General features: G+C 41.4%; 94 protein-coding genes, 3 tRNA genes and 1 pseudogene (1 of these 98 running past the window's edge). 59 read left to right on the top strand and 39 right to left on the bottom strand.

The window, feature by feature from the left end; translation table 11 throughout:
• Nucleotides 1-673: the 5' end (the start) of an ATP-dependent DNA helicase DinG gene (dinG, locus tag Q4546_RS03350; protein WP_102436084.1), read on the bottom strand. It extends 1403 nt beyond the left edge of the window; the window shows 673 of its 2076 coding nt (coding positions 1-673); its start codon is at nucleotides 671-673; the stop codon falls past the left edge of the window.
• 108 nt (nucleotides 674-781) lie between these two features.
• Between dinG and Q4546_RS03345 the strand changes: the two genes are divergently transcribed.
• The 15 genes from Q4546_RS03345 to glnS all read left to right on the top strand — a co-directional run bounded on the left by Q4546_RS03345 (nucleotide 782) and on the right by glnS (nucleotide 20937).
• On the top strand, nucleotides 782-3172 hold the full coding sequence (locus Q4546_RS03345; protein WP_303445675.1) for a DNA polymerase II: 2391 nt from the start codon (nucleotides 782-784) through the stop codon (nucleotides 3170-3172).
• 225 nt (nucleotides 3173-3397) lie between these two features.
• Nucleotides 3398-4582 carry a porin gene (locus Q4546_RS03340; RefSeq protein WP_102436080.1) on the top strand — a complete coding sequence of 395 codons (1185 nt, stop codon included), beginning with the start codon at nucleotides 3398-3400 and terminating at the stop codon, nucleotides 4580-4582.
• Between the two features lie 449 nt (nucleotides 4583-5031).
• A complete protein-coding gene (locus Q4546_RS03335; RefSeq protein WP_303445674.1) occupies nucleotides 5032-7890 on the top strand; it encodes a TonB-dependent receptor in 2859 nt (952 codons plus the stop codon).
• 499 nt (nucleotides 7891-8389) lie between these two features.
• A complete protein-coding gene (locus Q4546_RS03330) occupies nucleotides 8390-9172 on the top strand; it encodes a DUF3450 domain-containing protein (RefSeq protein WP_102436074.1) in 783 nt (260 codons plus the stop codon).
• Entirely contained in the window at nucleotides 9172-10527 is a 1356-nt protein-coding gene (locus Q4546_RS03325; RefSeq protein ID WP_102476363.1) for a MotA/TolQ/ExbB proton channel family protein, read from the top strand. Before Q4546_RS03330 ends, Q4546_RS03325 begins: the two co-directional genes overlap by 1 nt.
• Nucleotides 10527-11054 carry a MotA/TolQ/ExbB proton channel family protein gene (locus Q4546_RS03320; RefSeq protein WP_076537019.1) on the top strand — a complete coding sequence of 176 codons (528 nt, stop codon included), beginning with the start codon at nucleotides 10527-10529 and terminating at the stop codon, nucleotides 11052-11054. The genes Q4546_RS03325 and Q4546_RS03320 overlap by 1 nt, the downstream gene beginning before the upstream one ends.
• 14 nt (nucleotides 11055-11068) lie before the next feature.
• Nucleotides 11069-11473 (top strand): biopolymer transporter ExbD, encoded by a 405-nt coding sequence (locus Q4546_RS03315; protein WP_076537018.1) that lies wholly within the window; start codon nucleotides 11069-11071, stop codon nucleotides 11471-11473.
• Nucleotide 11474: 1 nt separating this feature from the next.
• The gene (locus tag Q4546_RS03310) at nucleotides 11475-12095 is read left to right on the top strand and encodes an energy transducer TonB (protein WP_303445673.1); all 621 of its coding nucleotides are present in this window, start codon (nucleotides 11475-11477) and stop codon (nucleotides 12093-12095) included.
• Entirely contained in the window at nucleotides 12095-13345 is a 1251-nt protein-coding gene (locus Q4546_RS03305) for a tetratricopeptide repeat protein (RefSeq protein ID WP_102519798.1), read from the top strand. The genes Q4546_RS03310 and Q4546_RS03305 overlap by 1 nt, the downstream gene beginning before the upstream one ends.
• A gap of 202 nt (nucleotides 13346-13547) precedes the next feature.
• Entirely contained in the window at nucleotides 13548-15374 is a 1827-nt protein-coding gene (locus Q4546_RS03300; RefSeq protein ID WP_303445708.1) for a DUF885 family protein, read from the top strand.
• Between the two features lie 117 nt (nucleotides 15375-15491).
• Nucleotides 15492-15770, top strand: a complete 279-nt coding sequence (locus Q4546_RS03295; RefSeq protein ID WP_076537011.1) for a peptidylprolyl isomerase — start codon at nucleotides 15492-15494, stop codon at nucleotides 15768-15770.
• Nucleotides 15771-15828: 58 nt separating this feature from the next.
• Nucleotides 15829-16362 (top strand): GNAT family N-acetyltransferase, encoded by a 534-nt coding sequence (locus Q4546_RS03290; RefSeq protein ID WP_303445672.1) that lies wholly within the window; start codon nucleotides 15829-15831, stop codon nucleotides 16360-16362.
• Between the two features lie 223 nt (nucleotides 16363-16585).
• Complete coding sequence (locus tag Q4546_RS03285) at nucleotides 16586-16825, top strand: FeoA family protein (protein WP_076537007.1); 240 nt, start codon at nucleotides 16586-16588, stop codon at nucleotides 16823-16825.
• Nucleotides 16818-19112, top strand: coding sequence for a Fe(2+) transporter permease subunit FeoB (gene feoB / locus Q4546_RS03280; RefSeq protein WP_303445671.1), 2295 nt, complete (start codon nucleotides 16818-16820; stop codon nucleotides 19110-19112). The genes Q4546_RS03285 and feoB overlap by 8 nt, the downstream gene beginning before the upstream one ends.
• Nucleotides 19113-19266: 154 nt before the next feature.
• Nucleotides 19267-20937 (top strand): glutamine--tRNA ligase, encoded by a 1671-nt coding sequence (glnS, locus tag Q4546_RS03275; protein WP_102440510.1) that lies wholly within the window; start codon nucleotides 19267-19269, stop codon nucleotides 20935-20937.
• 88 nt (nucleotides 20938-21025) lie between these two features.
• Here glnS and Q4546_RS03270 read toward each other — a convergent pair whose 3' ends face one another.
• Together Q4546_RS03270 and Q4546_RS03265 are read right to left on the bottom strand one after the other, a co-directional pair.
• The gene (locus tag Q4546_RS03270) at nucleotides 21026-22084 is read right to left on the bottom strand and encodes a glucosaminidase domain-containing protein (RefSeq protein WP_303445670.1); all 1059 of its coding nucleotides are present in this window, start codon (nucleotides 22082-22084) and stop codon (nucleotides 21026-21028) included.
• An 86-nt stretch (nucleotides 22085-22170) separates the two neighbouring features.
• A complete protein-coding gene (locus tag Q4546_RS03265) occupies nucleotides 22171-22767 on the bottom strand; it encodes a Yip1 family protein (RefSeq protein WP_102440512.1) in 597 nt (198 codons plus the stop codon).
• A gap of 490 nt (nucleotides 22768-23257) precedes the next feature.
• On the opposite strand from Q4546_RS03265, the gene Q4546_RS03260 reads away from it, so the two are divergent.
• A complete protein-coding gene (locus tag Q4546_RS03260; RefSeq protein ID WP_198590877.1) occupies nucleotides 23258-24019 on the top strand; it encodes a tRNA-(ms[2]io[6]A)-hydroxylase in 762 nt (253 codons plus the stop codon).
• A gap of 28 nt (nucleotides 24020-24047) precedes the next feature.
• On the opposite strand, the gene Q4546_RS03255 is transcribed toward Q4546_RS03260, so the two are convergent.
• Together Q4546_RS03255 and Q4546_RS03250 are read right to left on the bottom strand one after the other, a co-directional pair.
• The gene (locus tag Q4546_RS03255) at nucleotides 24048-24764 is read right to left on the bottom strand and encodes a UDP-2,3-diacylglucosamine diphosphatase (RefSeq protein WP_102476356.1); all 717 of its coding nucleotides are present in this window, start codon (nucleotides 24762-24764) and stop codon (nucleotides 24048-24050) included.
• A 6-nt stretch (nucleotides 24765-24770) separates the two neighbouring features.
• Entirely contained in the window at nucleotides 24771-25265 is a 495-nt protein-coding gene (locus Q4546_RS03250; protein ID WP_303445669.1) for a peptidylprolyl isomerase, read from the bottom strand.
• A gap of 143 nt (nucleotides 25266-25408) precedes the next feature.
• Here Q4546_RS03250 and cysS point away from each other — a divergent pair, with 143 nt between their 5' ends.
• A complete protein-coding gene (cysS, locus tag Q4546_RS03245; RefSeq protein WP_303445668.1) occupies nucleotides 25409-26791 on the top strand; it encodes a cysteine--tRNA ligase in 1383 nt (460 codons plus the stop codon).
• An 85-nt stretch (nucleotides 26792-26876) separates the two neighbouring features.
• Here the strand turns inward: cysS and folD are convergent, their stop codons facing one another.
• Nucleotides 26877-27731, bottom strand: a complete 855-nt coding sequence (gene folD / locus Q4546_RS03240; RefSeq protein ID WP_102440516.1) for a bifunctional methylenetetrahydrofolate dehydrogenase/methenyltetrahydrofolate cyclohydrolase FolD — start codon at nucleotides 27729-27731, stop codon at nucleotides 26877-26879.
• A gap of 251 nt (nucleotides 27732-27982) precedes the next feature.
• Here folD and Q4546_RS03235 point away from each other — a divergent pair.
• The 11 genes from Q4546_RS03235 to Q4546_RS03185 all read left to right on the top strand — a co-directional run bounded on the left by Q4546_RS03235 (nucleotide 27983) and on the right by Q4546_RS03185 (nucleotide 39806).
• Nucleotides 27983-28059, top strand: a tRNA-Pro gene (locus Q4546_RS03235).
• Nucleotides 28060-28170: 111 nt separating this feature from the next.
• A tRNA-Arg gene (locus tag Q4546_RS03230) sits at nucleotides 28171-28247 on the top strand.
• Nucleotides 28248-28254: 7 nt separating this feature from the next.
• Nucleotides 28255-28330, top strand: a tRNA-His gene (locus Q4546_RS03225).
• Between the two features lie 285 nt (nucleotides 28331-28615).
• A complete protein-coding gene (gene tig / locus Q4546_RS03220) occupies nucleotides 28616-29920 on the top strand; it encodes a trigger factor (protein ID WP_102440517.1) in 1305 nt (434 codons plus the stop codon).
• 90 nt (nucleotides 29921-30010) lie between these two features.
• The gene (gene clpP / locus Q4546_RS03215) at nucleotides 30011-30622 is read left to right on the top strand and encodes an ATP-dependent Clp endopeptidase proteolytic subunit ClpP (RefSeq protein WP_076536986.1); all 612 of its coding nucleotides are present in this window, start codon (nucleotides 30011-30013) and stop codon (nucleotides 30620-30622) included.
• A 126-nt stretch (nucleotides 30623-30748) separates the two neighbouring features.
• Nucleotides 30749-32029, top strand: coding sequence for an ATP-dependent protease ATP-binding subunit ClpX (gene clpX / locus Q4546_RS03210; RefSeq protein ID WP_076536985.1), 1281 nt, complete (start codon nucleotides 30749-30751; stop codon nucleotides 32027-32029).
• A 130-nt stretch (nucleotides 32030-32159) separates the two neighbouring features.
• Complete coding sequence (gene lon, locus Q4546_RS03205; protein ID WP_102440518.1) at nucleotides 32160-34511, top strand: endopeptidase La; 2352 nt, start codon at nucleotides 32160-32162, stop codon at nucleotides 34509-34511.
• A gap of 264 nt (nucleotides 34512-34775) precedes the next feature.
• Nucleotides 34776-35048, top strand: coding sequence for an HU family DNA-binding protein (locus Q4546_RS03200; RefSeq protein WP_076536981.1), 273 nt, complete (start codon nucleotides 34776-34778; stop codon nucleotides 35046-35048).
• Nucleotides 35049-35268: 220 nt separating this feature from the next.
• Nucleotides 35269-37140 carry a SurA N-terminal domain-containing protein gene (locus Q4546_RS03195; RefSeq protein WP_102476389.1) on the top strand — a complete coding sequence of 624 codons (1872 nt, stop codon included), beginning with the start codon at nucleotides 35269-35271 and terminating at the stop codon, nucleotides 37138-37140.
• Nucleotides 37141-37218: 78 nt separating this feature from the next.
• Complete coding sequence (locus Q4546_RS03190) at nucleotides 37219-37686, top strand: HAD-IB family phosphatase (RefSeq protein WP_303445667.1); 468 nt, start codon at nucleotides 37219-37221, stop codon at nucleotides 37684-37686.
• 227 nt (nucleotides 37687-37913) lie between these two features.
• On the top strand, nucleotides 37914-39806 hold the full coding sequence (locus Q4546_RS03185) for a sulfatase-like hydrolase/transferase (protein ID WP_303445666.1): 1893 nt from the start codon (nucleotides 37914-37916) through the stop codon (nucleotides 39804-39806).
• On the opposite strand, the gene Q4546_RS03180 is transcribed toward Q4546_RS03185, so the two are convergent.
• Nucleotides 39796-41202: a class I SAM-dependent methyltransferase gene (locus Q4546_RS03180; protein ID WP_303445665.1), complete on the bottom strand. Its 1407-nt coding sequence runs from the start codon at nucleotides 41200-41202 to the stop codon at nucleotides 39796-39798. The two genes, Q4546_RS03185 and Q4546_RS03180, sit on opposite strands and share 11 nt — an antisense overlap.
• Before the next feature lie 133 nt (nucleotides 41203-41335).
• Here Q4546_RS03180 and Q4546_RS03175 point away from each other — a divergent pair, with 133 nt between their 5' ends.
• From Q4546_RS03175 to Q4546_RS03165, 3 genes are all read left to right on the top strand, one after another.
• Nucleotides 41336-41596: a hypothetical protein gene (locus Q4546_RS03175; protein WP_303445664.1), complete on the top strand. Its 261-nt coding sequence runs from the start codon at nucleotides 41336-41338 to the stop codon at nucleotides 41594-41596.
• Between the two features lie 545 nt (nucleotides 41597-42141).
• Nucleotides 42142-42318 carry a hypothetical protein gene (locus tag Q4546_RS03170; RefSeq protein WP_303445663.1) on the top strand — a complete coding sequence of 59 codons (177 nt, stop codon included), beginning with the start codon at nucleotides 42142-42144 and terminating at the stop codon, nucleotides 42316-42318.
• A 166-nt stretch (nucleotides 42319-42484) separates the two neighbouring features.
• Complete coding sequence (locus Q4546_RS03165; protein WP_102519807.1) at nucleotides 42485-43435, top strand: GyrI-like domain-containing protein; 951 nt, start codon at nucleotides 42485-42487, stop codon at nucleotides 43433-43435.
• Between the two features lie 43 nt (nucleotides 43436-43478).
• On the opposite strand, the gene Q4546_RS03160 is transcribed toward Q4546_RS03165, so the two are convergent.
• The 3 genes from Q4546_RS03160 to Q4546_RS03150 all read right to left on the bottom strand — a co-directional run bounded on the left by Q4546_RS03160 (nucleotide 43479) and on the right by Q4546_RS03150 (nucleotide 46884).
• A complete protein-coding gene (locus Q4546_RS03160) occupies nucleotides 43479-44711 on the bottom strand; it encodes a DUF819 domain-containing protein (RefSeq protein WP_303445662.1) in 1233 nt (410 codons plus the stop codon).
• A gap of 36 nt (nucleotides 44712-44747) precedes the next feature.
• Nucleotides 44748-45623 carry a LysR family transcriptional regulator gene (locus tag Q4546_RS03155; protein ID WP_303445661.1) on the bottom strand — a complete coding sequence of 292 codons (876 nt, stop codon included), beginning with the start codon at nucleotides 45621-45623 and terminating at the stop codon, nucleotides 44748-44750.
• Nucleotides 45624-45843: 220 nt separating this feature from the next.
• Nucleotides 45844-46884: a porin gene (locus tag Q4546_RS03150; RefSeq protein WP_368506614.1), complete on the bottom strand. Its 1041-nt coding sequence runs from the start codon at nucleotides 46882-46884 to the stop codon at nucleotides 45844-45846.
• Nucleotides 46885-47211: 327 nt separating this feature from the next.
• Between Q4546_RS03150 and Q4546_RS03145 the strand changes: the two genes are divergently transcribed.
• The gene (locus Q4546_RS03145) at nucleotides 47212-48987 is read left to right on the top strand and encodes a flavocytochrome c (RefSeq protein ID WP_303445660.1); all 1776 of its coding nucleotides are present in this window, start codon (nucleotides 47212-47214) and stop codon (nucleotides 48985-48987) included.
• Between the two features lie 164 nt (nucleotides 48988-49151).
• Here Q4546_RS03145 and fabV read toward each other — a convergent pair whose 3' ends face one another.
• From fabV to pspF, 7 genes are all read right to left on the bottom strand, one after another.
• Nucleotides 49152-50354, bottom strand: coding sequence for an enoyl-ACP reductase FabV (gene fabV / locus Q4546_RS03140; RefSeq protein WP_102440525.1), 1203 nt, complete (start codon nucleotides 50352-50354; stop codon nucleotides 49152-49154).
• 105 nt (nucleotides 50355-50459) lie between these two features.
• The gene (locus Q4546_RS03135; RefSeq protein ID WP_076536964.1) at nucleotides 50460-51245 is read right to left on the bottom strand and encodes an ATP-binding cassette domain-containing protein; all 786 of its coding nucleotides are present in this window, start codon (nucleotides 51243-51245) and stop codon (nucleotides 50460-50462) included.
• Entirely contained in the window at nucleotides 51226-52233 is a 1008-nt protein-coding gene (locus Q4546_RS03130; RefSeq protein WP_102440527.1) for an oligopeptide/dipeptide ABC transporter ATP-binding protein, read from the bottom strand. The genes Q4546_RS03135 and Q4546_RS03130 overlap by 20 nt, the downstream gene beginning before the upstream one ends.
• Before the next feature lie 3 nt (nucleotides 52234-52236).
• The gene (locus Q4546_RS03125) at nucleotides 52237-53127 is read right to left on the bottom strand and encodes an ABC transporter permease subunit (protein ID WP_102440528.1); all 891 of its coding nucleotides are present in this window, start codon (nucleotides 53125-53127) and stop codon (nucleotides 52237-52239) included.
• Entirely contained in the window at nucleotides 53114-54145 is a 1032-nt protein-coding gene (locus Q4546_RS03120) for an ABC transporter permease subunit (RefSeq protein ID WP_102476349.1), read from the bottom strand. Before Q4546_RS03120 ends, Q4546_RS03125 begins: the two co-directional genes overlap by 14 nt.
• Nucleotides 54145-55773, bottom strand: a complete 1629-nt coding sequence (locus Q4546_RS03115) for an ABC transporter substrate-binding protein (protein ID WP_102440530.1) — start codon at nucleotides 55771-55773, stop codon at nucleotides 54145-54147. Before Q4546_RS03115 ends, Q4546_RS03120 begins: the two co-directional genes overlap by 1 nt.
• A gap of 71 nt (nucleotides 55774-55844) precedes the next feature.
• Nucleotides 55845-56942 carry a phage shock protein operon transcriptional activator gene (gene pspF / locus Q4546_RS03110; protein WP_102440531.1) on the bottom strand — a complete coding sequence of 366 codons (1098 nt, stop codon included), beginning with the start codon at nucleotides 56940-56942 and terminating at the stop codon, nucleotides 55845-55847.
• Between the two features lie 178 nt (nucleotides 56943-57120).
• Between pspF and pspA the strand changes: the two genes are divergently transcribed.
• The 6 genes from pspA (at nucleotide 57121) to Q4546_RS03080 (ending at nucleotide 61671) form a co-directional block, all read left to right on the top strand.
• The gene (gene pspA, locus Q4546_RS03105) at nucleotides 57121-57816 is read left to right on the top strand and encodes a phage shock protein PspA (RefSeq protein WP_076536951.1); all 696 of its coding nucleotides are present in this window, start codon (nucleotides 57121-57123) and stop codon (nucleotides 57814-57816) included.
• Between the two features lie 19 nt (nucleotides 57817-57835).
• Entirely contained in the window at nucleotides 57836-58075 is a 240-nt protein-coding gene (gene pspB, locus Q4546_RS03100) for an envelope stress response membrane protein PspB (protein ID WP_102440532.1), read from the top strand.
• Complete coding sequence (gene pspC, locus Q4546_RS03095) at nucleotides 58062-58457, top strand: envelope stress response membrane protein PspC (protein WP_076536947.1); 396 nt, start codon at nucleotides 58062-58064, stop codon at nucleotides 58455-58457. The genes pspB and pspC overlap by 14 nt, the downstream gene beginning before the upstream one ends.
• A 138-nt stretch (nucleotides 58458-58595) precedes the next feature.
• Complete coding sequence (locus tag Q4546_RS03090) at nucleotides 58596-60050, top strand: YcjX family protein (RefSeq protein WP_102440533.1); 1455 nt, start codon at nucleotides 58596-58598, stop codon at nucleotides 60048-60050.
• A gap of 1 nt (nucleotide 60051) precedes the next feature.
• On the top strand, nucleotides 60052-61152 hold the full coding sequence (locus Q4546_RS03085; RefSeq protein WP_303445659.1) for a TIGR01620 family protein: 1101 nt from the start codon (nucleotides 60052-60054) through the stop codon (nucleotides 61150-61152).
• Nucleotides 61153-61323: 171 nt separating this feature from the next.
• Nucleotides 61324-61671, top strand: coding sequence for a helix-hairpin-helix domain-containing protein (locus Q4546_RS03080; RefSeq protein ID WP_303445658.1), 348 nt, complete (start codon nucleotides 61324-61326; stop codon nucleotides 61669-61671).
• Between the two features lie 74 nt (nucleotides 61672-61745).
• Here the strand turns inward: Q4546_RS03080 and Q4546_RS03075 are convergent, their stop codons facing one another.
• Nucleotides 61746-62483, bottom strand: a complete 738-nt coding sequence (locus Q4546_RS03075; RefSeq protein ID WP_303445657.1) for a YciK family oxidoreductase — start codon at nucleotides 62481-62483, stop codon at nucleotides 61746-61748.
• Between the two features lie 259 nt (nucleotides 62484-62742).
• On the opposite strand from Q4546_RS03075, the gene Q4546_RS03070 reads away from it, so the two are divergent.
• The 3 genes from Q4546_RS03070 (at nucleotide 62743) to Q4546_RS03060 (ending at nucleotide 67413) form a co-directional block, all read left to right on the top strand.
• Complete coding sequence (locus Q4546_RS03070; RefSeq protein ID WP_303445656.1) at nucleotides 62743-65235, top strand: VolA/Pla-1 family phospholipase; 2493 nt, start codon at nucleotides 62743-62745, stop codon at nucleotides 65233-65235.
• 120 nt (nucleotides 65236-65355) lie between these two features.
• The gene (gene sohB, locus Q4546_RS03065) at nucleotides 65356-66369 is read left to right on the top strand and encodes a protease SohB (protein ID WP_198590876.1); all 1014 of its coding nucleotides are present in this window, start codon (nucleotides 65356-65358) and stop codon (nucleotides 66367-66369) included.
• 21 nt (nucleotides 66370-66390) lie between these two features.
• Complete coding sequence (locus Q4546_RS03060; RefSeq protein WP_102476343.1) at nucleotides 66391-67413, top strand: helix-turn-helix transcriptional regulator; 1023 nt, start codon at nucleotides 66391-66393, stop codon at nucleotides 67411-67413.
• A 69-nt stretch (nucleotides 67414-67482) separates the two neighbouring features.
• On the opposite strand, the gene Q4546_RS03055 is transcribed toward Q4546_RS03060, so the two are convergent.
• From Q4546_RS03055 to Q4546_RS03040, 4 genes are all read right to left on the bottom strand, one after another.
• Entirely contained in the window at nucleotides 67483-68691 is a 1209-nt protein-coding gene (locus tag Q4546_RS03055) for an SO2930 family diheme c-type cytochrome (RefSeq protein WP_303445655.1), read from the bottom strand.
• Between the two features lie 105 nt (nucleotides 68692-68796).
• Nucleotides 68797-71445: a parallel beta-helix domain-containing protein gene (locus Q4546_RS03050; RefSeq protein ID WP_303445654.1), complete on the bottom strand. Its 2649-nt coding sequence runs from the start codon at nucleotides 71443-71445 to the stop codon at nucleotides 68797-68799.
• A 237-nt stretch (nucleotides 71446-71682) separates the two neighbouring features.
• Nucleotides 71683-72750 (bottom strand): DUF3083 family protein, encoded by a 1068-nt coding sequence (locus tag Q4546_RS03045; RefSeq protein ID WP_102440541.1) that lies wholly within the window; start codon nucleotides 72748-72750, stop codon nucleotides 71683-71685.
• A 182-nt stretch (nucleotides 72751-72932) separates the two neighbouring features.
• On the bottom strand, nucleotides 72933-73511 hold the full coding sequence (locus Q4546_RS03040) for an arylesterase (RefSeq protein WP_303445706.1): 579 nt from the start codon (nucleotides 73509-73511) through the stop codon (nucleotides 72933-72935).
• 85 nt (nucleotides 73512-73596) lie between these two features.
• On the opposite strand from Q4546_RS03040, the gene Q4546_RS03035 reads away from it, so the two are divergent.
• The 4 genes from Q4546_RS03035 (at nucleotide 73597) to Q4546_RS03020 (ending at nucleotide 78276) form a co-directional block, all read left to right on the top strand.
• The gene (locus Q4546_RS03035) at nucleotides 73597-74346 is read left to right on the top strand and encodes an ABC transporter ATP-binding protein (RefSeq protein WP_102440543.1); all 750 of its coding nucleotides are present in this window, start codon (nucleotides 73597-73599) and stop codon (nucleotides 74344-74346) included.
• A complete protein-coding gene (locus Q4546_RS03030; protein WP_102476340.1) occupies nucleotides 74346-76829 on the top strand; it encodes an ABC transporter permease in 2484 nt (827 codons plus the stop codon). The genes Q4546_RS03035 and Q4546_RS03030 overlap by 1 nt, the downstream gene beginning before the upstream one ends.
• Before the next feature lie 98 nt (nucleotides 76830-76927).
• Complete coding sequence (locus Q4546_RS03025; protein WP_303445653.1) at nucleotides 76928-77224, top strand: antibiotic biosynthesis monooxygenase; 297 nt, start codon at nucleotides 76928-76930, stop codon at nucleotides 77222-77224.
• 170 nt (nucleotides 77225-77394) lie between these two features.
• Complete coding sequence (locus tag Q4546_RS03020) at nucleotides 77395-78276, top strand: LysR family transcriptional regulator (RefSeq protein WP_303445652.1); 882 nt, start codon at nucleotides 77395-77397, stop codon at nucleotides 78274-78276.
• Between the two features lie 45 nt (nucleotides 78277-78321).
• Here the strand turns inward: Q4546_RS03020 and Q4546_RS03015 are convergent, their stop codons facing one another.
• On the bottom strand, nucleotides 78322-79215 hold the full coding sequence (locus Q4546_RS03015; protein ID WP_303445651.1) for a TIGR01777 family oxidoreductase: 894 nt from the start codon (nucleotides 79213-79215) through the stop codon (nucleotides 78322-78324).
• Between the two features lie 268 nt (nucleotides 79216-79483).
• Here Q4546_RS03015 and Q4546_RS03010 point away from each other — a divergent pair, with 268 nt between their 5' ends.
• The 7 genes from Q4546_RS03010 to Q4546_RS02980 all read left to right on the top strand — a co-directional run bounded on the left by Q4546_RS03010 (nucleotide 79484) and on the right by Q4546_RS02980 (nucleotide 86110).
• Nucleotides 79484-80614: an AI-2E family transporter gene (locus Q4546_RS03010; protein ID WP_303445650.1), complete on the top strand. Its 1131-nt coding sequence runs from the start codon at nucleotides 79484-79486 to the stop codon at nucleotides 80612-80614.
• A gap of 22 nt (nucleotides 80615-80636) precedes the next feature.
• The gene (locus Q4546_RS03005) at nucleotides 80637-81560 is read left to right on the top strand and encodes a class I SAM-dependent methyltransferase (protein WP_102440549.1); all 924 of its coding nucleotides are present in this window, start codon (nucleotides 80637-80639) and stop codon (nucleotides 81558-81560) included.
• Nucleotides 81561-82067: 507 nt separating this feature from the next.
• Nucleotides 82068-82226 carry a periplasmic nitrate reductase, NapE protein gene (locus Q4546_RS03000; RefSeq protein WP_102440550.1) on the top strand — a complete coding sequence of 53 codons (159 nt, stop codon included), beginning with the start codon at nucleotides 82068-82070 and terminating at the stop codon, nucleotides 82224-82226.
• Nucleotides 82227-82267: 41 nt separating this feature from the next.
• On the top strand, nucleotides 82268-82528 hold the full coding sequence (locus Q4546_RS02995) for a chaperone NapD (protein WP_102440551.1): 261 nt from the start codon (nucleotides 82268-82270) through the stop codon (nucleotides 82526-82528).
• A gap of 2 nt (nucleotides 82529-82530) precedes the next feature.
• Nucleotides 82531-85020, top strand: coding sequence for a nitrate reductase catalytic subunit NapA (gene napA / locus Q4546_RS02990; protein WP_102440576.1), 2490 nt, complete (start codon nucleotides 82531-82533; stop codon nucleotides 85018-85020).
• Between the two features lie 11 nt (nucleotides 85021-85031).
• Nucleotides 85032-85502 (top strand): nitrate reductase cytochrome c-type subunit, encoded by a 471-nt coding sequence (locus Q4546_RS02985; RefSeq protein WP_102440552.1) that lies wholly within the window; start codon nucleotides 85032-85034, stop codon nucleotides 85500-85502.
• A 20-nt stretch (nucleotides 85503-85522) separates the two neighbouring features.
• Complete coding sequence (locus Q4546_RS02980; RefSeq protein WP_102440577.1) at nucleotides 85523-86110, top strand: cytochrome c3 family protein; 588 nt, start codon at nucleotides 85523-85525, stop codon at nucleotides 86108-86110.
• Nucleotides 86111-86352: 242 nt separating this feature from the next.
• Here Q4546_RS02980 and Q4546_RS02975 read toward each other — a convergent pair whose 3' ends face one another.
• Nucleotides 86353-86778 carry a hypothetical protein gene (locus Q4546_RS02975; protein WP_102476337.1) on the bottom strand — a complete coding sequence of 142 codons (426 nt, stop codon included), beginning with the start codon at nucleotides 86776-86778 and terminating at the stop codon, nucleotides 86353-86355.
• 374 nt (nucleotides 86779-87152) lie between these two features.
• Between Q4546_RS02975 and Q4546_RS02970 the strand changes: the two genes are divergently transcribed.
• Nucleotides 87153-87452 carry a hypothetical protein gene (locus Q4546_RS02970; protein ID WP_102440554.1) on the top strand — a complete coding sequence of 100 codons (300 nt, stop codon included), beginning with the start codon at nucleotides 87153-87155 and terminating at the stop codon, nucleotides 87450-87452.
• A 47-nt stretch (nucleotides 87453-87499) separates the two neighbouring features.
• On the opposite strand, the gene Q4546_RS02965 is transcribed toward Q4546_RS02970, so the two are convergent.
• Entirely contained in the window at nucleotides 87500-88501 is a 1002-nt protein-coding gene (locus Q4546_RS02965; protein ID WP_102476336.1) for a D-alanine--D-alanine ligase, read from the bottom strand.
• A gap of 640 nt (nucleotides 88502-89141) precedes the next feature.
• Between Q4546_RS02965 and Q4546_RS02960 the strand changes: the two genes are divergently transcribed.
• The 5 genes from Q4546_RS02960 to prpF all read left to right on the top strand — a co-directional run bounded on the left by Q4546_RS02960 (nucleotide 89142) and on the right by prpF (nucleotide 96098).
• Nucleotides 89142-89801 (top strand): GntR family transcriptional regulator, encoded by a 660-nt coding sequence (locus Q4546_RS02960; protein ID WP_102440556.1) that lies wholly within the window; start codon nucleotides 89142-89144, stop codon nucleotides 89799-89801.
• 65 nt (nucleotides 89802-89866) lie between these two features.
• A complete protein-coding gene (gene prpB / locus Q4546_RS02955; RefSeq protein WP_076536891.1) occupies nucleotides 89867-90745 on the top strand; it encodes a methylisocitrate lyase in 879 nt (292 codons plus the stop codon).
• 211 nt (nucleotides 90746-90956) lie between these two features.
• Nucleotides 90957-92081: a 2-methylcitrate synthase gene (gene prpC, locus Q4546_RS02950; protein WP_102440557.1), complete on the top strand. Its 1125-nt coding sequence runs from the start codon at nucleotides 90957-90959 to the stop codon at nucleotides 92079-92081.
• A 103-nt stretch (nucleotides 92082-92184) separates the two neighbouring features.
• On the top strand, nucleotides 92185-94800 hold the full coding sequence (gene acnD, locus Q4546_RS02945; RefSeq protein ID WP_303445649.1) for a Fe/S-dependent 2-methylisocitrate dehydratase AcnD: 2616 nt from the start codon (nucleotides 92185-92187) through the stop codon (nucleotides 94798-94800).
• A gap of 104 nt (nucleotides 94801-94904) precedes the next feature.
• Entirely contained in the window at nucleotides 94905-96098 is a 1194-nt protein-coding gene (gene prpF / locus Q4546_RS02940) for a 2-methylaconitate cis-trans isomerase PrpF (RefSeq protein WP_102440559.1), read from the top strand.
• A 279-nt stretch (nucleotides 96099-96377) separates the two neighbouring features.
• Here prpF and Q4546_RS02935 read toward each other — a convergent pair whose 3' ends face one another.
• From Q4546_RS02935 to Q4546_RS02870, 14 genes are all read right to left on the bottom strand, one after another.
• A complete protein-coding gene (locus Q4546_RS02935) occupies nucleotides 96378-96557 on the bottom strand; it encodes a hypothetical protein (protein ID WP_303411004.1) in 180 nt (59 codons plus the stop codon).
• Nucleotides 96558-96700: 143 nt separating this feature from the next.
• A complete protein-coding gene (recD, locus tag Q4546_RS02930; protein WP_303445648.1) occupies nucleotides 96701-98698 on the bottom strand; it encodes an exodeoxyribonuclease V subunit alpha in 1998 nt (665 codons plus the stop codon).
• Nucleotides 98698-102486 (bottom strand): UvrD-helicase domain-containing protein, encoded by a 3789-nt coding sequence (locus Q4546_RS02925; protein WP_303445705.1) that lies wholly within the window; start codon nucleotides 102484-102486, stop codon nucleotides 98698-98700. Before Q4546_RS02925 ends, recD begins: the two co-directional genes overlap by 1 nt.
• A gap of 50 nt (nucleotides 102487-102536) precedes the next feature.
• On the bottom strand, nucleotides 102537-106241 hold the full coding sequence (gene recC / locus Q4546_RS02920) for an exodeoxyribonuclease V subunit gamma (RefSeq protein WP_303445647.1): 3705 nt from the start codon (nucleotides 106239-106241) through the stop codon (nucleotides 102537-102539).
• Between the two features lie 286 nt (nucleotides 106242-106527).
• Complete coding sequence (locus tag Q4546_RS02915; RefSeq protein ID WP_102476329.1) at nucleotides 106528-108228, bottom strand: Na(+)/H(+) antiporter subunit D; 1701 nt, start codon at nucleotides 108226-108228, stop codon at nucleotides 106528-106530.
• Complete coding sequence (locus tag Q4546_RS02910; protein WP_102440564.1) at nucleotides 108215-108559, bottom strand: hypothetical protein; 345 nt, start codon at nucleotides 108557-108559, stop codon at nucleotides 108215-108217. The genes Q4546_RS02915 and Q4546_RS02910 overlap by 14 nt, the downstream gene beginning before the upstream one ends.
• The gene (locus Q4546_RS02905; RefSeq protein WP_102476328.1) at nucleotides 108549-110039 is read right to left on the bottom strand and encodes a monovalent cation/H+ antiporter subunit D family protein; all 1491 of its coding nucleotides are present in this window, start codon (nucleotides 110037-110039) and stop codon (nucleotides 108549-108551) included. Before Q4546_RS02905 ends, Q4546_RS02910 begins: the two co-directional genes overlap by 11 nt.
• Entirely contained in the window at nucleotides 110036-111514 is a 1479-nt protein-coding gene (locus tag Q4546_RS02900; protein WP_102440566.1) for a monovalent cation/H+ antiporter subunit D family protein, read from the bottom strand. Before Q4546_RS02900 ends, Q4546_RS02905 begins: the two co-directional genes overlap by 4 nt.
• Nucleotides 111514-111876, bottom strand: coding sequence for a cation:proton antiporter subunit C (locus tag Q4546_RS02895; RefSeq protein WP_102440567.1), 363 nt, complete (start codon nucleotides 111874-111876; stop codon nucleotides 111514-111516). The genes Q4546_RS02900 and Q4546_RS02895 overlap by 1 nt, the downstream gene beginning before the upstream one ends.
• The gene (locus tag Q4546_RS02890; protein WP_277869117.1) at nucleotides 111857-112870 is read right to left on the bottom strand and encodes a Na(+)/H(+) antiporter subunit B; all 1014 of its coding nucleotides are present in this window, start codon (nucleotides 112868-112870) and stop codon (nucleotides 111857-111859) included. Before Q4546_RS02890 ends, Q4546_RS02895 begins: the two co-directional genes overlap by 20 nt.
• A 26-nt stretch (nucleotides 112871-112896) precedes the next feature.
• Nucleotides 112897-113238 carry a monovalent cation/H(+) antiporter subunit G gene (gene mnhG, locus Q4546_RS02885; protein WP_102440569.1) on the bottom strand — a complete coding sequence of 114 codons (342 nt, stop codon included), beginning with the start codon at nucleotides 113236-113238 and terminating at the stop codon, nucleotides 112897-112899.
• Entirely contained in the window at nucleotides 113235-113531 is a 297-nt protein-coding gene (locus Q4546_RS02880; RefSeq protein WP_102440570.1) for a monovalent cation/H+ antiporter complex subunit F, read from the bottom strand. Before Q4546_RS02880 ends, mnhG begins: the two co-directional genes overlap by 4 nt.
• Nucleotides 113531-114031, bottom strand: a complete 501-nt coding sequence (locus tag Q4546_RS02875; RefSeq protein ID WP_102440571.1) for a Na+/H+ antiporter subunit E — start codon at nucleotides 114029-114031, stop codon at nucleotides 113531-113533. The genes Q4546_RS02880 and Q4546_RS02875 overlap by 1 nt, the downstream gene beginning before the upstream one ends.
• A gap of 80 nt (nucleotides 114032-114111) precedes the next feature.
• Nucleotides 114112-114564 carry a Rap1a/Tai family immunity protein gene (locus tag Q4546_RS02870; protein ID WP_102476327.1) on the bottom strand — a complete coding sequence of 151 codons (453 nt, stop codon included), beginning with the start codon at nucleotides 114562-114564 and terminating at the stop codon, nucleotides 114112-114114.
• 542 nt (nucleotides 114565-115106) lie between these two features.
• On the opposite strand from Q4546_RS02870, the pseudogene Q4546_RS02865 reads away from it, so the two are divergent.
• Nucleotides 115107-115343 (top strand): annotated as a pseudogene (locus Q4546_RS02865) (transposase); the annotation flags it as partial.

The raw sequence follows: 115343 nt of genomic DNA, 5'->3' as shown, positions 1-115343 counted from the left end.
ATAACAAACTGTGGTTAACAATGAGTACGTCCCAGGTTTCGACATCTTCACGGGCTTTATGAAAAGGGCAGTTATGATGATTGGATAACTGACGATGGCAGCTGTGTTTATCACAGCATATTTGCTGCCATAAAAAGTCAGGAACAGGTTGCTCTAAAGTGTCGATTTCACCGTTCCACTTTTTATCTTGGTAATCTTTATGGATTTTTTTGAGTTGGTCAATCTGGCTTTGATCAGGCTTTGTCTGCCACATCGCCATTTGTGAGGTGTCTTCGGGGCCAATCATGGCTTCAAGCTTTGCTAAGCAAACATAGCGCTGACGGCCTTTGACTAAACCAAATTTAAAGTCTACCCCAGACTGTTGCAAAAAGAAGGGTAAATCTTTATGCAGTAATTGCTCTTGTAATGCTACGGTTGCCGTTGCTATACAGACTTTTTTCTTGCTGGCAATGGCTAACGGAATCGTGCCAAGAATATAGGATAAGGATTTACCAATACCGGTGCCGGCTTCACAAACCATAATGCGACGGTGTTTGTCATATTCACCGGCCAGTGTTTTAGATATTTCAGCCACCATATAGTTTTGCTCACGCCGGGAGCGAAAATTTGGCATTGCCGCCGCGATATCTTTATAGATAGTGCGGATCTGACTTTTGACTTTATCCGTTAACATGAGTGACCTATTCGCATTCTTTGCTTACTGTTTATGTGTTCGCTGTTATATGCTGTACATAATAACAGTGAATTGAACTGCACGAAATATTTAATCGAGCCAAAAACTATGACAGTAAGCGTAAATAAGGTGACTTCTATCAAAGGGCGAGTGTTGACGCGGCATTCAGCTTTTCGTGATGGTCGACTTATATTGCAATATTATTTAAAAACGAGATCTGGCCCTGTGCTGATAGAAGTGGACGGGGCTGAAGTAGTGTGTTTTTGCCGTCAAATAGATATACCAAAACTCGCAGGACATATTCATCAAGGTTGCAGAATCGAAACTATTGCGCTTAAAAACTTTAATCACCAAGCTATCGCCTGTATTTATTTAAAGTCAGCCAGTGTACAAAGGCAGTTATTGCGGATTGCCAATGATATGGGGATTGAGATTTATGAGGCAGATATTAGGGCAGAGCAGCGATATTTGATAGAACGCTTTATTGCCTTTGATGTTGAGTTTATCGGGCAATCTAGTTTAGAGGCTGATTTATGTAACAGTCAGAATACCAGCTTAAGTCAATTGCCGGTGTACCAAGCTGTAAAAGCAAGAAAAAGCGATAATGACATCTCGCTTTCTATGATTTCGTTGGATTTCGAATGTAGCCCTAGCGGCGAGTTATATTCAGTTGGCTTATATGGGCAAGATTATCAATTAGTCATTATGGTGGGACAGCCTCAAGAGTCAGAGCACTATATTCAGTGGGTGGTTACCGAAGTTGAGCTTATTAAGCGATTAATTGTTTGGTTTGCCGAATATGATCCTGATGTCATTATTGGCTGGGCGGTCGTCACTTTTGATTTGTCACTATTGTATAAACGTTGTCAGTTACATTCGATACCGTTAACCATTGGTCGTGGGGCGACGGTATTAAGCTGGAAGGTTGAAGATAAGCATCGCCCTGAAACCTTATCTTTACCGGGGCGAGTGGTGCTAGATGGCATCGATTGGATTAAAGCGGCATTCTATCATTTTGAACGCTATTCATTAGAGCACGTATCGCAACAATTACTAAATGAAGGCAAGGCTATTGACCATGTTGATAATCGCAGCCAAGAAATCTGTCATTTGTTTGCCCATGATAAAGTCGCATTGGCGTTTTATAATATTACCGATTGCCGCCTAGTATGGGATATTTTTGATAAAACCCAGTTGCTGGCTTTTGCCATTGAACGGGCCAAACTAACCGGCTTAGAATTTGGCCGCGTTGGCGCATCTGTTGCTGCTTTTAATAATTTATACCTACCGCACTTACATCGAAGCGGTTTTGTTGCCCCTGCTCACCCAGCTAGTGATGGACTTGAATCTCCTGGTGGCTATGTGATGGATTCTATCCCGGGTTTTTACAAAGATGTTTTAGTGTTGGACTTTAAAAGCCTTTATCCATCAATTATTAGAACGTTTTTGATTGATCCCAAAGGCTTGGTGGTGGGCGAACAGCAGCCTGACGAAGTGACTGTGCCGGGTTTTCTCAATGCAAGATTTAGCAGAGACAACCCCATATTGCCAGAGCTAATAGCAACACTCGCGCAGCAGCGTGAGCAAGCCAAACAACTTAACAACCAACCTCTGTCCCAAGCCATTAAAATAATCATGAACTCTTTATATGGCGTATTGGGCTCTAGAGGCTGTGTGTTCCATGATGCCAAGCTTGCAAGCTCGATTACCATGCGTGGCCATCAAATCATGAAGCAAACCAAAGCTTGGATTGAAGAGTTGGGTTATAAGGTGATTTATGGTGATACCGACTCTACCTTTGTGTGGTTAGGAGAAAAGCATCAAATAGACGATATTAGTCAGTTAGGTCATATGCTGGCACAGGAAATTACCCAAAAATGGGCCGATTTTTGTGCTACCAAGTTTCAGTTAAAAAGTTATTTGGAACTTGAATTTGAAAGTCACTTTAATCAATTTGTCATGCCGACATTAAGAGGCTCAGATGCTGGCAGTAAAAAACGCTATGTAGGGGCAACCACTGACAAGGAGGGACAATTAGCACTGACCTTTAAAGGCATGGAGCAAGTCAGAAGTGATTGGAGCCCTTTAGCCAGAAGAATGCAATATCATTTATACTTGTTATTATTTACCCAAGGGGACGTTAGAGGCTATTTGTTAAAGCAAATTAAGGAGCTTCAAAATGGCTCATTTGATGATGAACTAATTTTTAGAAAACGCCTAAAGCGTAACATTGAAGATTATACGGCTAAATCTTCACCACATGTGAAAGCCGCAACGCGTCTATGTCAAATAACAGGTAATTCGGAGCTTGGTAAAAGAGGCACAATGATCGCTTACAGGATGACTCTGAATGGTGCGCAACCTATAGAAGCAACCAATGAATCAATTGATTACCAATATTACCTTGATAAACAAATCGAGCCCATTGCAGAACCAGTATTAGGGCTCAAAGGTGACAGTTTTGATAGTCTTGTGAGCAATCAGATGTTGTTACTTTAATGTTGCTGGCTGTGTAATTTATGGTGATACGTTATCATTTTTATGTCTTTTGGTAGTGGTTTGTGCTTTGCAATGTGCTTATTTAGTTTATTATGATATTTAATCGATTTATCTCTTTGTTTCATGCTAATTCATCATGCTAGCCTTCAGTTAATGGAAAAATTCTATGCAAATAGATTATTTAAAATAATTAATGATGAAAATGAAATGGGAAGGTTTAGCTCGATGAAAAAGACTTTAATCGCATCAACACTTGCAGCAGTTATGTTTGTACCAACAGCTTCTGCTATCGAAATCTATAAAGATGAGAAAAACTCTGTTGCTATTGGTGGTTTCATCGATGCACGTATTTATAGTGGCCAAGGTGAAACTGAAATCGTCAATGGCGCATCACGTATTAACTTCGCCTTTGATCGTCAAATGAATGATGGTTGGGCAACCTTTGCTAAATTCGAGTGGGGTGTTAACCCATTCGGTAACAGTGAAATCGTTTATAGTGCTGGTAGTCAATTTGAATCACAAAGCGATGACTTTCTAAATAACCGTTTAGGTTACGTTGGCGTATCAAATGATACTTACGGCTCAATCAGCCTAGGTAAGCAATGGGGTGTTTGGTACGACGTTGTTGCCGGAACAAACTACCCTATCGTATGGGATGGTAATGCTGCAGGTGTATACACATACAATAAAGCTGATGGCGCTATTAACGGTGTAGGCCGTGGTGATAAAACCATTCAATACCGTAACTCGTTTGATAAATTCAGTTTTGGTGCGCAAGTACAGTTAAAGCAAAATGAATTCGTTATTTACGAAGATGAGAACGTAGATGGTTTTTCTGATGCACCAAGTATTAATGATGAAGAGTCACTAGGTACTGTAGAATACGGTAATACCTTCGGTTTATCGGCTATGTATCAATTCACTGATGAATTATCTGTTGGTATTGGTTACAACACGGGTAAATTTGAAGGTGAATTAGAGAACGGCACCCGCATTGAAGAGCGTGATGAAATTTACGGCTTAAGCGTAACTTATGGTAACTGGGATGCAGAAGGTATTTATTTCTCTGCGAACTACAATGAAAATAAATTTCATGACACAGATAACATTGGCCGTATGATTGAAAGTGCGAAAGGTGTAGAGTCATTAGTATCATATCGTTTTGACAACAACATCCGTGTTTTCTTAGCATATAACATGTTAGATGCTGATAGCGTATTAGGCGCTGATGAAGGTGAAGTATTTAAGCGTCAGTTCACTACAGCAGGTATTCATTATATCTGGGATACAAACACTATCCTTTATTTTGAAGGTCGTATCGACAGCAGTGATTTCCGCGGAACAAACGAAGACAAAATGAAGATCAGTGAAGATGATGGCATTGGCTTCGGTATTCGTTACATTTTATAAAATTAAAATTTAACAACTACCCATTAAAACACTCCGAAAGGGGTGTTTTTTTTGCTTTAAAATTCATAGCGACCGTCTGCTTGTTAATTAATTGTAAGTCTCGAAGGTCATTTGACCACATATCTATTTATTGTTGTGGGTATAAAATAGCCGATTGGAACAATTCTGCAACATTTTAAATTGTTATTTGTTATTTTTAAATGCTATTAAATACAGAGGCTTAAGGTGGTTGTGTAGTTTAATACTCTATTTTTGTATGTTTTTGTGGACGAAATAACCATTCTAAACATGTTAACTTACCCGATATTAATGAAACATATGTTGAATTAATGTTTTATTTGTGATTTTATTGCATACGAAATGTGGTTGAGCGATGTTCAACTTCGTTAACCAACCTAAATTAATAAGGTTGGAACAATAAGAAAGACACAAGTCCAGGGAGATTGACAATGCATAAGAATTTATTAGCTAAATCAGTGCGTCTAGCAATGATTAGCGGTGCCGCTGCGGCAGCACTTAGTTCACCAGTAGCATTCGCTGCTGAAGATGATGGTGCTTCAGTTGAACGCATCGAAGTAACTGGTTCGCGTATTAAACGTACTGATATAGAGGGTTCTAGCCCAGTAACTGTGATGGATGCAACTGAAATCAAAGCATCTGGTTATGACCGTATAGAAGATGTCTTAAACCAGTTGCCACAAGTTGAAGCAGCTGAAACGGCATTTTTGGCTAACGGCGCAACAGGTACTGCAACAGTCGATTTACGTGGTCTTGGTTCAAACAGAACGCTTGTTTTGATTAATGGTCGTCGTATGCAAGCTGGTAGTATTACTTCGCAAGTTGCTGATATTAACCAAATTCCAGCTTCTTTAATTAAGCGAGTTGAAGTTCTAACTGGTGGTGCTGGTGCGGTTTATGGTGCAGATGCCGTTGCTGGTGTTGTTAATTTTGTCATGAATGATGACTTTGAAGGTTTTGCTATTAATGCTGGTGCTTCAGGTTATCAGCACGATAACAACAATAAGTACATTCAAGGTTTAATGGATGATAAGAATTTCGATTATGAAACTGGAAATACTGGTGTAGATGGAAAGACATACACCATAGATGTTACTTTAGGTAGTGATTTCGACGATGGTAAGGGACATGCTGTAGCTTACGCTGTTTGGCGCCGTAATGATGAGTTATTGCAAGGTTCTCGCGATTATGCATCTTGTGCTTTAAATGGTGCAGGGGATACTTGTGGTGGTTCTGCTACTACACCTAACCCTCATTTTGATATGTTCCCAGTTGTTAATGGTGAAGTTGATTATACTCAGGAATATTGGGGTTACTTAAACCCTAATGGTGAAGGTTTCATGGAAGATGACGGATACCGTTATAACTATGCTCCTGTAAACCATTTTATGCGCCCAAATGAACGTTTTACAACCGGTGCATTTATTAATTATGAAATTAACGAACATTTCCGCCCTTACATGGAATTGTCATTTATGCACAACAGAACAGCAGGTCAAATTGCTGAATCTGGTACTTTCTTTAACCAAGAAATATTATTCGATTACGATAATCCACTTTTAAGTGAACTACAAAAGCAACAGTTGCAAGACTATTTTGGGCAAACTCCAGATGATCAATTCGTTGCATATATCGGCAAGCGTAATGTTGAAGGTGGTGCTCGTTCTAATAACCTAGAACATTCTTCTTACCGTATTTTAACTGGTATGGAAGGTGATTTAAATGATTCGTGGGCTTATGATGTAAGCTTTGCTTATTCTGCTACGTCATCTAACTCAGTATACCAAAATGACTTACTTGCTCCTAAAATCCCTTCACGAGTAGGTGCTGTAGATACAGAGTGTAATGCCGAGGACGGTTGCCTGTTGTATAACGTGTTTACTCTGGATGGTGTAACTGCTGAACAAGCAGCACAACTTGCAGGTGTGGGTACACAAACAGGTTTAGTTACTCAAATGATTTATAACGGTTATGTTACTGGTGAATTTGATCTGGCTTTACCAACAGCATCATCAAATATTGGAGCTGTATTTGGTTTAGAACGTCGTGAACAATCTTACGAACGAATTTCTGATACCATTTATGAAGAAGGTCAATTACTTGGTCAAGGTGGCCCTAATCCAAGTTTATACGGTGAAATTACTGTAAATGAAGCTTTTGCTGAACTTGCGGTACCAGTGTTCGATGAGTGGAATGTCAACTTAGCTGCTCGTGCTTCAGATTACTCAACCTCTGGAACTGATTATACTTACTCGTTAGGTACTGATTACACATTGGCTGACGCATATAAATTCCGTTTCAGCTATGCAAAAGCAATGCGAGCACCTAACATCGGTGAATTGTTTGATTCACAAAGTATTGGTTTATGGAGCGGTGATGACCCATGCGCAGGTACTGTAGCGGAAATTACAGCAGCAGGGTTTACACAAGAAATGTGTGCAAATACTGGTGTTTCAGCTGCTCAGTTTGGCAATATTACGAAATCTCCAGCTGGTCAATATAACCAGTTTTCTGGCGGTAATCCTGAGTTGAAGCCGGAAGAGGCTGATACATATACTATAGGCTTAGTTGCTAACCCGTTAGAAAATTTAAACTTCTCTGTTGATTATTTCAATATTGAAATGGAACAAGTAATCGGTACTATCGGTGCCGAACGTATCCTTACAAACTGTGCTACAACAGGGGATGCATTATTTTGTGATAGCATTGACCGAAGCTCTTCTGGAAGCCTATGGTTAGGTCAGGAAGGTTATGTTTCAAATCTTGGTTCTAACATCGGTGGCCGTAAATGGGAAGGGGTTGATGCAACAGCTAGCTACAGTCTCGACTTAGGCAATGGAACATTAGATTTCAACCTTAATGGTTATTACAGCATCAAGAAAGAAGTTGAACCAATTTTAGGTGATGACTCGCTTTCATATGATTGTTCTGGAGTAGTTAGTACGTCATGTTTTGCTTCTCCTAAATGGCGTCATAATTTAACGACTACATACGGCGCTGACGATTATAGTGTTTCATTGAAGTGGCGTTACTTTGATAGTGTAGACTATGAAGGCACAGCAGATACGTCATTGATTGATAATGGCGGCATCGATGCTGTTAGTTATTTCGACTTGTCAGGCCTTTATGCAGTAACTGATTACTTAACGTTCTCAGCTGGTGTTAATAATATCTTTGATGAAGAGCCTCCAATGGTAGGTAATACTATATCAAGCAATGCAAACACAGTTTCTGGTTTCTATGACACATTAGGGCGTTTCGTATACCTTAATGCAGGCTTGAAATTTTAATATCTGAAATTAAAAAGTATTAAAGTAGTAGCTTTGTTATTTGAAAAGTTACCAACTTAATAAATATTTTTAAAGTTTGTAAAAGCACTGAACTTAAAATGTTCGGTGCTTTTTTATATTTAATAGTAAGTTAAAAACAAATTGAACAATAAGCAAGGCGTGACATTAAAAGTATCGTTGTTTGTTTTTTACTTGGCTGGTGTCATAGATAAATCGAATGTTTTACTAAGAATGTTTACTATTTAACCTTTTAAAACATTTGTAATGACGAACCCTTCATTTTCTCTAGTTTTTGATGTCCTCAATTGTTGACACAGGTCAACATTTTGTGAAATGATGCGAGCGGGTCTATGCCTTAGCGGGTATAGAATAGGGAAGAAAAAACTAACAATCACAAGAGAAAGATACACTTAGTGAGTGCAACATCGGTTAACAATAAAATCGCAGTTGTTACTTTCGAGTTAAAGCTTTCTAATTCACTATAAATTGGTTGGGAACTATGTCCAAGGTAAGCAATAGAACAAAAATCGCTACTGCACTTGTTGGCGCGCTTGCATTAGCTAGCAGCAACTTCGTGATTGCAGATCCTCTAAGTGACGTACAAAAAGCAGACGGCAAAATTCATGCTGATGCTGCTGCGTCGCAAAACAAAGTTGATAAGTATTTTGATCAAGCACAAGACATGCTTTTTGAGTATGGCTCAGTTGCTGACGAACGCGAATCTTTAAAATCATACAATGACTATGTTGCCGGATTGGTTGCAGACCAACAGGCGACAATGAAACTTATCCAAGACGATATCGACGGTGTTGATGCTCTTAGACAAGGTGTTGTTCCTTTAATGTTTAAAATGGTAGACGCTTTAGAGCAATTTATCGCTTTAGACTTACCATTTAACAAAGACGCTCGTGAAGCTCGTGTTCAACGCTTAAAAGATACATTAAATAGCGCTGAAGTAACACTTGCTGAAAAGTACCGCTTGATCTTAGATGCGTATAACATTGAACGTGAATATGGTTCTAAGTTAATTGCAGAAACTGGTCAATTACAAATTGATGGTAAAGAAATTCTAGTTGATTTCTTAAACTTCGGTCGTGTAAGCCTATACGCTCAAAGCCAAGACCAAAAGTCAGCTTGGATGTATAACGCAGAAACTAAAGGTTGGGATGTGTTAGAAGATAGCTATCTTCGTAACTTAAGCAAAGCTATTAAACAGGCTCGTGGTCAAGGTGCTCCTGATCTATTCGCCTTACCAATCCCTGCTGCGGAGGCTGCACAATAATGAAAAAGTTTATTACTACAGCAATCGTTGCTGCAACTCTGTCACTAACATCAGGTATGGTTAGCGCTGCAGATGCACCAAAAACGATTGAACAACTATTAAAGCAAGTTCAAACAGACCGTGCTAATGCGACTAAAACCAATAAGAAGCGTGAAGCAGAGTTCTTAAATGAGCGTGGCGATAAAGCTGCTCTTCTTAAACGTGAAAAATCAGCGCTTGCAGCTGAAAGACAACGTGGTAAAGATCTAGCGCAAGCATTTACTGATAACGAACGTAAAATCGCACAATTAGAAGAAGATCGTAAGATTGCTTCTGGTGACTTAGGCGAAATGTTCGGTGTTGTTAAAGGTGAAGCAGGTGACTTTGCTGGTAAGTTAGTTGGTTCTAACATTACTGCACAGTTCCCTGGCCGTGATGCATTTATTGCAGAACTTGGTGCTCGTAAAGAACTTCCAAAAATTAATGAGCTAGAACAATTCTGGGAAGCTCAACTTTTTGAAATGGTCGAATCTGGTAAAGTTGTTACTTTCGATGCTGATGTAACAGGTTTAGATGGCGGTGTTACTAATACTACAGTTACTCGTGTTGGTGCATATAACTTACTTGCTGATGGCAAATACGTTGTTTACAACGCTGACCTTGGTCTAATCCAAGAGCTTTCACAGCAACCAGGTAGTGCACAAGTATCAAGTGTTAAGTCATTTACAAGTGCGACTTCTGGCTATGAAAAGCTGTTTGTTGACCCTGCACGTGGTGTGTTACTAAGTGTATTCACTCAAAAAGCGACAATCGAAGAGCGTATTGAAGCGGGTGGACCAATTGGTTACATCATCATCGGTTTACTTGTTCTTGGTGCGCTAATTTCAATTGAGCGTTTAGTTACTCTTTATATTGTTGGTGCTAAAGTTAAAGCTCAACGTAAAGATACTGCAAACCCAGGTAATAACGCATTAGGTCGTGTACTTAAAGTTTATCAAGAAAACAAAGACGTTGATGTTGAAACGCTTGAACTTAAACTTGATGAAGCTATTTTGAAAGAAACGCCAGCTCTAGAAGCACGTATTTCAATCATTAAAGTTCTAGCAGCTATCGCGCCTATGATGGGTCTACTTGGTACAGTAACCGGTATGATTGCAACCTTCCAAACAATTCAATTGTTCGGTACTGGTGATCCACGTCTAATGGCAGGTGGTATCTCTATGGCATTGATGACAACGGTACAAGGTCTTGTTGCTGCACTTCCTCTAATGCTTATGCACGCAGTTGTTATCGCTCGTAGCAAGTCAGTAGTTCAAGTTCTTGAAGAACAAAGCGCTGGTATCATTGCAGAGCACGCTGAGAAGAGGGCTGACTAATGATGCTAATCCTGATGGATGTTTGGGACTCTGTCAGGGGCTTCATGGCCACCGGAGGAGATATCCTCTGGTTGGTAGCGGCAGTGCTATTTCTAATGTGGGTGTTAATGCTTGAGCGTTTTTGGTATATCAATTTAACTGCACCAAAAGAGCATAAAGCGATTATCAACGCATGGAATAATAGAGAGGATTCAACCTCTTGGTATGCACACCGTATCCGTGAAGCTTGGGTGTCCCAAGCTAAGCAAGATATGAATGCTCGTATGCTGCTTATCAAAACATTAGTAGCCATTTGTCCAATGATTGGTCTACTAGGTACCGTAACCGGAATGATAGCAGTGTTCGATGTGATGGCAGTTCATGGTACGAGTAACGCTCGTATGATGGCGGCTGGTATTTCAATGGCAACCATGCCGACAATGGCAGGAATGGTAGCAGCACTATCAGGTGTATTTTTTAGCACTCGATTAGATGCAAAATTGAAAATTAGTCTCGAAAAGCTAAAAGATAGCTTGCCACACCACTAGAGAGAGTATTGAAAATGGCACGTAAAAAGCATTTTAGTGTAGAAGAAGAAGCACAAGTAGATATGACTCCGATGCTCGACATCGTGTTTATCATGTTGATCTTCTTTATTGTGACGACTTCGTTCATTAAGCCATCAGGTCTTGATTATAAGAAACCTGAAGCTTCTACAGCGACACAACAAAAATCTGCAAACATCTTTATTGGTGTGAGTAAGACAGGCGTAATTAAGATGGAAAACCGTCAGGTTGACATCGAGCGTGTAACAGCGAACGTAGAGCGTATGTTAGCTGAAGCACCAGAAGCGGCTGTATTAATCGAAGCAGACCAAGAAGCAGAACATGGCCTTGTAGTTAAGGTTATGGACAACGTAAAGAAAGCGGGTATCGACAAAATCTCGATTTCAGCGGGGAAAGACTAATATGCTGAGAGCAATAGTATCACTCATAGTTGGTGCTGCTGTTACTTTCGCCCTGTTTGTCTTCATGGCCTTCTTGGTCGGTGGCGGCGCTAAACGCGCCGACACTTCAACTGATTCTCCTATTATTGAGATCAGTATGGATAAGCAGGATACGAAAGTGCAGGATAAGCCTAGGGTTAAACCTAAGCCACCAGCACCACCTGAGCAACCACCGAAACCGGATACTACTCCGCCAGATACGTCATCAGATATTGATACGAATATGGCATTTAACATGAGTGGTGTTGTCGCTGGCGGTGCTAGCACAGGTTTTAAACTTGGTAACATGATGACACGTGACGGTGATGCAACACCAATTGTACGTATTGATCCTCAATACCCAATTGCTGCAGCACGTGATGGTAAAGAAGGTTATGTACAACTTTCATTTACCATCAACGAATTAGGTGGCATCGAAGACGTTAAAGTTATTAAAGCAGAACCTAAACGTATTTTTGACCGCGAAGCAGTTCGTGCGTTAAAGAAATGGAAATACAAGCCTAAAATCATTGATGGTAAGGCTATGAAGGTTCCTGGTATGGCTGTACAACTTGATTTCACATTGGATAAAGGAGGTAGATAATGCGTAAAGTAAATAAAATCGCTAGTGCGTTGCTACTAACTTTGTGTGGTAGTTCGCTACTCACAGTTTCAACTGCTCAAGCAGCTGAAAAATGTCCAATTGATGAGCGTCAATCTCGTGCAGTTGGTGCTAGTGCTGGTAAGAAAGTTCAAAAAGCTTTCGAAGAATACACAGAAGGACGTTTGGACCAAGCAATTGAAATTTTGCTTGAAGTGAATACCAAAAATGATTTTGATGCAGCGTATATAGGACGAATGATCGGTTCTTTCTATGCTGAAAAAGGTCAAATGGCAACGTCAATCAAGTATTTAAAAACAGCAGTAGATGCTGACATTCTTGGTGGTACAGATCACGCAGCAACATTACGTTTGTATGCTGACTTATTACTACAAGAAAAGAAGTTTAAAGACGCTATTCCTTACTACTACAAGTGGATGGACTTTACTTGTAAAGTCGACCCTGTTGTATACCGTCGTATCGGTATTGCATACAGCGAACTTAAGCAGTGGGATAAAGTACTTGAAGTTGCCGATAAAGGACTTTCTCTAGTAGAGAAGCCTGATAAAGGCCTTTATCAAATGAAATTAACTGCATACTTCAATCAAAAGAAGTATAAAGAAGCGGTAAAGGTACTCGAAATTATGGTACCGCTGTTCCAAGACGATAAACGTTTATGGGTACAGTTAGCGCAATTTTATTTGATGACTGAAGACTATACCAAGTCATTGCAAACTTATGATTTAGCTTATAAAAATGGTTTTTTAGAAACTGACGCTAACATTACTCGATTAGCACAACTTATGTCGCAAAATGGTGCGCCGTATAACGCTGCTAAGCTTTATGAAAAGCACATGAAATCGGGAATGATTAAAGAGACTGAAAAGTCGATTAAAATCTTAGCGGGTTTCTACCATAATGCTAAAAACTTCAAGCAAGCAGCCAAATTATATGGTCAAGCTGCTGAGTTATCTGGTGATGCTGAGTTATACCTTAAACAAGGTAAAATTCTTGCTATCGCTGAAGAGCCTAAAGCTGCAATTCCTGTGTTTGAAAAAGCACTTGCAGCAGGTTTGGATGAGCCAGGTGAAGCTGAACTTGAGTTAACTTTAGCCCATTTAAGTTTGAAGCAATATAAGTCTGCTTATAAGCGCGCAAATCGTGCTGCTAAACACAGCAAAACGAAGCGCAGCGCTAACAGCTATATTTCTTATATCAAAGAAAAAGCGCGAATTAACAATATTACTTTGTAATCTGGTTAATTTGAAAAAAGCCCCTTTCAAGGGGCTTTTTTTTTGAGTCGCATTTTTAGGTATAAAGAGAATAGATTGTTATTCTCAGTTACAATTATTTGCTAACTAATAACAACTAATTGCGATACATTGTAAATAATAACTAAAAAGATAAATCATATTTTAAGGCCGCTAAATTTGTGGCTCTGACAGGGATCTGATGATGAAAAAAACATTACTGACCGTTGCTATTGCTTCTTTATTATCGCTTCAAGCATGCAGCGAGCAAACAAGTCCAAACAACTCAAGCACCGCAAGTCTACAAAGCGCGCAAAAAAGTAGCCAGACAGCGGCACAAGCATATAATGCTTTAGCGGATGATTACTTTAAAGCATTGTTAGCATTAGAACCTATCTATGCAACCTATGTAGGGGTTAATGATTACAACGCTGAGTTTGGTGGTTCATTAACTGAGGCTTACCTAAAACAACGACATGAACTAAATAGTCAGTTTCTAAAACGAGCAAAATCAATTAATGCAAATGAACTTCCTGCAGATTTACAATTAAGCTTTGATATGTTCATGTATGACCGTCATATGGATCTTGTTGCCGAGTCGTATCCTGAGCATTTTATGCCAATGAATCAGTTTTACAGTACGGTTATCAGCATGATCCAATTGGGCAGTGGTGAAAGTGCCCAGCCTTTTAACACCGTTGAAGATTATAACAACTGGTTAGGTCGTCTTGCAGGTTTTATCAATTGGATAGGCCTGGCTCAAGCAAGAATGGATGAGGGGATCGCCAGTAAAGTTGTGTTACCTAAAGTCTTGGTTGAACGTATTATCCCGCAGTTAGATGCTCAATTGGTTAAAGAGGCTAAGCAAAGCTTATTTTATGCACCAATTAATATCATGCCTGAAGACTTTAGTGAGCAAGATAAGACTCAATTAACAGCAGAGTACAGTAAGCTTATTCAATCTCAGTTAATTCCAGCTTTAACAGATTTAAGAAATTATTTTAAAGATAGTTATCTTTCCCACGCAAGAGCTTCTGATGGTTGGTGGGGATTACCTAATGGTAAAGAGTGGTATCAAACGCTAGCAAATAGTCATACCACCACTAAAATGCCGGTTGATGAAATTCATCAAATTGGTCTTTCAGAAGTAAAACGCATTTTAACTGAAATGGATACAGTACGTGAACAAGTTGGCTTTGAAGGTGATTTAAGCGCTTTCTTCGCATCACTTTCAAGTGATCCAGAATATTTCTTTAGTGAGCGCCAAGGCTTAATTGATGGCTATATGGCACTAAAAGATGACATCAATAAAGAGTTACCTAAATACTTTAACGTGATGCCAAAAGCTGATTATGTTGTTAAACCTGTTGAAAGCTTTAGAGAAAAATCAGCAGCAGGGGCTTCTTATCAATCTCCTGCGGTAGATGGCTCACGTCCTGGTGTGTTTTATATTAATACCTTTAATTTAAAAGCACAGCCTAAGTGGGGCATGACAACGCTTTCTTTACATGAAGCCGCGCCTGGGCATCACTTTCAAATTGCCATTAAACAAGAGTTAACCGGTATTCCTGAGTTCCAACGTTTCCAAGGTTATACTGCATTTGAAGAAGGCTGGGCATTATATGCTGAGTACTTAGGCATCGAAATGGGCTTATTCAGCGATCCTTATCAGTACTTTGGTAAGCTATCTGATGAAATGCTCCGTGCAATGCGGTTGGTGGTTGATACTGGCTTACATGCTAAAGGCTGGAGCCGTGAGCAAGCTATTCAGTATATGAAGGACAACTCGCCAATGGCAGAGTCTGACATTATTGCGGAAGTAGAACGTTATATGGCTATCCCTGGTCAGGCGTTATCTTACAAAATTGGTCAGCTGACTATTTTAAGATTACGTGCTGATGCTGAAGCCCAGCTTAGTGATAAATTTGATCTTAAGGGCTTTCATGATCAAATTTTAACAACCGGTTCGTTACCTATGGCAGTCATGGAGAAAAAAATTGCCCGCTGGATTGAATCCGAATTGGCAAAATAACCAATAACTGATAGTTTAGTAAATGTAATCTGAGTAACAAGGGAGCAATTTATGCTCCCTTTTATTTTTTATAAAAAAATGACTAATTAATGGCATCAACTGCCAAAGGAGCTATAAATGGTACAGGCAACAGCTAGGCATCTTCTTGTGAGTTCTGAAGAACAATGTGAAACGCTTAAGCAGCAAATCATAGCAGGTGCAGACTTCGCTGAAATTGCTAAAGCCCATTCATCATGTCCATCAGGTGCACAAGGTGGAGAACTTGGCTCTTTCGGTCCAGGTATGATGGTTCGTGAGTTTGATGAAGTCGTATTTAGCGCGCCTTTAAATGAAGTACAAGGCCCAGTTAAAACTCAATTTGGTTACCATTTATTAGAAGTAACCAGCAGAGGCTAAACGCCTTATGTTGATTAAGGCAGCTTAGGCTGCCTTTTTTATTGGAGGTCACCACTTAATGATTGCGTTATATACTGACAGATTAAAAATTAGAACCTTAATCAAGGAGGATTGGGACAGTTTTAACCGCCTGCATCAAAATCCTGATGTCATCCAATATATCTGTGAGCCAATGACTGAGTTAGCCATTAAACAGAAATTTAATTCAAGACTTGCACCGTGGGAGTTTGATTTAGGAGAGTGGTTAACGTTAGTGATTGAAGATATTCACACCGGTGCTTTTATTGGTTTTACAGGTTTTCATTGTGATGATGCCTTGCTAAGGCGCGCTGAGGTAGGTTATATCATAGCACCTGAGATGTCCGGTCAAGGTTACGCTACTGAAAGCTTAAACGCAGTTATTGATTGGGGGAACCATCAATTTGGGGTCCACAAGTATATTGGTATCTGTTCAACTAACAATCTCGCTTCAGCCAAGGTAATGACGGCTTGTGGTTTTATTAATGAAGGCTGCTTAAGACAAAATTATAAAATAGGCCCCGATTGGCATGATGAATTTACTTTTGGCCTACTTACTCAAGACACTCGTTAACATTTAAGTAAACAAACACCTCATATAAGCAGCCAATTTAGCCGTTATCAAAATATAATACTCAAAGCACTATTTTCTTTTGGGCTTTTATCACATAATTGACAATACAATTGAAAACCATTCTCGTTTGCACTCGTAAAACATGATCTAGGTAAAGGTTTTGCTTAGTTAGCTCATATAAAATTAGTGTAATTCATATTTATAATCCCAAGGTAACTGCTTTATGAAGCTTAGTGAACTCAATCCCGGCGATAGCGCTAAGATTGCAGAGGTTGGCCAACTCTCTTTACCTCAAACAGTAAAGCGTAAATTACTCTCTATGGGCATCACTCCTCATACGTCATTTAAAATGTTACGCAGAGCGCCGATGGGTTCAGGAGTTGAATTAGATTTACGTGGTAGCCGTTTATGTATGCGCCGTGATTTAGCGGATGTTATTGAGGTAGTAAAAACAAATGACTAAAGAATTTCATTGCGTCACCGTAGGTAATCCTAATGCAGGCAAGTCAACGCTGTTTAATGCATTAACGGGCTCTAATCAGCAGGTGGGTAATTGGTCTGGCGTAACGGTAGAAAAGAAAACCGGTTATTTCACTCTTGATAACACCAATATCCATTTGACGGATTTACCAGGTATTTATGATTTATTACCGGCAGGAAATAGCTGTGACTGTTCTTTAGATGAACAAATCGCCCAGCAATATCTCGCCGAACAAAGAATTGATGGCATCATCAATCTTGTGGACGCAACCAATATCGAGCGACATCTTTACCTCACAGTTCAATTAAGAGAGCTGGGTATTCCAATGGTTGTGGTGTTGAATAAAATCGATGCGGCTAAAAAATTAGGTATCGAAGTCAACCTTAAGAAAATGTCTGCAGAGCTTGGTTGCCCTGTTATTGCCGTTTGTTCACGAGAACTAAACGATGTTAAACAGGTTCAAGATCAAGTCTTAAAGTTACTCAAAGGCGAAATCTCAGAGTCTGCTTTAATGCTTAATTATGATGAGCGTATTGAAGCGGGCGTGCAAACTCTGCAACAACATGCTAGCGATCTAAGTCGCGGCCGAGCACTTGCTATGCTTGGTAACGGTAATGGCTGTGGAAAATGTAATAATACTAGCTTAAAAGATGTTGTTAATGATTGTACTAAAATTGCGGAACAATCAGGAACAGACGTTGAAGTGTTAGTGGCAACCACCCGTTTTGATTTTGTTGAGACGGTATTTAGCCAATCTGTTGAAGTGGGTGATTTTGAAAGCACTAGTGACAAGCTTGATAAATTGATTTTACATCCAGCACTCGGTGTTCCGGTGTTTTTGTTAGTGATGTATTTAATGTTCATGTTCAGTATCAATGTTGGTAGCTCGTTTATCGACTTTTTTGATATTACAGCTGGGGCTATTTTTGTCGATCATTTAGGTGCATTGTTAACCACAATTGGTGCTCCAGTATGGTTAGTGACAATTATTGCTGGCGGTATAGGTCAGGGCATTCAAACCGTGGCCACCTTTATACCGGTTATTGCAGCACTATTTCTTGCTTTATCTGTACTTGAAGCATCGGGTTACATGTCTCGTGCTGCATTTGTCGTTGATGGATTAATGAGACGCATTGGTTTACCGGGCAAAGCGTTTGTACCAATGATTGTCGGTTTTGGTTGTTCTGTACCTGCCATTATGGCAACAAGGACACTGGGTAGTGAGCGTGAAAGAATCGTTACCGGCATGATGGCGCCCTTTATGTCATGTGGTGCTCGTCTTCCTGTTTATGCTCTATTTGCTGCGGCGTTCTTTCCTGATTCAGGTCAAAATTTAGTATTTTTACTGTATATCATTGGTATTTTTGCTGCTATTGGTACCGGTTTATTACTTCGCAGCACAGTATTGCCAGGTTCAAGCAGCGCGGTAGTGATGGAACTGCCTAGTTATGAAATGCCAAAAGCGAAAGCAGTTTTCTCTCGCACAGTTAAACGTACTAAAAGTTTTATTTTAGGTGCCGGTAAAACCATTGTTATCGTGGTGACGCTACTGAATTTTGTCAATGCAATTGGTACCGATGGTAGTTTCGGCCATGAAGACAGTAACGAGTCAGTACTAAGTGTATTAAGCCAAAAAGTAACACCATTTTTCTCACCAATGGGTGTAGAGCAAGATAACTGGCCTGCAACAGTAGGTATTATCACTGGTATTTTTGCAAAAGAGGCGGTTGTTGGCACATTAAACAGCTTATATGCCACGCCAGCAGGCGAAGATGAAGAGTTAGCGAGTCTGTCTGAAAGTTTTTCTGAGGCATTAAGTACTATCCCTGAAAACTTATTGGGTATTGCCCCTGCAGATCCTTTATCAATTGATGTTGGAAATGTCGAAAATTTAGAAGAAGCCGCTGCAGAGCTTGAAGTTGATAGTTCAACATTCAGTGCACTGCAAGCTGGTTTCACAACCAAAATTGCAGCATTCTCATATTTGCTCTTCATCTTGCTATACACGCCTTGTGTTGCGGCAATGGGCGCATTAGTGAATGAGTTTGGTGCTAAGTGGGCTCGATTTGCTGCGCTATGGACCTTTGCATTAGCTTATGGCAGTGCAACGGTAGTATATCAAGGTGCCAACATTGCTAAGCATCCAGTGCAATCTATCGGGTGGATTTCATTCTTTTCTATTGCGCTAGTGGGCTTTTATTTCTGGCTTAAAAAGCAAGGTAAAAAGAGTCAACAGATTATCCCAGGAATTAAAATCATCACTGAATAAGAGATTTTGTGTTCAAATTAAAACCAGCATTTTACGAAATGCTGGTTTTTTGTTTTTTGAGGGTTATTTTTAGCAAACAGGCATTGTAACTCGCGTAAATCTGTAGGATCATCAAAGGTCATAAATTTCACCATCGTGCACCAAGAGGAACTCCATGAGCCAAGTGGACAACGAAGTACGTCCAAGTAACTTCATTCGTAATATTATTGATGAAGACTTAAAAAGTGGTAAACACACCAGTGTGCAAACCCGTTTTCCGCCAGAGCCAAATGGTTTTTTACACATTGGCCATGCAAAGTCTATTTGTTTAAATTTTGGCATAGCACAAGATTATCAAGGTCAATGTAACTTACGTTTTGATGATACTAACCCTGAAAAGGAAGACATCGATTATGTTCATTCTATTCAGGATGATGTACGTTGGTTAGGCTTTAAATGGTCAGGTGAAGTTCGTTATTCTTCGAATTACTTCGATCAATTACATCAATATGCGGTTGAGCTAATCTCAAAAGGTTTAGCTTATGTGTGCTTCTTAAATGCTGAAGAAACACGCGAGTACCGTGGCACATTAAAAGCACCTGGTAAAAATAGCCCTTACCGTGATACCTCAGTTGAAGAAAACTTGAACCTATTTGAAAAAATGCGTGCAGGTGAATTCAAAGAGGGTGAGTGTGCACTGCGGGCTAAAATCGATATGGCTTCACCATTCATGTGTATGCGTGATCCGGTTATTTACCGTATTCGTTTTGCTCACCATCATCAAACAGGCGATAAGTGGTGCATTTACCCAATGTACGACTTTACTCACTGTATTTCAGATGCGATTGAAAACATCACTCATTCGTTATGTACTTTAGAGTTCCAAGACAACCGTCGTTTGTATGATTGGGTGTTAGATCATTTAGATGATTTTAATCAACCAAACCGTACACGTCAGTATGAATTTTCAAGACTTAACCTTGAATACACCATGATGTCGAAACGTAAATTGAACGATTTAGTAACGCGTGAAATCGTGTCTGGTTGGGATGATCCTCGTATGCCAACTATCGCAGGTTTACGCCGTCGCGGTTATACTCCGGCGTCTATTCGTGAATTCTGCCAACGTATCGGTGTTACAAAGCAAGAAAACCTTATTGAAGGTGGCGTGCTTGATGCGTGTATTCGTGAAGAGCTCAACGAAAATGCACCTCGTGCCATGGCTGTGTTAAGACCGATTAAAGTGGTAATTGAAAACTACCCGTCGGATACACCTGAAATAATTAATGCCCCAATGCATCCGAATAAACCTGAAATGGGTACCCGCGAAATTGCATTTGGTAAAGAGTTATTCATCGATGCCGAAGACTTTAAAGAGTCTGCTAATAAGCATTTTAAGCGTTTAGTACTTGGTAAAGAAGTTCGTTTACGTAATGCTTATGTGATTAAAGCTGAACGTTTTGATCAAGATGAAGACGGTAATGTCACCACGGTTTATTGTACTTACGACAATGAAACATTGGGTAAGAACCCAAGTGATGGCCGCAAAGTTAAAGGTGTTATTCATTGGGTTGAAGCGACAACGGCCAAACCGGCTGAATTTCGTTTATACCACCGTTTATTTACTGAAGCGTCTCCAGCAGCTTTTGAAACCTTAGACGAAGTGTTAAGCGATGACTCTTTAACTGTGCTTAAGGGTGTCGCTGAAGCAAGCTTAGCCAATGCAGTGGCAGAAAAAGCGTACCAGTTTGAACGTGAAGGTTACTTCTGCGCTGATAACAAGGATTCATCAAAAGAGGCTTTAGTGTTTAACTTAACTGTGGCACTACGTGATTCTTTTGCTTAAAGTTTACCTGTAGCTTTTACTGGGGGTAGTTTATCCCTAAGTCAGTTAATAAAAATGCCAGAACAATATTGTTCTGGCATTTTTTTGGTTAATCATCAGTAGAACTGGCTTGGTTATTTGCGGAAATTAAGTGTATTGGCGCACCATCACTTAAATAGGCGGCGTCCACTTGATCAAGTTTGTTGTAACGGATCATCTGCTGGATACTATCAATATAGGCTTGGCCACGTTCGGAATATTTATCTAAAGTGGTGACTAATTTAAGGCCTGTTATCGGTTCTTTCTCATAACGTAATTGCTGTCTCATTTGTCTCAGTTTAAGGTAGGCTGCATGGGTATTGATATTTAGCATATAGCCCTCAACGGATGCTTGCGGAGTATTAAATCGTGCTAAACCGTAATTGCCTAACTCTGTTCTTTGCTTTTTAGGAGCCATGCCGTTGCCACTGAAATCCCACTGGCCAAAAAAGGCGTTACCTTCAACGGTAAATCGCGATGTCGCCCAGCCGCTTTCTTCAGCCGCTTGGGCTAGCACTAATGACGGCGGCATGATGTCTACGCGCTTAAGCAGTTGTTTTCGCAAATCTTGAGTTAATGGTGTTTGCTTATCGGGGATGACCTTGTATTTTGTTGCGATATCAATAAGCTTGTTATCGGTTAGCTCAGCCTGTTTCACCCATTTTCGCTCTAAAATAATATTTTCATTACTGAGTAATATTAATGGCGCCATTAATCTGAAAAAAACCATTTTCTTAACCTGTACAGGGATCTCATTTGAGGTTTTTTGCCAATTCTCACTCACGCTATCAAAGGTTAATCGAGGTACTTCCCTTACACCGGCATCCCAGCTTTGTTTGTTGTAATTTAACGAGTCGAATAATTCAATTAATTGATCGAGCGAGTTTAAAATAATCTCTGTTGAGGCCTTGGTTTGCGGTTTTTTAGTTGTGAGTTTGTTGTTTGCGGCATCTATATATTGATGATTAACATCTGGCTCAATTGTTGCCGTTGGAGATTTAGTCGCGTTTGTACCAGTAGTATCAGTCTCATTTTCTGTAGTGGATGACTTAACCCAGTAGTTGATGGCAAATAAACCCGCTAGAAGCAGCAATACAAAAAGGATTTTTTGATAGGTATTTTTGGTCATATATCACCTTAGTTCAAACTCACTTTATGGGCCGAGCCATAACAAAAAAGGCGCGAAAGCGCCTTTTAAATATAGTACAAAAACATTTACTGCATCATAGGTCCTAAGCCTAAGCTCCATAATATAACGCTAGTGCCCATTAATCCGACCAATAGTACTAAACCTGCAGTAACGACTGAACTTGCGTAAATAAAGCCTTTTTCTTCAGGGATATTCATAATGATGGGGACACCAGCATAAAGTAGATATACTGAGTAGGCTAAGCCAGCAAGGCCCACTAACATCATAAACCATAACACAGGGTATAGCGCTGATATGCCGACCATAAATAATGGTGTAGCGGTATAGGCGGCTAACTCAAGTGCTTGAGTGAAGGTTGGTGCGGCATCAAAGGTTTTTGCCATCCAATAAGATAAATATGCCAGTGCAAATACGCCAGCAATGAGGCCAAAGTACATACCCACTGACATGAACATGGCGCTTTGTGGAGTGAGAAATAGTAGCTCGCCGTTAGCAGGATGCCAGCCTATATAAGCGGTTGCTACAAAACTGCACACAGCAGGAATTAAGGCGATAAGTAAGATATGACTAAGGCTGCTTTTAACTGCCTCGTGATTACGTTCAATTGTTTGCCACTCTTGTTTCGGATGAGTGTATAGCCCCATTAGGTGATTCAATATCATTGTTATTATCCTTGTTTAGCATTTCATACATAGCTCGCCAAACTTCAGACGAACTGATCATAGCCCCATATATCAATCGCCTTAATCAGTCCTACACATACTTAATGCACTCGTTACTAGTGAGCCGTTTAAGTAATAACTTCATCCCTATCGAAGCTTATCCATTAAAGGTGATTGAAATACAACTTAAGCAACTATTGTTACGCAGATGTATAGACTATTTATTGAACATTAGCGGCCATTCGTCAAGTGCTATTGTTGTTTTATCAGTATAAAAAGCTAATAAGCTCATCAGAAGTTAGCTCATGCAGTATTTTTCTCTTTAGATTGTCGATTTATATGTAAATATTCGACGTTAATGTAACTTAGTTGATGATTGTTAAATATCTATTTGCTGCTTAATGCAATCTTAGAATATGCAGATGGGTTGTCGTATCTGTTTCATTTTTTTAATACAATGGCGCCACATAAAATATTTAGTGGTACTTCAATGATGTATGAGCAGGGTTTACTTGAGCCGATTTACTCTTTTTTGAATTGTGAAACACCTGATAAGTGGATTGAAATGGCCAGCAAGCCTGAAAACTTATCCATCATTCTTCGTGATCATATGATTTGTGAGTTAAAAGCCGCCCAAAGCGCGATGTTTTTAATTAGGAAATACGCGGTGGATAAACCCAGTGCTGAGCAGTTATCCCAATGGATAAAGCCATACGAAGAGTTTGCCTATAAAAAGGTCGGCGATTTAGCCTCTCTTAAAGGAAAAAGTAACGTCAGCAAACAAATCACAGTGCGTGAAGGCTGTGTTTATGGTCAAGAGTTAGTTGATAAAATGGTATTGCTGATCAAAGAAGAATTACATCATTTCTATCAAGTAATGGAGTTGATGGAAAAAAAACAGGTACAGTATGAGCTAATAGAGGCCGGACGTTATGCCAAAGGCTTACTGAAACATGTTAAAACCTTCGAGCCAGATGCATTAGTCGATAAGTTAATTATTGGTGCACTAATTGAGGCCAGATCTTGTGAACGTTTTGCCAAACTTGCCCCGCATCTGGATGAAGAATTAAGTAAATTCTACGTATCGCTACTTCGCTCTGAAGCTCGTCACTACCAAGATTACCTGACGTTGGCCGAGTTAGTATCGGATAAAGATATTAGTGACAGAGTAAGGTTTTTGACCGAGGTTGAAGCTGAGCTTATTTTAACCCCAGATACCGATTTTAAATTCCACAGTGGTTTACCCAATTAACACTATATCCTTGCGGTATTTGAAGTCCTCAAGTTAGCAAGGGCAGTTGTTTAAGATTGGCAGTGTATTGGTCGACAATCAGTATGCTGCCTTGCTCGTACCAGTCACCAACCACAATGCGCTGCTTGTTATCGGCTAATTGATGTATTGCCGGACGGTGGGTATGGCCATGGATCATTCTTTGGCAGTTGGTTTTTAGTAGTAGGCTGTCAACGGCTGATTGCTCAACATCCATAATGGTATAGCTTTTTTGTTGATTGCTTTTTTGACTTTTTTTGCGAATATCAGCAGCGATGTTCTGTCGCGTTGATTTAGGCAAGTTACGGTAAATCCATTTCACGAATGATGAATTTCTGAAGCTTCTAAATCTTTGATAAGCCTTATCGAGCGTGCAAAGGCTATCACCATGCAAGACTACTGTTTTTATGCCATACAAATCTAACTCGACAACTTCTGGAAGTATGATCATTCCAGCTTTACGAGCAAATGATTTGCCAATCATAAAATCTCGATTACCGTGGATAAAATAAATAGGGATGCTTGTGGCGACACGTTTTAGATGGGTGGCTATTTCGTCAGTAAAGGGCTCGGCAATATCATCACTGGTCCAGACTTCAAACAAGTCACCGATGATATAAATCGCTTCAACATCAGCAAGATCTGAGTTGAGGTAGCGAATAAAAGCTTGGCTAATATCTGGGCGGTCTGCACTTAAGTGCAAATCGCCCATAAAAACAGTCTGCATTAATGATTATTCAGCAATGCTTGCACTGTTAATGATAACAGCTTCTAGTGGTACGTCTTGATGCATGCCACGGTTACCTGTGCTAACAGTTTTGATTTTCTCTACAATATCAAAACCTTCAACAACTTCAGCGAATACACAATAGCCCCAGCCTTGAGATGTTTCGGCTTTAAAGTCTAAGAAAGTGTTGTCATTCACATTGATAAAAAACTGTGATGTTGCTGAATGCGGATCAGATGTACGCGCCATCGCTAAGGTACCGACTTTGTTTGATAAGCCGTTGTTCGCTTCATTTATAACTGCAGCATGAGGGGTTTTCTGAACCATATCTTCAGTAAAGCCACCACCTTGTACCATGAAACCATCAATCACACGGTGAAAAATAGTACCGTCGTAGAAACCTTCTTTTACGTACTTAATGAAGCTTTCAACAGTTAAAGGTGCTTTTTCAGCATTTAAAGCGATTTTGATGTCGCCCATATTTGTGTGCAAAGTGATCATATTTAATTACCTAGATAAAAATTGTTGCGCGATTCTAACTTATCTTACGTGAGGCTTAAAGTGCAGTGTTCAAAACAGTGTTGCTCATGGTAGACTTTGTGGCAATTAAATTGAGTTTTATTAAGAGTAAAAGAGAACCATCGATGTTGAAAATTTACAATAGTATGAGTCGTGAAAAGCAAGAGTTTAAACCGATTAATCCTGGCAAGATTGACATGTATGTATGTGGGATCACCATATATGATTTATGTCACATTGGTCATGGTCGTACTTTTGTATCTTTCGATATGATAGTTCGCTACTTACGTTATAGTGGCTATGCGGTGAACTACTTACGTAACATCACCGATGTCGACGATAAAATCATTAAACGCGCCGCTGAAAATAACGAAAGTTGTGACTCACTCACTGAGCGTTTGATTGGTGAGATGCACAAGGATTTTGATTCATTAAATATGCTACGCCCAGATTTCGAACCAAGAGCGACCCTGCATATTGATGAGATCATCGACATGGTGCAGACACTCATCGCTAAAGAGCATGCTTATGTTGCTGACAATGGCGATGTGCTCTTTAGTGTGGCTTCATTTGCGGAATATGGCCGCTTATCAGGACAAAACCTTGAACAGCTTCAAGCTGGCGCGCGCGTTGAAGTGGAAGCTGCTAAACGTAATCCTATGGATTTTGTTTTGTGGAAAATGTCAAAACCTGGCGAACCAACGTGGGAGTCTCCATGGGGGCCTGGTCGTCCTGGCTGGCACATTGAATGTTCTGCAATGAATGGCAAACACTTAGGTGAAAACTTTGATATTCATGGCGGCGGTAGCGATTTACAGTTCCCACATCATGAAAACGAAATTGCGCAGTCTTGCTGTGCTCATGGCTCAAAGTATGTCAACTACTGGATGCATACTGGCATGGTGATGGTTGATAAAGAAAAAATGTCTAAATCACTGGGCAACTTCTTCACAATCAGAGATGTGTTAGAACATTACGATCCAGAAACAGTACGTTACTTCTTATTATCGGGTCACTATCGTAGCCAGCTAAATTATTCTGAAGATAATTTAAAGCAAGCTAAGTCGGCTTTAGAACGTATTTATACTTCGCTAAAAGGCTTAGATTTATCAGTTTCTCCAGCAGCTGCACCTGAGTATGTCGGTAAATTTAAACTGGCGATGGATGATGATTTTAATACACCAGAAGCCTACTCGGTTATCTTTGATATGGTACGTGAGATTAACCGTCTTAAATCAGTTGATATGGCGCAAGCCAGCGCCTTAGGTGTTAGCCTTAAGCAATTAACAGACGTGCTAGGCATTATCAGCAACGATGTTGATGTTTATTTCCAAGGCGAGGGCAGTGATGATGAAGTCGCTGAAATTGAGGCCTTGATCGTTGAACGTAATCGCGCCCGCGCTGAAAAAGATTGGCCTGCTGCAGATATCGCTAGAGATAGACTAAATGCCCTTGGGGTTATTCTGGAAGATGGCGAAAATGGTGTAACAACTTGGCGTAAAAAGTAACGTCTAAGTTTAATCCGCCATAAAAAAGCCTGCATTAGCAGGCTTTTTTAGTTAATACAATTATTAACTCTGATTAAACAAAGGTTTAGTCGTGGTAAGTCTCAGCAGCATATAAGGTATTTTCTAGTAAGCTGGCAATTGTCATCGGACCTACACCACCGGGTACTGGGGTAATGAATGCCGCTTTCTCAGCAGCAAGGTCAAATTCTACATCACCCACTAAGCGGCCATTGTCTAAGCGGTTAATGCCCACATCGATAACAATCGCACCAGGTTTAATCCAATCACCAGCAATAAAACCAGGTTTACCTACTGCAACAATCAACAAGTCAGCTTGGCGTACCTTTTGTTCAAGGTTTTTAGTAAAGCGATGACAGGTGGTCGTAGTACAGCCTGCAAGTAGTAGCTCCAATGTCATTGGTCTACCGACAATATTAGACGCGCCGACAATCGTTGCATCAAGACCATATGTATCTACACCCGTTGAATTGATCAAGGTCATAATGCCTTTTGGCGTACATGAACGCAGCACTGGGATGCGCTGAGCAAGTCGGCCGACATTATAAGGGTGGAAACCATCAACATCTTTATCAGGGCGAATTTGCTCAATGACTTTAGATTCTTCAATGTGTGCAGGTAATGGCAGTTGCACTAAAATGCCATCAATTTTAGGGTCATCATTGCATTGATCAATTAAGGCTAACAATTCTGCTTCAGTGGCCGTGGTTTCTAAATCATATGAATAAGATTGAAAGCCGACTTCTTCACACGCGCGGCGCTTGCTTCCTACATAGACTTGTGACGCAGCATCTGCACCAACTAAGATGACCGCTAAGCCAGGAATTCTTTTACCTGCTTCTTTACGGGCAAGTACTTTTTCTTTTAAAGTGATTCGAATAGATTGAGCGATCGCTTTGCCATCAATATTTTGGGCAGTCATGGGGGTATAGTTTCCTTTATGGCGCGATAATAAGACGAAATTAACGAAGCGTATTCTATCAGTCAGCTAAAGTCATGTCATGAATATTGCCTTAGTGATTTTTTAAAAACAGAATTTTTTGTTTGTTAAAACAGCAGCTGAACAAGTTTGTCAAAAAAATCGTTGACGATAGGAAAGTGACTCGTTAATATGCGCTCCGTTCTCACAGCGAAGGTGTTTAAAGAAAATAAACATTGTAGCATTGAACATCTCGGTGATTAGCGCAGCCCGGTAGCGCATCTCGTTTGGGACGAGAGGGTCAGAGGTTCGAATCCTCTATCACCGACCAAATTTATTTATTTGTAAAGCTTCGGTTTTATGAATAAGCTGTAAAAAGATAAGTTGTTAACCAAAGCAACTTATCACGCTAGTAGGATATACAGATTTATCTGTAAACCATGCGCCCGTAGCTCAGTTGGATAGAGCACCCGCCTTCTAAGCGGGTGGTCGCAGGTTCGAATCCTGCCGGGCGTACCAAATTATGGTGATTGTAGCTCAGTTGGTAGAGCCCCGGATTGTGATTCCGGTTGTCGTGGGTTCGAGCCCCATCAGTCACCCCAAATTTTGCATTGATAATGCACAGTTGTAGAAAAAGCGACCTAAGGTCGCTTTTTTTATGTCTAAAATCCCCATTTAACCGCGTTTTCAGACTCGACTCGGCAGTAAACGGTCGCTATAATGTCGCGTCTTGATAAATATCTAATACGGATTACTACGGGTAACAGCGCTTAAACGCTGCTGTATCACTACTTTTATTAGTAAACATTAATCATCAAGAAATGAATATTTAATAGTTGAGTTTTCGACTATTACAAAGGACGTCAGACATATTTCGAGGTAAAACAATGCAAGTTTCTGTTGAAACAACTCAAGGCCTAGAACGTCGCCTAACAATTTCTGTACCTGCTGAGCAAATTGAGAAATTAGTTAAAGACAATTTATTACGTGAAGCGAAGCGTGCAAAGATCTCTGGTTTCCGTCCAGGTAAAGTACCAGTATCAGTAATCAACCAACGTTACGGTAAAGCTATCCGTCAAGATGTGACCGGTGAAGTTATGCAACGCAACTTCATTGAAGCTATCATGGCTGAAAAACTAAACCCAGCTGGCGCACCAGTATTTGCTCCTAGTAAAGCAGAAGGCGAGAACTTCGAGTTCGTTGCTACTTTTGAAATCTACCCAGAAGTTGAATTAACTGGTTTAGATGCAATCGCTGTTGAACAACCACAAGCTGAAGTTAATGACGCTGACGTTGACACCATGATTGAAACGCTTCGCAAGCAACACGCTACTTTCGCTGTAGTTGAAACTGCTGCTGAAGAAGGCAACAAAGTTAAAATGAACTTTGTTGGTTCAGTTGAAGGTGAAGAATTTGAAGGTGGCAAAGCTGACGATTTCGAACTTGAGCTTGGTAGCAACCGTATGATCCCAGGTTTTGAAACTGGCATCATTGGTCATAAAGCCGGTGAAGAATTTGAAGTTGAAGTCACTTTCCCTGAAGATTACCACGCTGAAAACTTAAAAGGTAAAGCGGCTAATTTCGTTATTACTCTTACCGAAGTTCAAGCTGCAGAATTACCAGAAGTAAATGACGAGTTCGCTTCATTATTCGGTATTGCTGAAGGTGGCCTAGAAGCCCTTAAAGCTGAAATCCGTAAAAACATGACTCGTGAACTTGATCAAGCGCTTAAAGCGAATGTTAAAGAGCAAGTTATCGAAGGCTTATTAGCTGCTAACGACATCACTATCCCTAAAGCACTTGTAGACGGTGAAGTGAATGTTCTTCGTCAACAAGCTATGCAACGTTTTGGTGGTCAAGCTGAAAACATGCCTGAGCTTCCAGCTGATCTATTCACTGAGCAAGCTGAGCGTCGCGTTAAAGTTGGTCTATTATTAGGCGAAGTAATCAAAACGAATGAACTTCAAGCTGAAGATGAGCGCGTTCAAGGTTTAATCGCTTCAATGGCTTCTGCTTACGAAGATCCAACAGAAGTTGTTGAATACTACAATGGCAACAAAGAGCTTATGCAGAACATGCGTAACGTAGCTCTTGAAGAGCAAGCTGTTGAAGTGCTATTAAAATCAGCAAAAGTAACTCTAAAAGAAGTTGCTTTTGAAGAATTTATGAACAAGGCAACAGGTAAAGCGTAACCTTCGCTTGACTTGATTGGCGGTTCGCCATTTATAATGGCTCGTATGAGGTTCTCATACGAGCCATTTTTATTTTAGGGAAAGTATAAAATGCATAAAGCGCCAGAATCTGTACTCAATGCTCTCGTACCTATGGTTGTTGAACAAACAGCAAAAGGTGAGCGTTCATATGATATTTACTCTCGTTTATTAAAAGAGCGTGTAATTTTCTTGGTTGGCCAGGTTGAAGAACACATGGCTAATTTGATCGTGGCGCAATTATTGTTCCTAGAATCAGAAAGCCCAGACAAAGATATTTCAATTTACATTAACTCGCCAGGAGGCTCAGTAACAGCCGGCATGGCGATTTATGACACCATGCAGTTTATCAAGCCAAATGTCAGTACAGTATGTATTGGTCAAGCAGCAAGCATGGGCGCTTTTTTACTTGCTGGTGGCGCAAAAGGCAAACGTCATTGTTTACCTAATTCTCGCGTGATGATCCACCAACCATTAGGCGGTTTCCAAGGTCAGGCTTCAGATATTGCAATTCATGCTCAAGAAATTCTTGGCATTAAGAACAAATTGAACCAAATGTTGGCGGAACATACCGGTCAACCAATGGAAATCATTGAACGTGATACTGACCGTGATAACTTCATGAGTGCTCAAGAAGCAGCCGATTATGGTTTAGTTGATTCAGTTTTTGAAAAGCGTAGCTGATCTTTACGCCTGAGTGCGCTATTCTTTGAAGAATAGAGTATTAAAATATAAGACTGTGTTTGTGCATTTAAACAGTACAGATGGTTTTCTACAGACAGTGTCTAGGCTGTAACAGAGGTAGAGTTAATGGGCGATAACAAAAATTCCGGTGACAGCGGTAAGCTGCTGTACTGCTCTTTTTGCGGGAAAAGCCAACATGAAGTTAGAAAGCTAATTGCTGGACCTTCAGTATATGTTTGTGACGAATGTGTCGAGTTATGTAATGACATAATTCGTGAAGAGATAAAAGAAATTTCGCCTAAACGCGATCAAGACCAATTACCAACGCCACACGAATTACGTAATCACCTCGATGATTACGTCATTGGTCAGAATCAGGCAAAAAAGGTGCTATCGGTAGCGGTTTATAATCACTATAAGCGCTTACGTAATGGTACGCCGATTGAAGGTGTTGAGCTTGGTAAAAGTAATATCTTACTTATTGGGCCTACAGGTAGTGGTAAAACATTACTGGCTGAAACCTTAGCGCGTTCACTTGATGTGCCGTTTACTATGGCTGATGCAACCACATTAACTGAAGCAGGTTATGTGGGTGAAGACGTTGAAAACATTATTCAGAAACTTCTGCAAAAATGTGATTACGACGTTGAAAAAGCGGAACGTGGTATTGTTTACATCGATGAAATCGACAAGATTAGTCGTAAATCTGACAATCCTTCTATAACTCGTGATGTATCGGGTGAAGGTGTTCAGCAGGCGTTACTAAAACTAATTGAAGGTACTGTTGCTTCTGTGCCACCTCAAGGTGGTCGTAAGCATCCACAACAAGAGTTTTTGCAAGTTGATACTTCAAAGATCTTATTTATTTGTGGTGGTGCGTTTGCTGGGCTTGAAAAAGTTATTGAGCAACGTGGCTTAACAGGTACTGGTATCGGTTTTGGCGCTGAAGTTAAAGGTGATGCAGATAAAGCGACTATCTCGCAAACATTAGGTAAGGTTGAACCAGAAGATTTAATTAAATTTGGTTTGATCCCTGAGTTTATCGGTCGTTTACCTGTTGTTGCGACGCTAACTGAATTAGATGAATCTGCATTGGTTCAAATCTTATCTCAACCTAAAAATGCACTTACTAAGCAATATGGTGCCTTATTTGAGATGGAAGATGTTGAGTTAGAGTTCCGCGAAGATGCGCTTAAAGCCATTGCTCATAAAGCAATGACCCGTAAAACCGGTGCTCGTGGACTTCGTTCAATTATCGAAGATATTTTACTCGATACCATGTATGACATCCCTTCAGTGGAAGGCGTGATTAAGGCCGTTGTTGATGAGTCTGTAGTAAAAGGCGAATCCGCACCAATCCTAATTTACGAAAATGCCGAAAGCCAAGTTGCTGGTGGTGAACAATAAATAGACGATTTAGTCTTTTATTAAAAATAAGGAGTCCATTGGGCTCCTTTTTTCGTATTAACCATTGAAAGTTTGAGAAACATCCCAATATACTGACTTATAAAATCCATTCATCAAACGGAATCGAACTATGACCCAAGAGCGTGAAGCGCATATCGAACTCCCCGTGCTGCCACTGCGAGATGTAGTGGTTTATCCCCATATGGTAATTCCGTTGTTCGTCGGACGAGAGAAATCTATTCGTTGTCTCGAATCGGCAATGGAACAAGACAAGCAAATTTTATTGGTCGCACAGCGAGAAGCTGATTTAGACGAGCCAACAAAAGAAGATATTTTCGACGTCGGTACCGTAGCCTCAATTTTGCAGTTATTAAAACTACCTGACGGGACCGTTAAAGTCTTAGTTGAAGGTGGTCAGCGTGCAAAAGTAACCGCTTACACCCAAGAAGATGAATTCTTTGTCGCGACAGCTGAATACTTAGCTTCTGAAGACTTAGCTGACAAAGAAGAAGAAGTCTTAGTCCGCAGTGCAATCAGTCAATTTGAAGGTTACATCAAGCTTAACAAGAAAATACCGCCTGAAGTGCTCACTTCATTAACCGGTATTGAAGAAGCAGCGCGCCTTGCTGACACCATGGCGGCGCATATGCCACTTAAGCTAGAAGACAAACAGTCTGTGCTTGAGATGATTAATGTTGGTGAGCGCCTTGAATACTTAATGGCGATGATGGAAGGCGAGATTGACTTATTACAAGTTGAAAAACGCATCCGTGGCCGCGTTAAGAAACAAATGGAAAAGAGTCAACGCGAATACTATTTGAATGAGCAAATGAAAGCCATTCAAAAAGAATTAGGCGATCTTGATGAAGGCCAAGATGAGTTTGAAGTATTAGCTCGGAAGATCACTGAGGCTAAAATGCCAGCAGAAGCCAAAGAAAAAGCCGAAGCTGAGTTAAACAAACTGAAGATGATGTCTCCAATGTCTGCAGAAGCGACTGTTGTCAGAAGCTATGTCGATTGGATGACCTCGGTACCTTGGAGTCAGCGTTCTAAAATTAAGCGTGATTTATCAAAAGCTGAAGCCATTCTTGATACCGATCACCATGGGCTTGAGAAGGTTAAAGAGCGCATTTTAGAGTATCTTGCGGTACAAAGCCGTGTTAAACAGCTTAAAGGGCCAATTCTTTGTCTAGTGGGCCCACCAGGTGTCGGTAAAACGTCACTCGGTCAGTCAATTGCAAAGGCGACAGGTCGTAAGTATGTGCGTGTTGCATTAGGTGGTGTGCGTGATGAAGCCGAGATCCGTGGTCATCGTCGTACTTATATTGGTTCTATGCCAGGTAAAGTCATTCAAAAAATGGCTAAAGTGGGCGTTAAAAACCCATTATTCCTATTAGATGAAATTGATAAAATGAGTTCTGATATGCGCGGCGATCCATCGTCAGCATTATTAGAAGTATTAGATCCTGAACAAAACTCAGCATTTAACGATCATTACCTTGAAGTGGATTACGACTTATCAGACGTAATGTTTGTCGCTACCTCAAACTCAATGGATATCCCTGGACCATTACTTGACCGTATGGAAGTGATCCGTTTATCGGGTTACACCGAAGATGAAAAGCTTAATATTGCTAAGAAGCATTTATTAACCAAACAGATTGAGCGTAATGGCTTAAAAGCGAGTGAGATAACCATAGAAGACAGTGCCATTATTGGCATGATCCGTTATTACACCCGTGAAGCTGGCGTGCGTTCATTAGAGCGTGAGCTGTCTAAAGTTTGTCGTAAAGTCGTAAAAATGATTTTGCTTGATAAGTCAGTGAAAACCGTTGTTGTGGATCAAGATAACCTGAAATCTTTCTTAGGTGTGCAGCGCTTTGATTACGGTAAAGCTGAATCTAACAATCAAATTGGTCAAGTTACTGGCCTTGCATGGACTCAAGTTGGTGGTGATTTACTGACCATTGAAGCCACTTCGGTGCCAGGTAAAGGCAAACTTGCTTATACCGGTTCGCTAGGTGACGTGATGCAAGAGTCAATTCAAGCTGCAATGACCGTTGTTAGAGGCCGCGCAGAGCAGTTGGGGATCAATAACGACTTTTATGAAAAGCGTGATATCCATGTTCATGTACCAGAAGGTGCAACGCCAAAAGATGGTCCTTCAGCAGGTGCGGCAATGTGTACTGCTTTAGTATCAAGTTTAACCGGCAACCCGGTTAAAAGTGACGTAGCGATGACGGGTGAAATTACCCTTCGTGGTGAAGTGTTACCAATTGGTGGCCTGAAAGAGAAACTGCTTGCGGCGCATCGCGGTGGGATAAAAGTTGTGCTTATTCCTAAAGAAAATGAGCGTGATTTAGAAGAAATTCCAGCAAATGTGATTGCTGATTTAAAGATCCACCCTGTAAGGTGGGTCGAGGAAGTCCTTGAATTGGCCTTAGAAAGACCTGTTAAAGGCTTCGAAGTGGTCAAAAAGTAACTAATCAGTAAGAAAACTTGCTAGTAACCCAAAAAAAATGAAAAAAGGGGCTTAACAAACACGAAAGCTGTGGTAGCCTAGATAAGTGGAGAGTCAGTTAGCACCAAACCCTTGGCGCATCTGACTTTGAGCTGTATCCAAGTACATTTTTTTTGGTTTTCCAACTAAGTTTGGTGTGGTATCAAACTTACGATAAAAAGCCTCCGTAGACCGTTCCAAAGACGGATTTGGTTGCGGCGCAAAAATAACATTCAAGGGGATGACATGAACAAATCTGAACTAATCGAGAAAATCGCTTCTGGTGCTGACATTTCTAAAGCAGGCGCTGGCCGTGCACTAGATTCTTTTATTGCTGCTGTTACTGAAGCGCTTAAAGAAGGCGATAAGATTTCTCTAGTTGGTTTTGGTACTTTTGAAGTACGTCAACGTGCAGAACGTACTGGCCGTAACCCACAAACGGGTGCAGAAATCAAAATTGCAGCAGCAAACATTCCTGCCTTCAAAGCTGGTAAAGCACTAAAAGACGCTGTTAACTAAATAGTTGGTATCGTTGCCTTTTGTAAGGCATTTGTAGAAAGCACTGTTTTAACAGTGCTTTTTGCGAAATAAAGTATCAGAATTAACTTTGTTTTTTTGATATTAGGAGAGATAAGGCATACCTCGGTAGCGTCTGAATACTCCGTCTAAATTACAAGAAGGCGCATCCGCAAAAGGTGCGCCTTTTTATTTTATTATGTCGCAACAAGCGAGAATTCAGATGTTAGAAAAAATTCGCGAAGGTTCACAGGGCGTTATAGCTAAAAGTATTTTAGTACTGGTGATCCTTTCGTTCGCATTTGCTGGTGTCAGTAGTTACCTAGGAACCTCGACAGATGTTCCAGCCGCAGTAGTTAATGGTGACGAAATCACAGCCAATGAATTAGAACAAGCATTCCAAAATGAACGTGGCCGTTTAGAACAACAACTAGGCGAAATGTTTGATGCCTTAGCTGCTGATGATAACTATATGAATGGTATCAAGCAGAATGTATTAGATCGTTTGATTTCAGATAAGCTAATTAGCCAAGCGGCTGAAGATTTGGGACTACGTGTTTCAGATGAGCAAATTAAACAAGCGATTCTGAATGAGCAAGCATTCCAAACCGATGGTGTATTTGATAATGACCGCTACTTAGCTGTACTACGTCAATTAGGTTATCAAACCACTAGCTTTAGAAATATGATGCGTGTTGATATGACTCGTCGTCAACTTTTAACCGCGCTAGTGGGAAGTGAGTTTGTTCTTGATGGTGAAGCAAAGCAATTAGCTGAAGTTCAAGGTCAAACCCGTGATATTCGTTATTTAGTTGTGGACTCTACACCTTTCTTAGCCTCTTCAACAGTTTCTGCTGAAGAGATTAAAGCCTATTACGAAAGTAACTTAATTCAGTTCATGAGCCAAGAAAAAGTTAGCTTAGAATATGTCGAGTTGGACGTTGCAGATCTGGCTAAAGGTATCGAAACGTCAGTTGATGATGCGCGTGCTTTTTATGAAGACAACCAACAACAATATCAAACGCCAGAAAAACGTTTAGCTGCACATATTTTATTTGCATCTGGCGATGATAGCGCCGATGAAGCAAAGGCCGAAGCTGCTTTAGCTAAATTACAAGCTGGTGAAGACTTTGCTGCCGTTGCTAAATCAGATTCAGATGACCAATTTAGCGCAGAGCAGGGCGGTCAACTCGATTGGTTCGAACAAGGTGTAATGGATCCTGCATTTGACTCAGCTTTATTTGCACTTTCAACTGGTGAGTACTCACAAATTGTGAAGAGTGAATTTGGTTATCACATTATCAAGTTACTCGATGTGGAATCTGGTGCTGCAGCGCCGTTTGATGACGTGCAAGATAAAATCATCGCTGATCTTCAAAACAAAAAAGCGGTTGATGAATTTTATAGCTTACAAAGTGTTTTAGCTGATACCAGCTACGAAATACCTGACACTTTAGATGAAACAGCTAAAGCATTAGGCGTTGAGGTTCAATCAACAGCGTTATTTTCTCGTGATAATGCGCCTGTTAATTTAAATACTCCAGCTTTAATCAAAGCTGCATTTTCTGATGACGTTATTGGTAGCGGCATGAACAGTGAAGTGATTGAGTTAGCACCTAACCATGTGGTTGTGATTCGTTTACTGCAACATAAAGATGCTGGTACATTGCCATTAACTGAAGTATCTAGCAGCATTGAAGCACGTTTATTGCAAGATAAAGCGAACTTTGCCGCAAGTGAAAAAGCCAATGAATATTTAGCGCAATTAAAAGCAGGCACTGAAATCACTGAAGTTGCAGTAGCAACGAAAGAGAAGCTAGCACGATTTAATCAAGATATTGATCAAGCTATCTCGACTAAGGCATTTAAAATGGCAGCTCCAGATGCTGGTGCAAGCTCATTTGATACCGCTGCATTAGCTAATGGCTATGCGGTTATTGCTTTGGATAAAGTTAATGATGCAGAAGGTATTGATGCAAATATTGTTGAAAGTATTAAGCAACGTTTAGTACCTCAATACAGCGAAGCTGATTACCGTTCAGTTGTCGCAGCTTTAAAAGCAAAAGCAACAGTTGAATACCCAGTAGCTGAATAAGCTGATTGGAATTCACAAAAGCCAAGGTTCGCCTTGGCTTTTTTATGTCAAAATTTTGAGGTTCTTATAAGGATATTTATGAACTTAGCATTGTTTGATTTTGATGGAACTATTACAAGTAAAGATACTTACACGCCATTTATTTACTCAAGTGTACCTAAGTGGCGTTTAATCGTTTGTTATCCGATATTAATCCCTGTGATAGCCGCTTATAAATGGCAGCTCATTGGTGGGTCAAGAACGCGTAGCATCATTTCTAAGTTTGCTTTTTGGCAACAAGATGAGCAACACATTAAGGCCATCGGCGAAGATTATGCTACAAGTTTTGATCTACAAATCAAACCTCAAGCGCTAGCGCGTCTGCAATGGCATCAGATGCAAGGTGACACCATTGTTGTGGTTTCGGCATCACTTAATGTTTATTTAGCGCCATGGTGTCGCCAGCATGGATTTAAACTGATATGTGTAGAGCTAGAAAGTAAAAATGGTAAGTTAACGGGGTGTTATATACCCAATCAACTTGAAAATCCGTGTTTTCAATACTAGGCGCGTTAATGCGGTAATGTAGGTACCTTATAAATTAACGCAACAACGCTGTTGATTTAACAATCAGTGTAGTAGTCAACTCATATGGGCCACAATCTCAGAGTTTAACCACGACATGACGCTAAAGCTTTAGCTAAGAATGGTTGCTAACTAAAAATCTTCTATACTCTAATCAAGCCCAAAATAACCATATCAAAGGCGTAGTTAAACATTAAAAGGAATTTTTGATGCGGGATATAAATATTAACCACAAGCACTTAAGTCGTTTATTATTGCTGACGGGTCTGTGCTGTTACTTATATTATTTAATGGAGTGGTCATTCTTTCTCTCGAGACCATCCATGCTTAGCTACCTCAGTCTGACCGACAGCTTACTGTTACTTTTTACTGCTCCTTTCCCATTGCTACTACTCTCCTTATCCAGTGTATGCCTAATCACCTTCCTTGCTTTTTTCATCCCTAAAAAGAGCATTATTATCGACAGAGTAGCTTATGTTGTTCCAGCATTAATTTTGACCTGTATGGCATTCTTAATGCTCGATAACTTCACTTATACGGTCTTTGGTATCGCCTCCCACTCTGCGACAACGTTAATGTCTCAGGGTTACTATTGGATAATGATTACCTTGTTATTTATCTATTTCACTAACAAAATGTCCATGGTAATAGAAAGTAAAGGGACTCTCTGTGAGCATCTCAAACCATTTTATATACTCTTTATCACGCTGATACTCCTTTCGATACTTTCACTGTGGATGACATACAGTCAGCCGTTAAACACCAAATTGGAATTAGATGTTTCAGCTAAAAAAACAGATTTTCCCAACATTATTTTCTTTAGTGCTGATGGGGTTAACAGTAAAAACATGTCTGTTTATGGATATAAGCGCGATACGACGCCGTTTCTAAATAGTATTTCTCATGAAAGTGTTATCTATCAAAATCACTGGACAAATTCTGCGAAAACGACCGGCTCTGTAGGCGCATTATTGAGTGGTAAATATCCAACGCGCACTAAAGTTATATTCAGACCCGACACCTTCAAAGGTCAAGATATGTTTCAGCACCTACCAGGCATACTTAAAAACCAAGGCTATTATAATTTTGATATAAGCTTAAGGCACTATATCGATCCAGCAGATCTTAAAATGCGTAATGCATTTGACTATGCCAATCACAGGCTATTAGCTAACCAGCTTTTTACCGCTAACAACTTATTTTTGCTGCGCTGGCCAGTAGCGACTCAATTTTTAGAGGAAAACTGGCAACGTCTTTATCAACGCTTGGCTCATCTTATTGATTATAAATCTATGGTTAATCCACATAGGTTGGTTAATCAAGGTGCAGAAGTGCCAGCAATTTTTTCAGATATTGATCGAATGAAGCAATTGAAAGAACAGATAAAAATAGCCCCTAGACCCTACTTTGCTAATGTCCACTTACTCGGACCACATGGGAAAAAGTTTGACTATGAAAAAGCGATTTTTACCCAAACCAAAGCACAACCTGAGCATTGGATGCCTGACCACTACGACAATGCCATATTCCAGTGGGACGCCTATAGCAAAGAAATATATCAGTTAGTGCAGGAACAGGGAGAGTTAGACAATACCCTGTTAGTTTTTAGTAGCGATCACGGAAAAAGGCATGTCATTAATGAAACGCTTCCGTTAATCATACGATACCCAAAAAAGGAATATACAGGCTCTGTTATATTGCCTTCTCAAAGGATGGATATTGCTCCAACCGTTTTATCCTATTTAGGGGTTAAGCCTCCCCAATGGATGGATGGCCATAGTTTATTATCACGTGGCAAGGAAGCCTACCCGATTTTTATTGTGAGTTCTTCAAAGCAACAGGCCATAAATGCAGGTGACTGGAAGGTCGCAGCCAATTTAACCTACCCATTCTACTCTTTAGGGTCTATTTCAATGGCATATTGCGGCACACTCTATTCAATTGATATAAACAATATTAATGCCCTCTCATTTGAGCACCAAAAAGTTCACGCTAGAGACTCAGTCTGCCCCTTAGAAGATTTAACACCTAAATTAGCTTACGAGATGATACTAGACCACTTAGCATCGATGGGCTATGACACAGATAAACTTAACTATTAACCTTTTGCAGACAATATAAGGTTCGATCAGAATTCGGTACTTTATCCTTATTCTTAATAGTAAAGTAGCCAGTTAAAACCTGCTCAAAACCTTGCTCATGATAATCAGTAAATATATCTTCTCTGGTCGCTAACATATGCTCAACTTGGGAGTCTGTTTTAGGGACAAACTCGATGATTAACCAACCCGTGACCATTTGAGACAATAAATGGACAATTTTCTTCAACGGCACGTTATTACTAATAGCAAGATGATGTATCAGCGCCAGCGCAATGACGACTTCAAATTTACCTCTGCTTACAAAAGAGTCTCGCTCTTCATTTGCCCAACCGATCGATGCTGATGGGTTAAATAAATCCAACACTACGGGTAAAACATTTTTATTATCTCCGGCTTTTACTGTGAGGTAGTTTTGCTCAACAGCAAATTCATCAATATCAAATGAAACGACATTGTCCGCATATTGACTGGCCAAACGGCTAAAATAACCATTGTTGGCGCCAAGATCGGCTAATAATTGAATCTTTCCTGCAATATTTTTCAGATAGCTTTCAATGAGATCGACCTTGCCTTGCATCGCATCTGTAGCATAATTAGTATTGCCGTAATAGTTCGCCCACTCAGTCTTGTCTGCCTTTACCTGCAACTTAGATACATAGTTCAATAAATTGGACGTCAGCGCGCCCAATTTTGCACTATCCATTTTCACACTCGCGCTTTCCATGCGCTCACTGCCATGACCACCACTGGCACTATAATGAGACTGCGCCCTTGAATGCAGATGTATGTGTGAAACAGCATTAAAGCTAAACCAGGTCTTTATAGGCAAAAGCTGGCTCGTTAAATCAAGTGGTAATCCATCAATATAGAGCTCAGACATACGCCCTAAACGATGATCGCAATACTTTTTTAGCAATAAAGGCGCTAAAAAATGCTGGCAGAATTGACGATAGGCAAGCCATGGGCCTTTTTGATAAGAGATAAACGACAGGGTATCGATAAGAATGGGGCGACCTTGATGAAACTGAATGTTAAATGCACTCGCATCTTTTAGGGTAAAGCCAAACTGCAAGGCTAACAATTGAATTTCTAGGGTTAACTTAGCCGCATCTTGAAGCTGACTAAAACTCCACTCGTAAGGGTATGTAAGGTATGGAATAAGGGTAGGTTTAATCACTTTGTGATGATTTGGCCCACTAAAGCCGTTAAGCTCCACTTCATCATGATCAACAATAAATCCTTTATCCACCAAAGCTTGATGTAGCCCACTACTGATATAAGCTTCGTACTCCCCACTAAATGAGGCGTTTACCTGCCGATATAAGCTACCCTGCCAGTTAAAAATAAACCCACTGTTATCCCGAAACGAAGCCCTATGCACTTCAAAACATTCCATAAATAGTCACTTTTTAATTATCAAAATGATCAGGTATCAAGAACTATAGTCTATTTAGCGTTTGCTTAAAGGCAAATGCCTGACTATATTTTATAAAAGTGGCTCTAAATAAATTCAACTTAGCGGGAGCGTTATGGTTCAATACACATTTGGCATAAAAACCATTCTATTAGCATCACTAGTCATGCTAAGTACCCCTGCATATGCTTATTTAGATCCTGGAACGGGAAGCATCATATTCCAAGCAATTATTGCTTCTGTGGTTATGGGACTCACCACGATAAAACTCTGGTGGGCTAAATTTAAAGATCTATTTAGCGCTAGAAAAAAAACCGAACCAGAGCAAGCTCAGAAACAAAGTCAAAGCCAAAGTATCAAAAAAATCCATAAATAAGAACGCTTCGTTCACAAATGCAGGGCTGTATGCTCTTTTCCTAGTGCTATAAATGGCCTTAATAACGTAAGACAGCGGCTTTGCATGAACTTCTATGGCGTTACCAACCTCGTCAGTCAGACCGCATATATCATCTGGGCTTCTATTCCTCTATCCACATGCCCTTAATCAACACGGGCAGTAGCTAAGTATTGCTTAAACCGCCGCAAGCCAAACGCTATCCGGTATTCTCACCCTGGTAAGCCCCTAGTTTTCTAGAACTCATTATTTTCTGCATAACTATTTTGGTAAACAAGCATGTCGATTGCTTTTCTAGTTTCCCAATTATTTCTTTCTAATTCAGGTGAATCCAAAAACTCTTTCACATAGCCAATACACAGGGAAATACGGTGAAACTCCCAAAGGGTAAGTTTTACACGCGTTTATGCTGCGTTATTGATTTTAGAAAGGGAATAACCACTACTCGCAATCAATGCCTTGCTTAAACGCGTGTTAATTCTTGCTTAAACGCGTGTTAATTCTTGCTGAAATCGAGTATCTTCAGGTTGTTTGGGTATAGTTATGGCGACTGTAGCGGCGCTACAAAATCAAATCGAGTTTTAGCTCAGTTTGACCTACAAGATTTTGTTAAAGTGTATGCATATGGTGATACAGAAGAAGATAAACCCATGCTAGAACTTGCTGATGTCAGTTATTACCAATGGCAAAAACTGACAGGCTAAAGCCGTTAAATAGTAAAACGCTAAAGTATGGGTTTATTGGTAACCTGTCAATCTAGCGGCTTATAAGCTAAACCGCTTGTTGCTGTCATGGCGCTAGAAATCAGACTTGTAAGTTGTTTTTATATGAAAGATAAGTAATTTTTAAGCTATGAGGTCTAGTAAAAATTTGAAAGATTTACATGCTCAATTTGAAGTGCTGTTAAGCTATATCGATAATAATCTACCTGCAATTTCTGCGTTTGATGACAATCTCAACAGCCGCTTAGCGGCGATTGCAGGGGTTGCTGAAGTGCATTTGGGTGCGTTATTTTACAGTCTGTTTCATACCAAAGTGCAGGATTATATTCGTTTGCTAAAAAACCTTGAAGCGGCGCAGTTACTGGGTTTTGATAAAACTATTAGCTTAGATACTGTCGCGTTAAAAATGGGCTACCCGTCAACAGCCGCTTTTATTACGACCTTTACAAGTAGTATTGGCCAAAGCCCACAAAGCTTTCAACACTCGCCTAACTGGGGTAACTTTTTTGCCAAGCAGCAACCACTGAGTACCCTAGCAGAGGGGCATGAGCAGTTTTCTGCTGCTGAGGTTAATATTCAGGTATCGGATTTAACGACCATAGAGTTAGTGGTTATAGAGCATCGTGGACCCGCTTGTTATTTATCTCAATCGAAAAATGCCTTAAACGCATTTAGGCAAAAATATCACTTATCGCCAAGTACTAGTCGCACCTTTAATTTCGTTTATGATATGCCTTATCCGCAAATTAATGCCTTAGCTGATGAGCAATCCATGTTATCGCTGGATATTGGTGTGAGTGTTAATCAAGCGCAGCTTACTGAATTAGCACCCGTTATCGCTGAGTCTGGTTATTTTTCGAATAAGTCTGTGGCTAAGGGGCGTTATGCTCAGTTTTATCATTTGGGTTCTGAAAAAGAGCTCAATAGCAAAATAAAATATCTTTATAGTCATTGGCTTGCTGCCAGTGATTGGACTTTAACGACCCAGCCGCTGATAATTGAACGCTTGGATGTGATTAAGAGTGAGGCTGTTGAAGCTGCTATTGCCGATGACAACCAAGAGCTTGTAGAGGTTAGAGTCTATTTAAAATTACAGTAACAGGTATCCGTATATGTTCACTGTAAGAAATTAACTCATCGTTTTATTGCGATACGAGCCGCATCATCTCGGCGCATAGCCAAGCCATGTAAGTTGCCCAAGCATAACCAAATACTGAGAACATGATCGCGATAGGTACCAGTGAGCGGTGAAATGCAATTGCCACCACAGGGGATGATGCCGCGCCGCCAATACAGCATTGACTTGCTAATGCCATATAAGCCACAGGTGCTTTCATCACTAGCCCAGCAATAATCACGAACAGGCTATGAATTGCTAACCATACAAAGCCGATGGCAAAGTAGATTGGAAAGTCATCAATCATGGTCAAGTCCATTCTAAGGCCCATACTAGCAATCAAAATATACAGCATGACAGTGGAGGCCTTTGATGCACCTAATTGCTCAAGTTCACGCACTTTGGTATTTGAAAGTGCAATACTGATAGTGGTCACTATGATGACAACCCAAAAGAAATTTGAAGTCAGACTAAACTTTTCTGTTGCAGGGTAGTGGGCGGCAAAATATGGCGCCAGAATATCAGCCCCCATATGTGCTAATCCCGTCACGCCAAATGCCACACTGAATATTAATATGTAATCAGTTATGGTGATATTCTTGACCGTGTGAGCTTGCTGATATTCGCTTGTAGCGATTAACCGCTGATAATTGCTTGAGTTGGCACCCGTTTTTTTATCTATCGCAGCAGCATTATTGGCGCAGATTAATAAAAATGACATCCAAATCGCTGAGTAGACTACATTGACCGAAATCATAATCGCAAATAAGTTTTCTTTTACCTGATAGATTTCTTTCATGGCAAGTTGATTCGCTGTGCCACCAACCCAATTCCCTGCTAAGGTCGCCATTCCGCGCCAGGCAGCATCTTCACCTAGCCAATTAATAGATTCAGGCGCTATTTTCGCAAAAAGTATCAGAGTTAACGGGCCGCCAATAATAATGCCTAAGCTGGCAATTAAAAACAGCATGACAATTTTAGGGCCCAATAATAGAATGGATTTTATGTCTACACTGATAATTAGTAATGTTAAACAAGCGGGCATTAAATACTTTGAGGATATGTGGGGTAATTGACTTTGGGAAGCATCGACAATGTTTAAGGTATTTAAAAATGATGGCAACACATAAATCATGACCATAACGGGCACAAAACGGTAAAGTTGTTTCCAAAAGCTTTGTTTTAGCTTGCTAGTATAAAATACCAAACCAATAATCGCGGCCAACAAGCCAAAAATGACCGGATCTGCAGTAATCATAATTTATATTGGCAACCTTATTAGTTTATCGCTTTGTTATTGATTGCAGAATTGGATGAACTCTTCAAGTAACGGACTTAATGCTTCTTCATTACGCCAAATAGACCAGTAGTTTCGCTCGAAATCCCACTCTGGTAAATCTATTTCAATAAGTTGACCGCTGGCTATTTCTTCTTTTACAGCAAGGTAGGGCAGTACACTAACGCCAATGCCAGTACCAATAGCACGTTTTATCGCGCCCATAGTATTCATTGATAATTCTTGATGAATATTGATACTGGCACTTTTTAATAGCTGGGTATTACGTAGCCTCGACACCGAAATGGTTTCATCCATAACCCATAATTGTTGCGACAGCAATTCAGGGGTAATGGTTTCGCTTGCTATTGGATTGTTACTGCCGATGATGATACACAATCTATCTTTAAGCCACTGCTGATACTGTAAATTATTTAACCCAGGCTTGGCATCGACAAAACCTAAATCCAGTTCTTTTTCAGACACCATTTTCTCGATGGCTAAACTGTTGTTAATCACTAGTTTAATATCAACACAGGGGTGTTGTTGTTTAAATAATGGGATGATTCTTGAAAGAATATAGTTACCCGCAGTTTTACTACTGCCAACTTTGATGGTGCCACCGATGGCTGTTCGCTCAGTAAACATCTGCTCTAATTGATTACTTTTAGAAAGCATCTCATTGGCGTAAGGCAAAATAACTTCACCATTATCATTAATGGTTAAGCCGTTACTGCTTCTCTCAAACAGACGGGTGCCTAATGAACCTTCTAAATCCTTTAACGCCATACTGACAGCGGGGACTGACATATGTAATGTTTTGGCTGCTTTAGAGATCTGACCATTAATATGGATGGCTTTAAATATTGACAGTTGCTTGAGTGTGATTTTCATGGGCAAATTATTCTATGAATTCATCAATAGTATAACGAGTTGACAATATTACTCTGTAAACTTTTGGTATTGTTTTTAGGAATTGCTAACGAGTTCAAGTTATTTGAAAAAGTCTTACCTTGTTAGCATAAACCCATCATTTATGATGGGTTTATCATATTTTATCAGCGAGACCTACATCGATATAAGTGCAGATATTAACGCGAAATAAAAATTGGACTTAGAAATCGTAGCGCACGCCTAGGGTAAATACATTATCATCTTCTAATTCAATCGTCGGGCCTGTGTTAGCAACCCGATATTCACCTTCATAGGTGGCGTAGTGACCAAACACCATCGTTGACTTTGATAGACGGTAATCGGCACCGACTGTGAATGAGCTAATATCGACATCGGTCGCTTCCTTGTATTGTGCTGAAGAGACGTCATTATTTTTAAAATACTTACCAAAACCGGCCTTGTCCTTGCCGTATTCAGCTTTAAAGTTGATGCCACTCCAGTTATATATTGCGCTAATAAAGTAAGAATTACCTTCTTTATCACTGTAAGTTTGGCTTTGGGTATTTTGTAATAAACCGCCTAGTTTAAGACTACCTATTTTGATTTGACCAACCCCGCGGTATGCGTCGACACCACCAATGGTGTTATATGCTGCTGCAACATAATAACGTTGTTTTTTGAGCTTTTTATCACCAGCGGTGACGCTTAATGCGTACTGACTTTCGCCAGAGTCATAATTGTTATCCACTAAATAGGTCGCATTTACACTGACTAAATCGGCAATTTGAGGAGAATAGTATGTGATTCCATCGGCTTTCCTGTCTTGCCCAGCAATCATTCTATTGTAGGCGGCATTGGTTAATGCAAATGCTTCAGCAGTACCTTTTGAGGTTTTCATTACCGTATCATTACGACCGACAATGACGGTACCAAAGTCACTTTTTAGCCCTAAGTAGGTGTTTCTTGGTTTAAATAAATCATCATCAGCTTCGTTGGTGGCAGCGTTAACCTGTACTTCAACATTGTAAATGATTTCAATATTTTCAGATATTTTCTCACTGCCTTTTACCCCTAAGCGAGAAAAGTTATTTTCCAGAACAGTGCCCGCTTTTTGATTTTGTGTTGTAAAACCGTTATCAGACTCTGTTAGTGCCATTTCTAGACGGCCATAGAACTGCGGTGACTCAGCGAAAGCGGCAAAAGAACTTGCTGATAGAATTGATACAACAGTGAGTGAAACTAGTGACTTGTTCATCTTCATAATCATCTCTATTTTGATTCATATTATTAGTTAGTTATATAGCTTTCGCTAATAAACTGATTCTTGAATAACACCCAAAGTCATCAGCTTTTTGGTGTTATAAGCTTAAAAATCTGCTGCACATAATAGGGTTGAACCACAGAGATAAATTCTAACTGGGTCACAGATGTTGTTATTTTGTAGCGGTTTAAGTTAATTTTAATTTGGTTTCATTAAAACTGAACCAAGTGCCAATGTTGACCAATGTCTAAGTTTTACTATCTCTTTATGAGTATTCTCTCGTCCAACAAAGCAAGTTGTGAAAATGATAATTAGAGGTATGAACCAATGAAACTTAAATATTTAGCTTCGGCAGTGGCAGTGATGATGCTTACTTCTGGCAGCGTAATGGCAAAAAATGACTTAGCGTCTTTCCATACTGAAATGGGTGACTGTCAAAGCTGTCACGTTGCAGAAAAAATGAAAGACATCAAAAAGTCGATGACTGATAGCCAAACACATGAGAATGCTCAGTGTCAGGACTGTCATGGTGGGTATGCAGATTTAGTTAACGATGAACTTGAGTTTGACCCACATGCATCTCATTTAGGAGATATCAACTGTACTTCTTGTCATACCGCCCATGCTAAACCTGAGTTGACTTGTAATAACTGTCATAACTTTGAAATGGAAATGCCATTTGCTGATTCAAAAGCGAAGAAGAAGTGGGATGGTGATTGGAATCAAGACAAAATCCAACAAGCGATTGATAAAGGCCCTGTAGAAACGGTTGATGTGATTGTTGTTGGTGGCGGTAGTGCCGGTTTCAATGCAGCGATTTCAGCTAAATTGGCAGGTGCCAACGTTGTTTTATTTGAAAAAGCCCCTTATACCGGTGGTAACTCAATGCTTGCTGCAGGCGGTATTAATGCTGTCGGCACACCACAACAAAAAGCCAAAGGCATTGAAGACACTGTTGATTGGTATGCTGAAGATGCCATGAAAGGCGGTCGTTATCAAAATGACCCTAAACTTGTGCAAACTATGGCTGAAGAGTCTGCTGGCGCTGTAGCATGGCTTGAGTCTTTAGGTGCTGATATGTCAGAGCTTAAACGTTCAGGCGGCGCAAGAGCAGAGCGTACTCACGCACCTTCTGGTGGCGCGTCAATTGGTCCACACTTAATTGATACCTTGCGTAAAGCCGCAGTAGAACGTGATATTCCAGTTCGCGTTAACTCAAGAGTTGAAAAAATCGTCTTAAATGATGATCAATCAGTTGCTGGCGTGGTGGTTCACGGCCGTCATTCAGGCTACAACATGGTCGCTGCTGATTCTATTGTATTAGCGACAGGTGGTTATGGTATGAATAAGCAAATGGTTGCTTACTACCGCCCAACAATGAAAGACATGTCTAGTTCAAATAACGTTACAGCCACTGGTGATGGTGTGCTACTTGCTAAAGAAATTGGCGCTTCAATGACTGATATTGATTGGGTTCAAGCGCATCCTACAGTAGGTAAAGATAGCCGTATTTTGATTTCTGAAACCGTTCGCGGTGTTGGTGCAATTATGGTCAATACTGATGGCAACCGTTTCATTAATGAACTAACGACTCGTGACCGTGCATCAGATGCAATCTTAAAGCAAAAAGATCAATATGCTTGGTTAGTGTTCGATGAGCAATTGGTTGAGAAAAAGAAAATGGTACGTGGTTACGAACATTTAGGTATGTTAAGTAAAGCCAACACCATTGAAGAACTGGCAAAAATCACCGGAATGGCTGATTTACCGAAAACTGCAGCGGATTACAACAAGTATAAAGCAGCAGGTAAAGATGATGCATTCGGCCGCGCCAATATGCCATTAAGCTTAAGCACGCCGCCATACTACGCTGTAAAAGTAGCACCTGGTATTCACCATACTATGGGCGGGATCGCAATTGATACCGATACGAATATCTTGAACCTACAAAGCTGGAAAATGCCTGGTTTGTTTGCGGCTGGTGAGGTCACTGGTGGTGTTCATGGTTATAACCGTCTAGGCGGTAACGCAATCGCTGATACGGTAGTATTTGGTCGTAAAGCTGGTGAAAACGCCGCTAAGCATGCGCTAAAAACTAAATAACTCTTAGTTAAATTTCATCATTCCCTTATAAAGGCCAAGTCTCATCAACTTGGCCTTTTTGTATTAATAAAGCCGCATTAATAAAATAAAGAGTCACTGTGCAGTTAACCAGATATAAAAAAGCCAAGTTATAATAACTTGGCTTTTCTTATTACCTTAGGGGATTAAAGGCTGATAACATCAAAAGTCACGTTTGGATTAACGTCAGCTTCATAGTCGATGCCAGCAATACCAAAACCAAACAGTTTTAAAAACTCTTCTTTGTATTCATTGTAATCAGTCAGTTCAGCAAGGTTTTCAGTGGTGACATCCGGCCATAAGTCACGGCAATGTTTTTGAATTTCTTCGCGTAACTCCCAATCATCTAAACGAAGACGATTTTCATCATCTGTTGGTGCCGCTTGACCATCAGCGCGATATAAACGCTCGCTGAACATACGGTAAATTTGGTCCATACATCCTTCATGAACGCCTTCTTCACGCATTTTCTTAAATACCATCGCGATGTATAAAGGCATTACCGGGATAGCAGAGCTTGCTTGAGTGACAACACTCTTAAGCACAGCCACATTGGCAGAACCGCCTGTTTTGGCTAACTTTTCATTAAGGCTATGAGCCGCACGGTCTAAATCCATTTTGGCTTTACCTAATGCGCCATGCCAGTAGATAGGCCAAGTGATCTCGGTGCCAATATAGCTGTAGGCCACGGTTTTACAATTATCCGCTAATACACCCGCATCACTTAAGGCGCTCATCCATAATTCCCAATCTTGACCGCCCATCACTGTCACGGTATCAGCAATTTCTTGCTCTGTTGCTGGCTCTACCGAGGTTTCGATGATGGTGTTTTTGTTGGTGTCTACCGCAGTTGCGGTATAAGTTTCACCGATAGGCTTAAGGCTTGAGCGGATCACTTCACCGGTATCAGGCAATTTACGCACTGGAGAAGCTAAAGAGTAAACCACCATATCAATTTGACCTAAGTCTTGTTTGATAAGCTCAATGACTTTTTGTTTAGCTTCATGGCTAAATGCATCACAGTTAATGCTTTTTGAATATAAACCTTCAGCTTTAGCGAATTTATCAAAGTAGGCAGAGTTGTACCAACCGGCCGTACCTGGTTTGGTTTCTGTGCTTGGTTTTTCAAAGAAAACACCAATGGTGGCCGCATCACTACCGAACGCTGATGCAATACGAGAAGATAAGCCGTAGCCACTTGAAGAGCCAACCACTAAGACTTTTTTAGGGCCATTGGCAATTTTGCCTTTTGCTTTGGTTAATTCGATTTGTTCTTTGACGTTAGCTTCACAACCGATAGGATGAGTGGTTGTACAAATAAAGCCACGTGTTTTAGGTTTAATAATCATAATTTGGTTTCTTCCTTTAACAATCGCACTAGGATAAATAGTTAGGCGACGAATTGGCACTAGTTTTTATGTTTTTTGGCTAAATTACTCAGTGGTTGGAGCAGTTTAGCGTTTGGCTGTGAGTTGTGTTTGCTGCGATATTAAGCGGCGAGAGTATTCTTGTTGTGGGTGATTGAATAATTCTTCTGTGCTCGCTAGTTCAACTACGCTGCCATTTTTGAGCACCAGTACCTTGTCACTAAAATGACGTACAATGTTCAAATTGTGGGTCACAAAAATATACGATAGCCCCATTTCTTTTTGTAATTTTATCAGCAGATTAAGTATTTGAGAACGCACTGATAAATCTAATGAGGCAAGTGCTTCATCAGCGATAATGATTTTAGGGTTTAACATTAAAGCTCTAGCAACGGCTACACGTTGTTTTTGACCTTCAGAGACCATATGAGGATAGAAATTGGCATGTTCAGGTAGTAAGCCCACTTTTCTGAGTCTATCTGCCACCCGCACTTTTCGTTCCGCTGAATTCAATGTGGTGTTAAATCGTAATGGTTCTTCTAGTAGGCTACCAATGGTTAACCTCGGGTTTAATGAGGTGTTAGGGTCTTGAAAAATCATTCTAATTAAGCGGCTGCGCTGTTTGAGATTTCGCGCCTCCAATGCTTCCCCTTCAAACAATATTTCTCCACCGCTGCGAGGCTCTGCGCCAACCAGTATTCGCGCTAAGGTACTTTTACCTGAGCTTACTTCACCGACAATAGCCAAGGTTTGTCCACGCTCAAGTTCAAATGATAGTGGTGACAGGGCTTGATTATATTGCGCTTTGAACCTTTTATAACCCGTAAAATAGCGTTTGCTTAGCTGGTTTACTTTAAGTAATGGAGTTGTCATCTTCTATCTCACTGTTATACGGGAAATGGCAGGCAAAATAGCGATCTTTTTCGTGGGCCAAACTGGGTTGGATAACACATGCTCTTTGGGCGTCAGGGCAGCGAGGACCCAGCCTGCACCCAGCAGGCAAATGCTGCAATGACGGCGAGGAACCTTGCAATGTTGGTAAATAGGCTTTGTGGCGTATTTGGCCTGCAAAGTCTGGCAGATTTTTAAATAATGCTTTGGTATAGGGGTGATAGGGTTGTTTGATTAATTCGTTAACGGGCCCCGACTCCATGATTTGTCCGCTGTATAAAATACTGATGCGATCGCACCATTTTGCTAAAGTTTCTAGTTCATGGCTGACTAGCAGTATAGAGACATTTTGAAGTTGGTTTAATTGAGCTAACAAACGAAATATTTGCGCTTGAGTACTTAATTCCATCGCATTCGTTGGTTCGTCGGCGATTAATAACTTAGGGTGGTTAGCTACTGCCATAGCAATCATTACCTTTTGGCAGGCACCTTCAGAAAGTTCCCAAGGGTAGCGCTTCATAATGGCTTTGGGCTTTTTAATTCCAACTTTATGAAGCCATTTTTGCGCGGTTAAATGAGTGTCTTTTGCTCTGCGCCAAAAAGGCACGGCTTTGTTTGGCGTGAGCGATTCAATTAACTGACTGCCGATAGTTTTTACCGGATCTAAACTGCCAGAAGGGTCTTGGAAAATCATGGTCATATCACTGCCCATTAAGCTGCGACGTTGCTTTTTAGTCATTTCCAATAAATTTTTGCCATCCCACATCATGCGATCGGCAATGATGCGCCAGTTTGGGCCTAAAACGCCTAGTACCGCTTTGGCTAATAAGCTACGCCCAGAACCTGATTCACCAACTAAGCCATGAATTTCACCCGGATTAATGGTTAAACTGACTTTCTCAAGTACCTTCACTGTGCCTTGTGGGGTATCGAGTTCGATAGTGAGATTTCTGACATCAAGTAATGGCATGGGCTAGTTTCTTATCGGCGCGAGCGCCGAGCGTAATCCGTCACCCACCAAATTAATGGATAACACAGTAAATAGGATCGCCAAACCTGGAATGGTAATCGACCAAGGCGCAATTAATTGGCTGTTTAACCCTTGAAAAATCATCGCTCCCCACTCTGAGCTAGGGGCTTGTGCTCCAAGATTGAGAAAGCCTAAGGCGGCAATGTCTAATATCGCCACCGATATGGCAATGGTCGTTTGAATAATAACCACTTCCCAGACGTTTGGCATGATGACATACCAAAAGATTTGTATTTGACTGGCGCCATCAAGTTTAGCGGCAATAACGTATTCTTTTTGTAGCTCTTCATGTACTGCTTGGTGAATTGCCCGCACAAATTGCGGCGTTAAGGCTAAGCCTACTGCCCAAAATACATTGATTAACCCCGGACCGGTCACTGCGACAACCAAAATGGCGAGCAATAATGACGGAATTGATAATAAGGCATCGAGCAAATGACCTAAAATACTTGATTTTAACCCACGCATCATTCCTGAAAGGGAGCCAATAATAAAGCCGACGATTAAGGCGCAAAGCACCACAATTAATGACATGCCGAACGTTAATCTAACCCCATGCAATAAGCGGCTGAATAAGTCTCGGCCTAAATCATCGGTACCTAAAAAATGCGAAACATGTCCAAGGGCGTCCCATGATGGCGGTAATAATATGGCATCAGGATTTTGCATTTCTGGTGGGTAAGGAGCGAGTAGCGGCCCCAATACAACCAGTAGTAATAAAAATATTACCGCCCAAAGGCCTGCGACAGCAAATGGGTTACTAGCAAATGCTTTCCACAATTGCATCATAGGTGAAGCTATGTGTTCATCCTGATATATTTTAATTGCTGGCATACAGTTCTTTCCTATTAATAGGGTTAATAGTGGTATGCACTAAATCAATCATAATGCTTAAAAAGATAATCAGCAAAGAGACTGAAAGGATCCCTGCTTGAATCACGGTGTAATCTCGCTGATATATTCCTGCAATAAGCCATGATCCCACCCCTGGCCATGCAAAAATCACCTCGACAATAATGCCGTAACTGGCAAACGAGCCAAGCATTAAGCCAAAGGCTTTAAGAACTGGGATAAGCGCGTTAGGTAAGGCGTGTTTCATTAAAATACTATAGGTATTAAGGCCACGGGCTTCAGCAGCGCGAATATAGGTTTGGGTCATAACCGTCATCATTGCTTGACGTGTGATACGTATAACGACAGTAAAAGGTAATACCGCTAAGGTTACCGCAGGTAAAATGATGTGTAATAAGGCATCTTTAAATGCTGAGATCCGATAGGCTTCATGTGATAGCAAAGTATCGATCAGCATAAAACCTGTGACGGGTTCAATTTCATATAATAAATTGATTTGTCCAGAGATCGGCAACCACTCTAGCTTTACCCCAAACCATAATGACAAGGTTAATCCGAGCCAGAATACAGGTATAGAGTAACCGGTTAAGGTTAGGGCTAAAATACTGCGCTGGACTGACTTGCTTTCACTTAATGAGGACAATACGCCAAGTGGCACTCCAAAAAATATCGCTATCGTCCCAGCAAATAATGACAATTCAAAAGAGGCGGGTAACACGTTACTGAGCTCTGTGGCGACACTTTGTTGTGAGTTAACCGAAATCCCTAAATTGCCTGATAATCGCTCGGTTAAATAAGCGATAAATTGACTAAGCTGGTTACTATCAAGCTTAAAGTCTGCAACGGTTTGTGCTTGTTGCTCACTGCTAGGGAACTGTATCCCAGTTAAGGCGTAGCTTTTTTCAACTGGAAACATACCGGTGGCAAAAAACAGTACCGCAATCATAACCAATGAAGTGGCAAAAAATAAATTAATTCGTCTTAGAAAATAACGCCACATTAAGGTTTTTTCTCCGCAGTTTTTAGTTCGATATTAGAGAAAGCCATTCCACCATAGGGGTTAACATCTTTAGTTGATACCGAAATGTTTTTTAGGATCAATTTTTGTCCATGGGCAATATTAACCAAGGGAACTTGCTGATGAATGAGCTGTTCAGCTTGCTGATATAGCGCCTTTCTTGTGGTTTTTATTGGCGTAGCTTTAGCTTGTGCAAGTATTGCGTCCAATTCAGCTGAACACCATTTAGAACGGTTATTATTTGATTCTAGGGCTGAGCAACTGAGTAGTGGGGTAAAGAAATTATCAGGATCGGTATTGTCAGCATTCCAACCAATTAATACTGAATCATAATCTTGGCTAATTAATTTTTGCGTAAACACGCTCCAGTCATAACTGACAATATTCACTTTAACCCCAATGTTGGCTAAGTCGGCCTGAATCAGCTCTGCGGTCTTGAGGGCGTTTGGATTATAAATTCGCACCACTGGCATCGCCCAAATATCAAAGGTTAAGTTATTAACCCCTGATTCTTCTAACAGCCTTTTAGCTTTCTCAGGATCAAAATCATTAGGGTCGGATGAGTCTGAATAAGCCCATGATCCTGGCGGCAGCATTCCGGTCGCTTCTACAGCGGTGTCATGGTAAACCACATTAAGGATATTTTTCTTATCAATGGCATGGGCAAGGGCAAGTCGAACTCGCACATCGTCTAGAGGAGGCTTTTGAGTGTTAAATGCCCAAAAACCGACGTTTAACCCCGGTTTAGTGTTAACTTTTAAGTGTTTATGCTGTTTAATTACTGCAAGTTCATTTGCCTTTGGCAGGGCAGACACATGGCAATCTTTAGTGATGATTTTAGCCAGTCTAGACTCACTTTTAGGTGTGATATCAAAAACTAACAGGTCAATTTTAGCCGCTTTACCCCAATATGCGGTATTGCGTTTATAGCGAATAAAATCATTTTTGACATAATCTGCGAGGTAAAAAGGCCCTGTGCCGATGGCGAAGTAATCGATATTTTCAGGGGTACCTGCCTGCCATTGTTGCTCGCCATATTCGGCAGAAAGAATAACGGCAAAATCAGTGGCCAAATTAGCTAAAAATGATGCATCAGGTTGGGTTAAGTGGAATACCACTTCATAATCGTTTACTTTTTCGACTCGACTCACTAAGTTGGAAAAATCAATACTTTGGAAAAATGGATAGCCAGTTCTGCTCACTGAGTGAAAAGGATGCGCGGGATTAATGATGCGATTAAATGAGAATAGTACATCATCGGCATTAAAATTTCTTGAAGGTTTGAACAAATTATTGTGCTGGAACTGTACGCCTTTACGCAACACAAAGTGATAACGTAAGCCATCATCGGATATGCGCCACTGGGTTGCCAGCGCAGCCATAAAATCAGATGAGTCATTGTTATAGTCAATTAGGCGGTTGTATAACTGATTAGAACTGGCATCAATAGTGGTACCAGAAGTGACCAATTGCGGATTAAAGGTTTCAGGATTGCCCTCAGAGCAATACACAATACCTGATGGGACATTGAGTTCACCACAACCTGTTACTAAAAAACTTAGCAAGCAGAGTAATGCAGCAGGTTTAAAGCGTTTTAATGTCTCACGCATTTTTTCATCATATTATTTAGGTACTGAATAAGTATTTTAGCAGTGTTAATAACTTAGGAGCAAATATCCTATTAAGACTTTTCAAGTAAATTATACTTTTTCAAAATGCCCCGCAGTTGGTGGTAGCTTAAACCTAATATTTCAGCGGTTTTCTTTTGATTATATTGGCTTTGGGCTAAGGCACTTTTTAGCAGGTTAATCTCATAGTTTTCAGTATGCTCTTTAAAGTCTAATGGGAAGCGAATATCTCTGTCTGTTGCACTGGTGCTAACTGATGATGCTTCATTTTCAGTGGAGTCATCGGTTACTGGAACCGCGACTGAAGTATCGGGAGCTTGATGCTCTGTTTGCTGCCTTTCACGAGTTTTGATTCTTGATGTTGGTCGATAAGGAGAGGCAAAAGGATCGACAATAATGTGGTCAATTTCTTCACCTTCAGATCCTCGACGATAGACGCTGCGTTCGACCACGTTTTTAAGTTCGCGGATATTACCTGGCCAGCGATATGACATGAGTTGCTCTATAGCTACTGGACTAAAACCGCCAAAATAATCTAAATTCAGTTGCCTTGCCATGCTCACGGCAAAATGCTCTGCTAAAGGCATAATGTCTTCTGTGCGGCTACGAAGGGGCGGTAGGGTGATAACATCAAAGGCTAACCTATCCAGTAAATCAGCCCTAAATTCACCATTTTCAGCTAATGAAGGTAAGTCCTCATTGGCAGCACAAATTAACCTTACATTGGTATTAACTGTTTTACTGCCACCCACTCGTTCGAATTCACCGTATTCGATGACACGTAACAGTTTCTCTTGAATTAATCCTGAGGTATTGGCCAGCTCATCTAAAAATAAGGTGCCTTCATCGGCGCGTTCGAAGCGACCTTCATGTTTGCCTTTCGCGCCCGTAAACGCACCAGACTCGTGGCCAAACAGTTCGCTTTCAAGTAATGATTCACTTAATGAAGAGCAGTTTAATTTAATAAACTCTTTATCCCAACGGCCTGATAAATAGTGTAACCGCTCGGCGATTAATTCTTTACCTGTGCCGCGTTCACCAATAATTAATACCGGCTTAGAAAGTGGGGCAACTTTAGAAACATGTTCTAATACCTCTAACAAAGCATTAGATTGTCCGATAAGATTGTCTTGCTCAAATTGTTTAGTCACTGTAATTTTTAGTCTATTACGCTAACAAGTGGTGAAAATCATAATAGTGGGCTGCGGCATTAAAAGAAAGAAAAAGTTAATATTTTGGTTATGATGTTGAATTGTCTGGTTTTTTAAAAGTTGGCACAACTCGTGAATAGTAAACTTCGACATTAACAATATTTTTGAGGGACACATTATGGGAATCTTCTCACGCTTTGCAGATATCATTAATTCGAACATCAGTGCTTTACTTGATAAAGCTGAAGATCCAGAAAAAATGGTACGCCTGATCATTCAGGAAATGGAAGACACGTTAGTTGAAGTACGCTCTACTTCTGCAAAAGTATTAGCAGAAAAGAAAGAATTACTAAGACGCATTAGCCGAGTTCAAGAGCAAGTGATTGATTGGCAAGCTAAAGCTGAATTAGCTTTATCGAAAGATAGAGAAGACTTAGCAAAAGCTGCGCTAATTGAAAAACAAAAAACGGTTTCATTATTAGAAACCCTTGAGATGGAACTTCAAGTAGTAGAAGAGCACATTGCTCGTCTTAAACACGAAGTTGAACAGTTACAAGAAAAACTGAATGATGCCAGAGCACGCCAAAAAACCATTATTATGCGCAAGCAAACTGCCACTTCACGTTTAGAAGTTAAAAAGCAGCTTGATTCAAGTAAAATTGATGATGCGATGGTGAAGTTTGAGCAATATGAGCGTCGCGTTGAAGGTTTAGAGTCACAAGTTGAAGCTTATGATATTGGTAAAAAGGGTAGCCTTGCTGATGAGTTTGCGGCACTTGAAGCTGAAGATTCAGTCAATGACGAACTTGAAGCATTAAAAGCGAAAGTGAAAGCTAAATCGCAACCTAAATCAAAAACTAAATCAGACAAGTAAACTTTTTCAGAGGTGAGTTATGGATATGGATCTTCTTATTGCCCCAATCATTATATTTTTAGTTATTGTGGCACCTATTTGGTTGATTCTTCATTATCGCAGTAAGCGACAAGTGAGTCAGGGGCTCACTGAAGAAGAGTTTACACAATTGAATGAATTAATTGCCCAAGCTGAAAAAATGGGCCGACGTATTGAAACATTGGAAGCTATTTTAGATACGGAAGCGCCAGAGTGGAGGGGGAAAGATGAGCACAGCTAACGGTCGCACATTATACCGTATCCCATCATCAGGCAAAATTTCTGGGGTATGTGCAGGGATTGCAGACTTTTTTAATCTTGAAACCTGGTTAGTCAGAGTGGTCGTAGTCTCAATATTTTTATTGGGTGGTTCTGGGCCTGTGTTTATTATCTATGTCGCCTTATGGATGATATTAGATATTAAGCCTGAAGATACAACACATGCCAAAGGCCACAAAGATATTGAAGTGAAGAAAAAGGTTTGGCAGGCAGGAGAGCCGGCAAAACGTGCCTTACATGATGTAAATAGTCAGTTTTATGCACTTGAAATTAGACTGCAACGACTTGAGCGCCATGTCACTTCCGATAATTTTGATTTGAAAAGAGAAATTAATAATCTTTAACTCGATTCAGACGACTATCTTCATATAATTCCAATGGGCGGTTTACCGCCCTTGTGTTTTTTTAGCAAAGACTTGATTATCAGTACTTGAAAATATTTTTCATCCCTATTTTGCTTATTCCTTAATTTGAGATTAACTATGAGCTTTATTGATCGTTCAATTAATAAAATTTCCCAAAAAACTCATCAATTAGTTCATCGCTCAACCGATCGGCATGTTCGTTTAGCCGTGACCGGTTTATCAGGGGCGGGTAAAACCGCCTTTATAACAGGGCTGGTTAATCAAATGCTCCATGCGGGGCTGCAATCAGAAAAAAGCCAAACTCAAAACCCATTGCCTTTGTGGCAAGTGTGCCGTGAAAATCGTTTGATAGGCATTAAACGCGCCATGCAACCTGATTTAGCCATTGCCAGTTTTGACTATAAAGGAGCGATGACATCATTAACCCAGTCGCCTGCAACTTGGCCTGCATCAACCCGTAATATCTCTGAGTTAAGGCTAGCGATTAAATATCGTCCTCAAAAGGGCATATTGGCAAAACTTGCTGATACTGCCACCTTGTATGTGGATATTGTTGATTACCCAGGTGAGTGGTTATTGGATTTACCAATGATGAAGCAAAACTTCATCCAGTGGTGTGAGTCACAAATTGACGTTAAGCACCGATTAGCTGCCTCAAGCTATTATCCGCAGTTTGTTAGTGTATTAGCTAACATCAATTTATCAGAAACTGCTGATGAGCATAAGTTAAAGCAGATTGCAGACTTGTACCAAACATTACTGGTCGACTTGGTTAACAACCAAGGCTTTTATCTTGCACAGCCTGGTCGAATGCTATTACCTGGAGAGTTTGCCGATACCCCTTTATTGGCCTTTTTCCCACTCATAAATCTCAGTAATGATGAATTAGCCAATTTAGAAAACGCTGCTGACTCTAGCTATTACCAAGTGCTAAAGCGTCGCTATGAAGAGTATGTTTCAGTGGTGGTTAAGCCGTTTTATCGGGATTATTTTGCTAGTTTTGATCGTCAATTGGTGCTGGTGGATTGCTTTAATGGCCTAAACAGCGGTAAAGCACAATTTGAGGATATGGGTAATGCACTCAATAGTATTGTCGAAAGCTTTCATTTTGGACAATCGAGTTTATTAAGGCGTTTGTTCTCACCTAAAATTGATAAGTTACTGTTTGCCGCCAGTAAGGTTGACAGGGTTACTCGTGATCAACAGAGCCATGTATTAAGTTTATTGACCGATATGCTAAAACACAGTCAGCACTTTGCTAACTATGAAGGCTGCGAAGTCGAAACGATGGCCATTAGCGCCATCAAAGCCACACAGCATGGCATGGTATCAACAACCAGTGGCGAGCAAGAAGTGGTCAGAGGCATAGATAAAAATCAGCAAATGCTCACCATATTTCCAGGCGAAGTGCCTCAGCGGTTACCCCAAGATAGCTTTTGGGACAAGCAAGGCTTTAATTTCGTGTCTTTTAACCCGCCTCGATTACCACAATCATCGATGTCCGACCCTCGTTTTGAGCATATTCGCTTAGATCATCTTTTACAGTTTTTGCTGGGGGATAAGTTGCAATAATATGAGTAACAATAATAGCAAGAGAACAGAGTTTGAAGACGCTCAACTTAAGCAGCAGCAAGTGTTTGATACTGAAACGCTTGATTCGGGTAAGGATCAAGACGTTAAAGGGTCACAATCATTTACCGATGTCGAGTTTATTTGTGAAACTAATTTAGCAAAACTCCCTGAAACCATCGATGAACTCGAGTCCATCGATAAGCTCGGCGCTAAGCCTAAAAAAATCTCAATGCTTGCCAAGTTATCATTGTTAGCTTTGATACTGGTGGTTATCGTTCAAACCATACAAGGGCTGCAAACAGCCTACCTGCAAAGCCCGTGGCTATTTGGTTTTTACGTGACAGTGGCGGGGATCATCATGGCGTGGGCTGGGGCAATAACCCTGTCAGAGTGGAAAAAACTGATAAAGCTTAAACATGTGGCCGATACCCAAGCCACAGGCGAGCGTTTAGCGTTAAGTATGCAGCGCGGTGAAGCCAGTAAGTTCATCAGCCCCTTATTGCAAAAATACCCAGATACCGAAGGTAAAAAGCAATACTTAGCCATTAATAGCGTTGAACATAATGACGCTGAAATGGTGATGCTATTTGATGAATTAGTTTTGTCTGAACGCGATGAAAAAGCCAAAAAAATTGTAAGTCGCTTTGCGGCGGAGTCGGCACTACTGTTAGCGGCGAGTCCTTTAGCAGTATTAGATATGGCGATTATTTTATGGCGTAATCAGCGCATGGTTAATGTTATTGCAGATGTATATGGCATTGAATTAGGCTATTGGAGCCGGATTAAACTGATAAAAAGTATCGTACTAAATATTGTTTATGCTGGCACCACTGAAGTGGTAACAGATTTAGGCACCCAGTTATTATCGGTTGAAATGACCGGAAAGTTATCAGCACGTTTAGCCCAAGGTTTAGGCGGAGGTTTATTAACTGCGCGACTTGGTTATCAAGCCATGAGCTTATGTCGGCCGCTAAGTTTTAAAGCGCAAAATCGCCCTAAATTGAGCCAAGTGCATCAGCAGTTGTTAGGCGAACTAAAAAGCTTTTCTGCGAGTGTAATGAAAACAAATAAAAATAAGCAAAAACAAACAGTAGAAAAATAATCTTACTTATTTTTTGCAAAAAATAAATTGTTTACTACAGTTTTATGTTAGCGATAAATGCCCTGTTTTTAATAGATCATTTTCTTGTTGAATAGGGTGTAACGCTGACAAATACCGACCATGGATAGGGAAGTTGGTCGGGTTATTAAATAGGACTTTAAGGAGTTAACAATGAAACATCCATTACTCATGGGCGTCATGCTCACCTGCGCGATATCAGCAGCAAGTATCAGTTTGGCTGTCGCCAAAGACACCACTAAACCAGCAGCACTCACTTCAGCTGAAATGTCTAAAACCACAGCCGTGAAAAGTAGCAATACAAAGATGGCTAAGGTGAATATTAATAAAGCGACAGCAGAGCAGTTACAAGCCCTCAATGGTGTTGGTGAAGCCAAGGCAAAAGCCATTGTGGAATATCGAAATAAATATGGTAAGTTCAAAAATGTCCAGCAATTAACCCAAGTTGCCGGTATAGGTGAAAAGCTGGTTGAGAAAAATGCTAAAGCGATAAGTTTGTAATTTATCAATTGACGACTTGGTATTAAAAAAGGGAGCTTTCGCTCCCTTTTTCAGTTTACAGATTCAATGGATGGTTACTGAGCGGTAAGTTGCTGACCGTTGACTTCAAAAGAATCTTCACCCATTAAATATAAGTAGGTTGGCATGATATCTTGTGCGGTTTTTAATGTTTGTGGATCTTCACCTGGGTAAGCTTTTGCGCGCATTTCAGTGCGGGTTGCACCAGGGTTAATACTATTTACACGCAGGCTAGTGCCTTCACATTCATGGGCAAGTACTTGCATCATGCCCTCAGTCGCAAATTTAGAGAACGCATAAGGTCCCCAATAAGCTCGTCCTTGACGACCAACACCGCTAGAAGTGAAGATAATAGATGCTGATGGTGCGCTGCGCATTATCGGTAATAAGGCTTTAGTTAAGATTACTTGGGCGGTGACGTTCACTTTCATTACATCTTCAAATGATTCAAGGTCGATATGTTCAAACGGCCCTAATGCGCCAAGTAAACTGGCATTATGCAGTAATCCATCTAAATGACCGAATTGCTCAGCGATAGTTTCGGCCATATCTTGATAGTTTTGCTCTGTGGCACCTTTTAAATCTAATGGCACAATAGCAGGTTTGGGATAACCAGCTTGTACTATTTCATCATAAACCGTTTCAAGTTTTTTAACTGTTTTACCTAGCAAAATAACGGTCGCGCCGTGTTTTGCGTAGTTTATCGCCGCAGTGCGACCAATACCTGCGCCAGCGCCGGTAACCAGGATTGTTTTATTTTTTAGTAAATCTTTTTTAGCTTGGTATTCCAACATGATTCAATTTTTCCTTGGACTGTAAAAGCATGTCAAATCTCGTTTCGAACAAAAGGTAAACGAACGTTTTAAACAATTGACTTATATTTGTTAGTGAATAGTATGTTTCTTTGTAACAAATTTGTGGCTAACTCTATAATTTTACGTTAACTTGAGATGAGTTAAGGGCAAAAATATGTCCTTATGGTCATGCGTTTACGCTATTGTGACCAATTTTTGGGGAAATTAAAATTATTACAACAAGATTTGGGGAAAAAAGATGAAAAGACTCATATTGGGTGTTGCTATTGCATCTGCTCTTGGGCTTAGCGGCTGTAGTGAAGATAGTTCTAACGAAGCAAAAGATAATGTAGAAACGCTAATTCCATTCTCTCAAGTGGTATTTGACCCTGCTGCAGGTGATGTGCCATTACCAAATGACCTTTTATTTAACGGAACACTTGATGGAACGCTAGCTATACCAGGTGAAGACGGTATTGATTATGTTGATCCATCGCTTGCTTTGGGGGCATTAGATGGCTGGTCAACTTCATCACCAATTTCGCTTAGTGTTGATTTAGCAACAGACTCTGATGGTGCAATGCTCACCCTTGATGAAGCCTCTGTTTCTCAACCTGGTGCAGTAAGATTATTTGAAGCCACTGTTGGCGGCGCTTTATCATCTGATCCTGAATGTAGCGATGCGCCCTCTGTATCAGCATGTAAAGTGGGTGATGAACTGCAATTTGGTGTTGATTTTGTGGCATTAGCTTCAGGTAATAAAATTGCAATCGTGCCTTTAAAACCGCTTAAAGCTAATCAATCTTATATTTACGCTACCACCACATTAGTTCAAGACTCTGCAGGCCGCGCCGTTGAACCATCGAGCACATATAATTTATTAAAACTAGATATCGACACTAAGCCTCTTGAAACACCTGACCAATTATTCCTTCAAGGTTTAGTTAATAGTTATGAAAAGGGCTTAGCAGCAGAGCATGGTGTTGATGCTGAAACTATTTCATATTCTGGTTTGTTTACCACCCAATCGGTTGCAGATGTATATGAAACCAGCAAATTATTGATGGCATCAAGCGATCCGTATAAACCTTCTTTTGTTCAACCGCCAATGCCTATGGATAATGGGTTTGGTGGCACGGTGACCGTTGCCCAAGCTGCGGGTTTAACTCCGGCAGATGGACTTGCCTATGTGGTTTCTGACATCGCTGAAATCTATACCGCTGTAGTACGTTTACCATTTTATGGTGATTGTTCATCTGCAAGTTGTGTTATTCCAATTGTAGATGGTGCGCCTACGGCGCCAAATGGTCGCTGGTTCGCACAAGGCGATAGCCCTGTATCGGTTTTATTAGCGCTTCAGGCTGGAACCATGAGCCAAGCTAACTTTGGCCAACAAGCTGTTGCACAAGGTGTTGACCCAGCGGCTGCATTGCAAAATCCAGCATTAATGGCTGGTAAAACGTGGAAATTGGATGATGGCACTGATGCCGATACCACAAAGCATTTAACCAAGTTTAATCCAATTCCAAAAATCATGGGTTATGAAGATGTCACGGTTCAAATTACTCTGCCAAATGCCGCTAAACTTGCCGCCTTTAGCGCACAAGCAGGGCTACCATTTGTAGCTCCAACTAACGGCTGGCCAACAACAATGGCATTGCATGGTTTAGGTGGCACTAAGCAAATGGCCTTAGCTTATGCGGGCACATACGCAGCAGCTGGTATTGCGACGATTGCCATTGATATGCCACTGCATGGCGATCGCTCGTATGATGCTGATGGCGATGGCATCTACGATATTTCAGCCACTAGTGATTTATTTGGCCCACAATATGCGAAAGGTAATCCGTTAGTGTTTGTCAACGTTGCCAGTACATTAACGGTGCGTGATAATTTCCGCCAAGCAACCATGGATCATTTAGGTCTACGTTTGTTATTAACGGGTATGTATTCGCAAATAGCGCAGACACCAGGTGCTACTCAAGTATTTGATATCAGCAAAATCAGTGCTCAAGGTTTAAGTTTAGGTGGCATTGTAGGTTCTACTTTTTCAACTTATGCATCTACTGGTTTAGTTAATCCTGCTGACGGTAGCGCATTACCAAATGCTTATGCTATTAATGCCGCATCTTTAGTTGCTCCTTCTGGTGGTTTAGCTGGTTCATTTGCTGGTTCTGCAACATTTGGGCCTGTACTATTTCAAACTGTGACAGCAACAGATGATTTCATGGCATTAGTTAAAGAAGCTAATGAGGGTGAGTTTGAACCTGGAACACCTGAGTACGCAGCGTTAGTACAAGCTGTATATGCTGAGTTTATTCCAACATTTGCCTTTGCAGTGCAAACGGCGGTTGATTCTGCCGACCCGATTAATCATGGGTCAATGTTAGCTGATACACAACTACCGGTTCATTTAATTGAAGTTGTAGGTGATGGTGCGGGTAACTTATCTGACCGAGTATTACCTAATCAGGTTGAAGGCTTCCCATTATCAGGAACAGAGCCGTTAATTGCAGCGATGGGCTTAGATTGTGTAAGTTCAACCAATGCAGGTTCTGGTGCGGTTCGCTTTAGTAAAGGTCATCACAGCTCTATTGTTAGCCCTGCTGAAATTGATGGCGTAACTGATGGTATGGCCGCTGCAGCGACAGTTGAAATGCAATCTCAAGTAGCGGCATTTGCTAAGTCAGCAGGCTTAGGTGCAGCAACGATTTTGGTTGATAACGACGAAGTGCTTCAAGCATGTGAGTAATAGAGATTAATAATTTAATCTTTTGATTAAAAACCCAGCATTTGCTGGGTTTTTATTGTCTACCGGGTTTAACTTCCTGCTAAGATAACGGCAATTAACTTTTCCCATTTGGAGTGTATTTTGGAGTTTTTATCCGAGTACGGCATGTTTCTAGCGAAAGCCGTCACTATTGTCGTTGCAATTCTTGCCGTTGTTATTGTGGTTTTAGCAAGCAGTATTAAACATAAAACTGAAAAGGGTGAGTTAAAGCTTACTGATGTTACTGATGAGCTAAAGGAACTTGAGAAAGAATTAAAGCAAGAGCTGCTGTCTAAAAAGCAATTTAAAGCTTATGAGAAAAAACTAAAAGCTGATGAAAAAGCGGCTGATAAAGAAGATGCTCCCACTTCAAAAGTATTTGTTATCGATTTTAAAGGCAGTATTGATGCAGGTGAAGTCGCCTCATTAAGAGAAGAAATTACTGCGGTATTAACCGTTGCTGATGAAAACGATCAAGTGTTAGTGAATGTTGAAAGCGGCGGCGGAATGGTGCACGGCTATGGTTTAGCCTCTAGCCAGTTAGACCGCTTGAAGCAAGCCAATATCCCACTGACTATCTGTATTGATAAAGTGGCAGCCAGTGGCGGTTATATGATGGCCTGTGTTGCGAACAAAATTGTTGCCGCGCCATTTGCGATTGTGGGTTCAATTGGTGTTGTTGCCCAATTACCAAACTTTAGCCGTTTACTTAAAAAACACGATATTGATTACGAGCAGCATACCGCTGGTGACTTTAAGCGGACTTTAACCGTGTTTGGTGAAAATACTGATGAAGGTCGTGAAAAGTTCCAACAAGAGTTGGAAGAAACCCATGTGTTATTTAAACAGTTTGTCAGTAAGTACCGTCCAGATATGGATATTGCAAAAGTCGCAACCGGCGAGCATTGGTACGGTCAACAAGCGATTGAATTAGGCTTAGTTGATGCTATTTCTACCAGTGATGATGTGGTGCTTGAGTTAGCCAAAAAACACCAAGTCATTAAAATTAAATATCAAATGAAAAAGAAACTGGCTGATAAAATTGCCCATGGCGCTTCTTTATCGGTTGATAGTGTATTAAACCGTTTGATGGAGCGTGATAACGCTGTTAAATAAGCCATTTAGAATAGGGTATCGATGCAAAGAGAATTAGGCTACAAGGCAAATATGATGGTAGGGGATCAATGTTACCCTGCCTTTGAACTACGGAATTTGCTTAACTTTATTGAACTGCATCTTGGCGACGTTGTCGCTACTGATATCTATTTAAAAATTGGCTTAGGGCCGCAAGAACTCAACGCCATGCAGTTTGTTTATGTATGGCAGGTTGAGTATGCCATGGAAGTGTTAAGAACGACCTCGCCAGATCCTGAAATTGGCGCTCGATTGGGCGCCAGTTATCAAATTGCCAGTCTTGATGTGTTACTGCCTTTCTTTGATAAATTTACCACCTTAAATCAATGCCTACTGTTTGTGATCAAAAACCCTGATTTAGCGGGTAGCTTTGCTGATACTGTTATTCGTTTTGATGAGACTAGATTATGGGTAAGGTGGCTCAATACCGGAAAAGCTAACGCCCAAAAGTTTGCTTTTCAATTTCAGCACAGTGTTTGTGCGTTATTAGGCGCAGCAAGGCAGTTAGTGGCTTCAACTGTGGTTATTGATGAAATTCATATGGCAGAGCCTCAATGTAACACTGAGTTTTTAAGTGCAGAAACCGGCGCTAAAATTGTGTTTGATTGTGATTTCTATGAGTGGGGTATTGATATTGCTATACTCAATACACCGCTAAGTTATCAATTTGACCACCTTGCCTTAGCCGCTTCGGTGCCAGATGGCGTGTCATTTATTGAGCCGCTGCTGACAGATATTCGCCTATGCATGCCTAAGCCACCCAAGCTTGAACAATTGGCAGAAAAACACCATATGAGCGCCCGAAGTTTACGCCGAAAACTATCGGCTGCGGGAACCAGTTATCAAAAGCTGGTGGATCAAGTGCGCTGCCAAGCAGCGATAAATTTAATTTTAGCAAATGAGTTGAGTGCAGAAGACATATCTGAAGTGCTCGGTTATGGCGATGTTAGCCATTTCAGACAAAGCTTTAAGCATTGGCTTGGCTATCCACCCGGTCACTTCTTAAAGCTTAATCTTGTCAGTTAACAGTCTTTAGTTTTCCTATTTCATTGCTTAATCATTCATTATTTAACGGTGCACTCTGCTACAGCTAATTTAACTGCACGTTGCAATGGTGATAGCCATGTCATCAATCCAGCGTTTAATTAAATCAGCGCCTTCAATGTGGGTCATTTCTCGGCCAATGGGCGGCATTCTATCTTTAGGGCTTAACAGTGTTTGTCGATAATGCACAATAGAGCGCTCGCCATTGCCAGGAACAATGTCATAAGCAAGCCCATTAGGGCCGCCATCCCAACCTGGTGGCTGCTTACAAACGCCATACTCAAATGAAGTATGATCAATATGATACTCAAGTCTGAGGCCTGAAATGCTGGCAAAGCCCTCTGCGCTATGACAATGGGCGCAATTCACATCGAGGTAGCCTTTAGCGCGGCTGGTTAATTCTGCTGTTTCATCATTAATGGCAAAAGATTGTGCAACGCTGTTAAGCGCGGGTAAGTTTATTAACTGGCCTTGCTGTGCCCACTGAGTCAGTTGATTAATGGGGGTGTTGTTACTGTCTGTTATTTGGCGGTTTAATAAATGGGCTTTAAGTCCAATAGGCTTTATGTTGCTGCTTCCTTGCTCATTAACTTGATGGCAAATTTTACATTCAGCTTTGCTGGGAATGTGATAATCAAAACTAATCGATTCGCCCTGATTATTCATGGTGTGGGCCACATTCGCGCCAGCGATAACAAGTTTAGCTTGGCCTTGAAGCCATTGGTAGGCTAATGCTGTCCAGCCCGTTTCTCGATGGATTAATAGCCGTGTTTCGATTAATTTCTCATTATCTGCGCCACTATTTTGGGTATCAAAAGGTAACGCAAAGCTTTTAACTAATACACTACCAACGGGTAATTCGAATTGGCTTTGGGCTTGAAAGCTGATTGCTTGATCATCAGGTAAAAAAATGAACCGATATTTACTGGCGTAATTGGAAAATAACTCAGTAGATAGTTGGTAAAGCATACCAGGACTTCGTGGTGATTCAGTTGGTTTGCTTGGGTCGATAAACAAGCTGTAATCCGCTAGATTGTCACAATCTGCGCTCATTAATGCGGGCCAATTCACTTCGCTATTGTTTTGTAAACATAGCTCATCTGGCGCTGTCTCGGGATCCTCTGGCACTGATACAGGTGGCGTTGGCGTATCAAGGATATTGTTATCGTTATTATTCTCTTTTGAGTCAGATCCGCCGCAGGCTATTAGCGACAAACATAAACTAATAACAAGTATTTGATGGGCTTTAAAAACAAACATTGATGACATCCTTGTATGAATAGAATGTACGATGAAAAAGCCGAGTTTCCCCGGCTTATTTGGTTTGATATAACCCGTGTTTACATTACATGGGTTAAAGCTTACTTAGGAGCATGATGCTGCAGGTAATCGCTTAATCCACTCGTTGATGAGTGCAACACCTTCATCATGGGACAAGCTACGGCCAATTTCAGGCATACGATCGCCAGGTTCATTGGTTTCCATACGGAAATGTAAGATTGACTCTTCAGGATTACCCGGAACCACATCAAAACCTAAGCTGCCGCCGCCATAAGCAACAGGTGACTTACAAGTACCATGAGAAAATCCTGCATCTTCATCATAACTGCGCCAGTACTCAAGCTTTAAGCCTGTGTTAGAGGCATTACCTTCAGGTCGATGACAATGGGCACAGTTAATATCTAAGTAGCCTTTAGCAGCGGCCATAAGCTCAGTATCCGACATAGAATCAATATTTGCTTCATCGCCACCTTGGAATTTTGGCACCATAGGGACAGTGTCTAATTCTGGCACGCCTTGTAAAATACCTGCCGCTTGCCATTTCGCGAGTTGATTCATTGCTCCATCAGCATATGGGTAAGTTTTATTAAGGTGACGAGCTTTAGGTCCAATGGGCATAAATACCGCATTACTGTCTTCATCGGCTTTAAATTGATGACATTGCTTACATTGATTCATGCTGGGTACGACGTAATCAAATGCCAATTCAGCGCCTTTGTGAGTAATGGTTTTTCCTTGAATCGCGCCCGCTTTAGCAATAACAGCATCGGATTTATCGGCTTTCCAAACATAAGGCAGCGCTGTCCAGCCAGTGTCACGATGGATCAGTAATCGTGTTTCAATTAAATCCTCGTTTGCAAATCCACGATTATTAGTGTTTGTTGGTAAAGAGAAGGTTTTACTGATCACTGTGCCTACAGGGAAGTCGAATGATTCATTTTCGCTGTAGTCGGCGATAGTGCCATCAGGTAAATACACAAAGCGATATTTACTGGCATGATCGGTAAATAATGGCGTATTAAGATCATAAGGTAAGCCACCCGAGTTTGGCCCATCGGTTGGATTAGCCATATCTGCAAATAGATTATAATCAGACAGGTTAGGGCAGTTAGCTTTTAGTAGTGCATCCCAGCTGACATTATCACCACTGGCTTCACATAAGGCTAAATCACCATCGCCTTCAAGGCCGCCTTCACCTTCACCAATAGAGCCACCGCCACCGATTAAAGTGCCGCCATCACAACCTGCGGTATCATCATCAACACCACAGCCAAATATCTCATCACCAAAGGTAACGGTATGAACAGGTAGGCTCACTTGGGCGCAGTTCATTAAGTCCATTTGCGTTTTTTCATAAAGCACATCGGCAATACTGGCATCGGTATTATTATTGGCATATAAACGGCCAATACTTACCTCACCATTATTTTGCGCACACACGTTATCACTGCCATCGGCTGCAAAAGGTAACTCCTGTAAACCTAAATAGGCCGCGGTGCCGTTGTTAGAGAACATCTCACCTAAACCATCATATAAAATCCCCGGTAATGCGCCGTGGGTTAATACATAAGCGGTGATGATATCTTTAATTAAATAGCCTTTTGGCTTAGTGCCATAATCGCTGATCACGTTGTCATGAATTGAGATATTACGCGGTGTTGGACGCCAGCCATCATCAATAGCTTGGCCTGGTTGACCATAATTACCCACAAAAGTACTGATATCGGGCTCAGCAATAAAGAAGCTCGAAATAGTTAAGCCAACCGTGTCGTGGTTTGTAATTTCATTATTAAAAATTTCTACATCGTCAGTGGATAACACAATCACCCCAGTTCCGGGTGGCACAATATGTACCCCTGCTGGGTTTGATGATGCGTTAGCAAAGTTCAAGGTATTATTATCGTAAACCTTGTTATTAAAAATACGTACGCTTGAACCATATCTATGGTTATTAATCGGTAAATCGAAGACTAAAATACCGCCGGTATTACCCATGGCCTCGTTATCGTAAACGTCGGCATATTTAGAGTTTTCAATTTCAATGCCGGCGACGTTTTCTTTAGCGATATTGCGGCGCACTACAATATATTGGGATTGGCCAACGTAAATACCGGCATCAGCACTACCGCGAACATAGGTATCTTCAATAAGAATGTTTTCACACTCTACAGGATACAAACCATAAGCACCGTTGCCTTCATCAAGTTCGCCTTCCCAAATGGTTGCCAACCTTCTTAAAATAATGCCATTGGTATTTTTGAGTTTAATACCGTTATTTTTGGCTTCGTTAACGGATAAGTCTTGAATAATAATGTTCATGGCATTTTGAACAAAAATACCATCACCCGAATTGGCCTCAGAAAAATCCAACACGGTTTCATCTTGGCCGTAACCCATAATGGTAATATTTTTGGCAAAACTGCCGTCGCCGTCTACATCACCATCAAACAGTAAGGTTGATTCTATTTTGAAGTTACCTTTGGGTAATACGATAACGTCATTACTTTGGGCGTTGATTAATGCTTCTTGAATACTGATAGTGAGGTTATCACCCGCTTCGACCATGATGGCACCTTCAGGGAAGGTGGGACCGGTTTCTGCTGGTGGTTGAACAACGGGTGGGATTTCGGTGATCTGTGAATCGTTATCATCTGAGCCGCAGCCCGCTAAACTGATTGTGACAGCTGTTGCTACAAGTGTAGGTACCAGCCAAGGCTTTGTCTTGTTGAACATAGCATCTCCTGCTTTTTATTATTTATGTCCTACTCCAGCGTTATACGCCCAAAGGAGTGGATACGATTTATTCGTATGTTGTTCAACATGCCTTGGAGGACACTTGTTAATCAATGTGAAATCTGGCCACATTTATTTAACAAGTTTTTTTGATGTATCTTGCACAAGGAAGGATGATAAAAAAGGAGCAATAAAAAACGGCAGCTAGGCTGCCGTTTATGGGGAGAATAGAGTTAATTATGCTTTATAGCTAAGGTGTTGATGGAAGCCTACAGTTAAATCGATGTGCTCTTTATCAAAGTCGATGTCACTGATAAATTTACGCATCGCATCTTCAACTTGGTTCATAAAGCGGCCATAACCACCATCAGCAATATCACTATCACCCGCAACAATGACAAAGCGTATTGCTTCAGTAATGACATTTCCATCCCAATGACAGATAGGCTCAGCATCTGTGGCACTAGGGTCAAAACCGATCATTTGAAATTCAGCGGTACTTTGTAAATCTTCAAACTTACTATTACGTACTAAAGGTACTTTACCATTAGCAACCACGGCTAATTTATTCAGTTGTTTTGAGCGAGCAGCGTCAATAAATTTTTGGCAAACCTTTTGGTAACTATCGCTAAAATCATTGCGGTTTTCTGCAAGTAGCTGATTTTTAATTCGGCGACCAACAGGCATAGTGATCTGAACGTAAGAAAGTGCACTGACATCTTCTGGTAATGGGCAGTCACGATGCTGGTAGCGGCTATTAAGCGCTCTTAGCTTATAACCGTAGGTTTCTTTATGACCTTTATTTTTGGCAAATAGATCATAAGAAATATGCTGGTGATCGCGTATTTTGGTTGCCAGCTTCTGAGTGGGTAACTGTGGCATTAATGCCTCAGTAAACTCACGAATACGAGCATGAAAGTTTGCTGCTTTGCTGCGAATTTCATCACCCGTTGCTAAAAAGACCACTTTAAGTTTTTTAGCGCGATAATCAGGAATCATGTGTAAACGGTTTGCTTCATGATGCACCGGGTTATAGAAAAATCGTAACTGCTCTTGGGTTGAAAAACAGTAAACCTCATTATGAAAACGCACAACAGGGAGTTTATCTGTCGCAACAACATGGACATTATAAAGTTCAAATTTATCCGCGGTTTGAAAAACCAGCTTAGAAAACTCTTGGTAGCAGTTTTCTAACGTTTCATAATGAGCGATAAACTCATCGGTAAGTGGGAAACCAACGGTAATATATTGATTTTTTCTGGTCGTAGTAGGTAGGTAAACTTTCTTTTGCCGACTGATAGCCATGAGATTTCCTTGTAGTCATAAACAAAATACCAAACCTTATTGCTCAAAAACTGTCATTAAGGATTAGTATTTTAGAACGTTTGAACAAAGTTATTTGTGTATCATTCTAAATCCTAAACCTTAAAATAAAATTACTATTTTAGGCTTTTGTTCTCATTTTTGACTAAATGTTTTAACCTCTGTTACTTTTTTACTGCATCGATGATCCATGGACTCATCCATTGCGTAATTTTAGGCTGGGCATCCTCATTAGGGTGAATGCCATCTCGTTGCATTAAGTCAGGGTTAGGAGCGATTTCCTGCATAAAAAATGGGATCAGTTCAATATCATAATCACTGGCCAATTGATGATAAACATCATTAAACATTTTAGTATATCGAGGACCATAATTTGGCGGCACCATGATTTCAGTAAGTAACACATCGGCGCCACTTTGTTGAGATAACTCAATCATTTTTGTAAGATTTGATTTCAGCTGTTTTGGGGGGAACCCACGTAGACCATCATTACCACCAAGCTCAATAACAACAAGGTCAACAGGGCTCGAAGCCAGTAGATCTGGTAGTCTACGTAATCCGCCAGCTGTGGTTTCACCGCTGACAGAGCCATTAATAATTTGGTATTCGGGCAGGTCATTACGTAACAATTGTACCCAACCTTGCTCTTCCGACATGCCATAACCTGCACTTAGACTATCGCCAAGGATTAAAACCGTGGCAGCATAGCTAGGTGTCAATGTTAACAACGCGGATGTGACCAGTGTTGAAAACGACACTGCAGATACCACAACTAAGATGAAAGCCGCATTAAGCAGGCGTTTCGCCGGTAATAATAAGAAGGATCGTATGTCTACTAATTTTGCAAATAATTCCAGTGCCATTAATGTAACTAACCTCAATAAAACAGTGGTGACCCAAGAGGGGGAGCTCACTATCCTCAACGGCATTAATATGGATGTCAAGCAGGGAGACAGTATTGCTATTCTTGGGCCTTCTGGATCTGGCAAGTCAACCTTACTGGGTTTACTGGCTGCGCTTGATACGCCAACATCGGGTGAGATCTATCTTGATGGCCAAGCATTATCGGGCCTGAATGAAGAGCAAAAAGCCGCCTTGAGAAAACAAAAGGTCAGTTTTATTTTCCAATCTTTTATGTTGGTCGATACCCTTACCGCACTTGAAAATGTCATGCTGCCAGCGGAGCTTGCTGGTGTCAGCAATGCTAAAGAAAAGGCCCAAAGCATGCTGGGCAGAGTGGGGCTTTCCCATCGTTTGACCCATCTTCCTAAGCAATTATCGGGCGGCGAACAACAACGTGTGGCTATTGCTAGAGCCTTCATTTGCGAGCCTAAAGTGTTATTTGCTGATGAACCTACCGGAAATTTAGACAGTGTAAACGGCGATAAAATTGCTGATATGTTGTTTGCCTTAAACCAAGAAAGTGATACCACGCTGGTGTTAGTGACCCATGATCTTGAATTGGCTAAACGCTGCAAACGTCAACTGGTGATGGAAAATGGTCATTTGTCTGAACCTGCGATAACGGCTGCAAACACTAACTCGACGCTTGAAAACGTCACCGAGGAGGCCAGCTAATGGAGTTACAATTAGCGTGGCGTCTGTTTAAAAGAGAATTAATGCAAGGCCAGCTAGTACTAATTGTATTGGCGATAACCTTGGCTGTGTTATCGGTCAGTGGTCTTGCTCGAGTGAGTGAGCGATTACAAGTTGCCATTAATGGTGAGGCGGCTAATTTTATCGCCGCTGATCGCATTATTGATTCACCTGTTAAAATTGATGACAAGGTATTGGCGATAGCAGAGTCATTATCGGTTAACTATGTCACCAATATGAAGTTTAACTCCATGGTTTACTCGGGTGACAAATTTCAACTGGTGACCATAAAAGCTGTTGCTGATGGTTATCCACTGCGGGGCGAAATAGAGCTATCATCAGGCGCGACTCAAGCACTGCCCGCTAAAGGTGAGGCGTGGTATGAAAATCGCTTAGGGGGGTTACTGAATTACCCCAAAACCCTTGAACTGGGTAATATAGAGCTTAATTTAAGCGCTGAGATTAGTCGTTTACCCGATGCAGGCTTTAATCCTTTTGCATCATCACCAGTACTTTTAATGCGTCTTGATGATGTTGACTCAACAGGCATTATCCAACCAGGTAGTCGAGTCAGTTATATTTATCAATTTGCTGGCGATGCAGCGCAATTAACCAAGTTTGAAAACCAAGTTAAACCGCTATTAAATAATAGTCAGCGCTGGGTAGACGTTCAAAGTGGTGATTCACCGATTGCCTCTGCGGTAAAACGTGCCGAACGCTTTTTATTGCTGGCAAGCTTGTTAGGTATTGCCCTTGCGTGTGCAGCCATTGGTATTGCCGCTCAGCGCTATTGTCAGCGTCATTATGATGTGGTGGCGATGCTTAAAACCTTTGGCGCTTCAGCTAAGCAAATCCGCAGCTTGTTTGGGTTGCACCTCATGTTGGTAACGGCATTAGGTATTGTCTTAGGTTTAATCGGTGGTGTGCTACTGGATATTGGTATTACCCAGTTTTTACCTGCTGAAATAGCGGCTTATTCTCCGCCTTATAGCCGACCAATTCTTCTGGGTGTCAGTACCGGGCTCATCAGTGCATTTATGTTTTCTGCCTATCCATTGATGCGTTTGTTAGCTATTCCACCATTACGGGTATTACAGCGTCAATTAGAAGGCTTACAGCTAGGCATGTGGCTGCATTTGTTGCTGAGTTTAGGGGCGATGGCGCTACTGGGCTACTTATATTCACGCAGTATTGAACTGACCATGACTGTGGTGTTGGCTGTATTGTTATTGGGAGTGCTGCTTAGCGTGCTGGGCTTTGTGATGATCCGCCTTGGTCACAGCGTTGGCATGAAAACCACCAACCCATTTCAGTTAGCATTAGCGGGTCTGCGCCGCAGAGCTAGACAAAATGCAGTGCAGTTGGTTGGGTTTAGCAGCGCATTAGTGCTTTTACTGACCATTTTGGCGTTAAGACAAGACTTACTCAATGAATGGCAAAAACAATTACCTGAAAATGCGCCTAACTATTTTCTGGTCAATATCGCCCCAGAAGATGCTAAGCCATTAGATGACTTCTTAGACACTAACAAAATTATCGCGACCGATATTTACCCTGTGATCCGTGGTCGCTTAACTCATATTAATGATGAAGAGTTGATCTCGCGAGATGAAGAAAAGTCTGGCATAGAAGGGCGAGTCGGTATTTCAAGAGAGTTAAATCTGACTTATCGTGACGCCTTGCCGCCTAACAACGACATCACTGAAGGCACATTTAATCAAGCAGATGATGAGGTGTCGGTCGAGTCAGGTGTAGCAGAGCGCTTAGGCTTAGCCCTTAACGATACCATGACCTTTACTATGGATAATCGGGCGGTTACCGTTAAAGTGACCAGCTTTAGACAAGTACAGTGGGAAACCTTGCAACCTAATTTCTTTATGATATTTAGGCCTAAAGCCTTAGAAGGTTTTTCGTATACTTCTATGGCGAGCTTTCATTTAAATGATGAAGACTTGAAACAGGCGGGCAGTTCGCTAACTGCAAATGCCGTGGTATTGCAGTTAATTCAGCAGTTCCCGACAATTTCGGTTATCGATGTTGGCGCTATGGTGCAGCAACTTAGACAGATTATTGACCAAGTGTCATTGTCGCTTACCTTAGTGTTGGCATTGGTGTTACTGGCAAGTGCCTTAGTGCTGATAGCCCAAACAGAAGCAGGGATGGCAACTCGCCAGCGGGAGCTTGCGGTGCTGCGCACGTTTGGCGCATCGGGCTGGTTACTTCGCTCGGCAACAGGGCTTGAATTTGCCATTTTGGGGGCTATAGCAGGCCTTTTAGCGGTGATTGTCGCTGAGTTTGCGCTGTACATGCTTAAAACCCAAGTGTTTGAACTTGTGGTTTACATGCACTGGCCGTGGTGGGCTATCGCCCCAATAGCGGGCGCTGCGGTGGTATCATTCTTAGGCATGTGGCGCTGCAGACAGTTACTTAATCGCTCCTGCGGTGAGTTACTAAAAGCAGGCTAGTTTAGCTGCCTTAACCATATGTGCAGAAGATAATAAAAAATAGGGAGCGTGACTCCCTATTTTTTTATGCCTTATTTCTAATAAAAGGAGTTTGAAGCATGTTTGCGGTGATATTTAAAGCAACGGTTGGACAACAAGATAAGCATTATTCAGATACTGTTGCCGTGATGAGGGACCTAGCGTTTAACCACTATAATTGCATCGATTTTGTTGCGGTATCAGAAGGGGATAAGGAAATCGCGATTTCATATTGGCATTCAGAAGCTGATATTCAAGCTTGGCATCAAGATTCAAAACATGCCGTTGCGCAAAAGTTAGGTCAAGATAAGTGGTACCGCGCTTACACGGTTGAAGTTGTCGAAATTAAAAGGCAATATTCCTTTGATAATCAATAGTTGTTAACTTAGTTCTACAAGCTTTTTACTGCTATTAATCGAATCATTTAATTATCAAAGTGAGTTAGTTTTATAACCTGCTGTTATTTAAAATTTGCTATGCTATCAAAACTAAAGATTAGCAGAGCGCGTCATCTGCACTTGCTGCTTGAATAACAAAGGTGACTTTGATGATTAATCAAAAATGGTTAACAACTTTTTTAAAACTAGCTGAAGTAGGCCACTTTACCCAAACTGCTGAGCAGTTATTTATGACTCAACCGGGTGTGAGTCAGCATGTGCAGAAATTAGAAAAGCAGTTGAACGTGAAGTTAATCGAACGCTTTGGTAAGCGCTTTGAGTTAACTTCCGCAGGCATGCAGCTTCAAGAATATGGTCAATCCTTAGTTAAAGAACAGCAGCAATTATTAACTGATTTACAGCTTGATTCAGAACATGTGGGTGAGTGCCGCTTTGCTTGCTCAGGTTCATTGGCATCCTTGTTATATCCACACTTTATTGATTATCAAATCCAACATCAGCAGCTGAGTGTTTCAATCGAAGCTGGACCCAATAGAAGGATAATAGAGCTGCTAACCAATAATGATATTGATATTGGCATTGTGACCCAGTTTGTATCCGATCCCGAGCTTGAAGTGTTAGCCATTGGTTATGAGCACCTTTGCCTTGTGGTGCCGAAAAGTGAATCAAAAACGGTAATAAATTATGATGAGTTAATGGCATTGGGCATGGTTGCTCACCCAGATGCGATGCATAATTGGCAGCAAGTGGTGGCTAATAACTATAAAGATAAACAAGCAATAGAGGTTCGGGTTGTCAGTTATGTTAATCAACTTAACCAAATTTTGTTGCCAGTTTCAAAAGGCCTAGGTTTTACTGTGTTACCTGAGTTTGCAGTAAAAAGCTTTAGTGATGTAGCGGCAATATCGATTGCTAAGCTTGATAAGCAGGTAAAAGAGCCCTTGTACATGATTTATAAAAAACATCGACCTTTACCAAAACGTTACCAGTGGTTTATGGATAAAACCACTGAGCTGGTTAACAGTAAATAGTGTTCTTGAAGACCACAATAATCAGAACTGCACATATCCAAGTGATTAGGCATTAAAAATTGAATCTAACGCTGGGTCAATATGGGTATATTTGAAATTGAATCCAGACGCTAATGTACGTTTTGGCAATACAAATTGCCCTTCAACAATTAAGTCTGCCATTTCGCCCATCGCTAACCGCAATGCTAATACAGGTGTCGGGATTTTAGCTGGGCGCTTTAAGGTAAAGCCTAATGATTGCGCAAATTGCTTGTGATTAACGGGGTTAGGGGCCGTAGCATTGAAAATACCCTTAGCATCGTTTGAGTTAATTAAGTGTTCAATCAAATGGGTTAGGTCATCAATGTGGATCCAGCTAACCCCATGGGTGCCTTTACCAATAGGGCCACCTAAGCCTAATTTAAACGGTGGCAACATTTTCGCTAATGCACCGCCATTTTTACCTAATACAATGCCAATTCTGAGCACACAGACACGGGTATTTTCTGACTGGGCTTTTAAGGCTAAGTGTTCCCATTCACTACAGACCTGATGACTAAATTCATCATGGGCTCGGCTATGCTCGTCAACAGGCTCTTGGCCTTGACGACCATAAAAGCCGATGGCAGAGGCGCTAATAAAACTTGCTGGTGGGGTGGTGCTTTGTTGGATAAGTTGGGTCAGTCTGGCGGTTATATTCCAGCGACTATCGCAAATAAGTTGCTTTTGTTGTTGGCTCCAGCGTTTGCCGACAATGGGCTCGCCAGCTAAATTTATCACGCTGTCAAACTCGTTAAGATTATCTAAGGCATCAAGCCCTGATAAGTACAGATGTTTATTACCCAGCACGGCTTCAGCATGCTCAATATTACGGCTGACAATAGTAAGTTGGTGCTCTTGTAGTAAATGCACTAATTGTTGGCCAACAAAACCTGTCGCACCAGTCATTAAAATTTTCATATTGCCTCACCACTTATTTTGCCAACATGGGTAATATTACGAGATTATTACGTGTTTAGATCAATGTTAACTGACTTCTATAGCATCCAAGTGAATAATTGACGCTTTAAGATACCATAGGGCCGTTTAAAGCATTTAAACACAAAAGATAACAGGTATAATCAATAACTTTGTAGTGAGTTATTTTGTTTTTTCAATTAATTACGCATATAGTTTCAACTTAACAAATCTTAGTTTATTTCATGTTTAAGTATAAAAGGGTTAAATTATGAATGGAGGTAATTCCTCTTCAATTGCGTTACGTGGCTTTGCCATCATGGCGTGTTTAGTGGTGATCCTTGCCGGCATTAAAACAGCAAGTCCAATTGTGGTGCCGTTTGTATTATCTGCATTCTTAGCCGTTGTTTGTAACCCCGCCATTGAATTTCTGAGCCGTTTTAGAGTGCCTAAATGGTTATCCATTATATTGTTGATGCTAGTGATAGTACTTATGGGGTTATGGTTGGCGAGTTTAGTCGGCAGCTCTATTAATGAGTTTTCTAAACAAATGCCCGTGTACCGACTGCAATTAATTGAGCAGTTTTCATGGATATTAGACAAGCTCAATGGCTTAAATATTAATATCTCTAAAGAGAAAGCCTTAGAATACTTTGACCCCGGTATGGCATTAAGCATGACTACCAATATGTTATCAGGCCTTGGTAATGTGATGGCAAATCTATTCCTGATCATCTTGACCATCATCTTCATGCTGTTTGAAGCGCAATCATTACCGAAAAAGTTTCATTTTGCCTTAGACGATCCAGACATGCGCTTAAAGCAAATTGATAAATTTTTGCATTCAGTTAATCAATATATGGTGATAAAAACCCTCGTCAGTATTGGCACCGGTATTATTGTCGGTATTGGCTTGAGTATTATTGGGGTTGACTACGCATTATTGTGGGCAGTGTTAGCCTTCCTGTTTAACTATATTCCCAACATTGGTTCTATAATTGCTGCTATTCCAGCGGTACTATTGGCATTCATTCAAATGGGGCCCGGGGCTGCAGGTGTTACGGCTTTATTATTTTTAGGCACAAATACTGTCATGGGTAATGTGGTTGAACCTAAATTTATGGGCCGCGGTTTAGGCTTATCAACCTTAGTGGTGTTCTTGTCATTAATTTTTTGGGGCTGGTTACTTGGCTCAGTAGGGATGCTGTTATCTGTACCACTGACTATGATTGTCAAAATTGCATTAGAGTCCAGTGACAGTGGTAAGTGGTTGGCTATCTTGTTATCTGATGAAATCCATGATGAAGATGACAAAAATGGGGAATTAGTTGCCCGAGTAGAAGAAGCCGAACAAACAACAGATGAAACCCCATCTGAAAAGTCCGAAAATGGTCATGTTTAATTTACATAAATGAGCGTTATAAATGAATTCAAATGATTCAAATTTTCCTGCGGTTAACGCATTAGCCCAAGCACAATTAGGTGATGACCTTTGTCGCTTATTTCATGGTCGCGGGGGGCTCTTTAGCGGTTATGAGCATATTTGCTTAGACTGGTTTAACCCTGTGTTACTGCTTACCAGCTTTAAAGAGCTGCCAGAATCAGAAAGACAGTCAATGGTTGCTGATATAGAAGCAGTTTGGCAGCAGTGTCATGGCGATAAACCGTTTAATTTAGTATTTCAGTACCGTAATGCAGGGCAAACTATAACCGATGTTGTTGCCGGTGAAGTACCTGAAAAACACATAGTGACAGAAAATGGCGCCCATTTTTTAGTCCACCTGTTACGCGGGCAAAATCACGGTATTTTCCTTGATATGGCCAATGGTCGAAAGTGGGTTAAAGCACACGCAAAGGATAAAAAAGTGCTTAACCTATTTGCTTATACCTGCGCCTTTTCTGTTGTCGCTTTACAGGGCGAAGCGACTGAAGTGGTTAATATGGATATGAGCAAGGGCGCATTAGCCATAGGCAAACAAAACCATTTGCTCAATGATTTTGCTTCAGGCGCACGCTTTCTCGGTCATGACATCTTTAGATCATGGGGCAAACTAACCAAACTTGGGCCTTATGACTTAATTGTTGCCGATCCACCAAGTAATCAAAAAGGAAGTTTTGTTGCCACCAAAGATTATGTAAGGCTGCTGAGACGTTTACCAGAGTTACTGGCTGATAACGGTGAAGTGTTGTTGTGTTTAAATGCGCCTGAGCTTGGCTGTGATTTTTTAATGAAGCAAGTTGAAGAAACTGCAGAAAGCTTAACCTTTGTTGAGCGTATTGATAATCCCCCCGAGTTTACTGATATTGATGAGCAAAAATCCTTGAAGGTCTTACGCTATAAGTTATAAGTATTTAACCGTGTAGTGACACATCTATATTTCTTTAAAAAGCACAATTGAATAACAATTCAGTTGTGCTTTTTTATTTGAGGATAATTTAAAGGTGGAGAAGTGATCGAGGTAACTCGCATGGTTATCGGCTAAGCCTGTTTGAAATCACTAGAATGTTCTGTAAGTGTTTGATTGACGATTAACAAGTTGATAACTTTTGTGTTAGAGACTATATATACTTATGCATGAGTATTTCTCTCCAGTGGTTCTGGTTTAAATCGAATCAATTAACATGAATGAGATTTTTATTTTTGGCTGGATTTACTATTGAAGCGCTTTATTGTTCATATGCCATTTCTAGTTGTAATAATTGTTGGTTTTTTTATGATCTAGATCAACATTTATTCGTTTTACCAATTTGTGAGTATATAGTTTAGTCATTGATAAAAGATAGAATTCACACGAATATCAATCAGTAACAATTATGCTACATCCCTTTCCTTAGAAACCTCTGCCGGAGGCTCCATGAATATAGATTCTAAAACTGAGAAAAGCCTAGAACTTAAAATTTTTATATTTTTAACGGTTTTCTTAGCACCCATTTTGTCAGCGATACTCGTTAGTGCATTAGGGTTCACCATTTGGTTTAGTCAAATTCTTTCTGGCCCTCCTGGCGCTGGATAATCATAGAAATTAAAACAAAAATTAATAGAGAAGTAATCTTGATGAGCAAAAAAGAAATCCACGTAACTAGCCTGATAGTGCAAGTAAAACCAGAGCAAATGGCTGAAGTTCGCCAACAAATTATGGCCATGGACAATGCAGATTTATCAGTTAACAACGAGATGAAGATAGTCGTAGTGATTGAAGGACCAAGCCAGCGTTCCTTAATGGATGACATTTCAACTATTAACGCAATACCTGGTGTGCTTACTGCCACTATGGTTTATCACCAAAGCGAAGAGCTAGAAGAGGGTGAAGAATGAGTATGAACAGACGTGAGTTTATGAAGGCTAATGCTGCTATGGCAGCTGCCAGCGTGGCAGGCATGGCTTTACCGGCATCAGCAAGTAACTTAATTACTAGCTCTGAGCAGACCAAATTAGAGTGGAACAAAGCACCATGTCGTTTTTGTGGTACAGGTTGTTCCGTTATCGTTGCGACGCGTGACGGTAAAGTGGTTGCAACCCATGGTGACGCAAAAAGTGAAGTCAACAAAGGCCTTAACTGTATTAAAGGCTACTTCTTATCAAAAATTATGTACGGTCGCGATCGCCTTCAAACTCCAATGTTAAGAATGACCGACGGAAAATATGATAAGAATGGCGAGTTCAGCCCCATTAGTTGGGATACTGCGTTTGATACCATGGCTGAAAAATGGAAAAAAACCATTAAAGCTAAAGGGCCTACTGCAGTCGGCATGTTTGGTTCTGGCCAATGGACTGTGTGGGAAGGCTATGCAGCGGTTAAATTAATGAAAGCAGGCTTTGGTTCTAACAATATTGATCCCAATGCACGTCATTGTATGGCTTCTGCTGTTGGTGGATTCATGCGTACCTTTGGTATTGATGAACCCATGGGTTGTTATGATGATATGGAAGCGGCGGATGCTTTCGTATTATGGGGCTCTAATATGGCAGAAATGCACCCGATCCTTTGGACTCGCGTGACTGACCGCCGTTTAAGTGCACCACATGTGAAAGTTGCTGTGTTATCGACGTTCCAACATCGTTCATTTGATTTGGCGGATTTAGGCATAGTATTTACGCCGCAAACCGATTTAGCCATGCTTAACTTTATCGCCAATTACATTATTCAAAACGATAAAGTAGACAAAGATTTTGTCGCTAAGCATGTTAATTTCCGTAAAGGTGAAACGGATATTGGTTATGGTTTACGAGCCACTCATCCATTACAGAAAAAAGCCAAGAACGTTGAGACTGCGGGTGATTCAACCCCAATCGATTTTGAGCAGTTTAAGGCGTTTGTAGCTGACTACGATGTTAAATCAGTAAGCGAGCTTTCTGGTGTACCTGAGCACAAGTTGATTGAACTTGCAGAGTTGTACGCTGACCCTAAAAAGAAAGTCACCTCTTTCTGGACTATGGGTTTCAACCAACATACTCGTGGTGTGTGGTGTAATAACCTTATTTATAACATTCACTTGCTAGTCGGTAAAATTTCTACTCCTGGCAACAGCCCATTCTCATTAACGGGTCAACCATCAGCTTGTGGTACCGCGCGTGAAGTCGGTACATTCTCGCATCGTTTACCTGCTGATATGGTGGTTACTAACCCTGAGCATCGTAAACATGCTGAAGAAATTTGGAATATTCCAAGTGGCATAATCCCACCAAAGCCTGGCTACCATGCCGTTGAACAAAATCGCCGTCTTAAAGATGGTGATTTAAATTGTTATTGGGTTCAAGTGAACAACAACATGCAAGCTGCGGCTAACATGAACGAAGAAGGATTACCGGGTTACCGTAATCCAGAAAACTTCATTGTTGTTTCTGATGCTTATCCAACGGTAACAACACAAGCAGCTGATTTGATTTTACCTACCGCAATGTGGGTTGAGAAAGAGGGGGCTTATGGTAATGCAGAGCGTCGTACTCAATTCTGGCATCAAATGGTTAAAGCGCCAGGCGAGTCAATGTCTGACTTATGGCAGTTGATGGAATTCTCAAAACGTTTCACCACTGATGAAGTTTGGCCGCAAGATGTTTTAGATGCCAATCCTAAGTTTAAAGGTAAAACGTTATTCGAAGTACTTTACCAAAACGGTAATGTTGAGAAGTTCCCATTAAGTGATGCTGATCCTAAGTTCTTGAATGATGAAGCTAAACATTTTGGTTTTTACGTTCAAAAAGGCTTATTTGAAGAATATGCAACCTTTGGTCGTGGACATGGTCATGATTTAGCTGACTTTGACCGTTACCATGAAGAGCACGGTTTACGTTGGCCTGTTGTTGACGGTAAAGAAACCAAATGGCGTTTCCGTGAAGGGTCTGACCCTTATGTTAAAGCCGGTAAAGGTTTTGAGTTCTATGGTAAGCCAGATGGTAAAGCGGTTATTTTTGCACTGCCTTATGAACCAGCGCCAGAGATGCCAGATGAAGAATACGATATTTGGTTATCAACCGGTCGCGTACTAGAACATTGGCATTCGGGTTCAATGACCCAGCGTGTGCCAGAGCTTTATAAAGCCTTCCCTGATGCAGTGTGTTTTATGCATCCAGATGATGCTAAAAAACGTGGTTTACGTCGTGGTGATGAAGTGAAGGTTATTTCTCGTCGTGGTGAAATTAAAACCCGTATAGAAACCCGAGGTCGTAATAAGCCGCCTGTTGGCTTGGTATTTGTTCCTTGGTTTGATGCTAGCCAGCTCATTAACAAAGTCACGTTAGATGCGACAGATCCATTGTCAAAACAAACAGACTTTAAAAAGTGCGCGGTTAAAATCGTTAAAGCCTAAGGAGAGACACCATGAAAGCACGTAAAATATTGTCAATCATTGCGTTAGTTGGATTCTCTTTTGGTTTGACGGCAGCAACTGTGCCTGATGAGAAAGTTGCTACATTACGCCTTGCACCATTAAACGTTGAACCAACACCGCCTGTTATGCAGAAAGTGATTAATTCAGATGTTAAGCAAGTGCGTAATTACCCGATGCAGCCGCCAATTATTCCTCATAAAATTGATGGTTATCAAATTGATTTGAAAGTGAATAAATGTATGCAATGTCATGCGCGTAGTAGCACTGGGCATTCTCAAGCTCCTATGGTAAGTGTGACGCATTATATGGACAGAGATAATAATTTCTTGGCATCGTTGTCGCCACGTCGTTATTACTGTACTCAATGCCATGTATCTCAGTTAGATGCCAAGTTATTGGTTGAAAATGATTTTGTGGATGTTAAAGAACTCATGAAAAAATCTTCAACGACTGAGCATTAGGAGCATTTATGATTGCAAAAATACTAGAAAAATTGAAGTTAGTTTGGCAGGTAGTAAACAGGCCAAGTGTTCATTACAGCCTGGGTTTTTTGACATTAGGTGGCTTTGTAGCAGGGGTGATTTTTTGGGGTGGGTTTAATACCGCTCTTGAATTAGCAAGCACCGAGGAGTTCTGTACCAGTTGCCATGAAATGGAAAGTAATGTTTATCAAGAGCTGCAAAGCACCATTCACTTTACTAACCGAAGTGGTGTGCGCGCAACGTGTTCAGATTGCCATGTACCACATGAATGGACCAATAAAATTGCTCGTAAAATGCAGGCTTCGAAAGAAGTTTGGGGCAAGGTATTTGGCACCATCAATACTCGTGAAAAGTTTGAAGGTAAACGCCGTGAGTTGGCAGAGCATGAGTGGGCACGCCTTAAAGCTAATGACTCATTAGAATGCCGTAACTGCCATAATTTCGATTATATGGACTTTACGCGTCAATCGACTCGCGCTTCGCAAATGCACTCAACCTCATTAGCGAGCGGTGATAAAACCTGTATCGACTGTCATAAAGGGATAGCCCATCAATTACCTGATATGGCTGGTGTGGAAGGCTTTTAGTAAAAGCCAATAGCAATAAATAAGGTCAGCGAAAGCTGGCCTTTTTTGGGGTTGCATTTAATACTATTTGAGGCCTATGTCAGAGCAGGTATTCTTTGTGGCTGGCTTGTAAAATATTTGAAGTTTATAGCTGGGAATAATCATTGAGAAGTTAAATTTGAAGTAACGAAAATGGCTTATTGAAGTAACTAAACAAAGCTTACAGTACATCCATGTACATAAGCGGTTAGAGCACGATTAAATTAAATACTATTTTTCTGATAGCTATAGTTTGATTGTCCGTAATCAGCCATTAACTTAGAATGACTTTTAAGTTTTTTAGCTGGAATTAAGGAAATATTGTTACTATCACTAATGATCAGTAATGTTTTAAGTTTTCCTTTTAAAAAACCATGTTCTTTAATTGGGGAAAATAAAATACTATTTGACTTCGTTGTGTGCTCCCATTCACCATAAGAAAACCCCTCTATTCCAATGGTTCCATTTAGTTGAGACTCGTAACCCCCATCTTCATTTAAAACGATATTAATACGGTTTCCAAAACCATCATCATTAGTATAAATGCCAACTAGGGAGTTTGAATTAAGGTTTGAATCATTGAAATGAGGAGTTTGACTACAGCCAGATATGAGCATAAAACTGACTATGCATAAAACAATTTTTGACATTATTCCTTTCCGATTAAGTTATGACGAACAACAACATAGAAGTAATACTATATATAACATTAAGCTGTTGGGTTAATGTTGCAATACTGTTCTAATAAACGGATAAAATCAAGCTGTAAGTCATTTTGTTGACATTGGTTGAAAAGTTGACATCTTAATATGTTTTTATTTGACTGTGTTTGTTTTATTCTAATTCTTTATATTTCAATGGGTAGTATGTAATTTCTTGGGGTTAAACTACCGTTTTTTTCATTTGATGAATAATGTTTGGTCAGATGAGTTTGTTAAACTATTGTGCTGAAAATCGTAAAGTGCACTAAACTATTAGTTAGATTTAGTTGTAGTTTTTTTGATTTAAATACGAGGGCAATCAAATGGTGAGTTCAAAAGATTTTGCGAATTGGCTAATGATTCAATTTGAACAATTAGAGAATGGAGTAAGCTTAACGCGAGGAGACATTAATCAGTTAACAGGCAGGCAGAATTTTTCTTTGGTATTTGTACATGATATTCATTATGAATTAATGCAACATGGGATTGCATTCGTCACTGATACCTACCGTGAGCGTTTCTATATGGTCAGGGTTCAAGATAACCCTTGGCGCAAACAATTGGAAGATGCTGGCCATCAGCAAACATATTCCAATATTGTTTCAATCAATATGACGCGATAGCTATTTTGTCGTTAATCGTCGTATCAAGTTGGTATATGTGTTTAGATTTATAATTGGCTTTTGATGTTTTCAACCAAGTAATCAGTAAAGTTTTCGCCGTGATTTTGTAGCATTTTCGGAAACATTGAAATTGGTGTAGAGCCAGGGAAGGTATTAATCTCGTTTAGTAAAATTTCATTCTCTTCGGTTAGAAAGAAATCAATTCTTGATAAGTGTCTTAACTTCATCCCTTTAAATGCTTTTATCGCATAGCTGCGAATCGCTTCACACACATCCTCAGATAAATTCTTTGCGACTACATTGGTGGTCGCCTTACTTGAAGCATTATATTTTTCTTCAAAAGTATAAAAAGTGTTACTGGCACAAATGATCTCACCTGGCAGTGTTGCTATTACTTCACCTTGATATTGATAAACTGCGACTTCTAACTCTCGGGCGATAATGGTCTTTTCAACCACCACAGAAGGCGCAAAACTAAAGGCATCAGTTAATACTTGTTGTATTTGCGTTGCGTCATCAACTTTATAGCAGCCCACTGATGAACCTTGAGAGGCGGCTTTAACAAATACTGAGCCCCATTCTGATAAGGCTGCTGCCGTTTGTTGTATAGCGTCATCATTTAGTTCATTAAGAAAAATATAAGGCGTATTAGGGATGCCTAAGGCGCTAAACCACATTTTGGCGGTGATTTTGTTAAAACAGTTTCTTGAGGCTTCTGACTCACAACCAAAGTAAGGCAATTGGATTAAATTGAAATAAGATTGAATGTCACCGGTCTCACCGGGAAATCCATGAATACAAGGAATGACATAGTCTACAGGCCAAGGTGCTTTTTGCTGATCTTCAAAACGAATTTCGCGCTTATTGGTTAGCTCACAAACATTACCATCTTGATCGTGATAATGGCCATTTTTATCAAGTTCAACTCGCAGTAAATTAATCTCGTTACTATTTGCGAGAGATGATTCAAAAAAATCAGCTGATAACAAAGACACATCATGCTCTGCACTGCCGCCGCCACAGATTAAAAGTAAGTTGATAGTTGTCATTGTTGCTCCGCAAAATTGCTGATGGATATCACTGAATGTGCATTAAATTAACTTATGATAATGAACTGACAAGCCACTAGGCAAGAGCAGGGCTGAGTAAATGGTGAACAAAGCAACAAATAGTCATGAACATTGCATAATTGCGCGTTTTATGGGCAATAAAGTTGTGCCATAGCCATATTATTTACTTGGGATATTTAAAACGGCTTAGGTGTACTCGCTAAGCTTGCTTGGCTGTTATACATTTATTCATTGCCCAATGTATGGGGCTTATGGGTGAGTTTATTCATCCGCTCCGTCACGATTTATCCATTTATCCATTTATCTGTCTATCTATCTGTCTATTTATAAATAAGGGAGGCGTTAACCGAGCATGGGTGTTTTCTGTGTTAGTTCTCTGTGTTAGTTCTCTGTGTTAGTTCTCTGTGTTAGTTCTCTGTGTTATTTCTCTGAGTCATATCGCGAGCTTATATCGGTAAACATACTTTGCCCTGCTTATGCTTTAGCCACAACTTAGCAGCGTTGATTTATCACTGGCGTTTTATACTTTTGTCGACAATCTAGCTTGTTTATGTTGACCACTTGTTATTATTGGCTTATATTGTCGACAATTATTCTTTGGTCAGACAGCCTACTTAAAATGACATTTTTTACTGAACAGCCCATTACAGCAGCCGATAAAACCTTTTTTGAGTTAAGAAAGGACATCGTTGAAGGCGATATTACGGCAGGCTCAAAACTGAGTGAAACAGAACTGTCGACAAAGTACGCCGTTAGCCGCGCAGTTATCCGCGAGGCAATAAACCGTTTAGAGTCATGCCATTTGGTTGAACGTAAAGCCAATATAGGTGCCCGAGTGGTGGCATTAACGCCTGAGGGACTCATAGAGTTGTATCAGGTGCGCGAATCCCTTGAAGGCATGGCGGCTAGGCTTGCCGCTAAAAACATGACTGATGAAGAGATTGCAGATTTATTAACGCTTCTGAGCAAACACTCTAATGAAGTGAAATCTGGCGAGTCTTATTATCAAGAAGCAGGTGATGTGGATTTTCATTACCGCATTATTCTAGGGAGCAAAAACAAACACCTCATTTCTGTGCTGATAGACGGTATGTATCACCTTATTCGTATGTACCGAGTGCAATTAGGCATGGCAGGACCTCGGGTGACAACTGCCTTTGAAGAACATACCCATATAGTTAAAGCCATTTCAAATCGTGATGAAGAGTTAGCAGAGATGCTAATGCGTCGTCACATCATGTACTCCAAAAATAATATCGAAACTAAATTAAACCGTTAATTAAGCTTCGGCAGTTAAGCGTAAACAACTGCCGCATAGCAATAACAAATAGAGAGAGGGATATCATGAGCGCAGGCAAAAAATTCCGTCAGGCATTAGTCGACAACAAGCCACTACAAATCGTTGGAACTATTAATGCGTATTCAGCAATGATGGCGAAACAAATTGGTCATCAAGCGATATATTTATCGGGTGGCGGTGTGGCGAACGCATCTTATGGTTTACCTGATTTAGGTATGACGTCACTCAATGATGTGATTGTTGACGTTCAGCGTATTACTTCAGCCTGTGACTTACCACTATTAGTGGATATCGATACCGGTTGGGGTGGTGCATTTAACATCGCTAAAACCGTTCGTGATATGGAAAAAGCCGGCGCTGCAGCTGTGCACATGGAAGATCAAGTTGCGCAGAAGCGTTGTGGTCATCGCCCGAACAAAGAGATTGTGTCTACTGAAGAAATGGTTGATCGCATTAAAGCGGCTGTCGATGCCCGTATTGATCCTGATTTTTTCATCATGGCAAGAACCGACTCATTTGCTCAAGAAGGTTTAGAGGCGGCGATCGCCCGTGCTAAAGCCTATGTTGCCGCCGGTGCAGACGGTATTTTTGCCGAAGCGGTAAAAACTGAAGAGCATTATCGCGCCTTTGCCGATGCACTTGATGTCCCGATTTTGGCTAACATCACCGAGTTTGGTCAAACAGAGTTATGGAACAAAGAGCAACTCGGTCAGTGGGGCGCAGCCATGGTGCTGTATCCGTTAAGTGCATTTCGTGCGATGAATAAAGCCGCTGAAAATGTCTACAGCGCAATCTTAAAAGATGGCGACCAAAAAGCGGTTGTCGACACCATGCAAACCCGTATGGATTTATACGATTACCTCGGTTACCACGATTATGAGCAAAAGCTTGATAGCTTATTTGCTGAAGGTAAAAACAAGTAATTACTGGCAAGACATAAAAGCAGTTTTCTGTTGATAGAAAGTGTTGATAAACAGTGTTTATAAGCTTTGTCGTTGTAGCAATAGCGATTTATTGCGATTGGATGATTAATGCACAAATATTGTTCTTGAACAAAGATTGTCGACAAGCAAACCGATAATTTAAAAGACAACCAAATAGTACTCGAAACACATAAAAGAATAGGAAATCATTATGGTAGACAAGAAACTAAGTGGTGCAGGCCTTCGTGGTCAAAGCGCAGGTGATACAGCATTATGTACCGTAGGTAAATCAGGCTCAGGTTTAACCTATTGCGGTTACGATGTTGCCGATTTATCTGAAAATGCTACTTTTGAGGAAGTCGCCTATCTATTATTTAATGGTGAATTGCCAACGCAAGATCAGCTAGATACTTATAAATCAGTATTGACGACTCAGCGTGATTTACCACAAGCATTAAAAGAAGTATTACAACGTATTCCTGCCGATGCACATCCAATGGATGTGATGCGCACTGGTTGCTCATTTTTAGGTAATCTTGAGCCAGAAGCTGATTTTGCTGAGCAACATAAAGCAGCAAACCGCTTACTCGCCGCTTTTCCTGCCATCATGTGTTACTGGTATCGTTTCAGCCATGAAGGTGTTGAAATTGACTGCGTTACAGATGAAGAAACCATCGGCGGCCACTTCTTAAAACTATTGAATGGTAAAACGCCTTCAGAGCAACATCGTAAAGTGATGGATGTATCGTTAATACTTTATGCAGAGCATGAGTTTAACGCTTCTACCTTTACTGCGCGCGTATGTGCTTCAACCTTATCTGACATGTTCTCGTGTATTACCGGTGCTATCGGTACTCTTCGTGGCCCACTTCATGGCGGTGCTAATGAAGCAGCAATGGACATGATCCAAAAGTTTACTTCGCCAAGCGATGCTAAAGCGCAAATGGCAGGCATGCTAGAGCGTAAAGAAAAAATCATGGGCTTTGGTCATGCGATTTACCGCACTTCAGATCCACGTAATGTGATCATTAAAGCCTGGTCAGAAAAACTGGCTCAGGAAAATGGCGATACTAGCTTGTACGACATCTCAGTGGCTTGTGAAGAGTTTATGTGGGATACAAAAAAACTATTCTGTAATGCTGATTTCTTCCATGCATCGGCTTATCATTTTATGGGTATTCCAACCAAGCTATTTACGCCTATCTTTGTGTGTTCACGTCTTACTGGCTGGGCTGCTCACGTCATGGAGCAGCGCTCAAACAATCGTATTATCAGACCAAGTGCTGATTACATCGGATCTGAGCCACGCACTGTAACGCCAATTAGCGAAAGATAAACAGTCAAAGGCTGGCCAATGGGTCAGCCTTTTGTTTTTCAGACCTTGTTGAACATGCAAATTGCAAACTAGCTAACAATTACCAAACTTGATGGATTGGGTTATGAATTCAAATTATAGAAAACCGTTACCAGGTACAGAGCTGGATTACTTTGATACCAAAGCTGCTGTTGATGATATCCAAGCAGGCGCATTCGACAAACTGCCATATAGCTCTCGCGTTTATGCCGAGAACCTTGTGCGTCGCTGCCCACCTGAGACGCTAACAGATTGCTTAAAACAAATTATTGAACGTAAGCGAGATCTCGATTTCCCTTGGTTTCCAGCCCGTGTTGTTTGTCACGACATTCTTGGTCAAACCGCATTAGTTGATTTAGCGGGTTTACGTGATGCTATCGCTGAAAAAGGCGGCGACCCATCAAAAGTGAACCCAGTAGTGCCAACGCAGTTGATTGTCGATCACTCTCTGGCTGTCGAACATGCAGGTTTCGAAAAAGATGCCTTTGAAAAAAACCGCGCCATTGAAGACAGACGTAATGAAGACAGATTTCATTTTATTAACTGGACTAAAACGGCCTTTAAAAATATTGATGTGATCCAGCCCGGTAACGGCATCATGCATCAAATTAATTTAGAGAAAATGTCGCCAGTGGTGCAAGCCCGTGAAGGCGTGGCATTTCCTGATACCTTAGTGGGCACAGATAGCCATACGCCCCATGTGGATGCTTTAGGTGTTATCGCTATTGGTGTTGGTGGGCTTGAAGCTGAAAGCGTGATGCTAGGTCGCCCATCTTATATGCGTCTACCTGATATTGTCGGTGTTGAGCTGGTCGGCGAGCGTCAATCAGGCATTACTGCGACAGATATTGTGTTAGCGATTACCGAGTTTTTACGCGAGCAAAAAGTAGTATCAACTTACCTTGAGTTTTATGGTGAAGGGGCCGCTAATCTGACATTAGGCGATCGCGCTACGATTTCAAATATGACGCCAGAATTTGGCGCCACAGCAGCGATGTTTTATATCGATGATAAAACCATTGATTACTTAAAACTGACTGGCCGTGATGATAAACAAGTTGAGTTAGTTGAGACTTACGCCAAACAAAATGGCCTATGGGCTGACACGCTAGTTAATGCAGAATATGAACGCGTGCTGCGTTTTGACTTATCCAGTGTTGGACGTAACATTGCAGGTCCTTCAAACCCACATCGCCGCGTATCGACAAGTGATTTAGCCGCTAAAGGCATTAGCGGTATTGTTGAGAATGAAGCCGGCTTAATGCCTGATGGCGCTTGTATTATTGCCGCCATTACCAGTTGTACTAACACCTCTAACCCACGCAATGTGATTGCTGCAGGCTTAATCGCCCGTAACGCCAATGCCAAGGGGCTTACACGTAAACCTTGGGTTAAAACCTCATTAGCACCAGGCTCAAAAGCGGTGCAGTTGTATCTTGAAGATGCCAATTTATTAACCGAACTTGAAGCCTTGGGCTTTGGTATTGTCGGTTTTGCCTGTACTACCTGTAATGGCATGAGTGGCGCGCTCGATCCTGTGATTCAACAAGAAGTGATTGAACGTGATTTATATGCCACCGCGGTGTTATCAGGTAACCGAAATTTTGATGGTCGTATTCATCCTTATGCGAAACAAGCGTTCTTAGCCTCGCCGCCACTGGTGGTTGCCTACGCTATTGCTGGCACCATTCGTTTTGATATTGAAAAAGATGTTTTAGGTAAAGATCAACAAGGTAACGATATAAGGCTTAAAGATATCTGGCCATCAGATGCTGAAATTGATGCGGTTATCGCTGCTAGCGTTAAGCCTGAGCAATTCCGCAAAGTGTATGAGCCAATGTTTGATATCAAAGTTGAATACGGCAGCGACTCTTCAGCTAAGATTGATCCACAGTATGATTGGCGCCCTCAAAGTACCTATATCCGTCGTCCTCCTTATTGGGAAGGCGCATTAGCGGGTGAGCGCGCCATGAAAGGCATGCGCCCATTAGCGGTATTAGGTGACAACATCACTACCGATCATTTATCACCATCAAACGCTATTATGCTTGATAGTGCAGCAGGTGCTTACCTTGATAAAATGGGCTTGCCTGAAGTTGATTTCAACTCATATGCCACCCATCGCGGCGATCACTTAACCGCACAACGTGCCACATTTGCTAACCCTAAACTGTTTAATGAAATGGTGACCACCTTAGGTAAAGATGGCAAGCACGTGATTAAGCAAGGTTCTTACGCCCGAATCGAGCCAGAAGGGCAAGAGTCGCGCATGTGGGAAGCCATTGAAACCTATATGGAGCGTAAGCAGCCACTTATCATCATCGCAGGTGCTGATTATGGTCAAGGTTCAAGCCGTGACTGGGCAGCCAAAGGGGTCCGCTTAGCGGGCGTTGAAGTGATTGTTGCTGAAGGCTTTGAGCGTATCCATCGTACCAACCTTGTGGGAATGGGTGTTTTACCGCTTGAATTTACCAATGGCGAGAACCGTCATACCTATCAAATTGATGGTACTGAAACCTACGATGTTATCGGTGAGCGTACTCCAGGTGCGGCGCTATCAGTAATCATTACTCGCACTAATGGTGAGCATTTAACTGTGCCAGTTAAATGTCGATTAGACACCGCTGAAGAGGTGTCTATCTATGAAGCGGGCGGTATTTTACAACGCTTTGCCCAAGACTTTTTAGAGGCCAGCCATTAGTGACTAGTGATGAGTCATAAGTAGTTATAGCTGCGTTAAATTTAACAAACATCAGCACAATGAATGCCTCTCACTCATTGTGCTGATTGATTTTAGGAAACATGATGTCTCATATTCCACAAATAAAAATTCCAGCAACCTATATGCGTGGTGGCACCAGTAAAGGGGTGTTTTTCAATCTAACTGATTTACCTAAAGCGGCTCAAGTTGCGGGCGATGCCCGTGATGCCATGCTACTTAGAGTCATTGGCAGTCCAGATCCCTATGGCAAACAAACTGATGGCATGGGCGGCGCAACCTCAAGTACCAGCAAAACGGTAATACTGTCTAAAAGCCGCCACGCCGATCATGATGTGGATTACCTTTTTGGCCAAGTGGCCATAGACAAACCCTTCGTTGATTGGAGTGGTAATTGCGGTAATTTAACGGCGGCTGTGGGTTCGTTTGCCATATCCAATGGCTTAATTGACAGTAGCCGCGTACCTGAAAATGGTATTGCGGTAGTGCGTATATGGCAGGCCAATATCAGCAAAACCATAATTGCGCACGTGCCAATGGCTAACGGCGCAGTGCAAGAAACCGGTGATTTTGAATTAGACGGGGTGACCTTTCCTGCAGCCGAAGTACTGGTAGAGTTTTTAGCGCCAGCAGACGCTGATGCAGCGATGTTCCCAACTGGCAATGTGGTGGATGATTTAGTTGTGCCAGAGCTTAGCGCAAAAGGGATCCCATCCATTAAAGCCACTATGATTAATGCTGGTATTCCAACGATATTTGTTAATGCTGCCGACATTGGTTATGTGGGTAATGAGCTTCAAGATGACATAAACAATGATGATAGCGCATTAGCATTTTTCGAAAGCTTACGTGCCCATGGTGCAGTGCAAATGGGGTTAATTAAACACATTGATGAAGCCGCAGCGCGCCAACACACGCCAAAGATTGCCTTTGTGTCGCCGCCAAGTGCATACAACTCATCAAGTGGTAAAGCGGTATTAGCCACTGATATTGACTTACAAGTGCGGGCATTATCAATGGGTAAACTGCACCATGCCATGATGGGTACAGCAGCGGTAGCAATAGGCACGGCTGCTGCCGTTGAAGGCTCGCTAGTCAATCTTGCCGCTGGTGGACAAGCACGTACTTCAGTGGTGTTTGGTCATCCATCGGGCACTCTAAAAGTGGGCGCAGAAGCGACATTATCCAATGGTAGCTGGCAGGTGAATAAAGCCAGCATGAGCCGCAGTGCAAGAGTGCTTATGGAAGGTTGGGTAAGAATACCTGGTGATAGTTTTTAGGTTGTTTTTAGTGTTTGATTTGGCAGTTATCTTAACGGGATAACTGCCAGTTTAATTTTTTAAAGATTATCCGTTCGATGATACTAGCCTGTTCGCTTTAAAAATGCGACGCATTCAAACGAATCCTTTCTAGCTGAAGAGTTTAAACAGGCTTAGAGGTTTTGCCCGTTGAGGGGGGAGTTTTTGAGTCACAAGCTAGATCATTGAACGCGACTGAAACACTTATAAGTTCGCCGTTATAATCAATCACAGTGGATATTTTATCATTAGTGATATGGGTTACAATAAATGCAACATTTCAAAGTCTTCCTTATGTAGCGGCGCAATTTTAAATTCATGCCCCGGGCTGAATCGATTGATAGCTAGGTTATAGTTTTCTTTACCTATCTTTTGCCATCTAGGCGGGTTAGGGTCATTTATTGTCTTATCTGCTTGGTCTAAACTCTTTTCTAGATCCATAATACTTCCATGTTTCTATGAATTAACTCATAGGAACTAACTTAGCTGCTTTATGGAAAAAACATCAAAAAGTTACATTTCTAGCTCTATCTATATCTATTTGATCAATTGCTTGGCGGCAGTATCCATAGTTGAGATACCAACTACTCGTTATCCTCTCCCCATAACCTCAGCGCTAAACCTGATGCGCGTGAGGTTACCTGTTTGCTGGCACGCTCAAATACATACGGTGTGCCTAAGCAAATAAAATGCTCTTTAGCGCGGGTGATAGCGGTATAAACCAACTCTTTAGTCAGCAGCTGCCATTGGGCGTTACTGGGTTTTTGTGGTAACACAAAGGCGACTTTTTCAAACTCGCTGCCTTGGCTTTTATGTACGGTCATCGCAAAGCAACTGTCGTGATTGGGCAGCCTTGCAGGTTGTACTTTTAACAAGCTGCCATCGGCTTTAACGAAGTAGGCCATTAATTTTTCAGGCTTTTGCTCATCTTGCAAAATCAAACCAATATCGCCGTTGAATAAGCCTAAATTGTAATCATTACTTTGAATGATAATCGGTCTGCCAAGGTAAAATTCTTGAGTGGGTTTTATCCAATGATTCTGTTTGAGCACATTAGTGATGGCGAGGTTCATGCCATCAACGCCAAATTCACCTGAGCGCATGGCACATAGAATGCGGAATTTATTGAAGGTATCAATAATTTCTTCAGCGCCATAAACCTTGCTTAATTGTTGCGAGTAAGCATGCTGATTATCGAACACTTTTTGCAAATACTCGGCATAAGCTGCCACTGCCGATTGCAATAACGGCAGACTTTGGGCATCGGGCTGATGCTCTATCCAAGTTAACTCTTGATGGCCGCACTGCCACTCACGGCGAATGCCGTTGATGTTGACATAGTTTACCGCATTGGCCAGCAAGCCAATGCCGCCATCGCCTTTAAAGCGGTGGCTGTGCATCAGCATGCATAAATTGTCGCCGAGCATAGGTTTAGGATGAATAAACTGACTGGTATTTTGCTGAGTTAACTGCTGCAATAAGTTGGCCTGCTGTTCTGAATAGCGCATTTGCCATGGTGATGCATTAGCACTAAGATCGGCAGTCACTTTTAACCCTGCACAAATATCAGCCAATACTGCGCCTGCTTCAACGGATGCCAGCTGGTCTTGATCGCCCAATAATATTAGGCGGGCATTTTTAGGCAGGGCGCTTAATAGCTTATGCATCATAGGCAAATCCACCATTGATGCTTCATCGACCACCAATAAATCTAACCTAAGAGGGTTATCTTTATGGTGTCTAAATAAGTGTGAGTTAGGGATCACTCCCAACAAACGGTGCAGCGTAGCAGCCTCTTCAGGAATTTTGCTTAGGGCATCAATTAGCTCTGGCTTAGCGGTTTGCTCAACTTGACTTACTAGCCGCGCTTTAGAGGCTTTAATGGACTCACTTAATCGCGCTGCGGCTTTACCCGTAGGCGCCACCAGTCGAATGGTTAAGGCTTTTTGAGTTAGCAGTAACAAGAGCAACTTAGTGACCGTGGTAGTTTTACCAGTTCCCGGGCCGCCAGTAATCACCGCTAAGGCTTTAGTTAGCGCCGTAGCAGTGGCCACTTTTTGCCAGTTGATGCTCTTGCTATTTACATCTGGTTTTTCATCGAATAAGTCATTCAAATATTGCGCTAGCGTTGCGGTATCAACAGTTAAGTTAACTTGTGCCAACTGGTTGAATCGGGCTGCCACTTGGGTTTCAAAGTGATAATACTTGTTTAAGTACAATCGGTTATGCTCAACAATTAATGGCTGGTTATCATCAGGTTGGCCGACACAGGCTAATGCTTCGATAGCGTCACTGAGTTGCTGGTGGGTTATTGTTAACTTGCAATGGGACTCTTGCTCGCAAAACGGATTATCAAGATCGATATTATCGATAACTAAGCAGCTGTGCTGACTTGATAATTGCTGGCTTAATAGCGCACAGATTAATAATAAAAACTCATCAGCAGTGTCATTTTTGGCATCAACTTGAGCGAGCTGAGAGTTGGCCATTTCAAGGGCGAAGTGACGATCAAGTGGGGTAATTAACCCTTGTTGTTGCCAATTTTTAAGTAACTGAGTCATTGGGGCGCTAAGGGTAATCATTATTTTTGCTCCAATGCATTGTTGTTTGAAAATAGTGCATCTAAATCAGTGATTAAGGCCAATGGCGGTTTATCAAAAAATATTCCTGCGCCTGAAGCTTCTGGGCTCATACCACGTAAGAAAAGGTAAAAACTGCCGCCTATATGACGCTGGTAATCATAACTTGGCATTCGCAAAGATAAGTAACGATGCAGTGCCAAGGTATAAAGAATATATTGCAAATTATAACGGTGGCTACTGATGGCTGTCGCCATCGCATTATGGTCATAACATGTTAAATCGTCACCCAAATGGTTAGATTTATAATCGGCAATAAAATACTGGCCTTTATACTCAAAGGTTAAATCGATAAAGCCTTTTAACATGCCTTGTAGCTCGTCAAATTCAAGCCCTGCATCATAACCATATTGTTGTAACAACTGATTTAACTGCTGAGATTTTAATTGGCTAATGGGCAGATAAAACTCCATCTCAACTAATTTTTGCTCTGGGGCTAACTGGGCTAATGTCAGTGGCAAACCATGATCATTTAATAGCTGATTATCTTGCGCTGCATTATTGGTAATGAGCGGGCTATGAAGGATTTGTTGATACCACTGGATTAAGGTATCTGTCCATATCTCTTGGTCAAAACCATATTGCTCCATGGCTTTGGGTAAGGCTTGTGGCAATTCAACCTCAGCATTGGTGAAATCAAATAGCTCTAACACCAAATGCATGAAGCTACCGGCATTAGCGCCGCGCTCGAAGGTAAAACGATTAATGGCGTTGTTTTCAACATCAGTGTCAAAAGGGTTGATGTCTGCTGCGGATTCAAATTGTGGCAGGGTTTCTTGGCTAAAGTCTTCATCGTCGGCACCCGGAGAGACTTTTTCATGGGCAAGGTGTTTCACCAAACCTGAGTAACTGCCAACTCGCCATGGGGTGTGGTAATCACGCTGCAAGGTTTTTGCCGCTAACTGTTGCGACTGGCCATTAAGTTCAGTGAGTACTGAGTCATCAATCGCCTCTAGCTGAACCACGCTAATGGCATCGGGCACTGGCGCGCTGGTTTTTATGGCCAGTGCTTGTTGTGATAACAACTCAAAATCACAATCTTTAGTGGTGATCCCCAATAAATAACCAATGGCGGTTTCGTATAAGTGACTACTTACCCCTGCTTTAAGCATGCGGCTATGGTTGGCAATGTATAAGTAACACACATAAACCGGACGGGTGAGCGCCACGTATAACAGACGTAAATCTTCAGCGAGGTTTTCTTGTTTGTATTGCTCCCAGCCTTCTTTCGTGCCCTCAACATCCCAAACTAATTGGTCATTTTTATGGTAAAGCATAGGCGCAGGCTTTTTGCGATTATCCCGCGCGAGACTGATAAATGGCACCATACAAACGGGATATTCAAGCCCCTTACTTTTATGAATGGTAACGATTTGCACCAGATTTTGTTCGCTTTCAAGGCGCAATTGCTGCTCATCATTGCCTTGAGCATCAATCAGTTGTTGCTCAAACCAATTCATTATCGCGCTGCTACCATCAAGTTCGGTGGCTTTTTGCTGCAGTAGTTCGCACAAATGGCGGAAATCGGTGAGTCGGCGCTCGCCACTTTCAGCATTACTATTAGCACTACTATCAACACTACTATCAGCCATACTATCTGAGTTGCTGTCGACGCTTGGGCTAAGCTGTTTACTTAAATAGCGCTTAATTAGCTGGGTTTGGTTAGCCAAACTTAACAGTGCAGGCATGATGCCGCGCTTAAGCCAGGTTTGATGCCAATCAGCAAATTGGTCCAGTAAGCTTTGTCGCTGCTCTTCATCTTGATTAAACAGATGAATTTGCTGGGCGCTGTAACCCATAAGCTCAGTGGCAAGTGCTGCGCGAAGGCAGCGCTCATCTTTCGGGTTAGCAATAGCCCGTAAAATTATCGCCAGTTCAAAGGCCTCTTGGGTGTTAAATACGCTATCTCGGCTTAAAAACACTGCGCCAATATTACGCTCGCTTAAGGCTTGCTTCATCACCGAGGCTTCATTTTTATCGCGCACTAACACGGCAATATCTTTGGCGATGAGCGCTTTGCCATTCATATGGCATTGCTCAGTTTGCGCTTCAGTTAATAAACGTTTTATTTCACTGGCAGCATCATTCGCCAGTAGATGACGGGCAGTAGTTTTATTTAAGCCGCTTTCACCTTCGCCAAGCAGTTTAATTCGCAGCGCTGATTTGTCTTCAGTGGCTTCAGTGAGCTTTTTATTGTCAGCGCTGGCTGGGGTATCAACCACATCATAAGGGATCGCATCACTGATAAATGGATCCTGATGTTGGCTAAAGAGCTGGTTAACTCCATTGACCAGTGCCGTGGATGAGCGGTAATTGGTTTCGAGGTTATAGTGCGCTTTAGTTTGCTTACGGGCATGGATATAGGTATGAATATCGGCGCCGCGAAAGGCATAAATGGCTTGTTTGGGATCGCCAATCATTAATAAACTTAAACTATCAAGCTGGGTTTGCTGCTGATAAATGGTTGAGAAAATAGTAAATTGCAGCGGATCAGTATCTTGGAATTCATCAATTAATGCCACCGGAAAGCGTGTTGCAATGGCTTTGGCTAAATGGTGTGCGCTGGATTCAGTATCAGTTGATTCAGTATCAGTTGATTCAGTATCAGTTGATAAGGCATCAGCCAAGGTGATCAAGAGATCATCTGGGGTCATTAAGTTGCGCTGGGCTTTTTGCAGCATAAATCGCAGCCGAATACCGTCACGGGCGCGAATTAAAAATGATGGCTTTATTTTCTGGATAAGTGCAAATAATCGCTCGATATGATCGAGCAGCGGCGCATCATTTGCGCTGGGGATAGTGCCACCTTTATTGAGTTTTAACTCAGATAGCGCCAGCATTTCTAAATCTTTAACTGGCGGCAGGCCATTGCCGAAGCTAACCCAATTGGTTAAGCGATCATACATGGCCGCAAGCTTTGGATAATCATCGGCTTTTTTGCCGAATCTCGCGCCATTGAGCGGTAAGCTGTGTAGCAGTTCCAGTTCTTTTTCACTGTCTGTTGGCCAGCGCTTTTTAAAGAGAGCAAGGCTTTGAACTAATTCATCAGCTAACTGGTTAAACTCTTTCGCCACAAACGGGATATTGGCTTGGCTCGCGCCGAGTAACGGTTTAAGTTGCCAAGCCAAGCTATCAGGGTCGCCAAACTCGTTATCAATCACTTGGGCTAATACTTGTGGCAGTGGGTAGCAGGTCTCACGCCAAAAATCACGCACGGCATGATGTAAAAACTCACTGTCATCGAGAGTAAATTCTGACTCGAATAATAGCGATGACTCAAACGCCATGTCAGATAAAATGCGTTGACAAAAACCGTGAATGGTAAAAATCGCCGCTTCATCTAGTGACTTTAGTGCTAAATCTAACCGTCTTAGGGCAATTGCCCGCTCAGACTCTGGTACTTGTTGGTACAGCGCCTCTACAAATTCATCATTGGTGTCTAAGCCAATAAAGCACTTAAAGGCCACTTGAATACGTTTACGAATTCGATCCCGCAGCTCTTCGGTGGCGGCATTAGTAAAGGTCACCACTAAAATCTGTTCACAGGTGAGCGGCGCTTTATCTTTATCGCCCAGTAATAGCCGTAAATACAGCCCAGAAATGGTGTAGGTTTTACCTGTGCCAGCACTGGCTTCAATTAAGCTTGAACCTGCAAAAGGCAGTGTTAGCGGATTAAGCTTGCTGACTTTTGAGTGAGTTTCTTTGCCATTAGCGATTTCAGAGTCAGTCATTTCGGTGTTAGCGGCCTCTAACTTGCTAGCATTGTCATTAATATGAGTCATTAGGCTTTGCCCCCTTTAATTACAGAGAGCTTAGGTGGTTGGATAGCATATTCGTCAAGCTCGGCGAGGGTGCCTTTGTGATAAATACTCAACATAGGTTGCAGTAACATGGTGGCTGTTTTGCCAAATTCAGCTTCAGTAAAGTCTTCAGGAAAACTAAATAAACGGCGATTATGGGGATCGTTCCCTTCACCAAAGCCTGATTGTTCATCAAGCCATAATGGCTCGGCAGCTTGCAGTTTTTCCATATGATCACCATCGGCTTCAACATAGGCTAACGCGGTGCGCGGCATAAAGCATAACGGCTGGGCTTGGCCATTGAGATAAGCTTGAATAAATTGCTGTAATAATTGCTGAGCGGACTCTGGCGTAATTGCGCTAAAGGCATGAAAATGGCCAATATCCAGCAGGTAACTGTTTTTCTCAACCCCTGCGGCATTAAGGCATAAATGGCGCAAATACACCCTGACAAAATCACGGCCATGGGCAGTGCCAGGGCGATAATTTATTTGCCCTTTAGCGTAAATATCATCGATGCGCCCAATAAGGTTAACGTTAATGCTTGATTGAGTGCTGTCTAAAGCCTCGCTGTTTAGCGGCGTTAGCCCTTCAAACTGTAAATCAATATCCACTTCCTGACTGTGGCTCTTATCGCCTGTGAGATAGAGCACCCGATCAATGACGTATTTAATGTCGTTTTGATAGCGATTAAGCAGCACATCATCAAAGGGCGCCATGGGTAAACTGCCACTGGCTTTTAGCTGGTTGATAAACTCAATGTCAGCGTGTTCAAGTTGGTGATGCACTGCACTGTCAATCATTGCTGATTGCAATTTATAGCGCTCTAATGCATCTAAGTTAAATGGCTCGTCGTTATCGTCAGCTTGAATTCGTAAATTAAAATCAATTTTTAAACTGCGATTGAAAAAGAATTGCGCTGGGCTTCTGAAAAAGCGTAATAATGCCGACAATTCAAGTTGCACAATGGCGCTGCCATCGTCGGCAACAGCATCAAATGGGTTGTCATCGTTGGCTAAATCTAACGGCTTAAGGCGGTTAAAGAAGCGGGCATTATTAAGTAAGTGGTTCGCATCTGCGATACTTGGCGGGCACCACTGATGATTATAACTTTGCTGCAATTTAGTTTGCTGAGTTGCAGTAAACAATTTGGCATCAAAGGGCTGCAGCGGTTGCTGCTGGATTAAATGGCGTAATATTGCTTTATCGGCATTATTTACTTCAACGCTTTCACGAAAGCTTTCACATAAGCCTTGGCTGGTTTCGAGTTGAGGCTCATTATTTGTAGTGAAATAATAGTCAGCAAAATAACACAGCTGGCAATACTCGGTTAGCTCTGACACCAACATTGAGGGAATTCGTTCAGCGTTATCACGCTCAGAGTGGCCAATGTAGCTGATATAAAATTGCTCTCTGGCAGACAATAAAGCTTCTAAAAACAGGTAACGATCGTCTAATCGGCGGGAACGGTCACCTTTAATAGCGCCATTGTGGGCCATTAAGTCAAATCCAACAGGGTGTTGTACTCGTGGATACACCCCATCATTCATACCCAGTAAACATACCACTTTAAAAGGAATTGAGCGCATCGGCATCAAGGTACAAAAGTTCACACTCCCTGCAAGGTAGCGCTGACCAACTCGAGATTCATTAAGGTTTTGATTAAACCATTGCTTGAGCACTTCAACATCGAGTTCACCTTGATGACCGGCGTCTTCAAGCTCGGTACTTAAGGTGACTAAGGCTTCGCGAATGGTTTGAACTTGCTCGCGCTCGTCATCATCAGCATCAAAGAAAACCTCTAATAAAGCTTGTAGCTGCGCGATACGTTCAAGGGTTGGACATTGGCTAGCCAGTTGCAGTTGATATTCGTCAATGGCCTCTAAGAAATTGAGTAAATAGCCAAGAATTTGCGCAGACTGGCCTTCAACACCTTGTACTAGCAGTGAATCGTTATAAAGCGCTGATTCATCATTAAAAGCATAACCTTGAATTAAGCGGCTAATACCAAATGCCCAAGAGTTCTGCTTAAACGCTGGTACTCCTTGTTGCAATCGGGTTTTTTCATCACGGCCCCAACGCACGTTGGCATCATCTAGCCAACGTCTAATAAGCTGCAGAGCATCATCATCGAGCTGAAATTTTCGTAAAATTGCTGGGACTTCGAGAATACTGATAATGTCAGTGAGGCCAAAACGGCTTTGATTAATATTGAGTAAATTCAAAAAGCTGTTAATTAGCGGTGACTCTTGAGCTGCGCCTCTATCGGCAATGGCATAGGGAATATAGTAGTTGGCTGTTTTGCCTGAGTCTTGATTACTTCGATGTAAACCGCTATTGCTGGTGCCAAATACTGCATCAATATAAGGCGCATAAGCTGCCACGTCGGGCATCATCACCACGATATCTTTGGGTTTTAGTGATGCTTTACCGTTGTCATTCGCATTGCTTGACAGTAACTCGAGTAAATGATCGTGCAGGGTTTCGACTTCTCGTAGCGGGCTATGGCAACTGCGCAGGGTAATTGATTGGTCTTGCTGGCTTAACGAGCGTCTATTGGCGACATTTTGATAAAGTGCTGCATCAGGGCCAAGGGCTTGGCCTAAGGTTTCCATTTGCAGAATATCGTATTGCACCCCTTGGAGTAGATTTAAACTGTCAGGGGATTGTTCGGGCTCGATATAGCAGTCGTAACTAAAGTCAGTGTGTTCTGGCGGTAGTTCGAGCATTAAATCCAGTAATTCACGGCCCATTTTGCCATTGTTAGCCAGGATCGGATTACCCACTTCGAGCTTTTCTTCCCATTGCTCGCCTAACTGCTTTTTATCAACATATTGCAGCGCCATTCTTGCGCGAGCTTTAGGGTCAACAATATCGCCCCAGTAATGCTGACAAGGGCTTAAGGAAAACATAATCACTTCAATGCGTTCAGCCAAGTGATACAGCACTTGCAAGGTTTGTGGCGGCATAGAAGAAATACCAAAAACAAATAATCGCTCAGGTAGCGACTTAATTACAGTATCAGGGTTTTGCAGTGCAGCAATTAAGTGTTGATGTAAGTTAGCGCGATGATAAGTGCTGGCATGAAGGTGGTGCTGGTTATATTCAATCAGCGCACACCAGAGCTTAGGCTGCCAACGCTGGTTTTCTTCCAGCTTCAGCGGATGCTCGTGTTGCTCCCAAGCTAGAATCCACTCAGGGCGATACACTAAGTATTGGTCAAAAATATCGGCAATACGGCCACATAATTGATACAGCTTAATGGCATCAAAACTGCCAGCTTGGACATAAGGCAGCGCTTCATCTGTATGGTTGGCGTGCTGATTTTCAACCGGAGCTAAATAGGCTTGTAGCGGCGCAAAGTCAGGGTCATCAAGTAATGGCGGCAGTAAATCCATTAACTTCCACGTCATCGCCGCTTTAGTAAAGGCATTATCTTTAGGCACATCTGGCAGCAGTTCATGGCATAACTGCCAGGTAAAACTCGACGGCAGCGGAAAGGACAGGGCGGCAGCAATACCATTATATTTAGCCACTTCTAGGCGCAGCCAAGTCGACATCCCCGGGCTTTGCACCAAGATATGTTCATTTGCGAGTAAATTAGCGTTATCAAGGGGGATAGCGAGCATTTTAGACAGTTGTTCTGACAGAACTTCCATCTGATTTGATTGAATTAATCTAAGCATTAATCGACTCTACAAATGATGATAAAAGCCATTCTAAGAGGTTGTTATTAGGTTTGAAAGGCTTTTATCACATCTAGGGTTTAAGCGCTAAATAAGCAACCAAATCACATGGAGTTTGGTTGGCAAAACTCCTGTTTTTTTCTATAGGATTTATTGATTGAAGCTAAATTTTAATTCAATAATTTACTTGATTATTAATTGAGATCCACTCCCAAAAAAACAACAAGTAGCCTGTTTACTCATGTTTATAGGCAAACAAGCTAGAGAGTATATTAATGAGACTGAGTCAGTTTATAAAGCCAATGAATAGGTAGCTGGCTAGAATCACTGCTACCCAAAGCACCATGTTGCCAGATGGATAGTCGCTCGAGATAAAGCTCCCCCCCCCTTTGTATTGGCGCGCTAAAAACTGCTGACATTGGTCTAACTTCCCACGAATTGATTGACGAATTTCGCCATCCACTTTCCAAATGACTGCAAATATGCGCTGCAGTGCATTAGGCACTAAGCGCCTGTATACCCAATCTACATCAAGGTGAGTAGAGCGAAGCTCTGGTGGATATTTACCTTTGAGATTGAGCCAAACGAACGCTAATGCTGAAAACAGTAATAACTGAGTCTGAGCGAGTACATGGGTCGCATCATATGGGTTGTAACCCGTATCGTATGGCAGCAAAGAATAAAGCGCTGCAGGATAAATACCAATACCAATACATAGGCAGGCAGCGATAAACATTGCTGTTAACATATTGAGCGGTGGATCGTTGGCTCGAATACCCGAGTCATGGGCAAAGAAGGCAAAGTAAGGGATTTTGATCCCCGCGTGATGAAAAACACCTGCTGACGCAAACAGTAGCATTAACCAGACCCAGTCATGGCCAGTTTCCATTGCGGCAGACATCACCATGGATTTACTGACAAAACCGCTAAACAGAGGGAATGCAGAAATGGAGGCCGCACCAACAATACACAGTATCGTGGTTTTTGGCATGGTCTTATAAAGGCCGCCGAGATCGGAGCCATTTATACGCCCTGTCATATGCAGTACGGCGCCCATACTCATAAACAACAAGCCTTTAAAAATGACATCGTTAAAAGCATGAGACACTGCACCATTTAATGCCAGCGAAGTCCCGATCCCGATGCCGACGACCATAAAGCCTACTTGGTTAATCAAACTATAGGCAAGCACTCGGCGAAGATCGTTTTCAATCACCGCAAAGAAGATTGGGAAACAGGTCATTGTAGCGCCAATGTATATCAGCAACTCAGTGCCAGGGTAAGCCCGAGCAAGTGCATAAACCGCCACTTTAGTGGTAAATGCGCTGAGTAACACTGTACCGGTCGGCGTCGCTTCAGGGTAAGCGTCGGTAAGCCAAGTGTGAGCAAAAGGAAAAGCACACTTAATACCGAAGGCAATAAAGATAAGCCATCCTGCAATGCTATCTAGGCCGATATAGTCAAAGGCTAGGCTACCGGTTTCAGAGATATAAAACAGCGCACCTATCAGCAAAATAACCCCAGAGAGAACCTGCATGATGAGGTAGCGCATTCCCGCGCTATATGCTGCTGGAGTACGACGAGCCCAAACTAGAAATACTGAGGTAAATGCCAACAGCTCCCAGAACACAAACAAGGTAAGTAAATCACCCGCAAACACCGCACCAATAGCGCTACCTGCGTACAGCATAGCGGCAACTTGTTGCACTGTATCTTTAACGTGCAATGAGTAGACGATGCCAATAAATGCGGCAATATGGAAAATATAGCCAAACATCAGGCTTAATTTATCTGCGCGATAAGGGATTAATTCATAGTCTAAAAACATCAATTGCAAATGGACGCCTTCTGGCACAGTCCACAAATGCAATCCGCTGATCACTGGAATCGCTATCATCAAGGCACCGCGCAGCTTTCCACGAGTTGTAGCAGCAATCAATCCGCCAATGATAAACAGCACAAACGGCGGTAACTCAAGCATCCACATTGCGATCACCTTTATTGTTAGCTTCTTTGGCGTGGCCATCGCTGACGTCGACTATTTCAATTTTGCTATTATCAAGCTCTTCAACGGGTCCATAATAATCTTCTGGGCGCATCAAAAAGGTACGCATCCAGCTGGCGACTATGACCAAGATGACGCAGCCGACAAAGCCATAGATAGGATAAAACGCTGGCAGGTTTTCCCAGCTATGATAAACATGGCGATGAATAACAAAATCAAGTGCCACAAGCAATGCACAACAGGTATATAACAGGTATAAAACCCGCTGAATGTTTTTCGGTTTATCAAAGAGATATTGCTTCTCATTGTCCATGGCTAACTCCAGATACAGTCAAGATAGCTTTCGCCAACTCATAAACGGGCTGTGGATGGATGAACATAATCAAGCAGCCTAGGGATGTGATAATTAATGCGATTAATGAAGCCATTGGTGCTTCTTTAATATCTGTACTTGATGACTTATACCCTTTACCGGGGAAAAACGCATGGTAAGGAATAGGTAGTAGGTAGGCGATGTTGAGTAATGAACTGAGCATTAAAGCAACCATGACAACCCAATAGCCGGTTTCAATAGTGCCCATCAATAGGAACCATTTACTCCATGTCCCTCCGGCTGGTGGAACGCCGATAATGCTAAGGCTGGCAATAAAAAAAGCGCCCATGGTGATTGGCATGGCAAAACCTAAGCCGCGCATTTCGCTTACCTTAGATTTATGGCTAGCCACCAAAATGGCGCCAGCACAAAAGAATAGGGTAATTTTGCCAAAGGCATGGGAGGCAATATGCATTGAACTACCAATCACACCCGATGAAGTAGCTAGCAGTGCCCCAATAGTGATATAGCCGAGTTGGCTCACTGTTGAGTAGGCCAATCTGGCTTTTAAGTTGTCTTGTCGCATCGCCACGATTGAAGCTAAGAGCACTGAAAGGGTAGCTAAATAAAGTAAAAATTCAGTAGTTGGTAATTGGGGGAGTAGGTCGAGTCCAAAAATGAAAATACACACCTTCAATACCGTAAATACCCCTGCTTTTACTACCGCTACAGCATGAAGCAGGGCGCTGACCGGTGTTGGTGCCACCATCGCTGCGGGTAGCCAGCGATGAAATGGCATAATGGCAGCCTTACCAATGCCAAATATAAATAGCATTAGGATTATGCCTGCAATGGTGGTATCCACATCGGCATCAAATACGCCGCCTGCTGTAAATTCAAGGGTGCCAGTCACAAACCAAGTTAAGATGATGGCCAGTAAGAAAAAGGCGATAGAGGTAGTGAGCAAGATACCGAGGTAGACACGGCCACCTTGTTTGGCCTTGTCTGTACCTGCGTGAGTCACCAGCGGATAGGTTGATAGAGTGAGCACTTCGTAAAAGATAAACAGAGTAAACAGGTTGGCTGAAAAGGCGAGCCCCATCACTGCACTAATCGCCAAAGCGAAACAGATATAAAAGCGAGTTTGGTTATCCTCATTATGGTCACGCATATAGCCGATGGCGTAAATGGTGGTGATTAGCCAAAGAAAACTGGCAATGAGAGCAAACAGCATACCGAGCGGTTCTACGACAAAACTCACCTCTAAATCAGGCATCAGCTCCCACCATGAGACCTCAATACTGGCACCAGCCATGAGGGCTTGGTAGATATTGATTACGCAGTAAAGCACCATAAGGCTGATACTGATGGTGATAGCCTCACGCAGGTTAGGTTTCTTTCCTGTTGCTGCAATTGCAAAGGTTGCCAGTAAAGGCAATAAGATAGTTAGCTGTAACATCAGCGGCAAAGATGGATTCATGGGGTTATTCCAAACAAACTTTGAGAAGCCGCCTGTGCAACTTGCACGCTTAGGCGAGTATCTATACCGAAATAAATATTAGCGAAAATGAGCGCCCAAATAGGGGCTAGGAAGGTCCAAGGCGCCTCTTTGACAGTTTCACACCCATTAAGTGGCGGCTTGAAGTAAGCCATTTCTACAATACGCCAGATATAGATAATCGCCAGCAGTGATCCCAATAGAATAAGAACGGCCACTGGCCACATACCAGCCTCAACACTGGCGATAAGCAGATACCATTTACTGACAAAACCGACGGTCAATGGCACACCAATCAAACTGAGCCCACCAATAACGATGGCTGACATGGTCAATGGCATTTGTTTACCTAGGCCTTGGAACTGTTTGAGCTGGACGCTGCCAATGCGGTACATTACAGCGCCTAATGCTAAAAACAGCGCGCCTTTCATTAAGGCATGGTTAAACAAATGTAGTAAGGTGGCCATAATGCCGGTACTGGTATTAATCGAGTAGCCAATGATCATATATCCCACCTGAGCGATACTTGAGTAAGCTAAGATGTGTTTCACATTTTGCTGATAAATAGCCGTGATAGATGCGGCAAAAACACCTATAAGACCAAGCACCATTAAAATACTTTGCAGGGGCAGGGTGGTGAATGAGAAAGAGATGCCAAGTACGGTAAAAGTAAAACGAATGAGCAGATACACAGCAACCTTAGTTGAGGTTGCTGCTAAAAATGCTGTCACAATTGAAGGTGCATAGGCATAAGCATTAGGTAGCCACAGGTGCAGTGGAAATAACGCCAGCTTTAAGCAGATCCCGACAATTAAAAAGGCGAATGCTGCAAATACTGTACGGGTGTGGCCAACATCAACTAACCTAACAGCTAAATCGCTCATGTTTAGCGTGCCCGTCATTTGATAGAGCATGCCAATACCAATCAAAATAAAGGTGGCACCAATGGTACCCATTATCAGGTATTGGTAGGCAGCCCACAGTGCTCGTCTATCTTTACCCAAGGCAATTAAGGCATAGGAGGACAGTGAGGAAATCTCTAAAAATACAAATACATTAAAGGCATCACCGGTTGCCACAATGCCGAACATGCCGGTTAAAGACAGCAGGTATAAGCTGTAAAATAAGGTGTGGCGGTCTTCGTCTAACTCTTTTTGTATGCTGGTGTTAGCGGCAAACAACACCACAGTACCTATGGTGGAGATGATTAGCAGTAAAAAGGCGTTCAGCTTATCGATGCGATATTCAATGCCCCAAGGTGCTTCCCAACCCCCAAGTTCATAGGTAATGGTGCCAGACTTCATGACCTCAATTAGTAATATTATGCTGTTGATACAGGTAGCACTGCACACCAATAAGGCAAATATCCACACAAGTTTGGAGCGATTTAGGAACCAGCATAGCGGGGCTGCCATTAGCGGCACCACAACTTGTAAAACAGGCAGGTGAGCTAACACTATGATTCGTCCTCGTTGAGCTGATCTTGTTTTTGGATCTCATCTTCTTCTATACAGCCATAGGCTTCTTTGATTCTGATCACCAGTGCTAGACCAAGCGCTGTGGTCGCAATACCCACCACAATGGCAGTTAGAATTAACACATGGGGCAGCGGGTTAGAGTAATCACTGATCCCTTCAGCCAATATCGGTGCGCTACCACGCTCGACCATGCCGACACTGATATAAAAAATAAACACTGAGGTTTGAAAAATGGTGAGTCCAACTAACTTCTTAACCAAGTTTCCATGGGCGATAACGATATAAAAGCCAATCATCATCAACAATACGACGATCCAATAGTTATAGAGTCCGAGAAACATCCTGCTCCCCTTTTTTATCTGAGCTGTTTTTCTCAGCTTGAATTTGAGCCTGAGCTTGTCTGCGGCCATCAAAGTTGAAAAAGATGCTTAACATCACCGAAGCGACAGTGATGCCCACGCCTAATTCAATCAGCAGTATGCCTAAGTGCTGGCCATCAATCGGATTTTCAGCCAGTACGTTGTAATCTAAGAAGTTAGCCCCATTAATCATGGAAACAACTCCGACACTGGCATAGAGCAAAAGCCCAACAGCAGCAAGTAATTGAATTAGCGCCGGATTAAATACCTTTTTAGCGGTATCTAAACCAAATAGCATGGTATAAAGAATAATCGCAGCAGCGAAGATAACACCTGCTTGAAATCCGCCACCAGGCCCAAAGTCACCATGGAATTGTACATACAGTGCAAATAACAAGATTAAAGGAATAAGTGTTTTACTGACGATGCGCACCACCATGTGGCGCTCATGCATTTGTTCTTCTGTTGGCTCTTCAGATTGAATTTTTTTACGGCGACGAGGCAGTGATAACAGCGAAAGCACGCCAATACCTGCGGTAAAGATAACGGCTACTTCACCTAAAGTATCAAAGGCTCGGTAGCTCCCTAATACTGACGTCACAATATTAGGCACACCTACCTCGTCCATCGAGTCATGAATATAGCGCGGGGCAACATGTTGATGCACTGGCGCATCAACAGTGCCAAAATAAGGCATATCTAGGGTACCGTAGATCAGCATGCTACCAGTGACGAGTACAACAAACAGTGCAAGAAAGGGTTTATGCCGCTTTGGCGCCTCTTTTCGGCCAGTCATGGTAATGGCGGCTAGCATGAGTAAGCCTGATATTCCTGCACCTACAGACGCTTCGGTAAAGGCAACATCTACAGCGTCGAGCACCACAAAGAAACAGGCTGATAATAAGCCATAAATTCCGGTTAACATGACGACCGCTAATAGATCTCTCATGCGAACGATAGCGATGGCGATGACCACTAAAAAGATTAATAGTATTACATCTACTAAGGCTTCGATGGCTTGTTTCCTCCCTGAGGATCAGGCTTATCTTTTTGCGGTAATAGGCCATTATGTAATGCCGCTTTTGCTAAGGCATGACTAGCAGAAGGGTTGATAAAGAGTGTGAATACTAAAATCAATACCAACTTAATGAGTACTAAACCATTTGGGCTTTGCAGCATTAACCCTATCAGGATTGAGCTTGCACCTAAGGTATCGGTTACGCTTGCAGCGTGCATTCGGGTGTAAAAATCAGGGAAACGAATAATCCCTATACCACCAGAAAAACAAAGGAAGCTACCAATTAGCAGGCATAAACCACTGCTTATTTCGAGTAAGAGATTCATTTCTTCCTCTTCTTGGTTAAATGAGATTTATAGGGGGTCACTTTGAACTCGGCTGAGTCTGAATAGCGTAAAACGCCGATGACGCTGATAAAGTTAATGAGGGCATAAACAAGGGCGATATCGAGAAACTCTGGGCGTCCCATTAAAAAGCCCAATAGCGAAATAAGCAGTATGGCTTTAGTACCAAAAGAGTTGAAAGCTAATATTCGATCATAAAGCGTCGGGCCGGCAATACAGCGAATGATTGCCAGTAGCATAACAACGAGAATAGCGATGGTGGCAGTAGCTAACATTAGTCTTCAAGCTCCCTTACCCGGCGGTCCATCTCTCCGGCTTTTAGTGCGTCGATACCATCTTTATGTAAAGCATGAACAGTAAGCTTGTCATCAATTAAGTCTATCGCTACTGTGCCAGGGGTTAGGGTAATGGAGTTGGCGTAAATGACTTTATTAATATCTGAGCATTGGCGAGTGTCTATGGTAGTGAGTGTTGAAGAGATACTGCTGTTACCCAGCCAGATATGTTTAACCACACTAATATTAGATAAAATAACTTCTTTCACTAACCATATCGTATAGCCTGGCATATTGGCATTTAGACGGATTGGGTGCGTTTCTTGGTCGATAACATCCATTTTTTGGGCAATATAAAGCACCAGCATGATTGAGCCTGCACCCAGTGATAATAAAAGCGGGTTAGTGTAATTTGAGTTAATCCACCAAAATAGGGCTAAGGTTAATAACAGGCTAAGCCTATGGCTTGGAACAACGCCGCTTTTATTTTTTTGTGTCATATTATTTAATGCTTCGTGTTAGTTAACTCCAGTACAAAACCTGGCGAGTTTTAAGATTATTATGGTTAGCTTTTTACTCGTTAATCATTTTGCTCGCATGACGATTCATCAGCTAATGCTTGATATACTTGCCTGTGAAGGTCATTAAAAGAATCTGTAGATGGAGACAGTTGGTTAATTGTTCGATCGACTATCTGCTGAACCAGTTGTTCTCGAGTTACATCTGCGGGTATACATACGATTGTAGGTAGCTTTTTGGATGTCTGTGTACCAACTCGAGTACGGTAAGCTCTGTCAGCAAATCCTTCGGTATTGTTTCTAAGTTCGTATTGCTGACTCGTATTTAATGCACCAGCAAGAAAGCCCTGAATATAGTAAGTACATGGCATAGCCGAAATGGTGGCTGATTCGTTATTTAGCGACTTACAAGATGATAGAACAAGTTTTTCTTCATTTTTAGCGTTATTTGAGGATGCGGAAAGCGAAAAAGTAACACTGAATGTAAATAGTACTAAGAGCTTTATGAGCGACATATAACCTCCTTTTATAATTCTATTAATTTTAATATCACCTAGTGAAATATTTCAGTGCAGTACTCTTTAGGCGACTTTGTTTAGCTTCGTATCATGCATTTCTTGCTTGCAATGATATTTCAAGATTATTACGTTGCGCAAAGCTGTTGCTAGCAACATGCTGTTTACTTTTTGCTAACCAATGCTCTTTATTTATAACATGAATTATCCAAATTTAAATGCTTAGTAAGTGTAAACTGTATATTTTTTTGATTTTGAGCAGGTTACACCAGCTATAGAATGGCTCTAGCAAGGGCTACGCACTTGGTTATTGCTAATTTTACTCAGTTAAGGTTTTATATGACTTGTGGCTTTAGTGAGTATGTAAGTTTGAAAATAGAGTGAGGTTATTAGCTTGGTGAAGCTAACTTCTAGATCTAGTACTGGCTGACTGCCAATGGGTTTTTAACCGCTTCAAATTGCAACCTTTTTAAGCGCTTAGCCCCATCAATGAGTTTGAGAATAGGCTTCGGTGTTTAACTGACTTAGCTTGATAATACCTATGGTATAAAGGCGTTAAAGGTACATTGCTGACCCATAAATTTGTTAAAGGTGAAGTGCTTAATGAATTTGAGTTAAAGACGGCTCATGAATGTATCATTCAATACCGCCAACGTTTGACTGACATTAGCTGGTTTATGGGTTCCTTGAGTGAACCCATTACTAGAATGGCCAATAAAGAAGACAAGTGTACAGGCCGTTTTTGGGAAGGGCGGTTTAAATCTCAAGCCTTGTTAGAT

Source organism: Shewanella sp. 4_MG-2023 (genome assembly GCF_030548015.1).
Lineage (GTDB): Bacteria > Pseudomonadota > Gammaproteobacteria > Enterobacterales > Shewanellaceae > Shewanella.
This window is presented reverse-complemented; position numbering and strand designations above follow the sequence as displayed.

Bases quoted from the DNA above. Each gene is read 5' to 3' on its own strand.
- Q4546_RS03345 (WP_303445675.1), top strand. From the start codon at position 782: ATGACAGTAAGCGTAAATAAGGTGACTTCTATCAAAGGGCGAGTGTTG.
- Q4546_RS03340 (WP_102436080.1), top strand. From the start codon at position 3,398: ATGAAAAAGACTTTAATCGCATCAACACTTGCAGCAGTTATGTTTGTA.
- Q4546_RS03335 (WP_303445674.1), top strand. From the start codon at position 5,032: ATGCATAAGAATTTATTAGCTAAATCAGTGCGTCTAGCAATGATTAGC.
- Q4546_RS03330 (WP_102436074.1), top strand. From the start codon at position 8,390: ATGTCCAAGGTAAGCAATAGAACAAAAATCGCTACTGCACTTGTTGGC.
- Q4546_RS03325 (WP_102476363.1), top strand. From the start codon at position 9,172: ATGAAAAAGTTTATTACTACAGCAATCGTTGCTGCAACTCTGTCACTA.
- Q4546_RS03320 (WP_076537019.1), top strand. From the start codon at position 10,527: ATGATGCTAATCCTGATGGATGTTTGGGACTCTGTCAGGGGCTTCATG.
- Q4546_RS03315 (WP_076537018.1), top strand. From the start codon at position 11,069: ATGGCACGTAAAAAGCATTTTAGTGTAGAAGAAGAAGCACAAGTAGAT.
- Q4546_RS03310 (WP_303445673.1), top strand. From the start codon at position 11,475: ATGCTGAGAGCAATAGTATCACTCATAGTTGGTGCTGCTGTTACTTTC.
- Q4546_RS03305 (WP_102519798.1), top strand. From the start codon at position 12,095: ATGCGTAAAGTAAATAAAATCGCTAGTGCGTTGCTACTAACTTTGTGT.
- Q4546_RS03300 (WP_303445708.1), top strand. From the start codon at position 13,548: ATGAAAAAAACATTACTGACCGTTGCTATTGCTTCTTTATTATCGCTT.
- Q4546_RS03295 (WP_076537011.1), top strand. From the start codon at position 15,492: ATGGTACAGGCAACAGCTAGGCATCTTCTTGTGAGTTCTGAAGAACAA.
- Q4546_RS03290 (WP_303445672.1), top strand. From the start codon at position 15,829: ATGATTGCGTTATATACTGACAGATTAAAAATTAGAACCTTAATCAAG.
- Q4546_RS03285 (WP_076537007.1), top strand. From the start codon at position 16,586: ATGAAGCTTAGTGAACTCAATCCCGGCGATAGCGCTAAGATTGCAGAG.
- feoB (WP_303445671.1), top strand. From the start codon at position 16,818: ATGACTAAAGAATTTCATTGCGTCACCGTAGGTAATCCTAATGCAGGC.
- glnS (WP_102440510.1), top strand. From the start codon at position 19,267: ATGAGCCAAGTGGACAACGAAGTACGTCCAAGTAACTTCATTCGTAAT.
- Q4546_RS03270 (WP_303445670.1), bottom strand. From the start codon at position 22,084: ATGACCAAAAATACCTATCAAAAAATCCTTTTTGTATTGCTGCTTCTA.
- Q4546_RS03265 (WP_102440512.1), bottom strand. From the start codon at position 22,767: ATGATATTGAATCACCTAATGGGGCTATACACTCATCCGAAACAAGAG.
- Q4546_RS03260 (WP_198590877.1), top strand. From the start codon at position 23,258: ATGATGTATGAGCAGGGTTTACTTGAGCCGATTTACTCTTTTTTGAAT.
- Q4546_RS03255 (WP_102476356.1), bottom strand. From the start codon at position 24,764: ATGCAGACTGTTTTTATGGGCGATTTGCACTTAAGTGCAGACCGCCCA.
- Q4546_RS03250 (WP_303445669.1), bottom strand. From the start codon at position 25,265: ATGATCACTTTGCACACAAATATGGGCGACATCAAAATCGCTTTAAAT.
- cysS (WP_303445668.1), top strand. From the start codon at position 25,409: ATGTTGAAAATTTACAATAGTATGAGTCGTGAAAAGCAAGAGTTTAAA.
- folD (WP_102440516.1), bottom strand. From the start codon at position 27,731: ATGACTGCCCAAAATATTGATGGCAAAGCGATCGCTCAATCTATTCGA.
- tig (WP_102440517.1), top strand. From the start codon at position 28,616: ATGCAAGTTTCTGTTGAAACAACTCAAGGCCTAGAACGTCGCCTAACA.
- clpP (WP_076536986.1), top strand. From the start codon at position 30,011: ATGCATAAAGCGCCAGAATCTGTACTCAATGCTCTCGTACCTATGGTT.
- clpX (WP_076536985.1), top strand. From the start codon at position 30,749: ATGGGCGATAACAAAAATTCCGGTGACAGCGGTAAGCTGCTGTACTGC.
- lon (WP_102440518.1), top strand. From the start codon at position 32,160: ATGACCCAAGAGCGTGAAGCGCATATCGAACTCCCCGTGCTGCCACTG.
- Q4546_RS03200 (WP_076536981.1), top strand. From the start codon at position 34,776: ATGAACAAATCTGAACTAATCGAGAAAATCGCTTCTGGTGCTGACATT.
- Q4546_RS03195 (WP_102476389.1), top strand. From the start codon at position 35,269: ATGTTAGAAAAAATTCGCGAAGGTTCACAGGGCGTTATAGCTAAAAGT.
- Q4546_RS03190 (WP_303445667.1), top strand. From the start codon at position 37,219: ATGAACTTAGCATTGTTTGATTTTGATGGAACTATTACAAGTAAAGAT.
- Q4546_RS03185 (WP_303445666.1), top strand. From the start codon at position 37,914: ATGCGGGATATAAATATTAACCACAAGCACTTAAGTCGTTTATTATTG.
- Q4546_RS03180 (WP_303445665.1), bottom strand. From the start codon at position 41,202: ATGGAATGTTTTGAAGTGCATAGGGCTTCGTTTCGGGATAACAGTGGG.
- Q4546_RS03175 (WP_303445664.1), top strand. From the start codon at position 41,336: ATGGTTCAATACACATTTGGCATAAAAACCATTCTATTAGCATCACTA.
- Q4546_RS03160 (WP_303445662.1), bottom strand. From the start codon at position 44,711: ATGATTACTGCAGATCCGGTCATTTTTGGCTTGTTGGCCGCGATTATT.
- Q4546_RS03155 (WP_303445661.1), bottom strand. From the start codon at position 45,623: ATGAAAATCACACTCAAGCAACTGTCAATATTTAAAGCCATCCATATT.
- Q4546_RS03150 (WP_368506614.1), bottom strand. From the start codon at position 46,884: ATGAAGATGAACAAGTCACTAGTTTCACTCACTGTTGTATCAATTCTA.
- Q4546_RS03145 (WP_303445660.1), top strand. From the start codon at position 47,212: ATGAAACTTAAATATTTAGCTTCGGCAGTGGCAGTGATGATGCTTACT.
- fabV (WP_102440525.1), bottom strand. From the start codon at position 50,354: ATGATTATTAAACCTAAAACACGTGGCTTTATTTGTACAACCACTCAT.
- Q4546_RS03135 (WP_076536964.1), bottom strand. From the start codon at position 51,245: ATGACAACTCCATTACTTAAAGTAAACCAGCTAAGCAAACGCTATTTT.
- Q4546_RS03130 (WP_102440527.1), bottom strand. From the start codon at position 52,233: ATGCCATTACTTGATGTCAGAAATCTCACTATCGAACTCGATACCCCA.
- Q4546_RS03125 (WP_102440528.1), bottom strand. From the start codon at position 53,127: ATGCCAGCAATTAAAATATATCAGGATGAACACATAGCTTCACCTATG.
- Q4546_RS03120 (WP_102476349.1), bottom strand. From the start codon at position 54,145: ATGTGGCGTTATTTTCTAAGACGAATTAATTTATTTTTTGCCACTTCA.
- Q4546_RS03115 (WP_102440530.1), bottom strand. From the start codon at position 55,773: ATGCGTGAGACATTAAAACGCTTTAAACCTGCTGCATTACTCTGCTTG.
- pspA (WP_076536951.1), top strand. From the start codon at position 57,121: ATGGGAATCTTCTCACGCTTTGCAGATATCATTAATTCGAACATCAGT.
- pspB (WP_102440532.1), top strand. From the start codon at position 57,836: ATGGATATGGATCTTCTTATTGCCCCAATCATTATATTTTTAGTTATT.
- pspC (WP_076536947.1), top strand. From the start codon at position 58,062: ATGAGCACAGCTAACGGTCGCACATTATACCGTATCCCATCATCAGGC.
- Q4546_RS03090 (WP_102440533.1), top strand. From the start codon at position 58,596: ATGAGCTTTATTGATCGTTCAATTAATAAAATTTCCCAAAAAACTCAT.
- Q4546_RS03085 (WP_303445659.1), top strand. From the start codon at position 60,052: ATGAGTAACAATAATAGCAAGAGAACAGAGTTTGAAGACGCTCAACTT.
- Q4546_RS03080 (WP_303445658.1), top strand. From the start codon at position 61,324: ATGAAACATCCATTACTCATGGGCGTCATGCTCACCTGCGCGATATCA.
- Q4546_RS03075 (WP_303445657.1), bottom strand. From the start codon at position 62,483: ATGTTGGAATACCAAGCTAAAAAAGATTTACTAAAAAATAAAACAATC.
- Q4546_RS03070 (WP_303445656.1), top strand. From the start codon at position 62,743: ATGAAAAGACTCATATTGGGTGTTGCTATTGCATCTGCTCTTGGGCTT.
- Q4546_RS03060 (WP_102476343.1), top strand. From the start codon at position 66,391: ATGCAAAGAGAATTAGGCTACAAGGCAAATATGATGGTAGGGGATCAA.
- Q4546_RS03055 (WP_303445655.1), bottom strand. From the start codon at position 68,691: ATGTTTGTTTTTAAAGCCCATCAAATACTTGTTATTAGTTTATGTTTG.
- Q4546_RS03050 (WP_303445654.1), bottom strand. From the start codon at position 71,445: ATGTTCAACAAGACAAAGCCTTGGCTGGTACCTACACTTGTAGCAACA.
- Q4546_RS03045 (WP_102440541.1), bottom strand. From the start codon at position 72,750: ATGGCTATCAGTCGGCAAAAGAAAGTTTACCTACCTACTACGACCAGA.
- Q4546_RS03035 (WP_102440543.1), top strand. From the start codon at position 73,597: ATGTCTACTAATTTTGCAAATAATTCCAGTGCCATTAATGTAACTAAC.
- Q4546_RS03030 (WP_102476340.1), top strand. From the start codon at position 74,346: ATGGAGTTACAATTAGCGTGGCGTCTGTTTAAAAGAGAATTAATGCAA.
- Q4546_RS03025 (WP_303445653.1), top strand. From the start codon at position 76,928: ATGTTTGCGGTGATATTTAAAGCAACGGTTGGACAACAAGATAAGCAT.
- Q4546_RS03020 (WP_303445652.1), top strand. From the start codon at position 77,395: ATGATTAATCAAAAATGGTTAACAACTTTTTTAAAACTAGCTGAAGTA.
- Q4546_RS03015 (WP_303445651.1), bottom strand. From the start codon at position 79,215: ATGAAAATTTTAATGACTGGTGCGACAGGTTTTGTTGGCCAACAATTA.
- Q4546_RS03010 (WP_303445650.1), top strand. From the start codon at position 79,484: ATGAATGGAGGTAATTCCTCTTCAATTGCGTTACGTGGCTTTGCCATC.
- Q4546_RS03005 (WP_102440549.1), top strand. From the start codon at position 80,637: ATGAATTCAAATGATTCAAATTTTCCTGCGGTTAACGCATTAGCCCAA.
- Q4546_RS03000 (WP_102440550.1), top strand. From the start codon at position 82,068: ATGAATATAGATTCTAAAACTGAGAAAAGCCTAGAACTTAAAATTTTT.
- Q4546_RS02995 (WP_102440551.1), top strand. From the start codon at position 82,268: ATGAGCAAAAAAGAAATCCACGTAACTAGCCTGATAGTGCAAGTAAAA.
- napA (WP_102440576.1), top strand. From the start codon at position 82,531: ATGAACAGACGTGAGTTTATGAAGGCTAATGCTGCTATGGCAGCTGCC.
- Q4546_RS02985 (WP_102440552.1), top strand. From the start codon at position 85,032: ATGAAAGCACGTAAAATATTGTCAATCATTGCGTTAGTTGGATTCTCT.
- Q4546_RS02975 (WP_102476337.1), bottom strand. From the start codon at position 86,778: ATGTCAAAAATTGTTTTATGCATAGTCAGTTTTATGCTCATATCTGGC.
- Q4546_RS02970 (WP_102440554.1), top strand. From the start codon at position 87,153: ATGGTGAGTTCAAAAGATTTTGCGAATTGGCTAATGATTCAATTTGAA.
- Q4546_RS02965 (WP_102476336.1), bottom strand. From the start codon at position 88,501: ATGACAACTATCAACTTACTTTTAATCTGTGGCGGCGGCAGTGCAGAG.
- Q4546_RS02960 (WP_102440556.1), top strand. From the start codon at position 89,142: ATGACATTTTTTACTGAACAGCCCATTACAGCAGCCGATAAAACCTTT.
- prpB (WP_076536891.1), top strand. From the start codon at position 89,867: ATGAGCGCAGGCAAAAAATTCCGTCAGGCATTAGTCGACAACAAGCCA.
- prpC (WP_102440557.1), top strand. From the start codon at position 90,957: ATGGTAGACAAGAAACTAAGTGGTGCAGGCCTTCGTGGTCAAAGCGCA.
- acnD (WP_303445649.1), top strand. From the start codon at position 92,185: ATGAATTCAAATTATAGAAAACCGTTACCAGGTACAGAGCTGGATTAC.
- prpF (WP_102440559.1), top strand. From the start codon at position 94,905: ATGTCTCATATTCCACAAATAAAAATTCCAGCAACCTATATGCGTGGT.
- Q4546_RS02935 (WP_303411004.1), bottom strand. From the start codon at position 96,557: ATGGATCTAGAAAAGAGTTTAGACCAAGCAGATAAGACAATAAATGAC.
- recD (WP_303445648.1), bottom strand. From the start codon at position 98,698: ATGATTACCCTTAGCGCCCCAATGACTCAGTTACTTAAAAATTGGCAA.
- Q4546_RS02925 (WP_303445705.1), bottom strand. From the start codon at position 102,486: ATGACTGACTCTGAAATCGCTAATGGCAAAGAAACTCACTCAAAAGTC.
- recC (WP_303445647.1), bottom strand. From the start codon at position 106,241: ATGCTTAGATTAATTCAATCAAATCAGATGGAAGTTCTGTCAGAACAA.
- Q4546_RS02915 (WP_102476329.1), bottom strand. From the start codon at position 108,228: ATGTGGATGCTTGAGTTACCGCCGTTTGTGCTGTTTATCATTGGCGGA.
- Q4546_RS02910 (WP_102440564.1), bottom strand. From the start codon at position 108,559: ATGGACAATGAGAAGCAATATCTCTTTGATAAACCGAAAAACATTCAG.
- Q4546_RS02905 (WP_102476328.1), bottom strand. From the start codon at position 110,039: ATGAATCCATCTTTGCCGCTGATGTTACAGCTAACTATCTTATTGCCT.
- Q4546_RS02895 (WP_102440567.1), bottom strand. From the start codon at position 111,876: ATGTTTCTCGGACTCTATAACTATTGGATCGTCGTATTGTTGATGATG.
- mnhG (WP_102440569.1), bottom strand. From the start codon at position 113,238: ATGAATCTCTTACTCGAAATAAGCAGTGGTTTATGCCTGCTAATTGGT.
- Q4546_RS02880 (WP_102440570.1), bottom strand. From the start codon at position 113,531: ATGTTAGCTACTGCCACCATCGCTATTCTCGTTGTTATGCTACTGGCA.
- Q4546_RS02875 (WP_102440571.1), bottom strand. From the start codon at position 114,031: ATGACACAAAAAAATAAAAGCGGCGTTGTTCCAAGCCATAGGCTTAGC.
- Q4546_RS02870 (WP_102476327.1), bottom strand. From the start codon at position 114,564: ATGTCGCTCATAAAGCTCTTAGTACTATTTACATTCAGTGTTACTTTT.